106 protein-coding genes (2 of these 106 running past the window's edge) are annotated in these 115,343 nt (G+C 60.4%); 26 read left to right on the forward strand and 80 right to left on the reverse strand.

Translation table 11 applies throughout. The features are described 5' to 3' along the window. Nucleotides 1-150: the 3' portion of a DUF2631 domain-containing protein gene (locus BJP08_RS04400; protein WP_071568437.1), read on the forward strand. Its footprint begins 291 nt before the window's first position; 150 of the gene's 441 nt are visible here — the last part of the coding sequence; its start codon lies beyond the left edge, outside the window; it ends in the stop codon at nucleotides 148-150. A gap of 87 nt (nucleotides 151-237) precedes the next feature. Here the strand turns inward: BJP08_RS04400 and rlmN are convergent, their stop codons facing one another. Genes rlmN through frr form a run of 3 tightly spaced genes read right to left on the reverse strand, consistent with a single transcriptional unit; the run spans nucleotide 238 to nucleotide 2,868 of the window. Beyond that, a complete protein-coding gene (gene rlmN, locus BJP08_RS04405; protein ID WP_071568438.1) occupies nucleotides 238-1,335 on the reverse strand; it encodes a 23S rRNA (adenine(2503)-C(2))-methyltransferase RlmN in 1,098 nt (365 codons plus the stop codon). A gap of 20 nt (nucleotides 1,336-1,355) precedes the next feature. Next, the gene (locus tag BJP08_RS04410; RefSeq protein ID WP_255364757.1) at nucleotides 1,356-2,264 is read right to left on the reverse strand and encodes a phosphatidate cytidylyltransferase; all 909 of its coding nucleotides are present in this window, start codon (nucleotides 2,262-2,264) and stop codon (nucleotides 1,356-1,358) included. A gap of 46 nt (nucleotides 2,265-2,310) precedes the next feature. Beyond that, nucleotides 2,311-2,868: a ribosome recycling factor gene (gene frr, locus BJP08_RS04415; RefSeq protein WP_071568440.1), complete on the reverse strand. Its 558-nt coding sequence runs from the start codon at nucleotides 2,866-2,868 to the stop codon at nucleotides 2,311-2,313. A gap of 138 nt (nucleotides 2,869-3,006) precedes the next feature. On the opposite strand from frr, the gene BJP08_RS04420 reads away from it, so the two are divergent. Next, nucleotides 3,007-4,104 (forward strand): amidase, encoded by a 1,098-nt coding sequence (locus BJP08_RS04420; protein ID WP_071568441.1) that lies wholly within the window; start codon nucleotides 3,007-3,009, stop codon nucleotides 4,102-4,104. On the opposite strand, the gene pyrH is transcribed toward BJP08_RS04420, so the two are convergent. The 3 genes from pyrH to rpsB all read right to left on the reverse strand — a co-directional run bounded on the left by pyrH (nucleotide 4,101) and on the right by rpsB (nucleotide 6,885). Beyond that, complete coding sequence (gene pyrH / locus BJP08_RS04425) at nucleotides 4,101-4,784, reverse strand: UMP kinase (RefSeq protein WP_218160227.1); 684 nt, start codon at nucleotides 4,782-4,784, stop codon at nucleotides 4,101-4,103. The genes BJP08_RS04420 and pyrH overlap by 4 nt on opposite strands. 200 nt (nucleotides 4,785-4,984) lie before the next feature. Then, nucleotides 4,985-5,803, reverse strand: coding sequence for a translation elongation factor Ts (tsf, locus tag BJP08_RS04430; protein WP_071568442.1), 819 nt, complete (start codon nucleotides 5,801-5,803; stop codon nucleotides 4,985-4,987). 167 nt (nucleotides 5,804-5,970) lie between these two features. Beyond that, a complete protein-coding gene (gene rpsB, locus BJP08_RS04435) occupies nucleotides 5,971-6,885 on the reverse strand; it encodes a 30S ribosomal protein S2 (RefSeq protein WP_071568443.1) in 915 nt (304 codons plus the stop codon). 302 nt (nucleotides 6,886-7,187) lie between these two features. Here rpsB and BJP08_RS04440 point away from each other — a divergent pair, with 302 nt between their 5' ends. Further along, the gene (locus tag BJP08_RS04440) at nucleotides 7,188-7,685 is read left to right on the forward strand and encodes a M23 family metallopeptidase (protein WP_071568444.1); all 498 of its coding nucleotides are present in this window, start codon (nucleotides 7,188-7,190) and stop codon (nucleotides 7,683-7,685) included. A 4-nt stretch (nucleotides 7,686-7,689) separates the two neighbouring features. On the opposite strand, the gene BJP08_RS04445 is transcribed toward BJP08_RS04440, so the two are convergent. From BJP08_RS04445 to rpsP, 13 genes are all read right to left on the reverse strand, one after another. Then, a complete protein-coding gene (locus tag BJP08_RS04445; RefSeq protein ID WP_071568445.1) occupies nucleotides 7,690-8,595 on the reverse strand; it encodes a tyrosine recombinase XerC in 906 nt (301 codons plus the stop codon). A gap of 21 nt (nucleotides 8,596-8,616) precedes the next feature. Continuing rightward, nucleotides 8,617-9,801, reverse strand: coding sequence for a DNA-processing protein DprA (locus BJP08_RS04450; RefSeq protein ID WP_071568446.1), 1,185 nt, complete (start codon nucleotides 9,799-9,801; stop codon nucleotides 8,617-8,619). After that, nucleotides 9,798-11,354: a YifB family Mg chelatase-like AAA ATPase gene (locus BJP08_RS04455; protein ID WP_071568447.1), complete on the reverse strand. Its 1,557-nt coding sequence runs from the start codon at nucleotides 11,352-11,354 to the stop codon at nucleotides 9,798-9,800. The genes BJP08_RS04450 and BJP08_RS04455 overlap by 4 nt, the downstream gene beginning before the upstream one ends. Next, nucleotides 11,341-11,715: a YraN family protein gene (locus tag BJP08_RS04460; RefSeq protein ID WP_083428402.1), complete on the reverse strand. Its 375-nt coding sequence runs from the start codon at nucleotides 11,713-11,715 to the stop codon at nucleotides 11,341-11,343. Before BJP08_RS04460 ends, BJP08_RS04455 begins: the two co-directional genes overlap by 14 nt. Nucleotides 11,716-11,859: 144 nt before the next feature. Further along, nucleotides 11,860-12,168 (reverse strand): DUF2469 domain-containing protein, encoded by a 309-nt coding sequence (locus BJP08_RS04465; protein ID WP_071566111.1) that lies wholly within the window; start codon nucleotides 12,166-12,168, stop codon nucleotides 11,860-11,862. Further along, nucleotides 12,158-12,808, reverse strand: coding sequence for a ribonuclease HII (locus BJP08_RS04470; protein ID WP_071568600.1), 651 nt, complete (start codon nucleotides 12,806-12,808; stop codon nucleotides 12,158-12,160). The genes BJP08_RS04465 and BJP08_RS04470 overlap by 11 nt, the downstream gene beginning before the upstream one ends. 25 nt (nucleotides 12,809-12,833) lie before the next feature. Next, nucleotides 12,834-13,523, reverse strand: coding sequence for a signal peptidase I (lepB, locus tag BJP08_RS04475; RefSeq protein ID WP_083428418.1), 690 nt, complete (start codon nucleotides 13,521-13,523; stop codon nucleotides 12,834-12,836). 118 nt (nucleotides 13,524-13,641) lie between these two features. Beyond that, nucleotides 13,642-13,989: a 50S ribosomal protein L19 gene (gene rplS / locus BJP08_RS04480; protein WP_071566108.1), complete on the reverse strand. Its 348-nt coding sequence runs from the start codon at nucleotides 13,987-13,989 to the stop codon at nucleotides 13,642-13,644. Nucleotides 13,990-14,103: 114 nt separating this feature from the next. Next, complete coding sequence (locus BJP08_RS04485) at nucleotides 14,104-16,413, reverse strand: Tex family protein (protein ID WP_071568449.1); 2,310 nt, start codon at nucleotides 16,411-16,413, stop codon at nucleotides 14,104-14,106. A 24-nt stretch (nucleotides 16,414-16,437) separates the two neighbouring features. Then, on the reverse strand, nucleotides 16,438-17,823 hold the full coding sequence (locus BJP08_RS04490; protein ID WP_071568450.1) for an anaerobic C4-dicarboxylate transporter: 1,386 nt from the start codon (nucleotides 17,821-17,823) through the stop codon (nucleotides 16,438-16,440). Nucleotides 17,824-17,964: 141 nt separating this feature from the next. Further along, complete coding sequence (gene trmD / locus BJP08_RS04495; protein ID WP_071568451.1) at nucleotides 17,965-19,146, reverse strand: tRNA (guanosine(37)-N1)-methyltransferase TrmD; 1,182 nt, start codon at nucleotides 19,144-19,146, stop codon at nucleotides 17,965-17,967. Next, nucleotides 19,139-19,651: a ribosome maturation factor RimM gene (gene rimM / locus BJP08_RS04500; RefSeq protein ID WP_071568452.1), complete on the reverse strand. Its 513-nt coding sequence runs from the start codon at nucleotides 19,649-19,651 to the stop codon at nucleotides 19,139-19,141. Before rimM ends, trmD begins: the two co-directional genes overlap by 8 nt. 88 nt (nucleotides 19,652-19,739) lie before the next feature. Then, complete coding sequence (gene rpsP, locus BJP08_RS04505) at nucleotides 19,740-20,234, reverse strand: 30S ribosomal protein S16 (RefSeq protein WP_071568453.1); 495 nt, start codon at nucleotides 20,232-20,234, stop codon at nucleotides 19,740-19,742. A gap of 358 nt (nucleotides 20,235-20,592) precedes the next feature. Between rpsP and BJP08_RS04510 the strand changes: the two genes are divergently transcribed. Beyond that, on the forward strand, nucleotides 20,593-22,758 hold the full coding sequence (locus BJP08_RS04510) for an acyltransferase family protein (RefSeq protein ID WP_071568454.1): 2,166 nt from the start codon (nucleotides 20,593-20,595) through the stop codon (nucleotides 22,756-22,758). Nucleotides 22,759-22,834: 76 nt separating this feature from the next. Here the strand turns inward: BJP08_RS04510 and ffh are convergent, their stop codons facing one another. After that, on the reverse strand, nucleotides 22,835-24,454 hold the full coding sequence (gene ffh / locus BJP08_RS04515) for a signal recognition particle protein (RefSeq protein WP_083428403.1): 1,620 nt from the start codon (nucleotides 24,452-24,454) through the stop codon (nucleotides 22,835-22,837). Nucleotides 24,455-24,545: 91 nt separating this feature from the next. Then, entirely contained in the window at nucleotides 24,546-26,024 is a 1,479-nt protein-coding gene (ftsY, locus tag BJP08_RS04520; RefSeq protein ID WP_071568455.1) for a signal recognition particle-docking protein FtsY, read from the reverse strand. A 69-nt stretch (nucleotides 26,025-26,093) separates the two neighbouring features. On the opposite strand from ftsY, the gene BJP08_RS04525 reads away from it, so the two are divergent. Continuing rightward, nucleotides 26,094-26,618 (forward strand): META domain-containing protein, encoded by a 525-nt coding sequence (locus tag BJP08_RS04525; RefSeq protein ID WP_083428404.1) that lies wholly within the window; start codon nucleotides 26,094-26,096, stop codon nucleotides 26,616-26,618. Nucleotides 26,619-26,635: 17 nt separating this feature from the next. Here BJP08_RS04525 and smc read toward each other — a convergent pair whose 3' ends face one another. The 7 genes from smc to BJP08_RS04560 all read right to left on the reverse strand — a co-directional run bounded on the left by smc (nucleotide 26,636) and on the right by BJP08_RS04560 (nucleotide 34,922). Beyond that, nucleotides 26,636-30,100, reverse strand: coding sequence for a chromosome segregation protein SMC (smc, locus tag BJP08_RS04530; RefSeq protein ID WP_071568457.1), 3,465 nt, complete (start codon nucleotides 30,098-30,100; stop codon nucleotides 26,636-26,638). A gap of 10 nt (nucleotides 30,101-30,110) precedes the next feature. Continuing rightward, nucleotides 30,111-30,395, reverse strand: coding sequence for an acylphosphatase (locus BJP08_RS04535; protein ID WP_071568458.1), 285 nt, complete (start codon nucleotides 30,393-30,395; stop codon nucleotides 30,111-30,113). A gap of 3 nt (nucleotides 30,396-30,398) precedes the next feature. Then, nucleotides 30,399-31,934, reverse strand: a complete 1,536-nt coding sequence (locus BJP08_RS04540; RefSeq protein WP_071568459.1) for a sodium:alanine symporter family protein — start codon at nucleotides 31,932-31,934, stop codon at nucleotides 30,399-30,401. 40 nt (nucleotides 31,935-31,974) lie between these two features. Then, complete coding sequence (gene mutM / locus BJP08_RS04545) at nucleotides 31,975-32,805, reverse strand: bifunctional DNA-formamidopyrimidine glycosylase/DNA-(apurinic or apyrimidinic site) lyase (protein WP_071568460.1); 831 nt, start codon at nucleotides 32,803-32,805, stop codon at nucleotides 31,975-31,977. 3 nt (nucleotides 32,806-32,808) lie between these two features. Further along, nucleotides 32,809-33,594, reverse strand: coding sequence for a ribonuclease III (gene rnc, locus BJP08_RS04550; RefSeq protein ID WP_071568461.1), 786 nt, complete (start codon nucleotides 33,592-33,594; stop codon nucleotides 32,809-32,811). Next, nucleotides 33,591-34,127: a DUF177 domain-containing protein gene (locus BJP08_RS04555; RefSeq protein ID WP_071568462.1), complete on the reverse strand. Its 537-nt coding sequence runs from the start codon at nucleotides 34,125-34,127 to the stop codon at nucleotides 33,591-33,593. Before BJP08_RS04555 ends, rnc begins: the two co-directional genes overlap by 4 nt. A gap of 63 nt (nucleotides 34,128-34,190) precedes the next feature. Beyond that, a complete protein-coding gene (locus BJP08_RS04560; protein ID WP_071568463.1) occupies nucleotides 34,191-34,922 on the reverse strand; it encodes a DivIVA domain-containing protein in 732 nt (243 codons plus the stop codon). A 74-nt stretch (nucleotides 34,923-34,996) separates the two neighbouring features. Between BJP08_RS04560 and BJP08_RS04565 the strand changes: the two genes are divergently transcribed. Continuing rightward, entirely contained in the window at nucleotides 34,997-36,121 is a 1,125-nt protein-coding gene (locus BJP08_RS04565) for a glycerate kinase (RefSeq protein ID WP_177221708.1), read from the forward strand. Here the strand turns inward: BJP08_RS04565 and BJP08_RS04570 are convergent. Beyond that, the gene (locus BJP08_RS04570) at nucleotides 36,091-36,489 is read right to left on the reverse strand and encodes a hypothetical protein (RefSeq protein WP_071568464.1); all 399 of its coding nucleotides are present in this window, start codon (nucleotides 36,487-36,489) and stop codon (nucleotides 36,091-36,093) included. The two genes, BJP08_RS04565 and BJP08_RS04570, sit on opposite strands and share 31 nt — an antisense overlap. Before the next feature lie 39 nt (nucleotides 36,490-36,528). On the opposite strand from BJP08_RS04570, the gene BJP08_RS04575 reads away from it, so the two are divergent. From BJP08_RS04575 to BJP08_RS04595, 5 genes are all read left to right on the forward strand, one after another. After that, a complete protein-coding gene (locus BJP08_RS04575; protein WP_177221709.1) occupies nucleotides 36,529-37,851 on the forward strand; it encodes a DUF4921 family protein in 1,323 nt (440 codons plus the stop codon). Between the two features lie 98 nt (nucleotides 37,852-37,949). After that, nucleotides 37,950-39,206 (forward strand): amidohydrolase, encoded by a 1,257-nt coding sequence (locus BJP08_RS04580; protein ID WP_071568465.1) that lies wholly within the window; start codon nucleotides 37,950-37,952, stop codon nucleotides 39,204-39,206. A 60-nt stretch (nucleotides 39,207-39,266) separates the two neighbouring features. After that, nucleotides 39,267-41,663: a glycogen/starch/alpha-glucan phosphorylase gene (locus BJP08_RS04585; protein ID WP_071568466.1), complete on the forward strand. Its 2,397-nt coding sequence runs from the start codon at nucleotides 39,267-39,269 to the stop codon at nucleotides 41,661-41,663. A 77-nt stretch (nucleotides 41,664-41,740) separates the two neighbouring features. Next, nucleotides 41,741-43,600, forward strand: coding sequence for a chorismate-binding protein (locus tag BJP08_RS04590; RefSeq protein WP_071568467.1), 1,860 nt, complete (start codon nucleotides 41,741-41,743; stop codon nucleotides 43,598-43,600). Between the two features lies 1 nt (nucleotide 43,601). Beyond that, nucleotides 43,602-44,357, forward strand: a complete 756-nt coding sequence (locus tag BJP08_RS04595) for an aminotransferase class IV (protein ID WP_071568468.1) — start codon at nucleotides 43,602-43,604, stop codon at nucleotides 44,355-44,357. Here the strand turns inward: BJP08_RS04595 and pyk are convergent. The 16 genes from pyk to BJP08_RS04670 form a co-directional block, all read right to left on the reverse strand. Continuing rightward, the gene (gene pyk, locus BJP08_RS04600) at nucleotides 44,354-45,799 is read right to left on the reverse strand and encodes a pyruvate kinase (RefSeq protein ID WP_071568469.1); all 1,446 of its coding nucleotides are present in this window, start codon (nucleotides 45,797-45,799) and stop codon (nucleotides 44,354-44,356) included. The genes BJP08_RS04595 and pyk overlap by 4 nt on opposite strands. A gap of 110 nt (nucleotides 45,800-45,909) precedes the next feature. Next, complete coding sequence (gene lgt, locus BJP08_RS04605; RefSeq protein WP_071568470.1) at nucleotides 45,910-46,800, reverse strand: prolipoprotein diacylglyceryl transferase; 891 nt, start codon at nucleotides 46,798-46,800, stop codon at nucleotides 45,910-45,912. An 18-nt stretch (nucleotides 46,801-46,818) separates the two neighbouring features. After that, nucleotides 46,819-47,613 (reverse strand): hypothetical protein, encoded by a 795-nt coding sequence (locus BJP08_RS04610; protein WP_071568471.1) that lies wholly within the window; start codon nucleotides 47,611-47,613, stop codon nucleotides 46,819-46,821. Nucleotides 47,614-47,717: 104 nt separating this feature from the next. Next, the gene (locus BJP08_RS04615) at nucleotides 47,718-48,362 is read right to left on the reverse strand and encodes a TIGR02234 family membrane protein (RefSeq protein ID WP_071568472.1); all 645 of its coding nucleotides are present in this window, start codon (nucleotides 48,360-48,362) and stop codon (nucleotides 47,718-47,720) included. Next, nucleotides 48,363-48,731 carry a phosphoribosyl-AMP cyclohydrolase gene (hisI, locus tag BJP08_RS04620; protein WP_071568473.1) on the reverse strand — a complete coding sequence of 123 codons (369 nt, stop codon included), beginning with the start codon at nucleotides 48,729-48,731 and terminating at the stop codon, nucleotides 48,363-48,365. After that, nucleotides 48,731-49,504: an imidazole glycerol phosphate synthase subunit HisF gene (gene hisF / locus BJP08_RS04625; RefSeq protein ID WP_071568474.1), complete on the reverse strand. Its 774-nt coding sequence runs from the start codon at nucleotides 49,502-49,504 to the stop codon at nucleotides 48,731-48,733. Before hisF ends, hisI begins: the two co-directional genes overlap by 1 nt. 70 nt (nucleotides 49,505-49,574) lie before the next feature. After that, nucleotides 49,575-50,399, reverse strand: coding sequence for an inositol monophosphatase (locus tag BJP08_RS04630; protein WP_071568475.1), 825 nt, complete (start codon nucleotides 50,397-50,399; stop codon nucleotides 49,575-49,577). Between the two features lie 5 nt (nucleotides 50,400-50,404). Beyond that, nucleotides 50,405-51,154, reverse strand: a complete 750-nt coding sequence (gene priA / locus BJP08_RS04635) for a bifunctional 1-(5-phosphoribosyl)-5-((5-phosphoribosylamino)methylideneamino)imidazole-4-carboxamide isomerase/phosphoribosylanthranilate isomerase PriA (RefSeq protein ID WP_071568476.1) — start codon at nucleotides 51,152-51,154, stop codon at nucleotides 50,405-50,407. 39 nt (nucleotides 51,155-51,193) lie between these two features. Further along, nucleotides 51,194-51,847: an imidazole glycerol phosphate synthase subunit HisH gene (gene hisH, locus BJP08_RS04640; RefSeq protein WP_255364759.1), complete on the reverse strand. Its 654-nt coding sequence runs from the start codon at nucleotides 51,845-51,847 to the stop codon at nucleotides 51,194-51,196. 11 nt (nucleotides 51,848-51,858) lie between these two features. Then, complete coding sequence (locus BJP08_RS04645; protein WP_083428419.1) at nucleotides 51,859-53,085, reverse strand: MFS transporter; 1,227 nt, start codon at nucleotides 53,083-53,085, stop codon at nucleotides 51,859-51,861. Nucleotides 53,086-53,161: 76 nt separating this feature from the next. Beyond that, nucleotides 53,162-53,317: a hypothetical protein gene (locus BJP08_RS11595; RefSeq protein ID WP_177221710.1), complete on the reverse strand. Its 156-nt coding sequence runs from the start codon at nucleotides 53,315-53,317 to the stop codon at nucleotides 53,162-53,164. A 21-nt stretch (nucleotides 53,318-53,338) separates the two neighbouring features. Beyond that, the gene (gene hisB / locus BJP08_RS04650; RefSeq protein WP_071568478.1) at nucleotides 53,339-53,941 is read right to left on the reverse strand and encodes an imidazoleglycerol-phosphate dehydratase HisB; all 603 of its coding nucleotides are present in this window, start codon (nucleotides 53,939-53,941) and stop codon (nucleotides 53,339-53,341) included. Continuing rightward, a complete protein-coding gene (locus tag BJP08_RS04655; protein WP_071568479.1) occupies nucleotides 53,931-55,061 on the reverse strand; it encodes a histidinol-phosphate transaminase in 1,131 nt (376 codons plus the stop codon). The genes hisB and BJP08_RS04655 overlap by 11 nt, the downstream gene beginning before the upstream one ends. Next, on the reverse strand, nucleotides 55,061-56,374 hold the full coding sequence (gene hisD / locus BJP08_RS04660; RefSeq protein WP_071568480.1) for a histidinol dehydrogenase: 1,314 nt from the start codon (nucleotides 56,372-56,374) through the stop codon (nucleotides 55,061-55,063). The genes BJP08_RS04655 and hisD overlap by 1 nt, the downstream gene beginning before the upstream one ends. Nucleotides 56,375-56,506: 132 nt before the next feature. After that, nucleotides 56,507-56,902: a hypothetical protein gene (locus BJP08_RS04665; protein ID WP_143110012.1), complete on the reverse strand. Its 396-nt coding sequence runs from the start codon at nucleotides 56,900-56,902 to the stop codon at nucleotides 56,507-56,509. 131 nt (nucleotides 56,903-57,033) lie between these two features. Then, nucleotides 57,034-57,723, reverse strand: a complete 690-nt coding sequence (locus BJP08_RS04670) for a hypothetical protein (protein WP_071568482.1) — start codon at nucleotides 57,721-57,723, stop codon at nucleotides 57,034-57,036. Between the two features lie 194 nt (nucleotides 57,724-57,917). Here BJP08_RS04670 and BJP08_RS04675 point away from each other — a divergent pair, with 194 nt between their 5' ends. The 6 genes from BJP08_RS04675 to BJP08_RS04700 all read left to right on the forward strand — a co-directional run bounded on the left by BJP08_RS04675 (nucleotide 57,918) and on the right by BJP08_RS04700 (nucleotide 66,492). Further along, a complete protein-coding gene (locus BJP08_RS04675) occupies nucleotides 57,918-58,487 on the forward strand; it encodes a TetR family transcriptional regulator (RefSeq protein ID WP_071568483.1) in 570 nt (189 codons plus the stop codon). Between the two features lie 64 nt (nucleotides 58,488-58,551). Next, the gene (glgX, locus tag BJP08_RS04680) at nucleotides 58,552-60,735 is read left to right on the forward strand and encodes a glycogen debranching protein GlgX (RefSeq protein WP_071568484.1); all 2,184 of its coding nucleotides are present in this window, start codon (nucleotides 58,552-58,554) and stop codon (nucleotides 60,733-60,735) included. A 94-nt stretch (nucleotides 60,736-60,829) separates the two neighbouring features. Beyond that, on the forward strand, nucleotides 60,830-62,233 hold the full coding sequence (locus tag BJP08_RS04685; RefSeq protein WP_071568485.1) for an exonuclease domain-containing protein: 1,404 nt from the start codon (nucleotides 60,830-60,832) through the stop codon (nucleotides 62,231-62,233). A gap of 44 nt (nucleotides 62,234-62,277) precedes the next feature. Continuing rightward, complete coding sequence (locus tag BJP08_RS04690) at nucleotides 62,278-62,874, forward strand: hypothetical protein (RefSeq protein ID WP_143110013.1); 597 nt, start codon at nucleotides 62,278-62,280, stop codon at nucleotides 62,872-62,874. Nucleotides 62,875-62,921: 47 nt separating this feature from the next. Then, complete coding sequence (treY, locus tag BJP08_RS04695; protein WP_071568605.1) at nucleotides 62,922-65,429, forward strand: malto-oligosyltrehalose synthase; 2,508 nt, start codon at nucleotides 62,922-62,924, stop codon at nucleotides 65,427-65,429. Nucleotides 65,430-65,454: 25 nt separating this feature from the next. Beyond that, the gene (locus tag BJP08_RS04700) at nucleotides 65,455-66,492 is read left to right on the forward strand and encodes a GTP pyrophosphokinase family protein (RefSeq protein ID WP_071568606.1); all 1,038 of its coding nucleotides are present in this window, start codon (nucleotides 65,455-65,457) and stop codon (nucleotides 66,490-66,492) included. Here the strand turns inward: BJP08_RS04700 and BJP08_RS04705 are convergent. The 3 genes from BJP08_RS04705 to BJP08_RS04715 are packed head-to-tail and all read right to left on the reverse strand — an operon-like array spanning nucleotide 66,489 to nucleotide 67,770. Beyond that, nucleotides 66,489-66,875, reverse strand: a complete 387-nt coding sequence (locus BJP08_RS04705) for an RNA-binding S4 domain-containing protein (protein ID WP_071568487.1) — start codon at nucleotides 66,873-66,875, stop codon at nucleotides 66,489-66,491. The two genes, BJP08_RS04700 and BJP08_RS04705, sit on opposite strands and share 4 nt — an antisense overlap. A gap of 9 nt (nucleotides 66,876-66,884) precedes the next feature. Beyond that, nucleotides 66,885-67,115, reverse strand: a complete 231-nt coding sequence (locus tag BJP08_RS04710; protein WP_071568488.1) for a hypothetical protein — start codon at nucleotides 67,113-67,115, stop codon at nucleotides 66,885-66,887. Nucleotides 67,116-67,125: 10 nt separating this feature from the next. Further along, nucleotides 67,126-67,770 (reverse strand): YigZ family protein, encoded by a 645-nt coding sequence (locus tag BJP08_RS04715; protein WP_071568489.1) that lies wholly within the window; start codon nucleotides 67,768-67,770, stop codon nucleotides 67,126-67,128. Between the two features lie 57 nt (nucleotides 67,771-67,827). On the opposite strand from BJP08_RS04715, the gene treZ reads away from it, so the two are divergent. After that, nucleotides 67,828-69,612, forward strand: a complete 1,785-nt coding sequence (treZ, locus tag BJP08_RS04720; protein ID WP_083428405.1) for a malto-oligosyltrehalose trehalohydrolase — start codon at nucleotides 67,828-67,830, stop codon at nucleotides 69,610-69,612. Here the strand turns inward: treZ and ilvA are convergent. Further along, a complete protein-coding gene (ilvA, locus tag BJP08_RS04725; protein WP_071568490.1) occupies nucleotides 69,596-70,885 on the reverse strand; it encodes a threonine ammonia-lyase IlvA in 1,290 nt (429 codons plus the stop codon). The two genes, treZ and ilvA, sit on opposite strands and share 17 nt — an antisense overlap. Nucleotides 70,886-71,079: 194 nt before the next feature. Between ilvA and BJP08_RS04730 the strand changes: the two genes are divergently transcribed. Further along, entirely contained in the window at nucleotides 71,080-71,520 is a 441-nt protein-coding gene (locus BJP08_RS04730) for a hypothetical protein (protein ID WP_071568491.1), read from the forward strand. A gap of 37 nt (nucleotides 71,521-71,557) precedes the next feature. Continuing rightward, entirely contained in the window at nucleotides 71,558-71,932 is a 375-nt protein-coding gene (locus BJP08_RS04735) for a hypothetical protein (RefSeq protein ID WP_071568492.1), read from the forward strand. Nucleotides 71,933-72,013: 81 nt separating this feature from the next. On the opposite strand, the gene BJP08_RS04740 is transcribed toward BJP08_RS04735, so the two are convergent. The 8 genes from BJP08_RS04740 to lspA all read right to left on the reverse strand — a co-directional run bounded on the left by BJP08_RS04740 (nucleotide 72,014) and on the right by lspA (nucleotide 82,838). Beyond that, entirely contained in the window at nucleotides 72,014-73,222 is a 1,209-nt protein-coding gene (locus tag BJP08_RS04740) for a cobalamin-independent methionine synthase II family protein (protein ID WP_071568493.1), read from the reverse strand. Between the two features lie 101 nt (nucleotides 73,223-73,323). Beyond that, nucleotides 73,324-76,887 (reverse strand): DNA polymerase III subunit alpha, encoded by a 3,564-nt coding sequence (gene dnaE / locus BJP08_RS04745; protein WP_071568494.1) that lies wholly within the window; start codon nucleotides 76,885-76,887, stop codon nucleotides 73,324-73,326. A gap of 56 nt (nucleotides 76,888-76,943) precedes the next feature. Beyond that, the gene (locus BJP08_RS04750; RefSeq protein ID WP_071568495.1) at nucleotides 76,944-78,221 is read right to left on the reverse strand and encodes an ABC transporter permease; all 1,278 of its coding nucleotides are present in this window, start codon (nucleotides 78,219-78,221) and stop codon (nucleotides 76,944-76,946) included. Beyond that, complete coding sequence (locus BJP08_RS04755) at nucleotides 78,218-78,931, reverse strand: ABC transporter ATP-binding protein (protein WP_071568608.1); 714 nt, start codon at nucleotides 78,929-78,931, stop codon at nucleotides 78,218-78,220. The genes BJP08_RS04750 and BJP08_RS04755 overlap by 4 nt, the downstream gene beginning before the upstream one ends. A 186-nt stretch (nucleotides 78,932-79,117) precedes the next feature. Further along, the gene (locus BJP08_RS04760; protein WP_071568496.1) at nucleotides 79,118-80,785 is read right to left on the reverse strand and encodes an efflux RND transporter periplasmic adaptor subunit; all 1,668 of its coding nucleotides are present in this window, start codon (nucleotides 80,783-80,785) and stop codon (nucleotides 79,118-79,120) included. Nucleotides 80,786-80,849: 64 nt separating this feature from the next. Continuing rightward, nucleotides 80,850-81,398, reverse strand: a complete 549-nt coding sequence (locus BJP08_RS04765) for a hypothetical protein (protein ID WP_143110015.1) — start codon at nucleotides 81,396-81,398, stop codon at nucleotides 80,850-80,852. Then, on the reverse strand, nucleotides 81,391-82,281 hold the full coding sequence (locus BJP08_RS04770; RefSeq protein WP_083428420.1) for an RluA family pseudouridine synthase: 891 nt from the start codon (nucleotides 82,279-82,281) through the stop codon (nucleotides 81,391-81,393). Before BJP08_RS04770 ends, BJP08_RS04765 begins: the two co-directional genes overlap by 8 nt. 44 nt (nucleotides 82,282-82,325) lie before the next feature. Next, the gene (gene lspA, locus BJP08_RS04775; RefSeq protein ID WP_071568499.1) at nucleotides 82,326-82,838 is read right to left on the reverse strand and encodes a signal peptidase II; all 513 of its coding nucleotides are present in this window, start codon (nucleotides 82,836-82,838) and stop codon (nucleotides 82,326-82,328) included. Nucleotides 82,839-82,880: 42 nt separating this feature from the next. On the opposite strand from lspA, the gene BJP08_RS04780 reads away from it, so the two are divergent. Further along, on the forward strand, nucleotides 82,881-83,846 hold the full coding sequence (locus tag BJP08_RS04780) for a DUF6263 family protein (RefSeq protein WP_143110016.1): 966 nt from the start codon (nucleotides 82,881-82,883) through the stop codon (nucleotides 83,844-83,846). 33 nt (nucleotides 83,847-83,879) lie between these two features. Continuing rightward, nucleotides 83,880-85,577 carry an ABC-F family ATP-binding cassette domain-containing protein gene (locus BJP08_RS04785; protein WP_071568501.1) on the forward strand — a complete coding sequence of 566 codons (1,698 nt, stop codon included), beginning with the start codon at nucleotides 83,880-83,882 and terminating at the stop codon, nucleotides 85,575-85,577. Nucleotide 85,578: 1 nt separating this feature from the next. Here BJP08_RS04785 and BJP08_RS04790 read toward each other — a convergent pair whose 3' ends face one another. Next, nucleotides 85,579-86,169 (reverse strand): hypothetical protein, encoded by a 591-nt coding sequence (locus BJP08_RS04790; RefSeq protein WP_071568502.1) that lies wholly within the window; start codon nucleotides 86,167-86,169, stop codon nucleotides 85,579-85,581. Nucleotides 86,170-86,299: 130 nt separating this feature from the next. On the opposite strand from BJP08_RS04790, the gene BJP08_RS04795 reads away from it, so the two are divergent. Beyond that, entirely contained in the window at nucleotides 86,300-87,211 is a 912-nt protein-coding gene (locus BJP08_RS04795) for an asparaginase (RefSeq protein WP_071568503.1), read from the forward strand. Here the strand turns inward: BJP08_RS04795 and BJP08_RS04800 are convergent. The 22 genes from BJP08_RS04800 to BJP08_RS04905 form a co-directional block, all read right to left on the reverse strand. Beyond that, entirely contained in the window at nucleotides 87,200-88,585 is a 1,386-nt protein-coding gene (locus BJP08_RS04800; RefSeq protein WP_071568504.1) for a DNA polymerase IV, read from the reverse strand. The genes BJP08_RS04795 and BJP08_RS04800 overlap by 12 nt on opposite strands. 7 nt (nucleotides 88,586-88,592) lie before the next feature. Then, nucleotides 88,593-91,781: an isoleucine--tRNA ligase gene (gene ileS, locus BJP08_RS04805; RefSeq protein ID WP_071568505.1), complete on the reverse strand. Its 3,189-nt coding sequence runs from the start codon at nucleotides 91,779-91,781 to the stop codon at nucleotides 88,593-88,595. Between the two features lie 343 nt (nucleotides 91,782-92,124). Continuing rightward, complete coding sequence (locus BJP08_RS04810; RefSeq protein WP_071568506.1) at nucleotides 92,125-93,129, reverse strand: DivIVA domain-containing protein; 1,005 nt, start codon at nucleotides 93,127-93,129, stop codon at nucleotides 92,125-92,127. 270 nt (nucleotides 93,130-93,399) lie between these two features. Further along, nucleotides 93,400-93,693: a YggT family protein gene (locus tag BJP08_RS04815; RefSeq protein WP_071566054.1), complete on the reverse strand. Its 294-nt coding sequence runs from the start codon at nucleotides 93,691-93,693 to the stop codon at nucleotides 93,400-93,402. Nucleotides 93,694-93,743: 50 nt separating this feature from the next. Then, nucleotides 93,744-94,232, reverse strand: a complete 489-nt coding sequence (locus BJP08_RS04820; RefSeq protein WP_071566053.1) for a cell division protein SepF — start codon at nucleotides 94,230-94,232, stop codon at nucleotides 93,744-93,746. Between the two features lie 70 nt (nucleotides 94,233-94,302). Then, nucleotides 94,303-95,016, reverse strand: coding sequence for a YggS family pyridoxal phosphate-dependent enzyme (locus tag BJP08_RS04825; RefSeq protein WP_071568507.1), 714 nt, complete (start codon nucleotides 95,014-95,016; stop codon nucleotides 94,303-94,305). Further along, on the reverse strand, nucleotides 95,017-95,757 hold the full coding sequence (gene pgeF / locus BJP08_RS04830) for a peptidoglycan editing factor PgeF (protein ID WP_071568508.1): 741 nt from the start codon (nucleotides 95,755-95,757) through the stop codon (nucleotides 95,017-95,019). A 9-nt stretch (nucleotides 95,758-95,766) separates the two neighbouring features. Next, nucleotides 95,767-96,984 carry a cell division protein FtsZ gene (gene ftsZ, locus BJP08_RS04835; protein WP_083428406.1) on the reverse strand — a complete coding sequence of 406 codons (1,218 nt, stop codon included), beginning with the start codon at nucleotides 96,982-96,984 and terminating at the stop codon, nucleotides 95,767-95,769. 154 nt (nucleotides 96,985-97,138) lie between these two features. Further along, nucleotides 97,139-97,888, reverse strand: coding sequence for a cell division protein FtsQ/DivIB (locus tag BJP08_RS04840; protein ID WP_083428407.1), 750 nt, complete (start codon nucleotides 97,886-97,888; stop codon nucleotides 97,139-97,141). 1 nt (nucleotide 97,889) lies between these two features. Continuing rightward, the gene (gene murC, locus BJP08_RS04845) at nucleotides 97,890-99,377 is read right to left on the reverse strand and encodes a UDP-N-acetylmuramate--L-alanine ligase (protein WP_071568510.1); all 1,488 of its coding nucleotides are present in this window, start codon (nucleotides 99,375-99,377) and stop codon (nucleotides 97,890-97,892) included. A gap of 7 nt (nucleotides 99,378-99,384) precedes the next feature. Beyond that, nucleotides 99,385-100,464 (reverse strand): undecaprenyldiphospho-muramoylpentapeptide beta-N-acetylglucosaminyltransferase, encoded by a 1,080-nt coding sequence (gene murG / locus BJP08_RS04850; protein WP_071568511.1) that lies wholly within the window; start codon nucleotides 100,462-100,464, stop codon nucleotides 99,385-99,387. A gap of 33 nt (nucleotides 100,465-100,497) precedes the next feature. Next, nucleotides 100,498-101,985, reverse strand: coding sequence for an FtsW/RodA/SpoVE family cell cycle protein (locus BJP08_RS04855; RefSeq protein ID WP_071568512.1), 1,488 nt, complete (start codon nucleotides 101,983-101,985; stop codon nucleotides 100,498-100,500). A 43-nt stretch (nucleotides 101,986-102,028) separates the two neighbouring features. Beyond that, nucleotides 102,029-103,444: a UDP-N-acetylmuramoyl-L-alanine--D-glutamate ligase gene (murD, locus tag BJP08_RS04860; RefSeq protein ID WP_071568513.1), complete on the reverse strand. Its 1,416-nt coding sequence runs from the start codon at nucleotides 103,442-103,444 to the stop codon at nucleotides 102,029-102,031. Continuing rightward, nucleotides 103,441-104,550, reverse strand: a complete 1,110-nt coding sequence (gene mraY / locus BJP08_RS04865) for a phospho-N-acetylmuramoyl-pentapeptide-transferase (protein WP_071568514.1) — start codon at nucleotides 104,548-104,550, stop codon at nucleotides 103,441-103,443. Before mraY ends, murD begins: the two co-directional genes overlap by 4 nt. 9 nt (nucleotides 104,551-104,559) lie before the next feature. Next, nucleotides 104,560-106,098, reverse strand: coding sequence for a UDP-N-acetylmuramoyl-tripeptide--D-alanyl-D-alanine ligase (gene murF / locus BJP08_RS04870; protein ID WP_071568515.1), 1,539 nt, complete (start codon nucleotides 106,096-106,098; stop codon nucleotides 104,560-104,562). 9 nt (nucleotides 106,099-106,107) lie between these two features. Then, nucleotides 106,108-107,625, reverse strand: coding sequence for a UDP-N-acetylmuramoyl-L-alanyl-D-glutamate--2,6-diaminopimelate ligase (locus BJP08_RS04875; RefSeq protein ID WP_071568610.1), 1,518 nt, complete (start codon nucleotides 107,623-107,625; stop codon nucleotides 106,108-106,110). Nucleotides 107,626-107,646: 21 nt separating this feature from the next. Continuing rightward, nucleotides 107,647-109,584, reverse strand: a complete 1,938-nt coding sequence (locus BJP08_RS04880; protein ID WP_143110017.1) for a penicillin-binding protein 2 — start codon at nucleotides 109,582-109,584, stop codon at nucleotides 107,647-107,649. A gap of 63 nt (nucleotides 109,585-109,647) precedes the next feature. Continuing rightward, on the reverse strand, nucleotides 109,648-110,355 hold the full coding sequence (locus tag BJP08_RS04885; protein ID WP_071568516.1) for a hypothetical protein: 708 nt from the start codon (nucleotides 110,353-110,355) through the stop codon (nucleotides 109,648-109,650). 14 nt (nucleotides 110,356-110,369) lie between these two features. Beyond that, complete coding sequence (gene rsmH, locus BJP08_RS04890) at nucleotides 110,370-111,368, reverse strand: 16S rRNA (cytosine(1402)-N(4))-methyltransferase RsmH (RefSeq protein WP_143110024.1); 999 nt, start codon at nucleotides 111,366-111,368, stop codon at nucleotides 110,370-110,372. A gap of 201 nt (nucleotides 111,369-111,569) precedes the next feature. Continuing rightward, complete coding sequence (gene mraZ / locus BJP08_RS04895) at nucleotides 111,570-112,004, reverse strand: division/cell wall cluster transcriptional repressor MraZ (protein ID WP_070362207.1); 435 nt, start codon at nucleotides 112,002-112,004, stop codon at nucleotides 111,570-111,572. 406 nt (nucleotides 112,005-112,410) lie between these two features. Next, nucleotides 112,411-112,806: a DUF3040 domain-containing protein gene (locus BJP08_RS04900; RefSeq protein ID WP_071568518.1), complete on the reverse strand. Its 396-nt coding sequence runs from the start codon at nucleotides 112,804-112,806 to the stop codon at nucleotides 112,411-112,413. A 96-nt stretch (nucleotides 112,807-112,902) separates the two neighbouring features. Beyond that, a complete protein-coding gene (locus BJP08_RS04905; RefSeq protein WP_071568612.1) occupies nucleotides 112,903-113,337 on the reverse strand; it encodes an SAV_6107 family HEPN domain-containing protein in 435 nt (144 codons plus the stop codon). 131 nt (nucleotides 113,338-113,468) lie between these two features. On the opposite strand from BJP08_RS04905, the gene BJP08_RS04910 reads away from it, so the two are divergent. The 3 genes in view from BJP08_RS04910 to BJP08_RS04920 are tightly spaced (at most 56 nt apart) and all read left to right on the forward strand, a layout consistent with a single transcriptional unit that may run on beyond the window. Beyond that, entirely contained in the window at nucleotides 113,469-114,041 is a 573-nt protein-coding gene (locus tag BJP08_RS04910) for a GNAT family N-acetyltransferase (protein ID WP_071568519.1), read from the forward strand. 56 nt (nucleotides 114,042-114,097) lie between these two features. Then, nucleotides 114,098-115,210: a polyprenyl synthetase family protein gene (locus tag BJP08_RS04915; protein WP_071568520.1), complete on the forward strand. Its 1,113-nt coding sequence runs from the start codon at nucleotides 114,098-114,100 to the stop codon at nucleotides 115,208-115,210. Between the two features lie 2 nt (nucleotides 115,211-115,212). Continuing rightward, nucleotides 115,213-115,343: the start of an alpha-(1->6)-mannopyranosyltransferase A gene (locus tag BJP08_RS04920; protein WP_071568521.1), read on the forward strand. Its footprint extends 1,342 nt past the window's final position; 131 of the gene's 1,473 nt are visible here — the first part of the coding sequence; its start codon is at nucleotides 115,213-115,215; the stop codon falls past the right edge of the window.

Raw genomic sequence — 115,343 nt, forward strand, 5'->3', positions numbered from 1 at the left:
GCTGGCCATAAGGAGCCGGACTGGATCTACGCTCAGCAGACCATGTCGGGCCCATACGCCGAGCTCGACGAACGCGAGCTGCGCGCCCTCAACATTGATCCTGCTCGCCTCAACGCGCTGCGTGGTGCACAGCAGCAAAGCATTCACTAATAGCGCGCTAAGCCAACACTACGGCGCCACCCCAACATCTAAGTGAGGGGTGGCGCCGTTTTCGTTCCTCAGCGCGGGACCCGAAGACTACTCGCCTTCCGCGGCAAGCTGACCACACGCCGCAGCAATCTCCTGCCCCTTCGTATCACGAACCGTGCAAGTGACGCCCTGTGCAATAACACGTCGCACAAACTCATCCTGTCGAGCCTTCGGAGACGCGTCCCACTTCGAACCTGGAGTTGGATTCAGCGGGATGAGGTTCACGTGCACCAATGGCCCCAACGCCTGGTGCAGCTTCCTGCCGAGCATGTCTGCGCGGAAGTCATGGTCGTTTATATCACGGATCAGTGCGTACTCAATGGAAACACGACGGCCCGTCGTATCAGCGTAGTACCGCGCGGCCTCCAACACGTCTTGCACAGAGAACCTGTTGTTCATCGGCACGAGTGTGTCACGCAAGTCATCGTCTGGGGTGTGCAGGGAGACCGCCAGTGTGCAGGAGATGCCTTCGTCAGCAAGCATTCGAATCTGTGGCGCAAGGCCCACCGTCGAGACAGTGACGTTGCGCTGAGAAATCCCGAAGCCCTGTGGCGCCGGACTAGTAATCTGGCGCACTGCATTGACGACCCGCTTATAGTTCGCCAGGGGCTCCCCCATCCCCATGAAGACGATGTTCGAAAGACGGGAGCCTTCTTCCTGCATCATTGCTGCGGCAGCACGAACCTGGTCCACAATCTCAGCCGTAGACAGGTTTCGGTCGAGCCCACCCTGGCCTGTGGCACAAAACGGGCACGCCATGCCGCAGCCTGCCTGCGAGGAAATACACAGCGTCGCGCGATCCTTGTAGCGCATAAGCACAGATTCCAACAGGATGCCATCATGCAAGCGCCACAGCGTCTTGGTGGTATCCCCCTCATCGGTTTCTACGCGGCGAACCGGAGTCAGCAGCGTCGGGAACAGGGCGTCTTTCACCTTTTCGCGTTGTGCTGCAGGCAGATCTGTCATGGTGAGCGGATCAGCTTCAAATTTGCCGTAGTAGTGGCGCGCGATCTGGTCTGCGCGAAACTTAGGCAGCCCGAGGGACTTCACCGCCTCAATGCGCTCGTCGCTGCTCAAATCAGCGAAGTGCTTCGGCGGCATACCAAACTTGGGGGTCAGCTGTGGCAATGTTGGGGTCTCAGTCATGATTGCCCCATCTTTGCACGTTAGAACGGATTCATCAATGCGGAAGCACTCAGCAGAATGTACGTTGCACACGCTGCCGGCAACATGCCGTCCAAGCGGTCCATCAAACCACCATGCCCAGGCAAAATCTGAGACATGTCCTTGATGCCCAGCTCGCGCTTGAACTGACTTTCAACGAGGTCACCCATTGTTGCGCACACCACCAGGGCGGCACCCAGGAAGATGCCCATCCACCACGGCCCCTGAATGAGGAAGGTAACCACCGCGACACCGGCGATGATCCCGAACACCATCGATCCGGCAAAGCCCTCCCAGGACTTCTTCGGGCTCACCGCTGGAGCCATCGGGTGCGACCCAAACATCACACCCGCAGCGTAACCGCCGACGTCAGAGGCGACCACGCAGCACATGAATGCCACAATGAACGCTGAGCCACTTACGGAGCCTTCGTCGATAAGAGAGATCATTGCTGCAAAACTGCCGAACAGCGGAATCCATGCCAGGACGAACACGCCAACTGCGGTGTCTCGCAGGTAGTTGGTGGGTGTTTGGTGTCGACCATGATCGAACAACCGCCAGAACATCAAAAACAGCACCGTGAATGCGAACGCAGCGACAACACCGGCAGTCTTGTACACAGCGGAAGACCACACCATGATCTGGCCGAGGATAATCAGGAGTGTACGAGGCTGCTGGTAGCCGACTTCCCGTAGCCGGGTGAGCACCTCCCACATCCCACCGGCAACGGCGACCGCAACAAGTGGGTACCACGCCATAGGCCCAATCCACACGGCCGCAATCACGATGGCGCCAAGAATAACCCCGGTTGTGATCGCAGCTGGCAGGTTCCTGCCCGCATCGTTCTTCGGCTTCGGAGCCGTAATACGGGGCCAGCCCAATGGTCCTGATTGATCTGTCGAGTGTTTCACGTAGCGTTGCTTTCTGTTACCGGCGGGACCCAGGTACTTAGAGTCCTTAGACCTCCATCAGTTCAGCTTCCTTGCGCTGAACCAGCTCATCAATCTGTGCAACGTAGTTCTGGGTCGTCTTGTCCAGCGCCTTTTCTGCGGTCTGCACTTCGTCCTCCCCGGCGTCGCCGTCCTTCTGGATCTTCTTCAGTGCTTCCATACCGTGGCGGCGGACGTTGCGGATAGCGATCTTGCCATCCTCGCCCTTCTGCTTGGCCTGCTTGACTAGGTCCCGGCGACGGTCTTCGGTCAGCTGCGGAATCGTGACACGGATAACTTGTCCATCGTCCGTCGGATTGACGCCCAGGTCGGAGTTGCGGATCGCGGTCTCAATTTCCTTGAGTGTCGACATGTCGTATGGCTTGATCAGTAGCATGCGCGGCTCTGGCACGGAAATCGTCGCCATCTGGTTGATTGGGGTTGGCGCACCGTAGAAGTCGGCCATAACGCCATTAAACATCGCTGGGTTAGCGCGACCGGTACGGATCGTTACGAGGTCGTCGCGGGTGAAATCAACAGAGGAGCTCATTCGCTCTTCGGCATCAAGCAAAACGTCATCAATCATTTTTTCTCCACTTCTTCTGTACAAAGCGTTCGGGGACAAGTAAGTCGCACACTAATCTACCAGCGTTCCGTTGCGAGACGTGCCGCGGCTTGACTCCGAAGGCAAGAAATCGGCGCCCACGGCGCCTAGACTGTCCCCATGTTTTACTCCCCTGCCAGTGCTGCGTTGGTCTACACACACCCGACCCCATTGTGCACTAGCCAGGGCAGGCTGTCTTCGTGGCAGATTCCGATCAAGGACGGGACGGATGTCGCGGGGATGCCCACGTCGCACGGCAACCCGTCACGAAAAGTCATTGCGGAGAAGCACAGCCCGATTGTTGCCGCGTTGCTGGAGTCTGGCGCGTCTATCCCCGGGAAGTCCCTAACGGCCGAGCTGGGGGCGACATGCTACGCCGAGGAGTCGCACTCACCAGTACTGGAGTCTCCCATTTTCCCTGGTTGCACCCCTGGAGGCTCCTCAGCTGGGGCCGGGGTACTCGTGGGCAGCGGGCTCTACCGCGCAGCACATGGCACCGACGCAGGGGGTTCGTTGCGTGTCCCTGCCGCAGCCTGCGGTGCCGTGGGGTACAAGCCTGGCACACGTGCCGCCGTCGCCCACGGCTTTATCACCCGTAGTGTGAGCGACCAGTTCGAGCTCTACGGCCACCGCCCCACCCCGGTGCGCAGACTTCGCATCGGAGTCCTTATCGACGGCCTCTTCGCCACCACCACTGTGTCGAGCAGCCGTGGCGACGCCCTCGATGCAGCCGCGCGCGAGCTAGGCAAGCACCATGAGGTTGTGCCGCTTCGTCCCTACGCCGACGCACAAGAGACATTTGAGCATTTCAAGCACCGCATCACGCACAGTTTCTGTAATGTAGAGCCGCTCGAGAACAGCTATCTCGCGTGGATGCGCGAACAAGGCAACACGGTCTCCCCAGAGTCGCTGCACAACGCGCACGATCATTTCAGACAACTTCTTGGGCACGTGCAACACGAGTGGGATGTGGATATTGTGCTCTCCCCCACGATTGCGTTTGATCCCCCAACAATTGGCTACTTCTCCTCCCTCACCCCGGAAGAGAGCTTCTACCAGCAAACAGTGTGGACACCGTGGTGCACACTATTCAATGTGATGGGCAGCCCCGCCGTTGCGGTCGGGGCGCTCCACCTTGGGTCAGTCACAGTTGGTGGACGCGCGCTCCTTTCGGTAGCGCGCACCGTCGAACACCTTGGACTCCCCGGCGCCTTTTAGGAAACGAGCGTGCCGATCTGCTCGCCGGACACCGCACGAGCAATATTGCCTTCCTTGAGCAGGTTGAAGACCAGAATCGGCATGTTGTTGTCCATGCACAGCGAGAACGCGGTGGCGTCGGCAACCTTGAGTTCCTTTTCGAGCACCTCGCGGGGAGAGACCTCGCTGTAGAGCTGTGCGTCTGGGTTGGTGCGTGGGTCGTCGTCGTACACGCCGTCGACGCCCTTGGCCATCAGCAGCACCTCGCAGCCGATTTCCAGGGCACGCTGTGCGGCCGTGGTGTCTGTGGAGAAGTACGGCATACCCATACCAGCGCCGAAGATGACAACTCGGCCTTTCTCCAGGTGGCGCACTGCGCGAAGCGGCAGGTACGGCTCAGCAATCTGCGCCATGTTGATGGAGGTCTGCACGCGGCAGTCGACGCCCTTTTGCTGCAGGAAGTCCTGGAGCGCCAGGCAGTTCATCACGGTGCCGAGCATGCCCATGTAGTCGGAACGCGCGCGGTCCAGGCCGCGTTTTTGCAGTTCAGCGCCACGGAAGAAGTTCCCACCACCAATTACGACAGCGACTTCGGTTCCGGACTGGGCAACTTCAGCGATCTGCGATGCGACGCTTTCGACAACGTCCGGATCGATACCAACTTTTCCGCCACCGAACATTTCACCGCCCAGTTTAAGCATGACGCGTTTGAATCCTGTGCGAGTAGACGCAAGTTCTGACACTGTGAGGACGCTCCTTGAGAGTTGGCCAATTCCAGCCGTAGAGGACAATTCTATTCCCGACCGATCTTAGCGATCCCAGCCAGGTTTGTAGCAACCGGGCATAAAGAAACCGCCGATGGAGGGTAGCCCCTCTACACCGGCGGTGGAAAGCGTCAAGCTTATGCCTGGCCAACCTCGAAGCGAACGAAGTCGGTGACCTCGATACCGTTCTCCTCCGTGAACTGCTTCACGGTCTTCTTGGAGTCAGCGAGCGACGGCTGGTCCAGAAGGACAACGTCCTTGAAGAAGCCACCCATGCGGCCTTCGACGATCTTCGCAATAGCTGCCTCAGGCTTACCCTCGTTGCGGGTGATCTCTTCCTGAACAGCGCGCTCCTTCTCGATGACCTCTGCTGGAATGTCCTCTTCCTTGAGGTAGCGAGCCTTCATCGCAGCGATCTGCAGTGCAACCTGGTGTGCAGCCTCAGCGTTGTCACCCTTGTAGGCAACCAGAACGCCAACAGCCGGTGGCAGGTCAGCGGAACGCTGGTGCAGGTACTTCGCCAGCTGCTCACCTTCGATGGTGGCGGCGCGACGCAGCTCCAGCTTCTCGCCGATCTTCGCGGAGAGGCGCTCAAGAACATCGTGTGCGGTCTCGCCATCGACGTCAGCGTTTGCGAGCTCTTCCTGGCTGTTCGCCTTCACAGCAGCGGCAGCGTCAGCGATCTTGGCAGCGACGGTCTTGAACTCGTCGTTCTTTGCAACGAAGTCGGTCTCAGAGTTGATCTCGACGATGGTGTTGCCTGAGACAGCCACGAGGCCCTCCAGAGCGTTGCGCTCAGCGCGCTTGCCCACGTCCTTTGCACCCTTGATGCGGAGCAGCTCAACAGCCTTGTCGAAGTCGCCGCCGGTCTCCTCCAGCGCCTTCTTGCAGTCGAGCATGCCGGAGCCGGTGGTTTCGCGCAGCTTCTTAACGTCAGCAGCAGTGTAGTTCGCCATATTCGGGCGATCCTCCTCGTACAGTAGTGGATAAATACGTCGTAAAATTTTGCTTCAAACAAAACACCCCACGCCCGTGTCGCGCCCATAATCCAGGACGTGAACAGGACGCGGGGTGTCACACTCGCTTATGCAGGATACACGTTTAGTGCGTCCTGCGAGCGGAGTTACTTAGCCTGCTGAGCTTGCTCTGCAGCGCGAACAGCATGTGGCTGCTCGACTGGTGCAACCTCCTGTGGCGCAGCAGCTTCAGCCTCAGCAGCCGCCTTCGCAGCGTCTGCAGCGGAAACCTCAGCGGATGCAGCTGCCTGCGCAGCTGCCTCGGCTACCTCTGCCTGGTGCTTAGCGTCGGTATCGCCTGCAGCCTCACGTGCGGAAGCCAGCTGACGCTCCTCACGCTGCTGCTTACCAGCGATGACTGCCTCACCGATGATGCGGGTCAGGATTTTGACAGCACCGATGGCGTCGTCGTTGCCCGGAATTGGGAAGTCGACGTCGTCTGGGTCGCAGTTGGTGTCAAGGACGGCAACAACCGGGATACGCAGCTTCTCAGCCTCGTTGACCGCGATGTGCTCCTTGTTCGTGTCAACAACCCACAGAGCGGACGGTGCCTTGGTCATGTCTGCGATGCCACCGAGAACGCGCTCAAGCTTCTGGCGCTCGCGGGTCAGCATCAGCACTTCCTTCTTACCGCGACCTGCGTAGCCGTTCTCAGCAGCATCCATTGCCTGGAGCTCCTTCATGCGGGCGATACGCTTGGAGACGGTCTGGAAGTTGGTGAGCATGCCACCGAGCCAGCGGTGCGTTACGTATGGCATACCAACACGCTGAGCCTCTTCCTGGATAGGCTCCTGCGCCTGCTTCTTCGTACCAACAAACAGGATCGTGCCGCCGTGCGCAACGGTTTCCTTGACGAACTCGAAAGCCTCGTCAATGTAGGTCAGCGTCTGCTGCAAGTCGATGATGTAAATGCCGTTGCGGTCGGTGAAGATGAAGCGACGCATCTTCGGGTTCCAACGACGCGTCTGGTGGCCAAAGTGCACACCTGCGTCGAGGAGTTCGCGCATGGTTACAACTGCCATGGGAATTTCTCCTTTGGAGTAATCTCGTTCGGTTAATGTTCATGTACTGCGAGGGTTTTTATCCCTCGCCCTAGCACCGCACCTTCTCAACACCCTCATACTGCGGGACCATTGCTGAGCTGGCGTTATTCGGCGCGCGTAGTCAACTTCGAAAAGTTGCTTTGCCAAGCATAGTCGAACATCCCACGATTACCTAATTTGACCTGCGCAAACCGTTGTACTTATCCACAGGCTGATTGTTATCCACAGCGCCATCTCTCGGAAGCTTGCCCCACGCTGCGTCTGCGGGGCTCAATAGCATCATGCACGCACTTCTCCGATGGACGACTTCCCTCCTTATATCGCTCTGCGCATGGTTGTCGGCAGGTCACGCGCTCGCGTACGTCGACCCCACCACGGGTCTTCCCCACGCAACCCGGGTTACCCGGCCCGCGCAGATCCCGGAGAAGAACTGGATGCCGGGACATCGCGGAGTTGATCTTGCGCTGCGCATCGGTGGGCCAGTCCTCGCCGCCGACGCCGGAACAGTGGCGTTCGTTGGCAAGGTAGCAGGCACTCCGATTATCAGCATCGACCACCCCGATGGAATCCGCACGACCTACCAGCCGGTACACGCCCGCGTGCAGCAAGGCGACGAAGTAACGGTCGGCGAGGTGATTGGGACGCTGGCTCGGCCGACCGGGCCACAGGCACACTTGCAGGATGGGTTGCACTGGGGTGCGCTCGTCGCAAAGGACACCTATATCAACCCACTGTCCCTCTTATCGACGCCCACCATTCGGCTCAAACCAACACGGTGAAGAGCTACGCCCGCGGATGCGCCTGATTGTAGATCTGGGTGAGCCGCTGCGAGGAGACGTGGGTGTAAATCTGTGTGGTCTGCAAGCTGGAGTGGCCGAGCATCTCTTGCACCATGCGCAGATCAGCACCCCCTTCAAGCATTTGCGTGGCCGCAGTGTGCCGCAGTGAGTGTGGCGTCACGCTCGTCTGTCCTGTCTGCTGCCCGGCGCGCTCGACGATTCGGCGTACTTGGCGTTGGTCGATGCGTTTGCCTTGGTTGCCTACGAAGAGCGGGGCGGGTCCTGTGTTGGTTTCGGTGGCAAGTGCTGGGCGGGCGTCGTGAAGCCATGTGGTCAGTGCGTTGTGCGCGTTGGTTCCGAATGGAACGATGCGTTGTTTGTTGCCTTTGCCTGTGACTTTTGCGGTGTTGGTGTGCAGGTCGAGGTCGTCGATGTTGAGGGCGACGAGTTCGCCGACGCGGATTGCACTGGCGTAGAGCAATTCGAGGATGGCGGTGTCACGGATGTCTTGTGGTGTGTGACCGTGGGGGCGAATAAGTTCTTCGGCGGCTGGGGCGCTGAGCACGGTGGGGAGTTTGCGTTGCTCTTTCGGGGTGCGCAGGCGTGCGGCTTCGTCTTTGGCGATGTAGCCGTGTTGGTAAGCCCAGGTGGAGAAGGCGCGTGCGGATGCGGTGCGTCGTGCGATGGTGGAGCGGGCTTTGCCGGCTTGGACGGCGTCGGCAAGCCAGCGGCGCAGGGCGTCGATCGTAAACGCCTGGAGATCTGGTGTGTATGGCGCGAGTGTGGTGAGGTCAGATTTGTAGCTTTTGCAGGTTGCCGCTGCGCGGTTTTTCACGTGTTGGCAGTAGTCGATGAAGTCGTCCACCGCGGTGAGGAACTGGGTGGACGACTGATCGTGGCTGCTATTCATGCCCCGTATTGTATCGGCAGCTTACGTCTTCGCTGTTTCGCTGCGTCGCCATAGCTGGCCGTCTCGCTGGATGAGCCCTTTTCCTTGCAACTCGATGAGCACGTTGACGGTAACCTGCAGGGACAACGCTGCGGCCCTCGCGATCTCCTCCGCGGCGAGCCCTTCGCGGTGGTGTTTTGGTGAGGCATCGTAAATGCGCATCTCGGTTCGTGTGAGTAGCTGCAGCGGGGTTGCCTTGTTGTCGTCTGCGAGTTCTTGCTCTGCTTCCAGGCCGTTTTCGAGGCGTATCGCTTCGTGGACGTAGGTCGCGTTGAGCACCATGGTGGCTTCGCCTTTGTAGATGGCCAGGTTGGTCCCGACTGATCCAGCGGTGGTGATCGGCCCGGGCACTGCGAGTGTGCCGCGGTGGTAGTACTGCGCCCAGCGCAGCGTGCTGAGTGCCCCGGACCGGTAGGCAGCTTCGATCACCAGGGTAGCTTGGGTAAGCCCGGCGACGAGCCGGTTCCTCGTGAGGAAGCGGTGCCGCTCCGGGGCCATGCCCGGGCTGTATTCGGTGATGATTGCTCCACCGGCAGCGATGATGCGGTCAAACAGTTGCTGGTGGCGCCTCGGGTAGGTGACGCCTGGCCCACATGCGGCGAACACCACGGTCGGCAGACCAGCCTCGAGGGCCGCGTCGTGGGCTGCCGCATCAATGCCAAGCGCCCCGCCGGAGACGATGGTGTATCCCCAGCGTTTCAGCCCGTGCACGATGTCACGGGTGGCCGAATGCCCGTATGCGCTCAGCGCTCGCGTACCGACGATCGCAATCGAGTTCTCCAGCAGTTCCGGCAAGTTCGTGTTCCCGCGCACCCACAGCGCGTGTGGAGGAACCCCATCAGGGCGCGCCGGGACGCCCTCCCCATCCACGCTGAGCTTCGCTCCAAGGCGGAAGGATTCATAAATCCGTTCGCGCGGCCACTCCGGCGACTCCGGTGTAATGAGCGAGTAGCCATGCTCCGCGGCGGTAGCAAGATCTTCTGCTGGCTGATCCCAGGTGTATCTTGCGTCGGTGTCGGCGGCGAGATCACCAAGCCAGGGTGCTCGGGTGCGCACGCCTTCGGCGATTTCGTCAGCGGTGTAGCCCTCATTCCGAAGCGCCCACAGCGTTGTCGACGGTCCCTCAATGACTCGGTTGAGGTAGGCCCACGATTCAAGCGCGCTCATGCCGACACCTCCTCGCGCTCGGTCGGAAAGGCCTGATCCTCCCGCAGGTCGACGGCCTCGGCGACGTGGCCGAGGTGCGGGCACGAGTCCCCTTGGAGGTCCGCCAGCGTCCACGACAGCTTCAAGATGCGATCGATACCTCGCTGGGTCACCTCCCCACGCGCCAACATCGAAGAGAGGAACATCATCGCGGAGTCTTGCGCTGGGAAGTGTCGACGCAGCCACGGCCCCGGCACCCGCGCATTGGTGAGCGCGCCGCCAGTGTGTTCCTCGCACGTGCGCCAACGGTGTGTCGCGCGGTCGCGAGCCTGCGCAACACGCTGCGCAATATCTGCCGATGGCTCTGCCCCACTTGGGTTCAGCACCGCATTATCCAACGAGGTCCTACAGACAATATCGAGACGGTCCCGCAACGGCCCCGAAATCTTGCGCGCATACCGTGCGCGCTGTCCCCCGGAACAGCGACAGAGGTGAGCCGGCTTTCCACACGGGCATGGGTTCATCGCGAGAATCAGTTGGAAGTCTGCGGGGAAGACCACGTCACGGTTACTGCGACGCAGTCGTACCTCCCCTTTCTCCAGGGGGATCCGCAACGCATCCAACGTGGCCGACGCAATCTCAGAGGCCTCGTCGAGAAACAGCACACCGTTGTGTGCCTGGCTGACCGCACCGGGACGTGGTACCCCACTGCCACCGCCGATGAGCTGGATCTTCGATAGCGAAGGATCCGGTGCGATAAACGGAGGATGCGTCACTAACCCGCCTCCAGCGATTCCGGCAGCCGCATGAATCGCGGTTGACGTAACCATCTCTTCAACATCCAATGCAGGCAGGATCGAAGGCAGCCGTTCCGCCAGCATCGACTTTCCCGAACCAGGTGGGCCGATCATCAGCATGTGGTGCGCACCAGCTGCGGCTATCTCTAAGATTCTGCGCTCAGGTCCCTGGCCCGCGATATCTGCGAAATCCGGCTGGCGTCCGCGCGCAGCGTTTGGCACACGCGCGGACGCTGCTTCGAGCATTTCCTCACCGAGCAACCAGGCCCACACCTGCGCCAGCGAATCGGCCAGCACGATATCGCCTCGGCACACGAGCTGCGCCTGCTGCTCGTTCGCACGCGGGACCACAATGCGATCGATTCCGCCTTCCTCACCAAGCAGCTCTTGAGCAGCCAGGAGCATGGGGAGCACATCCGGAACTGGCCGCAAACTGCCGTCCAGCGCAAGTTCACCCACAATAAATGTGCGCGATAGTGCCCGCTGCGCACGCGGATCCAAGCTCCCCATCACCGCCAACGCAATCGGTAAATCAAACTGAGATCCAGCCTTCGGCACGTGCGCCGGCGACAACGACACCATCGCCTTCGTCTTCGGCCACGGCAGCGAGCTATTGCGACAGGCGGTTCGGATTCGCTCGCGAGACTCTTTCACGGCGGCGTCAGCAAGTCCGACGATGTGCGTACCTGGCAAACCCGGCCCTACATTGGCCTCCACCCGCACGACGCGCGCCCGAATCCCCTCAACCGTGGCACTCAAGGTACTAGCAAGCGGCATCTTCAACCCCCATGATGAACTCGAATTCAAACCCATCCTCGTGGTAGATCGCCTCCACAACATCGAAGCGGACCTCGTAAAACCCCTCGGTGCTTCGCAACCACTCGGCGGCGGCGTTGCGCATCGCCATCATCTTCTTCGCGTGCACGGCCTCTACGGAACCAAACCCAGGCAGACGCCTGGTTTTTACCTCCACGAACACCACAGTGCCGTACGCATCCTGCATAATCAGGTCGATTTCCCCCTGCCTACACCGCACCCGCTTACCGAGGCACGTGTAGCCCAATGCTAAGTACTCCTCCAGTACAGCGTCTTCGCCTAAGCGGCCAAGCTGATATTGGTCCATACATGGTTTCTGCATGTTTTCGTTCCCCTCTTCACAAAACGTTTCGTTCAAACACGCCTCAGCACACAGCAGAGGCGTGTGTGATTAGACGCAAAAACCCCTCCCGCGGTTCCTTAACAGCAACGCGTGGGAGGGGCGGAGGGGACGTCGAAAAGCAGATTACGAGTTCGGGAACGTGATGTCCGGCTTATCCAATTCCTCGATATTGACGTCCTTGTACGTAATCACTCGCACGTAGCGGACAAACCGCACGGCACGATACATATCCCACACCCAGCAGTCAGACATGCGGACCTCGTAGTACACATCGCTGCCGTCTTTGTGCGGGATCAACTCGACAGCGTTCGCAAGGTAGAAGCGACGCTCAGTCTCCACAACAAACGAAAACTGACTCGCAACATCGCGGTACTCACGGTACAGCGATAGCTCAACGTCAGCCTCGTAGTTGTCCAGGTCCTCAGCACTCATGGGTGCCCCCTTCGTAAATCTCAACGGCAGTTCTCACGTTGGCATAACTATAACGATGTTGCGGCGTTGCCCCGTGACGGCGCACCGCGTCCATGTGTGCCTTCGTACCGTAGCCCTTATGCCGCTCAAGCCCGTAGCCCGGGAACTGCTCCGCGTACCCATCAAGCAGACGGTCCCGACTCACCTTGGCCAACACACTGGCCGCAGCAATGCAGCGCGCACTCGCGTCCCCACCAACAATCGGCAGTTGCGGCACAGGCAACCCCGCAATGTGGAATGCATCTACAAGTGCGTACCGGGCTTCTGTTTCCAGCAGTGCAACCGCGCGCCGCGCACCGTCGATGTTGGCGTGCTGCACCCCACGATGATCGATCTCGTGGGCGGGCACATGCACAATCGAGTACGCCAGTGCGTGCTGGCGAATCACGTCAAAGAGCGCTTCTCGACGCTTCGCCGTCAACTGCTTGGAGTCCGTGAGCCCGTCAAGCTGCCGTATCGGCTGCGGTGGTAGCACGCATGCGGCAACCGTCAGCGGCCCGAAGCAGGCTCCCCTCCCTGCTTCATCAACCCCTGCGACTGGACCAAGACCGGCCTTTTCAAGTGCCACCTCGTAGGTACGCAGCTGCTTCAATCGCCGCACCACAGCTCACACACCAGGTTTCGTACTACTGCTGGATCGCTGGATCGTCGACGCCGCCGAAACGCTGAAGCGGGAACACGATCGCGAGAACCTTACCACGCAGGTTTTCCTCCGGAATGGTGCCCTGGTATTCGTCGCCGAGGTGGTACCGCGAGTCAGCCGAGTTCGTGCGGTTATCGCCCATCATGAAATAGTTGCCCTCCGGGACGGTCACCGGGCCGAAGTAGTTACCTCCGCAGGCATCCGAACCTGTCTCAGGGTCCACCGGGTAGTAATTCGGCTGCAGGGTGTAGGACTGATCAATAGGTTTGCCGTCCACCATCACCGCTGGATCACCCTCCTGGCAAGACACCGTCTGGCCACCCTTCGCGATAATGCGCTTCACCAACGTGTTCTCGTCTTTCGGAACAAGCCCCACCCAGGACGACACCTCCTGCAACCCAGCAATTGCCGGGTTGTCAGAGCGGTTCGTGACAAAGCCAGTGTTCCACGAATCCGTGCCCTTAAAGACGACAACATCCCCCGGCTCCGGATCGGAGAAATAGTACGACACCTTCTCCACAAAGATGCGATCACCCTTGCCGTCCTGTCCGTGCAGCGTCGGTTCCATCGACGCAGACGGAATCACATACAGGCGACCAATAAATGTTTGAATAACGAAGATAAACACCAGAGTGAGTACAACGACCATCGGGATCTCGATGTACCACGGCATGGACTTTTCTTCGGATGCGCTCTTTTCGTTCACCCGCAACACTCTAGCAGCGCAACAAAACACCCCGCACCTTACGAAGCGTAAGCGTGCGGGGTGCGGCGTAAGAAGCGAGTATCGCTTAGCGACGCTCCTTGATGCGGGCAGCCTTGCCACGCAGGTCGCGCATGTAGTACAGCTTCGCACGACGAACGTCACCCTTGCGGACAACCTCAATCTTCTCAAGGTTCGGGGAGTGTACCGGGAAGGTACGCTCAACACCGATACCGAAGGAAACCTTGCGGACCGTGAACGTCTCACGGATGCCGTCGCCCTGACGACGAACGACGAAGCCGGTGAAGACCTGGGTACGAGTGACAGAACCCTCGATAACCTTGACGTGAACGTCAACGGTATCGCCCGCGCGGAACTCAGGGATGTCATCGCGCAGCTGGCCTGCGTCTACAAGATCAATAATGCCATTGCTCATTGAAGCAATCCTTTACGTTTCTGGACAGAGGACCCTAGCGGCTTTTTCCACACGTGGACGCTCGACTGGTTCATGTCGCTTACAATAACCCGCACGATTCTACATGTGCGCACGTTACTTCCCAAATCCGGCACGTTTTAATGCATCGGCCATCGAGCCGCGCTGTGCTGCACGGTCAGCACGGCCACCTCGGTCACGCCGTCGGTTGCCTCCTTGGCGCCCCGCGTTCTGCTGCGGCTTCTTCCCGCGAGACGGTGCGCGCTTTTGCGTGCTCCCCGGTTCGTCGTCGAGACGCAACGAGAGGCTAATCCGCTGCCGTTGCACATCCACCTCAAGCACCTTTACCTTCACTACCTCGCCTGAGCGCACAACCTCGTGCGGATCCTTCACAAACGAGTGGCTCATCGCCGAAACGTGCACAAGCCCATCCTGGTGCACACCCACATCGACAAACGCACCGAAGGCTGCGACGTTGGTGACGGTCCCCTCCAGGATCATGCCCGGCTGCAGATCGGATACCTTGTGCACGCCCTCTTTAAACGTGGCCGTCTTAAACTCAGGGCGCGGATCACGCCCCGGCTTCTCTAGCTCGGCGAGAATATCCGTAATGGTCGGAACACCGAAGGTGTCGTCGGCAAAATCTTGCGGCCGCAGCCTGGACAGCACCGAACTGTTACCAACCAGCGCAGCAGTGTCCACCCCGGACTGCTGGGCGATACGCTCCACTACAGGGTACGCCTCGGGGTGCACTGCGGAGCCATCGAGCGGGTTCTCCCCACCCTGAATACGAAGGAAGCCAGCCGACTGCTCGAAAGCCTTCGGCCCAAGGCGTGGCACCTTCTTCAGCTCCTTGCGCGAGGCGAACACTCCGTGCTCGTCGCGGTAGGCAACGATGTTTTTCGCAATTGTCGGCGTCACGCCAGCGACTCGCTCCAGCAGTGGCACCGACGCCGTATTGACGTCCACTCCGACGGAGTTGACCGCGTCCTCTACCACGGCGTCCAGCGACTGTGCGAGCGCCGTCTGGTTGACGTCATGCTGGTACTGCCCCACACCGATCGACTTCGGGTCGACTTTGACCAGTTCCGCGAGCGGATCCTGCAGGCGCCGACCAATCGAGACCGCAGAGCGCAGCGAAACGTCCATGTCTGGAAACTCCTGCGCCGCGATCTCAGAAGCCGAGTAGACCGACGCGCCCGACTCCGACACCACGACGGGCACTGGCCTGCGCCCACCAGCTGCAGCGATCATGTCCGCGACCTCCCGCGCAAGCTTCTCAGTCTCCCGCGACGCCGTTCCGTTACCAATCGCGATGAGCTCCACGCCGTGTTCCGCCACGGTGTTCGCTAGCACTTGCACCGCCTGCTGCCACTGATTCTGCGGTTGGTGCGGGTACACGATTGCAGTCGCGAGCACCTTCCCTGTGCCGTCAACAGTCGCAGTTTTCACACCGTTCCTGTAGCCGGGATCCAGCGCCAGCGTTGCGCGCTGGCCAGCAGGTGCTGCCAGCAACACGTCACGCAAGTTCGTGCTAAAGACATCCAGGGCCGCTTCATCCGCGCGCTCTTTCAGACGCATCCTGGTATCCAGATTTGAAGAAACTTGCAGCTTCGTCTTCCACGCCCACCGCACGGTCTTCGCCAGCCACTGGCTCTGATCGCAGGCAAGGTCGAAGCGGTCCGCGATCATCCCCTCGTACACAGCGTCGTCGCCGGCGTCCAAGTCCAGCGAAAGCACGCCCTCCTGCTCTCCGCGCAACAGCGCCAGGATGCGGTGCGACGGCAACGAGGCGAATGGCTCGCTGAAGTCGAAATAGTCGCGGAACTTCGCCCCCTCGTCTTCTTTTCCTGCGACAGCACTCGAACGCATCGTGCCAGTTTCATACACTTTGTTGCGGACCTCGCCGACGAGGTCGGCGTCGGTGGCAATCGTGTCCACCAGGATCGCGCGGGCGCCCTCGAGCACGGCTTTCGTGTCCGGGAACCCCTCGCACACATAGCTTGCCGCCTCGGCCTCGGGATCGGCGGAGGGGGCGTCGATAAGTGTGTTGACCAGTGGTTCAAGCCCTGCCTCGCGAGCGATGTCCGCCTTAGTCTTCCTGCGTTTCTTGTACGGAAGGTACAGGTCCTCGACGCGCGCCTTCGTGTCCGCACCCAAAATGAGCGCCTTCAGCTCATCAGTGAGTTTGCCTTGCTCCTCAATGGCTTCAATGACCGACGCCTTGCGCTCCTCAAGCTCGAGCAGATACTGGTTGCGCTGCTCGATATGGCGCAACTGCGTGTCATCCAAGCCGCCGGTCGCTTCCTTCCGGTAGCGAGAAATAAACGGGACCGTGTTTCCCTCTGCCAACAGCTGCAACGCAGCCTCAACGTGGCGTGGCGCTACTTGGAGTTCCGATGCAATGGTCTCAGCAATGAACGTCATTCGGGATATTCTAATCGACGCCCACTAGAGCACCAGCTGAGCCAACACAGAGCCCACAAGACACGATGTGAATACACAGATCGCGCCCGGCACGAGGAACGAGTGATTAATCACAAACCTGCCGATCCGCGTAGTTCCTGTCCGGTCGAAACCAATACATGCCAGATCGGAGGGGTAAGTTGGCAAAATCCAGTACCCATACGCTGCACCGTAAAAACCAACCATGACAGCGGGGTCAATACCAAGCGCCAGCCCGATCGGAGCAATAGCCACCAGCGCCGCAGCCTGAGAATTCACCAGTTTCGACACGATCAGCAGGACCAACGCATATGCCCAAGGAGCAGACTCAACAACTGACCCAAGACTTGTCTCTAGTTGGTCGATGTGCACAGCGAAGAACGTATCCGCCATCCAGGCCACGCCAAACACTGAGAAAACAGCTGTCATCCCAGCGCGAAAGACCGGTGTGCTCGCAATCTTTGAATGATCAACATTGCAAGTCAGAAGAATGAGAGCACCCGCGAGCAGCATCACCATTTGGATTGCAAGGTTCATCGAAAGCGGTTTCATATCTCCACTGTCAGTTTCGAAAACTGGCCGTAAACGTTCAACGGCGCCGAGAACGACGACAAAGGCAATCGCACACAAAAAGATCCATACGGAGCGCTTCGAAGACTTGGTGAACTTCTTCCCCAACAGTGAATGACCGGACTCCTTTATTGATGCAGCAAACTCTGGGTCTTGCATCTTTTCCTGAAAAATAGGGTCATCCTCAAGGTCCTTCCCACGCCGCAAAGACCACAGCGCAGCAAGCAATACACCGGAAAGAGACGCAGGAATCGCAACAGACAAAATCTGTGGAATTGAGTACGCCTTGTCAATGACACCGGCGTGCTCTGCAAGAATCGATGCTAACGACACTGTCGCGACCGAAACTGGTGAGGCCGTAATCCCCATTTGAGACGCAGTTGACGAGACCGCCATCGGGCGCTCCGGACGGATACCTTTCTTCAAGGCGATGTCCTCAATAATCGGAAACATGGTGTACACCACGTGCCCAGTACCGCAAAGTACAGTGAGGAACCATGTTGTAAGAGGCGCGAGGATCGTCACGCGTTCGGGATGGGCTCGGAGCAGCTTTTCCGCCTGCTGCATCATCACTTCAAGCCCGCCGGCTTGTTGCAATGTTGACGCACATCCAATCACAGCGATGATCGTCAACATCACGCTCACTGGTGGTTCGCCTGGCGCAATACCAAAGAGAAATACCATGAGCATGAGGCCAATTCCGGAAATCAGCCCTAGCCCAATTCCGCCATACCGTGTCCCGAGGACCAGTGCAGACAGAATTATGAGTATCTGGAGAATGATGGCGAACCCCGAAGTGGGATCCAACACGGACGCGAGCATACTCGCACGCACCTTCCTGTGATAGAGCCATGCGGGCACAACGTTCTGACCCTGCGCTGACCATTAGTAATATCTAAGCAGATTAATATTATCTATATGGTTGCTCGGGATCAGCGCATTTCTTCATGAGCCATATCACTATTAATCTCCCACGAGACGGGTCGTGCCGTACCAGTACGTGCCCCGCGGAAGACCTGCAACCACTGCTTGTGTTGCGGCCTCCAGCTCGAGCGCAGTGCGGCCGCGCACCTCGAGCCTGCACAACGACTCGAGCGGTGGGTGCCCTTCCTTCAGCAAATAATCGGTCTCCAGGATCGATTCGTCCTCGCAGTGCGGCCCGATCAGCTCCAGGCTGATTTCGGGATCGCGGTAGCCAGCTTTACGCAGCGCCCGAGCCAACGACTTTCGCGCTTTCGGCCAGCGCTTCTCGTCGACGAGGACCTGCATCGCCGTCACGACGTTACGAGCGTGCAGGGCAAATACATCGTCGTCATCAAGCTCAGCAGCTTCCAACAGCTCCGGGCGCACCCGCTGTGTACGCAGCAGCGAGGCATCACGCCGGTAGCGCTCGACCTTCGCGTGGTCCCCGGAAAAAAGGACCTCAGGGGCATCGATTCCCCGCCATGTACGGGGCTTCGTGTAGCTCGGTCCTTCGAGGAGCCCGTCGGAGAAGCTATCATCCTCGTGGCTCTGCGTATTGCCCAGCACCCCGGGAATCAAACGGGTGACGGCTTCTGCGATCACCAACGTGGCCACTTCCCCACCGATGAGCACGTAGTCCCCGATTGAGACCTCGCGTACCCGGTAGCGCTGCTGCGCATCGACAAAGACACGCTGGTCGATCCCCTCGTAGCGGCCACAGGCAAACACGATGTGGGACTCGCGGGACCACGCCTGCGCGTCCTGCTGCGTAAACGGTGTACCCGCCGGGGTGGGCACAATCAGCAACGGTTGCTCCGCGTCCTCGCCTTCGCGTACATCGCCGACCTCGTACGGCCGCGGCGCCACGGAGTTGACCTCATCATGGCGGGCCTTGTCATTGCGGTGCGGGGCTGCGGAGTCTAACCCCTCACCTTCGTGGCCGTCGGCCACGGCATCGAGAGCCTCACCCCACACGTCCGGGCGCATCACCATGCCCGGCCCGCCGCCAAGCGGAGGGGCGTCGACAGACCTGTGCACACCGATGCCCCACTGGCGAAGGTCATGCACCCCGACACTCACGATCCCCTGCTCAATCGCCTTGCCAAGCAGCGCATGCCGCAACGGCTCGAGGTACTCGGGGAAGATAGTGACAACGTCGAGCCTCAGCGTGTGCTTAGACATCGAGCAATCCCTCTGGCGGAGTGATGGACAGGAAACCCGCCCCCAGATCTACCTCGGGCACGATATCGCTCACGAAGGGCACCAGCACCTCACGGCCGTCGTAATCGACCTCCAGAATCTGACGTCCCGGCGTGTGCATCACGCCTGCGACCTGCCCGATCTCCTCCCCATCAAGGCGCACTTTCAGGCCAATCAGCTCGTGATCATAGAACTCATCAGGGTCAGCGTCCTCGGCGCGCTCGAGCGGCGCCGCGAAGAACTTCAGCCCCCGTAGTCCTTCGGCGGCGGTGCGGTCCGGGATCTCCTCGAAGCTCAGCAGCAGCCGCCCTTTGTGTGGGCGAGCCGTCGCCACGGTCAGTACAACTTCTTTCCCGGTCTGTGTACCGCGCAGCGTACTGCCCGCCGCGAAGCGGACCTCGGGTTGGTCGGTGTGCACTTCCACCGCGACCTCACCCCTAATGCCATGGGTCTTCACAACCCGACCAATGAGTAGCTCCATGCTCATTTACCCTACTTTTCAACGCCAACTTCGCAAAGAAAAACGGCACGCCCCTGACCACACGGATCGGGAACGTGCCGTAGCGAGGCTCGGATTAGTCCTCGGACTCCTCAGCTGCGGACTCCTCTTCAGCGGACTCTGCAGCCTCAGCAGCTGCAGCTGCCTCCGCCTCTGCGGCGGCCTTGGCCTCAGCCTCTTCCTTCGCCTTCTTGCGCTTCTCGGTGATCGCCTCAGCGGTCGGGCCGTTGTTGGCTTCCTCGAGCGCCTTGTTGAACAGGTCAAGCTTGGATGGCTTCTCCTCAGCAACCTTGAGGGTGCCTTCAGCACCGTCGAGGCCCTTGTACTTCTGCCAGTCGCCAGTGACCTTCAACAGAGCGAGCACTGGCTCGGTCGGCTGCGCACCAACGCCGAGCCAGTACTGAGCACGCTCGGAGTCGATCTTGATGAGGGAAGGCTCCTGCTTCGGGTGGTAGATACCGATGTTCTCGACAACCTTGCCGTCGCGACGAGCCTTTGCGTCCGCGATAACAACACGGTACTGCGCGTTGCGGATCTTACCGACGCGCTGCAGCTTAATCTTTACAGCCATGAAAATCTTCCTTTACGGTCACCGGGCAGTGCAGACACCCGCCAACACGATAGGCGGGCCGGTTCAACCCTTCTTCTTTACCCTGCGCGTGACTGGTTGGGCGACATCGCACAATCCTGTGCGTGACGGGTCCAACGCGAACGCAGTTTGGTCCTGTTCAAAACCTGCATATGCAGATAATCAACCTGAAAAAGGTTACCGCATAGCGCCTTATTCCCCAAACGAGATGCGCCATCGGGGCAGATAGTTACCATCTGCCTGCCCATTGCGGGTATCGTCTCTTCAGTTGCCCGTCAAAAAACAGCATGAAGCGTTCTGAGGGCGCGAACCAATCTGAGAGTACACGAGGTTTTTCAGCATGCCTGCACCGAGCACGAAGCGCTCATCCGCATACCGCGTCGACCTTGACGGGCTTCGAGGCTTTGCTATCGCACTAGTCGTCCTATTCCATGTCTACGTCGGTCGGGTCTCGGGCGGCGTAGACGTCTTCTTGCTTCTGTCTGGATACTTCTTCCTCGGCGGCCAGATCCGCTACGCGATGCGCCCGAACCCCAGCCTCAATCCGTGGTGGCCGCTGTGGCGTACTATTCGACGCCTCGTCCCAGCCCTCGCGCTCACGGTCCTGGCAACCATGCTTGGCGTGATGCTGCTCGCCCCAGAGCTGATGGGTGTGGAGCTCTCCAAACAGTTCACGGCCTCCATGCTGTACTACCAGAACTGGGAACTCATCGCTCAGGATGCAGACTACGCAGCAGCAAGCCAGGACACTTCCCCCTTGCAGCACCTGTGGTCGATGAGTGTGCAGGGCCAGTTCTATGTCTTCGCCATTTTGTTGGGCACGTTGCTAGCTTTCCTGATTTGGAAGTGCAAGGTTCCGACGGTCATCGCCAAGCGTGGCGCGATCACGCTGCTCGCAATTATCACCGTTGCTTCGTTCACGTACGCTGCGCGTTTCGGTTTTGTCGGCACTGGCCAGAACTACTACTCCACGTTCTCCCGCGCATGGGAGCTTGCGCTCGGCGGGTTATTGGCGTTCATACCGACGAGCCGCTTCCTTCCGCAGCGCACGGCCGCCTGGACCGCGGGCCTCGGCGTCCTGATGATTTCGATTACCGGCATCGTAGTGACCACTTCGCTCGCGTTCCCAGGCCCGATCACACTACTACCGCTGACGGGTGCTGCACTGATCGTGATGAGCGGCAACCAGAACGCGGTCTCGAATATTTTGGCGTCAAAGCCGATGACGTGGCTGGGCAGCATCGCCTACTCCCTCTATCTCTGGCACTGGCCACTGCTGATCATTGTTACCCTCGCTGGTGGGTTCGGGACTCCCCCGTGGTGGGTGGGCACCCTCGTCATCGCGGTCTCGCTCGGGCTCGCGCATATTACTCACCTGCTGGTGGAAGACCCACTGCGCCAGCACCGCAAGCGCCCACAGTCCACTGACACCCCAATTGTCGACGCCCGCACGACTCTACGCACCCGAATCGGCATCGGTCGCGCAACCGGTGGCGTGCTGGTCTCCGCGCTCGTCGCCACGATCTTTGCAATTCAGCCGCTTTGGAACCAGCGCATCGAAGACGCCGACCGCGACCTGCCAGAGGACCTCTACCCGGGCGCCCTCGCCCTGGCAGGCGCTGATGTCCCCGACGTCAAACCGCAGCCCGATCCGGCCCTCATTGCGGGTATCTTTCCACCCATCGGTGTTGATGAGTGCATGATCATGATCCCGGACCCGGCAACCGACATGCCGCGGCCCGACTGCCAGTACGGCGACCCCGAGTCCGACGTCACCGTGGTGATGACCGGCGGGTCGCACATCGAGCCGTACATCGTGCCCCTCGACAAGCTCGGGAAAGAGCACCATTTCCGGGTCGTTCCGTACGTGCGCCAGGAGTGCCCGATTGTCATCGGCGGTGCCGACAGGGACGAGTTCGTCAGCGACGTGTGTGCACAGTGGTCGGAACTCGCATTCCAGAACATCGTCGAGATGGACCCGGACTTGGTGATTTCAAACTCCACACGTCCCGAGGGGCATGCAGGCGGTGCGGCGTTTTCGACGGACAAGGTCCCCGACGCGTACGCAAACCTCTGGCAGAACTTCGCCTACTACGGCATCCCGTTCGTGGGCTTACGCGATAACCCTTGGATGTTCACCCCGGAGGGCGATCCAATGGACCCAAACCTGTGCATCGTCGCGGGCGCCTCCGAGCGCGATTGTTCGGCGCTGCGCAGTACAGTCTACGGGCCTGAGGACCCAGCAGCCGCATACCTCTTGCCAGAGAACCACCAGTGGTCTATCGATACTGCTGATTGGTTCTGTGATGACAAGTTCTGCCCGCCGCAGCGCGGCAACGTCTACATCTACCGCGACCAGAACCACATCTCGAACGCCTACGCGGCAACACTTACTCCGCTGCTGTGGGCCGAACTGATGCCAATCTTCGAGGAGTTAGGCCTGCTCCCGGGGCCCGATACGAACCCAACCCCGAGCGTAGACATGGACGCACCCGCTACCCAGTAGCGCGTCAGCGCCATAGCAAAGGGATAGCAAAGGGCCGGTACGGAATACCCGTACCGGCCCTCAAATGTTTTTCTGGCTACTTCTTCTTACCCATGCGCTTCATTGCCTCACCGAAGTCGAGGTTGTTCAGGTCAAGCCCTTCCATACCTGGAGGCAGCTGTTCCTGCATCTTCTGCAGATCCTCCATTCCAGGCATTCCCGGCATGCCGCCCATGCCAGGCATTTGTGGCATCCCCGGCATCTTCGGTCCTCCGCCACGGCGCTTCGCGGGCTTGCGCTTCCCGTTCTTGCCCCTGCGCCCCTTCGGCTTCTTCTTTGTCGCTGAGCGGCCACCACCCATGCCGGGCATACCCGGCAGTCCGAACTGGTTGGCCATCGCGCCCATCATCTTTTTCGCTTCGAAGAAGCGCTCAACGAGCTGGTTCACGTCGGACACCTTCACACCAGAACCTGCCGCAATGCGCTTCCTGCGCGACGCGTTGAGGATCTTCGGGTTCGCGCGCTCCTCGGGCGTCATACCGCGGATGATGGCCTGGATGCGGTCGAGCTGCTTCTCATCGACCATGTCCGCCATCTGGTTCATCTGCTTGCCGCCGGGCATCATCTTTAGCAGGTTGCCGATGGGCCCCATGCGGCGGATCATCAGCATCTGGTTCAGGAAGTCTTCGAGCGTGAGCTCACCAGTTCCTAGGCGGCTTGCGGCTTCCTCGGCTTCTTTTTGGTCGAAGACGGTTTCTGCGTGCTCAATAAGCGAGAGCAGGTCGCCCATGCCGAGGATGCGGCTCGACATGCGCTCGGGGTGGAAGACGTCAAAGTCGTCGAGCTTCTCACCAGTGGAGGCAAACAGGATTGGTTTGCCGGTGACTTCGCGGATGGACAGTGCTGCACCGCCACGGGCGTCACCGTCGAGCTTGGTCAACACGACGCCGGTAAAGTCCACGCCGTCTGCGAAAGCCTGCGCTGTAGTGACCGCGTCCTGGCCGATCATCGCATCGATCACGAACAGGACTTCATCCGGCTGAACTGCGTCGCGAATGTTGCGGGCTTGCGTCATCAACGTTTCATCGATACCCAATCGACCAGCGGTATCGATGATGACCACGTCGTGCTTGTTCTGCTTCGCGTGCTCAATACCTGCCTGCGCAACAGCGACTGGGTCGCCGTGGGAAGTGCCCATCTCGTGCTCAAACGAATCGATGGAGGTGCCGGGGTCGGGCGCGAACGTCGCTACCTCGGCGCGCTTACCGACGATCTGGAGCTGCTGCACCGCGCCCGGACGCTGAAGGTCACACGCCACCAGCAACGGGGTGTGCCCCTGCTTCGCCAAGTGGCGGGAGAGCTTACCTGCAAGGGTGGTCTTACCGGCGCCCTGCAGACCTGCCAGCATAATGACAGTCGGCGGGGTCTTCGCGAAGTTGAGGCGCCGCGTCTCCCCACCCAAAATGGCGGTGAGTTCCTGGTCGACAATCTTGACTACTTGCTGCGCCGGGTTGAGTGCCTCTGAAACATCCGAGCCTAAAGCGCGCTCTTTTACGCGCTTAATGAAGGCGCGTACGACGGTCAGCGAGACGTCGGCCTCCAGCAGCGCGATCCGAATCTCACGTGCTGTGGCATTAATGTCAGCCTCAGTGAGCTTGCCCTTGCCGCGCAAACCTCCAAGCGCTGATTGTAAGCGGTCAGACAGTGACTCGAACACAGTACGTTGCTCCCTTAATTCGTTCTTCGGTATTGGGACAGAATGCACCTAGCCTAGCGCCTTTCCGCCCAACTGTTCACATCACGCCAGGCTATCCCAATAGAGCGTCCACGAAGCTCTCGACCTCAAACGGCGCAAGGTCGTCAGCTCCCTCGCCAAGACCGACAAGCTTCACCGGCACGCCAAGTTCCTCCTGTACCTGGAAGACGATGCCCCCTTTTGCAGTGCCGTCAAGCTTCGTCAGCACCACACCTGTGATATCGACGACCTCGCGGAACACTCGCGCCTGCGCGATGCCGTTCTGCCCCACCGTTGCGTCCAGCACCAGGAGCACCTCGTCGACCGTGGACTTCTTTTCGACGACCCGCTTCACCTTTCCCAGCTGGTCCATCAAACCAGTCGAGGTATGCAGACGCCCAGCAGTATCGACGAGCACGACGTCCGCGCCTTCCTGCACGCCGGTCGCCACGGCGTCGAACGCGACAGAGGCGGGGTCTGCGCCCTCTGCACCACGCACAGTAGAGGCTCCTACTCGACGCCCCCACGTCTCGAGCTGGTCCGCCGCCGCCGCGCGGAATGTATCCGCCGCGCCGAGCACCACAGAGTGGCCCATAGCGACGAGTACGCGTGCAAGCTTGCCCGTCGTGGTGGTCTTACCCGTGCCGTTGACACCGACTACCAGGATCACAGCTGGTTTGCCTTCATTCGGCATGGCGTGGATCGAGCGATCAAGGTCTGGCTTCGCGGCCTCGACGAGGGTCTCTCGCAGCATTGCGCGCGCCTCCGCTTCCGACGCCACGCCTCGCTCGGCGATCTTTTGTCGCAGCGCGTCGGTAATACGCATGGTCAAGTCTGCGCCGATATCCGCCATGATGAGCGTGTCTTCGATTTCTTCCCATGCGTCTTCGTCGAGGTCGCCCGCAGTAAGAATACCGAGCAGCCCTTGGCCGATTGCGTTCTGGGAGCGCGACAGGCGCCCACGCAGCTTGCCCATCCGGCCCGCGGCTGGCGCGATCGCCTCTACAGGTTCGGAGGACGCTGGCTCGCTGACTATTGCGTCCTCGGTCGGTTCGGCGCCGTCCACGAGCGCACGCTCTGCCCCACCGACGGTTACCGCCGCTGCATCGGCAGCCTCTTGTGCCTCTTCGATGTCTTGCTCTTCCACGTCCTCGTCGACCGTAGGTTCTGTAGGCGTCGGCGTCTGTGGTTCTTCCGCCGCCAGCGTCGGTTCCGGTTCCACGACCGGTTCAGACTTCTCAGCCTGTGTCTCCTCTACAACCGGCTCCGGCACAGGTGCAGGCGGTGTGGGTTCTGGAGCGGAGGGGGCGTCGACAAGCGGGACTGGCTCCTTCTCTTTCGACCCTGCTTGGGCAAAATTAAAACTGCCTTTGGCCTGGTAATTCCCCGACTTTTCCTGCTGGGTCAGCTCCTTCGGCTCCGCCGGCTTTTCGAAGGAAACTGACTTTGCTGATTTTCGTTTCTTACCAACGATTATGATGCCCGCGATGAGAATCACGAGCACCGCAATCGAGATTACGATCAATTCCGTATACGTCGTCATGGCTTCCATAGTGCCAAAGGTCCCCACAATCTGTAGAAAATAACCCCTTTTCCCCAGCGACATGGTTGAATAAGGTTTATGAATACTCCCCCATTTTTGCAAAACTTGCCAAAAGACGTCGCGCACTGGATCCTCCCAGTCATTACGACCGCCATCTCCTTAGCCGTCGGGCTCGGCATCATTGCCTCAAGCGGTTCTCTTGGAAGCTCGAAGGTGGACGTACCAAGCGTCGGCACTGACGCTCCGAAAGAAGCAGTACCCGCAACTGGCGAGGCTCTCGCTACCGCGCTGAATACAACGTGGGCACCAATTCCGGTACGCGACGGAGCTACCGTGACCTTCATCAAAGGCGCTCAGGGATACACGATTGGCGGAGGACCATGCAACGGATACGGAGTCGGCTTCACCATCGATGAAGCAACCGGAGCGGTCTCAACGTTTACGGTCCCAACCACAAAGAAGGCCTGCAAATCCGAAGACATAATTTGGGAGAAAACCACCAGCGACTTGCTGAAGCAGACAACTAGCTTAAAGGTGTTCGGCCAGGATAAGCTCTTCGCAGCTGGCCCTGAGGGAACTCTGGAGCTTGTCATAAAGAATTAGCCTCACGCAACTACTTGTTATGCGTCCGGATCGGAGTTAGGAGCTGACCCCGCCGGGCGCATTCTTTGTGAAAGCACCCTTGTGACACCATCGCCGCGCATTGTGACGCCGTAGAGCACGTTTGCCACATTCATAGTCGGTTTCTGGTGCGTAATCACAATGAGCTGCGAGTCCTGGCGCAGCTCCTCGAGCAGCGCAATGAGTCGGCGCAAGTTCACGTCATCGAGGGCTGCTTCCACCTCGTCCAACACGTAGAAGGGGCTCGGACGTGCGCGGAAAATCGCCACCAAGAACGCCAACGCCGTCAGGGACTTCTCCCCACCAGACAGCAGGGACAGCCTCTTGACGCGCTTGCCCGGCGGTCGTGCCTCAATCTCGATGCCGGTGAGCAGCATGTCATCCGGCTCTGTCAGGACGAGGCGCGCTTCCCCGCCCGGAAACAGCGTGTGGAACACGCGCGGAAACTCAGCTTCCACGTCATGCCATGCGTCAGTGAAGAGTTGCAGGATGTGGGCGTCGACATCCTCGATGACGTCGAGTAGGTCCTTGCGCGCCTGAATGACGTCGGCGAGTTGGGTTGAAAGGAACGTGTAGCGCTCCTCGAGTGCCTTGAACTCCTCGAGGGCCAGGGGGTTGACCTTGCCCAAGGACCGCAAATCCTTTTCAGCCTGCCGTAAGCGCTGGGTCTCAACGGCGTCGTCAAAGTCCTGCCCCGGCGTGTAATTCGCAAGCAAGTCATCGACCGAAATTCCAAGCGACTCAACGATCTTCTGCTGAGCTTCCTCGAGACGGACCTTCGCCTGCGACCTCGCAATATCTGCAGCGTGTGCCCGGTCGCTCAGCCGATTCAACTGTTGACGAGCTGCGCTGACCTGTGCCCGCTCCTGTTGAATCTTGGCCTGCAACGTAGCTAGCGTGCGCTGCAACTCATCGCGCTGCGCAGTAGCCCGCTCCAACGCATCCTGAACACGCGAAATCAGCGCCTCAGTGTGCTCCTTCACCGCGCCAGCAAGCAGGGCCTGGGCTCGGCGACGCGCCACTGCCGCCTCATGCCTCGCCTTCGCCTGGCGTTCGTTTTCCGCCTGGCGCCGCAGTGCACCCCCCTTCCCAGCGATCGCCTGCGCTCGCTGCTGCGTCTCACGCGCGGCGAGGACAGCCTCCAACTCGAGCGCCTTCGCCTGTGTCAAGCGCTGGGATGCCGCGTCACGTGCCTCGGGCGAGGGACTTTCCTCCGCAGGGGTCTCATCGATACGAGAGAGGCGGTCCTGGGTCTCTCGCAGCTGTTCCTGGCGCTGAGTCAGGCGTTGCTCGGCGTCCTCAAGCTGCTGCGCCGAACGAGCGCGTTCCTTCTCCGCGTTGCCCGCCTGTGCTTCCAAGCGCTGGTACTCGCGCTGCCACGACGCGACCACCGTGTCGTGCTCGCGCAGCGCTGCCTTCGCAGCCGCTACATTGACCCGCGCGTCTTCGACCGCAAGCTGGGCGCCCTCAAACGTGCCGGAGAGCTCCGATAACGCATGCTCGGCGGCGTGCAGATCGTGCTGCGCGGCTTCGACCTGCGCGCTGATCTCGACGGTCGAAGCATTCGCGATGCCTACCGACATCCAACCTTCACCGAACAGCGCCCCCTCTCGCGTTACGGCACGCAGCCTTGGGTCAGCCTTTACGACGTCCACGCCCTCGCGCGGCGTTGCTACCACAACAACGTCGGCCAACAGGCGCGCTACCGGCCCCGCCACCGAATCATCGACCTCAAGGTGGTCAAGGAGCCAGTCGTGGTCTCCATCGGTCTTAACCCTCCACAGCGCGCCGCCAACTGCCTCAACAACGCTGGTACGTTCAGCAGCCTGCAGCTGCTCCACAACGCTGAGGTCTCGTTCACCGACGAGCGCTTCGCTGAAGCCGCCGAGCGCGGCGGCCAGCGCAGCTGCCAGTTCCGTGGGAGCTTTCACCAGCGACGCAAGCGCGTGATAACCCCCAAGCGTCTCCTCCGCGTTCTGCGTTGGCATCTGGCTTTGGAGCGTCTCAATCTTCGACTGCAGCGCAAAGACTGCTCGTTCGTGCTCACGCTGTTGCGTTTGTAGTTCCTGGAAGCGCCGTTCAGCAGAGGCAAACTCTGAGTCTGTCTGCTCGTACTCCTGCATGAGCGGATCTCGCTGTGCTTCGAGCTCAGCAATCTTCTCCGCTACTTCCTCAGCTTCGCCGCGCGCACTATGCGCCCGCTCGCTAGCAAGCGAGAGCTGCTCCTCAAGCCGGGTAGCCTCCTGCTCACCGCCAAGCACCGCCTGCTGGTGTGCTTCCTCCTGCGCGACGAGGCGCACAACGCCCTCACGGCGGTCCGCCACCGCCTGGATCTGCGCAAGGTGTTCGCGCTCCGCGTCATCGAACGCAGCCTGCAATTCCGCCACGTCTTCTCGAACGACCTCGAGGCGCCCGGCAGCCTCCTCAGCGGCTTCAACAGCAGCCTCATACTCCTCGTCCGCTGCCGCTGCTTGCTCGAGGAGCTCCTCGGGGTCCTGCCCGTGGTATGCGGTTTGCGTGTTGAGGTTGTGCGCTCGCTCCTGGGCAATCCGCAGCGTCGCGTTCGCCCGTTCCTCGAGCGAAGACAGCGCGAACCAGGTCTCCTGGGACTCCTGTGCGCGAGGCTGTACCTCACGCTGCTCTTCTTCGAGCTGCGCGTATTGTTCTTCGGCGTTCTCAAGCGTCGCGGTCACGGTCGCGACCTGCTCTTCGAGCAGCTCCGCACTCTCATCGCTCTGCACATATGCAGACTGCAACGTGACGACCTGGTGGCCGGCGAGGCGGAGCCGGGCGTCGCGAAGCGTGGCTTGCACCGTCGCGGCGCGCTTCGCTGCTTCTGCTTGGCGCTCCAACGGTTTGAGCTGCTTACCCAACTCATCAGTCAAGTCCTGCAGCCTATCAACGTTCCCCTGCATCGACTGCAGCTTGCGCTGCGCCTTCTCTTTACGACGTCGGTGCTTCAGCACGCCGGCGGCTTCCTCAATGAACGCGCGGCGCTCTTCTGGGCGCGACTCCAGAATCTCCGACAGCTTGCCCTGCCCAACGATGATGTGCATCTCGCGGCCGATACCGGAGTCCGACAACAGCTCCTGAATATCCATCAGGCGGGCCTTCGTCCCGTTGATCTCGTACTCGGACGCACCATCGCGGAACATGCGCCGCGTGATCGCGACCTCCGTGAAATCGACAGGAAGGTGCTTATCGCTGTTATCGAACGTGAGCGTGACCTCCGCGCGCCCCAGCGGCTTGCGGTCCCCCGCCCCGGCAAAGATGACATCCTGCATCTTCCCGCCGCGCAGATTCTTCGCGCCTTGCTCCCCCATCACCCAGGCAAGCGCGTCGACAACATTCGATTTACCCGAGCCGTTCGGCCCGACAACAGCGCAAATGCCGGGCTCGAACTTCATCGTCGTCGACGAAGCGAAGGACTTAAAGCCCTTCAGCGTCAACGATTTCAAATGCATTGTGGTGAGTTTACCGTTCGTTGAAGCCTTCCGCCCCACGAGGCTCGCCGTATTGCGCGATGACCGTGTCCACGCGGCCCGGTCGCTGTTGTGACGACGGTTGCTCCTCCAGCAGCCGTCTCAGTTTCTCGACGGCCCCTTCGTCGCCTTCCGCGACTACTTCAACGCGGCCGTCGACAAGATTCTTCGCATACCCCCGCAGGCCGAGCTCCAAGGCCCGGCAGCGGGTCCACCAGCGGAACCCGACGCCTTGCACGTGACCGTGTACAAATGCGGTCATACGGATTGTAGCCATCGGTTACTTCAGACCGCCCTGCTCGTTCTTTTCGCCTTCGGCGCGGGCCTCGGATGCGGTGATGCGGTCCTCCAGACTGCGGCGTGTGACCGGGTCAGAGCCGTCCCAGAACTCAATGTTTTTCACCTCAGGCATCATGTCGCGATGGAAGACCGGGTCGATGCCGTGGACGCGCTGCTCGTTGTAGTTCTTGAGCAGCTTGATGGCGACGCCGGCGAGCGGGACGATCGCGATGATGTTGATGATGGCCATGGTGCCCGCCATTGTGTCGCCAAGCGACCAGACCAGCGGGATCGAGCCGAACGCTCCGAAGAACACGAAGACGATGACACCGCAGCGGAATACATTGAGCACCGCCTTGGAGTCCGAGAGGTACTCAATATTCGCCTGCGCAAGGTAGTAGTTACCGATCACTGACGAGAACGCCAGGAAGAAGAGGATGAACGTGATGAAGTGTGTGCCCCACGCACCCACCGTTGACGCCAACGCGGACTGCGTCAACGATGCTCCCTGGACGTCATCCAGACCGTAGCTGATCTCTGGGCCCAGCAGCACGATGAACGCGGTAATCGAGCACACGACGAGGGTGTCGAAGTACACGCCGAGCGTCTGCACCAGCCCCTGTTTCACCGGGTGCGACACCGTCGCTGTAGCCGCTGCGTTCGGAGCGGAACCCTGGCCGGCCTCGTTCGAGAACAGACCACGGCGCATGCCCCAGACGAACGCCATCCCCAGCGTCGCACCACCAACCTGTTTCAGACCCAGGGCGTGGCCGACGATCAGCGCGATCATCCCTGGAACTTCCTGAATGTTCAGAATGACGACCAGCAGGCCAACCAGAATGTACGCAACCGCCATGAAAGGAACGATGACCTGCGTGAAGCTCGCGATACGGGTCACACCACCGAAGATGATGGCCGAAGTCAGCGCAGCAATGACCACAGCCACAATCAGCTTCAGCGTCGTCGAGTCGGAGCCAACCGAACCGCCGACGGCCTCAACGATGGAGTTCGTCTGAATCGCGTTGTACACGAAGCCATAGGTGAACGAGAGCGCAACGGCGAAGATCACTGCGAGCGGGCGCCAGCCGAGTCCTCGCGTCATGTAGTAAGCAGGGCCACCGTGGTAGTTGCCGTTTTCGTCCTTCGTCTTCCACAGCTGTGCCAGCGTGGACTCAACGAACGCCGTAGCGCCACCGACAATCGCGATCATCCACATCCAGAAGACTGCGCCAGGCCCGCCGACCGAAATCGCGAGAGCGACACCGGCGATGTTGCCCGTGCCCACACGAGAAGCGGCGGAGATGGTGAACGCCTTGAACGCAGAAATACCGCCGTACTCTTCATCCAAATCGCGTCCGTCGCGGTCCTTGCCCTTCGGGGTCTCCGTGACCGCCTTGAACATTTCTGGAAGCAGCCGGACCTGTACGAACAAGGTACGTAGTCCGAAATAGACACCCGCAGCAAGCAGGAGCCAGGGGACAATGTCCCAGATAATGCCGTTGAGAGTTCCGTCAATGAACTCGGTTGCTTTTTCCATGCGGAGAATCCTAGTCGCTATGACAGGATTATTCGCGATTTTACGTAGGATTCTGGCATGTTGGGCAGTAGTAACTCGACCGCTGGTTCACGACCGTCTTCGCGATAGCGTCCCCACAACGGGCACAAGGTTCCCCCGCGCGCCCGTAGGCATTCAATGAGCGAGCAAAGTACCCCGATGCACCGTTCACGTTCACGTTCACGTAAAGGGAGTCGAAGCTCGTTCCTCCTTGGGCGAGCGCGCGCTCCATGACGGCACGTGATGCTTCGAGAAGATCAACCGCAGTTTCCTGACTGAGCGTATTCGCCGGCTGCCAGGGCGCGACTCGCGCGGCCCACATCGCCTCGTCAGCGTAGATGGAACCGATGCCACTGACCACGGATTGGTTCAGCAACACCGTCTTCACTGCCGATCGTTTCCGCCGCATCAACGCAGCTGTTGCCCCAACGTCGAAGTCTTCCTCGAAGGGATCCATCGCGATGTGGCGTGCGCGCTCCGGAATGCCATCGACGAGCTGACAGTATTGCCACGATCCGAACGTGCGCTGATCTACGAAGACAAGCTCAACGTCGCCCATCCTGGCGCGAATCCGCGCGTGCGGGCTATCCACGCTGCCCGGCGCGCCGACGAGCATCTGACCGCTCATCCGAAGGTGTACTAGGAGACAGGCTCCGTCGGAGAGGGTGAGCCAGAGGTATTTGCCGCGACGCCCGGTACCCGTGACTCGAAGTCCAGGCAGGATCGCTGTGAGGTCGACGGTGTTGTCCCTGACCGCTCTGGAGTGCGCAATGTCAATGCGGTCGAAGGTCCTGCCAACGATGTGCTCGTCGAGCCCTCGGCGAACGACCTCGACTTCGGGCAGTTCAGGCATGGGCTACGCCTTGTCGTGGTGCTGTTGTTCGAGGACGAGCGCCTCCGGGTGCTCCTGGAAGAACGCGACGGCTTCTCGCGCGGCTTCTTGCTCGGCGAGCTTCTTATTGCGTGCTACCCCTCGCCCACGGTTTTCTCCAAGGATCATGGCATAGGACGTGAATTCGAGATTGTGCTCGGGCCCTTCGGAGGTGGTGACATACTCGACCATCGGTATACCGCGTTCGGCAAGGCGTTCCTGGAGCACCGTCTTCCAGTCTTGCCTGTGACCGTGTGCCGTCGCGTTGTGGAGCTTTTCGTGGAAGAGCTTGAGGATGACGTCGCGGGCGGTTTCGAATCCGTACTGCCGGTAGATCGCCCCAAAAAGTGCCTCGGTTGTATCGGCGAGGATGGACTCTTTTTCTCTACCACCAGTGTGCAGCTCTCCTTTGCCGAGCAGCACGTACTTCCCAAGGCCAATCCCTCGTGCGACATCGGCCAGGCCATAGCGCGACACGATTGACGCGCGCATCGGGGAAAGCACCGACTCGGAGCTGGAGGGGTAAATCTCGAAGAGTTTCGTCGCTACGGTCAGGCCGAGCACTGCGTCGCCGAGAAACTCGAGGCGCTCGTTGTTGGGAAGGTAGTCGTGCTCGTTTGCGAAGGAACGGTGCGTTAACGCTAAACGCAGTAGCTCTTCGTCAAGGTCGACACCCAGCCACTCAAGCAGCGGAGCGTGGTCAACCTCGTCAAACGCTTTCTTCCATGATTCTTCTCCGCTGACGCGGTGCTTCTTCGACCGCCGACTCATAGGAACTTCTCCAGACCTGCCCAGCGTGGATCGACCGCGTCAGTTGCTTCGCCGCTGATGCCGTCTGGTGCTGGGACATCGCTGTCCTCTGGGCACGCGGGCTGGCAAGTCGGGTTGAACGGTAGGGTCAGGCCCGCCTCATCGACGAATGCCTGCTCGAGGTCAACCGTTTCATCTTCAATGCGCATAATTTCGTCGCCGGATCCTGCGTCTTCCTCGACTTCTTCATCCCCATCGATGAAGTCGTCGCCATTGGAAAACACCTGTGAAACTCGTAGCGTTTCGGTCGGCTGCAGTGTGCGAAGGCAGCGCACGCACTGCCCTTCCAGTACGGCGGTCGCGGTGGCGTCAACCATCACACCAGAGCCAAGTGGAGTCACCGTGGCGTCGACTGCCACTTCTTGTCCTTCGGGGATTGCGATCATCTCCGGCCCGATGCGCGATGGAGCCGGACCCACATTATGGACGACCACCGGCATGCCGTCGCCATGCAGGGCGTCAGCAACTTGAATAATGAAAGGATTTGTAGCCATAGCAACCCAAACTCTACATCGGTTTCATTCCGGAAGTGCTACCCGGTTTACTTGTGCGCGTTCCTAGTGCTCGCCGTAGTCATATCGCTCGGAGCGCTGGTGCGCACCTGATACGCCTGCGCCACGACGGAGCGCCGAACGGTCCTTGGAGACTGTTCGAAGCACCGAGGAAAGCGATTCCTCGAACTCGGCAAGCTTCGAATCCACGAACTCATCGCACTCCCCGCGCAGGCGCGAGGACTCGGCGTGCGCCTGCTCTACCAGGCGGTGCGCCTCTTCGTCTGCGCGACGCATGACCTCCGCCTCGGACACAAGGTGCTCCTGCTGCGCGAGGCCCTCGTCGATCGAACGCTGGTATTCCTTCTGACCATTTTCAATCAGGCGCTGTGCCTCTTCCTGGGCCCGCGCGACGGTGGCTTCCGCGTCCTCCCTGGCACGGCTGACCATGTCACGGGAGTCCTCTTCGGCATTGGTGACCAGCATGGTGGCGTGGGATTGGGCGTCGTCAATCATTTCCTGTGACTGCGCGTTTGCCTCGTCCATGATGTGCTTCGCGTCCGCGTTCGCCTGGGCAACCAGATCGTCTGCACGCTCCTGCGCACCGTGCAAAATAGCGTCCTGCCGGTCAAGAACATCTTGCGCGTCATCCATCTCATTCGGGATCGCGTCACGAATATCGTCTAACAGTGCAAGTGCCTCGTTGCGTGGCACGAAGCATGTGCTTGACATCGGCATGCCGTAGGCCTGCTCAACGATCTGGACGAGTTCATCAAGAGCTTCAAAAACGCGATACATGACGGTTATCGTACCCGAGAACCACAGCACTGAGTGCGCAACACAACGGAAGGGATGCACTACACTTTGCGCTCATGGATGAAGCATTGCGCACCCCGACAACTGTGACCATCGCACCCGATGCCTTCAAAGGCACGGCGTCTACTGAGCAGGCCGCAACCTGGATCGCCGAGGGCGTCCGCGAGATATTAAAGGACGCAACCATCAAACTCGCACCGATGGCCGACGGCGGCGAAGGAACCTCCGAACTGTTCAAAGGTGAGCGCATCACCCTGCCCACCACGGATGCCGCCGGACGCCTCACTGAAGCCAGCTACACCTACGATGCGGCCTCCACGACGGCGTTTATCGACGTCGCCGCCGCCTCTGGGCTGCCCGCGGTAGCCGATGCTCCCGTCCCGTTGACCGGCGACACCTACGGCACGGGCGTGCTCATCGCCGACGCGCAAACCCGAGGCGCAACCCGCATCGTCCTCGGCCTGGGCGGCTCGGCAACCACTGATGGTGGCACCGGCATCCTCGTAGCCCTCGGCGCCAACCCCGTTGATGCACAGGGCTACCAGCTCAAACCCGGCGGAGGTGACCTCGAGCGCATCGCAGACCTCGACACTGCGAAGGCCAACATTCCCGCGGGCGCGCTCGACTGGGTGCTGCTCACCGATGTCGACTCCCCCGCAACCGGCCCAGCGGGATCCGCCGCTGTGTTCGGTCCTCAAAAGGGCGCCACAGAAGAAGACGTTGCCAAGCTCGACCGCGGTCTTGCCAAGCTGTGCGAGGTAGCAGGCCTCGACCCCGCTACACCAGCATTCGGGGCAGCGGGAGGCACCGCTATCGGCATCACCTGGCTCTCCACACTCCTCCACGGAGACGACAGCCACGTCACCATCACCCCTGGTGCGCCAGCCATCGCCAACGCCAGTGGACTCTCGGATCTCATCGCGCAGTCCAGCCTGGTCATCACCGGAGAAGGACGTTTCGACGCCCAGACCGCCACCGGCAAGGTTGCACACACTGTCAGCCAACTGGCCGCCGACGCAGGTGCCGTCTGCGCCATCGTCGCGGGCAGCTTCGACGCTGAGCCCGCGGGAGGAACCATCGCGGTGCCCCTAGAAAATATCGCGGACACCAGCGAACAGCTCCGCCGCGCGGGACGCGAAGCCGCGATTCGCTACTTGAACACCTCGACGGTCCAGGGGTAAAGCGCGGGCGTCTCGAACTGGTCTTGCTGCTCGAGCGCCACAGGGTCTGCCGGAAGCTGCGCCCGGGGAGCTAGGATCCGCGACAGACCCATCGCCAGACTGTTGAGGCTCCTCGCGCCCTCAACTTCAATGTCGTAACGCTGGATCGCAGCACCGTCCTCCTCGGCGGACACCTGCCTATCCTGCAGGTAGGTTGACTCCAGTTCCGAAACGACGTCCCCTGGCAACGCCACGTGCGGGGTGTGCACGACGCTTCCCGTTGTGAGCTTTTCGCGCCGCACCAAAATATCAAGCGCGCGTTGGTATGCCTCCGCCAACTGCGTTGCCGACGTATCTGGAGCAAGCACGTGGAACTGAATGATCGCCATGACGAACAGGCTAATACACCGGGGAGTACCCTAGCAGGTATGACTTTTCCAGTGCATTCGTATCGCGACGCCCTGACCACCATGGCCGACGGAACGATCAAGCAGGTCAACCCGTTTTCTGGTACCGAAGTCTGGACAGTCCCAGGCCGCGGAAACCGGCCTCTTTCCCGCCCGACCGGCACCCCGCACCCACTGAGCGAGTCAGACTTCCACGAGCACTGCAACTTCTGCGATGCCCACCAGCTGCGCACCCCGCCCGAGAAATCGCGCATGGTGCGTACTCCTGACGGCTGGGAAATCCGGCGCAATTCCATGCCCGAAGAGCTCGACACCACCACTGCCGAGTTCCGGCGCGTCCCTAACCTCTTCGAAATCGTCTCCTACGACTACTGGGCAAAAAACTACGGCTACACCATGTCGAAGTCGCAGCAGGAACACATGGACCGCTACCTGGCAAACCCTGCTGGCAAAGCACACGTACTGGACATCGTGCGCACCCGCCTCAAAGCCTCCGGGGAGAACCCCGACCGCGACGAAGCATCGCTTCTGGAGATCGCGCCCGCGTACTTCGGTGGCGGCCACGACGTCATTATTTCTCGACGCCACTTCGTCGACGGCGCCACTGACGATACCCAACTGGCAAGCTCAGGCACCCTGACCGAAGACGAACACGATGCCTTCTTCAGGTTCACCGTCGATTCCCTCCACGACCTCGTCGTCAAGAATCCTTACTCTCCGTATGTCGTGGTTTTTCAAAACTGGCTTGCACCGGCTGGTGCCTCCTTTGACCACCTGCACAAACAGCTCGTCACTGTCGACGCGCGTGGCGTGCAAGCAGAGATGGAAATCGCCAAGCTACGGCAGAACATCAACATGTACAACGAATGGGGCCTGAATTACGCGTTCTATCACAACCTGGTCATCGCGGAGAACGATTACGCCATCGCTATTGCAGGCATTGGGCACCGCTACCCCACCGTGTCTATCTACTCGAAGTCCGCGACCTGTGCCCCCTGGGAACAGTCGGAGGCGGAGGTACGCGGAATGTCCGACCTCGTGCACGCCATCCATGCAGCGATGGGACCTGACGTTGCGTGCAACGAGGAGTGGCACTACCGACCGGTGGACTTGGACTTTCCCATGCCATGGAGAGTGAACATTAAGTGGCGTATTTCGACGCTCGCCGGCTTCGAGGGCGGCACCAAAATCTACGTCAATACGCTTTCCCCGTTTGATATTCGCGACAAAATGGTAAATAAACTCTACCGGCTGCGCGACACGGGAACTGTGACAAAGTCACTGCGTATCGCCACTGAATGCGCTCCGTCACGCAACTCGTTACTCTATAACCCAGTCCTTTAATCAAAAGTTGTTTATACCTTCCTCACAAAAGACTGGTATTACTTAATGGTGATGGTAGTTACGCAAGCACGTGCGCAGTGACGCACAGAGGGACGCACATGAGCAACATCAACGATATTCTCAACAGTTACGTCGTTGACGAATCGTGGCAGCGTGCATTCTACGAATTCATGCACACCACGCCCGAGCTGTCGATGCAAGAAGAGGAAACGCACGAGCGACTCCTCGCCGAGCTCGCACAGTTCGACTGCGAGGTCGTTGCACCCCTCGGAGGCTACGGAATCTGCGCGATCTTTCGCAACGGTGACGGGCCTTCCGTACTGTTCCGTGCCGACTTCGATGGACTCCCAGTTACGGAAGCCACCGAAGTTCCATACGCTTCAAAAAAGAAAGTGCGTCTTAAAGACGGCACTAGCGTCGGCACCATGCATGCTTGCGGCCACGACATGCACACCACCGCACTTCTCAGCATGTGCAGCTTTATGGACAACACCCGCCGTACATGGCGCGGAACGTTCATCGCGCTGTTCCAGCCAGGAGAAGAGCTGGGGGTAGGGGCAGAAGCGATGGTCAACGACGGACTTCTTGAGCGCATTCCGCGCCCGGATGTCTGCTTTGGCCAACATGTAATGCCCGGACCTGCGGGAACCGTGATGTCAAAGGCGGGTCCCCAGTTCGCGGCATGTGACTCCATCAGGATTACAATTCCGGGGCGCAGTGCGCACGGCTCGATGCCGCACAACGCCATCGACCCAACGTTTACGGCCGCGATGATCATCGCCCGTTTGCAAGGGCTCGTTGGCCGGGAAGTTGATCCTTCTGACTTTGCAGTTGTCACCGTTGCTAGCCTGCACGCTGGAACAACGAACAACATTATTCCGGACTCTGCGGAGCTCGTACTCAACTGCCGCTTTTATCAAAATAAGACGAAAGCGCAGATGTATGCCTCCATCGAGCGGGTAGTTCGCGCAGAGGTGCAAGCATCGGGAGCCACTGAGGCGCCAACGTTCGAGTATTTCGCTCACGGCGAGCTCATGAGCAACGACGCCGAGGTGTACGCCAAGGTCCGCCAGTCTTTCGACGCCGTCTTCAAGGATTCATCTGCTGACGCCGCTCGGAAAACAGTTTCGGAGGACTTTCCAGTTATTCCTTTAGCGTTCGGCGTGCCGTACTTCTACTGGCTTATCGGATGTACTCCGAAAGCGCAGTGGGAGAAGGCCGTCGCGGCAAACAGGGTTGCGGAAGATATCCCCGTCAACCACATGCCGACCTTCTTGCCGGACTACGCCCCAACGGTGAAGGCAGCTACCAACGCCGGACTCACGGCGGTTTTGACGTATCTTGCTCAGCCGTAACGCCGTTACGATTGAGCTTGACGCATTCCAATTCGATACATCAAGAGATCTGAGGTTTTTATGAAGAACACTGTAGGAACATCGGTACCGGCACTGCAGGACACTGTCGCCGGCCATGTTCGTGGTTTCTCTGGACGCAACCCGCAGGCATCCACCAACAACAAGTTCTGGACCGGGCTCTCGGCCGCTGTTGTTGAGCAAATTGCTGACAAGTGGGATGCAACCCAAAAGGCATACTCGGCAACACGCCAGCAGGCGTACTTCTCCGCTGAGTTCCTTCAGGGCCGCGCACTGCTGAACAACCTTACGAACCTGGGCATGGTGAAAGAGGCTGAGGCAGCTGCTGCTGAACTCGGCCATAACCTGACCGATGTTCTTGAGGCAGAGCACGACGCCGCGCTGGGCAACGGTGGCCTTGGCCGTCTGGCTGCATGCTTCCTTGACTCCGCAGTGACGCAGGACTACCCGGTCACCGGCTACGGTCTGCTCTACCGCTACGGCCTGTTCCGTCAGGAGTTCGTCGATGGCTTCCAGAAGGAGCACCCGGATTCCTGGAAGGAGTCGTTCTACCCATTCGTTGTTGAGCGCACCTCCCAGGAGCGCATCGTGAAGTTCGACGACATGACGGTTCGCGCTGTGCCGTTCGATATGCCGATCACCGGCTACGGCACCGATAACGTCGGCACGCTTCGCCTGTGGGACGCATCCCCGATGCACGAATTCGACTACGACGCCTTTAACTCTCAGCGCTTCTCCGACGCCATCCTGGAGCGCGAGGCTGTCCACGACATCACTCGCGTGCTCTACCCGAACGACACCACGTACGCAGGCAAGGTGCTTCGCGTACGCCAGCAGTACTTCTTCGTCTCTGCTTCGCTGCAGGAGATGATCGACAACTACATCGAGCACCACGGTGAGGACCTGAGTAAGTTCCACGAGTACAACTCGGTACAGCTCAACGACACCCACCCGGTACTCGCTGTCCCAGAGCTCATGCGCCTGCTCATGGACGAGCACGGCCTGGGCTGGGATGAGGCATGGAACGTCACCACCCAGACGTTCGCTTACACGAACCACACGGTTCTCCAGGAGGCTCTGGAGACCTGGGATGAGTCCATCTTCAAGCAGCTGTTCTGGCGTATCTGGGAGATCGTCCTGGAGATCGACCGCCGCTACCGCCTCGACATGGAGTCGCGTGGCATCGGCCCTGAGGATGCTCACCACTACTCCCCTGTCCACGACGGTAAGGTCCACATGGCGTGGATCGCTTGCTACGCCTCCTACTCCGTCAACGGTGTTGCTGCGCTGCACACCGAGATCCTGAAGCGTGACACGCTCAACTACTGGTACTCCATGTACCCAGAGCGCTTCAACAACAAGACGAACGGTGTGACGCCACGCCGCTGGCTGCGTATGTGCAACCCGCGTCTTGCTTCCCTGCTGGACCGTCTCTCTGGCTCCGACGAGTGGACCACGGACCTGTCCAAACTCAAGGAGCTGCGCAAGTACGCTGACGATCCTGCAGTGCTCAAGGAACTGCGCGAAATCAAGACTGCCAACAAGCAGGACTTCGCCAAGTGGATCGAGCAGCGCCAGGGCGATGTCATTGACCCGGATTCGGTGTACGACACCCAGATCAAGCGCCTGCACGAGTACAAGCGCCAGCTGATGAACGCGCTGTACATCATCGACCTGTACTTCCGCATCAAGGAAGACGGCGAGACCGACGTTCCGAAGCGCACCTTCATCTTCGGCGCGAAGGCTGCCCCTGGCTACACGATGGCGAAGGGCATCATCAAGCTCATCAACGCCATCGGCGACCTGGTCAACAGCGATCCGGTTGTTTCGAAGTACCTGCACGTGGTCTTTGTGGAGAACTACAACGTCTCCCCTGCTGAGCACATCATCCCAGCAACGGATGTTTCCGAGCAGATCTCCACTGCGGGTAAGGAGGCGTCGGGCACCTCGAACATGAAGTTCATGATGAACGGTGCGCTGACCCTGGGCACGATGGACGGCGCTAACGTGGAAATCGTTGACGCTGTTGGCGAAGAGAATGCTTACATCTTCGGCGCCCTCGAAGAGGATCTGCCTGAGCTGCAGCGCTCCTACGACCCGAAGGCAACTGCCGAGCAGACCGCAGGCCTGCACCGCGTGCTCAACGCACTGGTCGACGGCACCCTGGATGACTGTGGCACCGGCGCGTTCCATAACATCCGCGCTTCCCTGCTCGAGGGCTTCGGCTTCGACGAGGCTGATGTCTACTACGTGCTGGGCGACTTCGCGGACTACCGCGAAACCCGCGACCGCATGGCGAAGGAGTACTACGAGGACCCAGATGCATGGGCACGCAAGTGCTGGATCAACATCTGCGAATCCGGCCGTTTCTCCTCTGACCGTACGATCCGCGACTACGCGAATGAGGTCTGGAAGATCGAGCCGACGCCGATCAACTAGTCCATTGTTGTAAGGCCTGCCGCTGTCTCGGCACGGCAGGCCTTTGGCCTGCTTACAGCACTTGTTAGACTCTTCGCGTGATTCTGCTCATCGATAATCGCGACTCGTACACCTTCAACCTTGCACACTTACTTGCAACACACGCCGGCGAGGAGCCGCTCGTGGTGGGCGCAGAGGACGTCGAAAAGCTTGGTATCCCGGCCCGCATTCGCGCGGGCGAGTTTACGCACATCGTCATTTCTCCCGGCCCCGGCCATCCCGGCAAGGCCGCTGACTTCGCTGGAGCGAAGCGCGTTATCGAGGCAGCTGATGGGGTTCCCCTCCTCGGGGTCTGCCTCGGACATCAAGGTTTAGCGATGCACGCCGGTGCCAAGGTCATTGAAGGGACGCCACATCATGGCGTTGTGAGCACGCTGCAACACTCAGGCGAAGGCCTGTTCCGAGGCCTCCCGCAGGACTTTGAGGTAGTCCGTTACCACTCCTTGCATGTTGCTGAGCCGCTTCCTTCCCAACTCTGTGTGCATGCGCGCAGCAGCGATGGGGTTGTCCAAGCTATCGAGCATCGAAACCAGCCGCATTGGGGCGTTCAATTCCATCCAGAATCGGTGTTGACCGAATACGGCAGCCAACTTATCGCCCGTTTTCTTCAGTTGCGTCCAAGGCCAGTGTTGAAAGTGCTCCACCGCGCGCACCACCTCCAAAACGAGATTGAACACATTTTTCAGTCACTTTCGATAAATGCGGAGCAGTGCTTTTGGCTTGACGACGCCACCAAACAGAGCTGGTCGATCCTCGGAACGAACGCTGGCAGCCTATCTACCACGATTGCAGGCGAGAGCACACTTGATGAGCTCAACACAAAGCTCACCCAAACATTTGATCGCTCGGCGGTTCCACCGGAGGTGCCGTTTGCGGGTGGCTATGTTGGGTATTTGGCATACCCGCGTCCAAAGGAGCACGGTGTCTGGCTCATGCCCCAGTCGTTTGTCGCCGTCGACCATACGTCCGGCACCGCACACTGCATGGTGCTCTATCACGATGCGCCAGACGAGGAAGCGTGGTCGTTGCTCAACTCGCTCGAGGCCGCCCTCGACGCACATGGGCCTTCTGAGGTAGAGCCTGCTGCTGTCCTCGAAGGCGCATGGCGGTACAGCCGGGGCGAGTATCTAGCGCGTATCGCCGAAGTCAAGCGCTACCTTGCCTCCGGCGACTCCTACGAGGTCTGCCTGACCGACACCTGGGAAGGCACCTGCACAGGGTCCAGCACCGCCCTGTACGGCACGCTCCGGAGGCATAACCCAGCCCCGTATGCCGCGTACCTCCGGCTCGACACCTCGACAGAAATCGAAGTGTTGTGCTCATCGCCAGAGCGTTTCCTCAAGGTCTCCGGCGGTGTCGTATCCACCAAGCCAATCAAGGGCACTGCCCCGAGCAGCACCGACCCGCAGGAGCTACGGCTGGATGCCAAGACGCGGCAGGAAAACCTCATGATTGTCGACTTGCTCCGCAACGATCTTTCGCGCGTGTGCAATCCGGGATCGGTGCAGGTGCCACGGCTGATGGAGGTGGAGACGTTCGCTGGTTTGCACCAACTTGTCTCAACAGTCACCGGACAATTGCGCTCAACGGCGGCTGTCACGGACCTTATCGACGCCACCTTCCCCGGCGGCTCCATGACCGGTGCGCCAAAAGCCCGCACACTCGACATCATCGATGAGCTCGAAGCCGGGCCTCGCGGCATCTATTCGGGCACCATCGGCTACCTCGGTTTCGACGGCAACGCCGATCTCAACATCATCATCCGCACGGCTGTAAAACGAGGCAACCAGATCACTATTGGGGCAGGTGGCGCAATCGTGTGGGATTCAGATCCTGCAGCTGAATACACCGAAAAGCAATTGAAAGCAGACGCTGTGTTACAGGGACTGGTGCGTTAGCATGCACGCATTCCAATGGAACACTGCTACCGAATCGTGGTCTCCAACCACTCCGGAAGCTGTCCCCGCAGCACCTTGCCACCGGGCGGAAAGCTGGCTCCACACTGGATCGGCTCCGCGTGGGTTTCACCTGCACCAAGCACGCTTTGGTCCTGCTCCGGCAGCGTTGTGGCAGGAAACGCTCCGTGTCCTATCTCATTACGCGCCAGATACCCCGGTCTTCCCCCGTGTTGCCGAGTTTGGAAATACCTTTTACCTGCATATCCGGCCTGCACCGACACTTCGAGAACACACAGTTCTGACCTGGTTCAACCACAACGAACCTGCCGACCCGCGCACACAACCCCTGCGCAAGGGCCCCGACCTTAGGGCGCTAGGGGTATACCGCACGCAGCACCTGATTCCGGGCACCCATGACGTCATCCTCGGTGACTTTGCCGAAACCACCACCGGCGCACTGGTTGGTTGGAAGGATCGCACCCTGGTGGTGCCTACAAGTGTGCATCTGCCATCAACGACGCAGCAGCTCGTCACTGAGCACGCACGTAAGCTCGGGATCAGCGTAGCCGACGGCCCTTTGGGTCCGGATCAGCCACTTTGGTTCCTCAACGCGGTGCAAGGAATCAGCCCAGTCACAGCGCTCATCACACCAGCGGGTGCACGCATTGAGATACCACAACACCCCGACGTCGCCACGTGGCGCGAATGGTGGCGCCGTGACGACCCCGGGGTGTCTAGGGCTAGGACTTGGTTCTAGTCCTCTTCGTTTTCCTTCTTCTTCGACCAGTAGGCCTCCTCGCCCAGCTGGTGGACGTGAACCGTGTTGGTCGAGCCGGCAACTCCAGGAGGAGTACCTGCCACCATCACCATGGTGTCGTTTTCCTGGTACTCGTCCATGGCAAGCAGGTACTTGTCAACGGTGGCGATCATCTCGTCCGTGCTGTGCACTGGTGGGCAGAGGAAGGTCTCCACGCCCCAGGTGAGTGCGAGCTGGGAGCGAACCTCCTGCTTCGGGGTGAACACGAGCAACGGCAGGTCTGGACGCAGGCGAGCTACGCGACGCGCGGTGTCACCAGTTGCTGTGAACGCGACGATTGCGCGGGCATGCAGACGGTTTGCCACGTCATTTGCCGAGTAGGAAATCACACCACGGCGAGTACGCGGGATGTGGTTCAGCGGCGGCACCTTGTCCATGGCCTCAGCCGAGCGCACGATGCGGCTCATCGTCCGGACCACGTTGTGTGGGTCAACGCCAACGGAGGTCTCACCGGAGAGCATGACGGCGTCCGCACCGTCGAGCACGGCGTTTGCGACGTCCGATGCCTCAGCACGCGTTGGGCGCGAGTTTTCGATCATCGAGTCGAGCATCTGCGTAGCGACGATCACCGGCTTCGCGTTCTCGCGAGCAATCTGGATGACGCGCTTCTGGACGCCAGGAACCAGCTCGAGCGGAATCTCAACACCCAGGTCACCACGAGCAACCATCACGCCGTCGAACGCGAGGATGATCGACTCAAGCGCGTCGACAGCCTCTGGCTTCTCCAGCTTCGCGATCACCGGGACGCGACGTCCAACTTCGTCCATGATCTCATGGACGAGGTCAACGTCTGCCGGAGAGCGCACGAAGGACAGCGCGATGACGTCGACACCCATCTTGAGTGCGAAGCGCAGGTCTGCCTTGTCCTTTTCGGACAGCGCCGGAACGGAGATGTCCATGCCTGGCAGAGAAACGCCCTTGTTGTTGGAGACTGGGCCGCCCTCGGTCACACGGCAGACAACATCGTTGCCGTCAACCTCGACGCACACCAGACCGACCTTGCCGTCGTCGACGAGCAGGCGGTCACCTGGCTTGGCGTCCTTGGCCAGGTTCTTGTAGGTCGTCGAGACGCGGTCGTGCGTGCCAGCCACGTCGTCAACAGTGATGCGGACCGTTTCGCCGGTCTCCCAAACAGTCGCGCCTTCTTCAAAGCGCCCAAGACGAATCTTTGGTCCTTGAAGGTCGGCCAGGATGCCGACAGCGTGTCCCGTCTCATCGGTGGCTTCGCGGACCCAGCGGTAGTTCTGCTCGTGATCCGGATAGTCGCCGTGGGAGAAGTTGAGGCGAGCGACATCCATGCCGTCGCGCACAAGTCCGAGGATTGCTTCTTTGCTGGCCACTGCCGGGCCAAGCGTACATACGATCTTTGTTCTTCTATCCACGAGATCCAACCTAGTAGCGATTCAACAATTACCGGTGGTTTCAAGGCCAGATAGTGCGTGAATTCTCCACTGCCGTATCGTGTGGCCTATCTTCCACTTCGGATACCACCCTACCCCGAATCACGATTCGTATCATCATTGTCGTTGTGGGCGTCCACTTCCAGGGCCTCTCTCCCCTTCGGAAGCAAGAAGAAAATCCCAAGTGAAACCAAGAAAAGCACGCCGGAAACCCACGTGTTCACGCGCAATCCAAAAAGCAGTGTCGCTTCATCAGTACGCATCAACTCAATGACGAAGCGGCCCATCGTGTAGCCGGCAACGTAGAGCCAAAACACTCTGCCGTGACCGAGCCTGAACCGCTTGTCAGCCCACAACAGGAACGCGAACACAAGCAGGTTCCACAGCAGCTCGTAGAGGAACGTCGGGTGCACGCTCGCGATGACCTCACCTGTCGAGTGCCCCGTCAGCGGCGCGAAGGCCCCATGCTCATCAACGCGGTAATAAATATCTAGCGCCCACGGCACAGTCGTTTCTGCGCCGTACAGTTCCTGGTTGAACCAATTCCCAAGGCGCCCCACCGCCTGCGCCAGCACGATTCCCGGCGCGAGTGCATCCGCCACAGGCCCCACGGCGATCTTCTTCCACCGAAGCAGTAGCCACACGCTCGCTGAGCCCAGCGCAACCGCACCCCAAATGCCCAGGCCCCCCGCAGTGATGTTCAGCGCCTGCAGCGGGTCTTTTCCGGGACCAAAGTATTTCTCATGATCAGTCACTACGTGGTAGAGACGACCGCCAATGATACCCATAGGGATAGCGACGATTGCCGCGTCCCAAATTACGTCAGGGTCACCCCCGCGAGCCCGGTAGCGCCGAGTTCCCACCCACATCGCAAGCAAAATACCGGTAATAATGCACAGCGCGTACGCCCTGATAGGGAGCCAGCCGAAGTGCCACACGCCCTGCGGTGGCGATGGGATGTTTGCCAGAATCGTAGTTTGCACGCCCCCTAGTGTGCCTGATTATCGCCTCGAAGCGCACGCCGGGTGACGGCCCGCCGTCGCCAGCGATGGGATCGACGCCTCAACGTCGGCCAGGATGGCATCCGCACCAGCGGCAGCGACATTGAAGAGATCGCGCGGAGTCAGCACATCAGCCATCATCACGACACGTATTTTGCTTGGCAATCCCGCCACAAGCTGCCCCAGCGCGAAATGATCAATGTCCCCCGCTTGGCGCAGCGGGGGCACTACAGCCAGCACCGATGCCCCAGCGCGAAGCGCGCGTGTAGCTTCCTCAGCGTCTCCGATTTGTACGAACGCCGACATGCCAAGGGTTTCCGCCCTGTCGAGGAGCGCCTCCAGGCGCGGCTGCTCGAGCAGGTCCGCCCGAAGCACAAGCGCGTCGGCACCGTAGCAGCGTGCTTCATGCACCTGGTAAGGATCAACGATCGTATCCAGGCTCAGCACCGGGATGTGTACCGCCCCCCTTGCCGCGTCCATCTCGGTACTGGCGACCTCACGGCCGAACAGTGCGCCCGAGCATGCCAACATGTGTGCCCCTTGCATCTCCAGCTCCATCGCTGCGAGTGCTGCGCGGTGAATGCGTTGTTGGGTTGTCCGGACGCCGTGCTGGTTGTATTGCACCTGGGCAATGATGGAACATCCATCTGCGTCTACTGCCGCATATGCGTCGCGTGCAGAAGCGGCAACCCGCGATCGGTCCTTCACCTCTTCAAATGTCACTGCGGACTCACGACGTGCAACCTGACGCTGCACTGCAGCGAAAAGTTCGCCGTGTACATCCGTGGCACACATATCCGCCTCCCGCGCGACTCCGAGGTGAAAGCCCTATTGTTGCAGTTGTCAGGGTAGCCCGCGCATATTTAGTTCATGAAATTTCACGGGGGTATACCGAATATTTAACGGGCAGCCTCGTCGTCGGTTGGGTCGATGCCCGAGTCCAAGGCGTCCCACATGACACGGCCAGAGTCGGGCCGGGCTGCCAGGTCCTCACCTAGCTTTTCGCGACGCACAGCCTCAGTCTCGTATTTATTGAGTTTCGCGGAATCAACCCCAGGGCGAGCCACCACGAGGAGCGCTCCCAGCAACCCGAGCAACGCCCCCACGACGACCAGCGCAACCCCCGTGCTGTGCTGCTGGACTTGCGTGATCTCCGCCCAAGCAGCGATAGCACCTTCGCTCGCCGCACCGCCCTGGTCCCCGCTGCCAGCGCTCAGCAGCGTATGCAGACGGCCCTGGTCTGGCTCGCTTACTAACGCCCGCAGGCCTGAGGCTCCCGCGCCGACGGCCCCGAGCGCTGCCACGACGCCAACAAGTCGACGCCCAAAACGCCGCAGCGCGAAGATCGCGATCATCGCGACGATGAGCAGCAGCGACACCGCCGCAATCTCCGTCGACCACGTCGATCCATCGACCGTCGCGGTACTGGCACCAGCACGATCGTCGAATACCTCGACGGTGAACCAGTCCATCCTGGCGCCTACCCATGTCAGCGCGCCGCCGGCGCCGACTAGCACAGCTCCGACGCGGTTCGCCGTATTCACCTAGTTATCCTCCAGCAACACGTCGGCGTCAAAGCACGTTCGGTCCCCAGTATGGCAGGCACCGTTCGTTTGTTTCACCTTCACCAACAGCGTGTCCCCATCGCAGTCAAGACGCACCTCGCGCACCTTCTGGACCGCACCACTGGTCAGGCCCTTAATCCAATACTCGTTGCGGGAGCGTGAAAAGTAAGTCCCCCGTCGCGTTTGCAAAGTGTATGCCAGCGCACGCTCATCCATCCAGGCCATCATGAGCACCTCGCCGGTGTCAGCCTCCTGAACTACGGCGGGCACCAGGCCACGTTCGTTCGTTTTCAAACGGGCCGCGATTTCGGGGTCTAATACGGCATCTTCTGGGCGCGGTTCCGTCATTATCGAACCTCAAATCCTTCGTTTCGAAGCGCATCTTTTACCTCTGCGATGCTGACTTCCCCAAAGTGGAAGATCGATGCCGCGAGTACTGCGTCTGCACCGGCTTTCACCGCTGGCGGGAAATCGGCAGCCTTGCCTGCCCCACCGGATGCGATCACCGGAATACTCACCGCCGAGCGCACCTTCTCCAGCAGCTCGAGATCAAACCCGGACTTGGTGCCATCGCCGTCCATCGAGTTCAGCAAGATCTCACCGACGCCCAAGTCCTGCCCGGTACGGGCCCACTCCACCGCGTCGAGTCCAGCAGAGCGCGTGCCACCATGCGTTGTCACCTCAAACCCAGACGGCTGAGGAATGCCTCCCTCTGGTACACGGCGCGCGTCGACAGACAGCACGATGCACTGTGCGCCGAATTTCTCGCTGAGTTCCCGCAGCAACTCCGGACGGTGAATCGCTGCTGTATTCACGCTAACTTTGTCCGCGCCTGCACGCAGCAGTTCTGACACGTCTTCGACGCTACGAACGCCACCACCAACGGTGAGCGGAATGAATACCTGCTCCGCAGTCTTTCGGACCACCTCGAGCATCGTACCCCGGCCTTCACGCGAAGCCGTCACGTCCAAAAACGTGAGCTCATCGGCGCCTTCCATCCCATAGCGCTGTGCAAGCTCCACGGGGTCACCTGCATCCCGCAGGTTCTCAAAATTGACGCCTTTCACTACCCGCCCGTCGTCCACGTCGAGGCAAGGAATCACTCGGATTGCAACAGACAAGGTAATTACCCTCCATACAAGTTTTGTGCCACGCTACTCCAGCCCGCTCATGCGTTCCGGAAACTACATACTACCGCGAAGCACTATCGCTATCTGGGCTTTCAAAGCATTGCTGGACTGTCGCGAGCGCAGTCGCATGCGCTGCACTGGTGCCGATGATCGCTCCAGTCGAACCCATCGCCCACGGCTGCCCGTACACGTCCGTCACAGTCGCTCCCGCGCACCGCCCAAACAAGACGCCTGCGGCGTTATCCCACACGTGCGGGGAAAAACTGACACTGGCCTGAAACGATCCCGCTGCAACAAATGCTAGGTCAACGCCCACCGACCCCGTCATGCGTGGCCGCAGCGAAGCGGCTGCGAGGCCGCCAATAAACGAAAGGCGACCGTCTGCTGGGAACGCGGCACGGTCGTCCGCCCCGACAGTTGCCACCCCCACCTGCGCAGCGGTCGTTCGCGGGTCAACGCCTTGCGGAAGCGCAGGAAGCGGGTTGCCGTCAAGCACGACGGACTCCCCCTCGATCGCGTGCATTCGATGTCCCAACAGCGGCATGTCGGTCACGGCGACGACCGGTTGGCCGTCGATAAGGAGGGCGACCAAGATCGCACACATTGGGTTGCCGCACGAGTAGTTGGATGTCCCATCAATTGGGTCGAGTACCCAGCACGCTTCAGCATTCAGGTCGCCGCCATGTTCCTCTCCGAACACAGGAATGCCCGTCGCATCGGTCAGTCGCTTCCGCAGCAAAGACTCAATCGCGAGGTCTGCTTCGGTGGCGAAGTCACCTTCGCCTTTAAAAAGCGTCGGAGCTGCACCGATATGCGTCTGAAACAGCTCGGCGGCTTCATCAACCGCTCCCAACGCGATGGTTCGGTATGCCTGCAGATCCCGCACGCTGCCTACTCGCCTTTCGATACCTTTGCGACGGCCTCTAGCGCCTCACTGAGCGTGAAACGCCGCTCATAGAGCGCCTTGCCAATAATGACCGAATCAATCCCCTCGTCAGCGTAACGCGCAACGTCGACGACATCATCGAGAGAAGCAATACCACCAGAAGCTGTGATGTTCGCGTCTGTTGCCGCGGCAACTTCACGCAAAAGTTCGATGTTCGGCCCCGCGAGCGTGCCATCCTTGCTGACGTCGGTGACCACGAAACGGCTGCAACCGACGGCATCGAAACGCTCCAGCACCTCCCACAGGTCACCCCCATCAGAGGTCCACCCGTTGCCCTTCGTGCGCCACTCGCCGTCGGTTTCTCGAACTGCAATATCGATTGCAATCTTGTCGCCGTAGCGCTCAATCAGCTGGCAGGTCCAGTCTGGTTGTTGCAGCGCCGCGGTACCAATGTTGACACGCTTCGCGCCAGTGGCAAGCGCGCGTTCGAGGCTGGCGTCGTCACGAATGCCGCCTGTCAGCTCGACAGCGATTCCCAGCTGCGCAGTGATTTCCGCCATCAATTCATGATTCGAGCCGCGCCCAAACGCAGCGTCCAAATCCACAAAGTGGAGCCACTCAGCTCCTTGGTCTTCCCACCGGCGAGCAGCCTCCAGAGGGTCCCCGTAGCTTTTCTCGGTTCCGGCTTCCCCTTGGTCCAGCCGCACGGCCTGACCTTGGACAACATCTACAGCAGGCAACAAGGTAAAAGTCATGGTGCTCATCATATCCAACTCGACTGGCTCCGGAGGTCTCTATAGCGTCTTGACCCAGTTTTCTAGCAAGTGCAGCCCAGCATCGCCAGACTTTTCCGGGTGGAACTGCGTCGCCCATAGCGGACCATTTTCGACGGCGGCTACGAACCTGTCTCCCCCGTGCTCCGACCAATGCACCAGTGGCGGCGCGATGAACTCATCAGCTTGCAACGTCCATTCGCGCACGCCGTAGGAATGTACGAAGTAGAACCGCTCATCGGCGTCAATGCCGTCGAACATGCGTGAACCGTCGACAGTATCGACGGTGTTCCACCCCATGTGTGGAAGCACAGGGGCTTGGAGCTTTTCGACGGTTCCCGGCCACTCCTCCAGCCCAGCGGTGTCGATCCCGTGCTCCACACCGCGCTCGAACAGAATCTGCATCCCAACGCAGATGCCAAGGACAGGACGCCCGCCAGCAAGGCGCTGACCGATAATCCGGCCGCCATGCATCGCCTGCAATCCCCGCATGCACGCGTCAAACGCTCCGACCCCTGGAACAAGTAGGCCAGCAGCCTCGACTGCCACTCCGGGGTCTGAGGTAACGCTCACGCGTGCCCCAACTTGTTCGAGGGCGCGCTGAGCGGATCGGATATTTCCTGCCCCGTAATCAAGCAGTGCAACATGGGGTTGTGGCATGTCGTTCACAGTCATGGAAACTGATTCTAGCGCCCATTTCTCCGGTAGAGGCGCGGGGGCTGCACATTTTTTAGACGCACCGACAAATTATTCACCTCGACGACGCGGTGCTTACCCAGTTGCCTATCCAACAGCGTGATCACCACGCCGATCAGGATCACAGCCGCCGCGATCCCAAACATCGGGGTGAACATCATCATGGTCAGCAGCATGCCGTACATCGTCGACCCCAATCCTGTGCCGCCATCGAAAGCGATATTCCAAACAGCGGAAGCCTCGGAACTCTTCGAACGGGGAAGGCGGTAAAACATCAGGGTCAGCGCCTCGTTCTGCACCGCGCCGAAACCGGCGCCATAGATCAGGGCTGCCAACGCCATCCACCACACCGGCAGGTCGAGCAGCAGGATGAGTGCTATCACGAAGACACCGGCTGCGGAGATGAACTGGCATGGAATCAGGATGCTGCCCGGGTACCCCTTGCGGTCCATGACCCGGCCAGCAGCGTAGCGCGACAGCATGGACGCAAAGTTCATCACGCCCAGCATCACCCCGCCAAGGGCCGCGCCCTTCGCGGGATCGAGGTCGCGCATTGCCGCAGGAAGGAAGTTTGTGATCGCCCCGTACGCGGAGGTCACGAACATTAGCGCCATGCCCGGAACAAGCACAAGACGCCACATCGGGACATGGACATTCGCGACGCTCAGCTCGTCGCGACTCGATCGCGGCACAGCTGGGATAAACAGGCAGGCCACCAAGGAGGCGAGACCGATGCCCGCCGCGATGTAGTACACAGCGTTATAGCCGATGAGGTTGGCGAGCGCGAGGCCCGACGGCAGTCCAACCATCTGGGACAATCCCACCATGATGCCAAGGGTGCCCGTCGCCCGGCCCAAGAGACGGCGTGGCACGAGCTCTGCGACGACAGCTGCTTCCGCGACAGTCAAAGCACCAAACCCGACCCCACGGATCGCGCTGACGGTCAGCACCGTACCGGCTTCCATACCAAGCGCATAAGCAAATGCTGGAACGCCCAGCAGCAGCGACGACAGCCCCATAATCAGGCCGAAACCAAACTTGCGCAGCAGCACAGGCGTCATCATCTGTGTCAGTACTGTCGCCAGCATGAACACGCCAGTGGTCAGGCCTGCAAGCGTTTCAGTTCCCCCCGCATCAAGCACCGCTGTAGGAATCACCGGCAACAAGATCGCCCATGCGACGAAGGCTGTCATTACCGCGAGCAACACGGGCTTCATGCCACGTGCTTTCCAAACGCTCGAGACCGAGTTGATTTCCTCAACAGTAAGCGGTGTTGGTGGGAAGAACTTCAAACTACATAACCTCCATCATTGCCATCAGTGCAAGCGCCAGCGCGAGCGCAGTAGCTAAGGCTAACACTGCGGTCGGCACCCTCAACCCTCGCTGGTACGTTGACCACACTCCGCCTGCCAGCACACCAGCTAAGACGAAGAGGCCAAGCACAGCCATGCTTGCTGGAATGCCTCCCACCTATAACGCACCCTTTGTCGACGGAACACCTGTAATCTTTGGGTCCGCATCAACCGCAGCGCGCAGACTCCGGGCCACAGCCTTGAACTCGGCTTCCGTGATGTGGTGAGGGTCGCGCCCATAGCGCACGTTCACGTGCAACGTCATCCGGGCGTTGTATGCCAGCGTTTCAAAAAAGTGGCGGTTGATGACCGTGGCGTAGTGCCCGCCAATGATCTGCCAGTCCATGTGCTCAGGCTCGCCGTTCATCACGAAGTACGGGCGCCCAGACAGGTCGACCACTGCCTCAACGAGCGTCTCGTCCATCGGCAACAGCATCGACCCGAAACGTCGAATACCGCGCTTGTCCCCGATCGCGTCCAAGAGCGCCCACCCGAGCGTGATCGCGGTGTCTTCCACTGTGTGGTGGGCGTCGATCTCAGTGTCGCCCTTCGCGTGCACAGTGAGGTCAAACGCGCCATGCGCGCCGAATGCTGTGAGCATATGGTCGAAGAACGGCAGACCAGTGTCGATGTCGGTCACTCCCGTTCCATCAAGATCGATGGACACCGTGATGTCTGACTCCGACGTCTTCCTCTGTGCGGTTCCTACCCTATTCGCCATGAAGTACCTTTCTTGCAGCCTCTAAGAAGGCATCGTTTTCGCTATCAAGACCAACAGTCACACGGAGGTGACCTGCGACGCCGACGTCGCGAATCAGCACGCCACAGTCGAGGAACTGCTGCCACGCTGCGTGGGTGGAGTTGGCGTCGCCGAACGGGCCGAAGAAAATAAAGTTCGAGGAGCTCGGCACAACCTCGTAGCCCATCTCTTCCAATGCTGCCTGCACCCTGACGCGCTCTTGCGCAAGCTTATCCACCGTCGCGAGCGTGTCCCCTGCGTGCTTCAGCGCCACACGTGCCGCGACCTGGGAGAGCACAGAGAGGTGGTACGGCAAGCGCACGAGCATGACGGCGTCGATAAACGCGGGGGCTGCAACGAAGTAGCCCAATCGCGCGCCAGCGAAGTCGAACGCCTTCGACATTGTTCGGGACACAACAAGCTTCTCCGGGTATTTAGCCAACAGCGTTGTCGCGGACGGCGAATCCGAAAACTCGGCGTACGCCTCGTCAATAATGACGATTCCCGGCGCTGCTTGCACGATCGTTTCAATGTCCTCGAGCGAGGTCTCCCCACCGGTTGGGTTATTCGGCGTCGTAATAAAAATGACGTCCGGCGCGTGCTTCTCGACGGCCTGCACAGCTTCCTGCACGTCGATGTCGAATGCCTCGTTGCGGGCCACAGGGATGAATGCTGTTTGCGTACCTGCCGCCAAGATTGGGTGCATCGAGTAGCTCGGGACGAAGCCCATCGCACTACGCCCGGGACCGCCGAACGCTTGCAGTAACTGCTGCAGAATCTCGTTCGAACCGTTCGCTGCCCAAACGTTGTCCTTGCTGACCTTGACCCCGGTCTGCTTCGACACGTATGCGGCTAGGTCCTCCCGCAGCAGGACAGCGTCGCGCTCCGGGTACCGGTTGAGCGAACGTGCTGCCGCTTCAACCTCAGCAACCAGGTCCTCAATGAGTGCGTCAGAAGGCGGGTACGGGTTCTCGTTCGTGTTCAGCGCGACAGGGACCTGCAGCTGCGGGGCGCCGTAAGGGTTCTTTCCCTGCAGCTCGTCGCGCAGTGGCAGCGAATCAAGGGTAACGTCCTGAGCGATCGTCAAAGCACCAGCGGACATTATTTGGTTCCTTTCCCGCGTGCCTTGATAGCTTCACCGTGTGCCGGCAGCTGCTCCTCTGCGGCAAGCACCATGATGTCTTCGGCAATTTCTGCGAGTGCGCTCTTGTCGTACTCGATGAGGTTGACAGGTTTGAGGAATGTCAGCGTGGACAGACCCGGGTTGAATCGGGCTGTTCCGGAAGTCGGCAGGACGTGGTTCGATCCGGCCGCGTAGTCGCCGAGTGGAACCGGCGAGTAGGGACCGACGAAAATAGCGCCAGCGTTTCGAACCTGCTCGGCAACCGCGCGAGCATTTCGGGTGTGCACCTCAAGGTGCTCTGCTGCGTACACGTCTGCTACGGCAACTGCGTCGTCGATGTCATCCACCAAGATGATGCCCGACTGCTTGCCGCCCAGCGCGGTGGAGGCACGCTCGGCGTTCAGTGTTTCCTTCGAGCGTGCCTCGACGAGCTGACCAACCTGCTCCGCCAACTCCTCCGAGTCGGTGATCAGGACGCTAGCCGCCTGCTCGTCGTGTTCTGCCTGCGAGATGAGGTCCAAGGCAACGTACTCTGCATCCGCACTGTCGTCGGCAATCACCGCAATCTCACTCGGCCCGGCCTCAGCGTCGATGCCTACCGTTCCGTTGACCACACGCTTCGCAGCTGCGACGTAAATGTTGCCCGGTCCAGTCACCATATCGACGGGCTCAAGCTCACATACATCGTCGCCGTATGCCAACAGAGCAATCGCTTGCGCACCACCGACAGCCCACACTTCGTCGACACCAAGAAGCGCGCATGCTGCCAGCGTTGTCGGGTGAGGCCAGCCCCCGAACTCTTCCTGCGGTGGTGTGCACACCACCATACTGTCAGTACCGGCCTCTTGAGCAGGGATGACGTTCATCAGCACGCTCGAGGGGTAGACAGCTTTCCCTCCTGGCACGTAGAGCCCCACGCGCGAGACCGGAATGAAGGTCTCGGTGACGGTCGCGCCTTCCGCAAGCGTCGTGGTGTGTGGCTGCGGTTTCTGCTCGGCGTGGACTTTCCGGATCCGCTCGATGGCCACTTCAAGTGCAGAGCGCAGCTCAGGATCCAGCTTGTCGACGGCCTCCTGGATCACGTCCGCCGGCACCCTCACTGAGGCGGGACGGATCCCATCGAATTGCTCACCGTACTCAAGAGCCTTTTCGGCACCACCGTCACGGACTGACTCGACGATCGGCGTGACTGCGGGGAGCACCGCATGGACATCTACACCACCGCGTGGCAGTGCCCTGCGTAGTGCGGCGGTCGTTGGGGTTGTCCCCCGAAGGTCGGTAACTCTCAGCATTTTCGTGTCTCCCACATTCAACAAACGAGCACAGTACGTACCGCATTTATTGTATTCACCGGCAGACAGGAAAAAGCTGTTCAGACTAAATAGGACGTCGCCCCAGAACTTTCACCCAGAGAATATGGCGGTTCACACTATTTCGGGGGTGTCGAGAGATTGCAGTACGAGACGCCACCACGCAACTATCCCGGTGACCAACGGCGCGAGGCACAGCACCACGCTCGACGTAACAGGCGGGAATACGCTAATCCGTTGCCCGTCCTCAAATCCTTCGGCGTGCTCAGGCATTGCAATAAGCCAGTCGGTGACGATTCCACCGATGGCCAACACAACTGCTCCCGCGAGCGCCGCAACGACAAGCTGCCAGGCAAACCACGTAAACTGGCCACCACCTCGGCGGCCCCTGCCCGCAACGCCGACGATCAACCCGACTACCAACAGGACTATTGCCAGCCACCCCAGCCCGGCAAACTGGGCGTTCTTCACAGTCTCAACTTGATCAATAACGAACGCGCCATCGGACACGACGGCCACTATTGGGGGACGTAGCCACGCCCACACTCCCCCACCGATTACTCCGCTGACGAGCCCAACGAAAAGAAGGCCGGCGCCAGCGTGGATCGTGGCGCGCGGCCTTGAGTCGGGCTGTGGTTGTGCTAGTTGCACAGCTTCCAGCGGCCGTCTTCGTGGGTGAAGAGCTGAGTCTGGGTCTTTTCACCCTCGGAGTTATTCGACTTCACCGTCGCCGAAGCATGGTCGCCATCGACGCGAACGTCACTGAGTGAGATTTCAGTCTTCGGGATTTCAATCGCCTGGCCGGCTTCTTCCTGCATACGTGCAGCCTGCTCAATCACCTCGAGGGAAACGCCTTGACGTTCCATCTCCTCCAGCGCAGGCTCAGTGATCTTCTTACAGGAGTTATCCAAAATGACGCGCGTCCACTTTTCGAAAGACTCTGGGTTCGTCACCTTGCGAACCACGTCTTCCATTTCCTTGCGCTGCGCTTCGGTGCCTTCTTTACCGCCCTCGATTGGCTCGAAAGTTGGAACAGCAAACTCTCCGTCCTCAAACGGGTTCGCAATCGTTGGGATCGCGCCCGGCTCCCCCTGCGCGTCCGTCTGCTTTTTATCGTCGGACTTCTTCTTGTCCTTTTCGTCCTTCTTCGGTTCTTCCTTCGCGGGCTTCTCGCCCTTATCCTTCTCGGAAGCCGCCGAATTCGGAGCGCTGGCAGCGGTGGACAGCCCGCCGCCCGCGGTCTCGTCATCAGAGCCACACGCTGTCAATGACATTGCCAATGCAACAACTGCAGCTGCAGCAACCTTGGAACCAGTGGTGGAAATCCTCACGACGTATCTCTCCTTACAGCGACCGGCACAACTGTTGTGCCCAGCCTGTTACGTTAAAAATCGTTGATGCCAATTTTAACCACGCATTGCTGCTGGCCTAATTACGCCCCGGTACCAAGCATCTGAACACTCTCTGTGAACTTGTTGTAAACGTCGGTCCCCTTACCACCCAACGGCAGGTAACATGGGCGTACATGCACCTGTCCGTGGATCAGATCACGATCACTGCGATGGATTTACTCCGGTCATACGGCCTAGCCGATGTGTCAATGCGCAGGATCGCCAAGGAGCTCGACGTCGCACCGTCGGCACTGTACTGGCACGTGGCAAGTAAGCAAGACTTAGTAGCGCGCCTCGCCGAGCGCATTGTCGCACCAATTACGGACCCTTCTTTGCCGACCCTTTCGACGAAAGACGCGGCGACGCTCCTCCGCAAATGCTTACTCAGTATCCGAGATGGGGCTGAGGTAACGGTCACAGCCGTTGGCAACCCGGAATCTCCGATACACTCCCAGCTCCAACGCTTTTTCATCACATCATTGACGGGAGAGGTCGAAGGGGCGTCGATAACTCGACTCCGCGCAGCCGCCGACGCACTTCTTCACCTCATCCTGGGCAGCGCCCTCGTGCAGCAAACCGAATCACAGCTGGTAACAGCCACAAAACCGAAGGAATCCTTGATCCATTCCCCCATTGACGAGCGCGAGGAAGCATTTGCTTACTCCATCGATCTCATCGTTCGGGGAATGCACGCTGACTGTTGACGGCCGGACTGGCGCGAGTTTCGCAATGCGTCGAACTTCTGAGGGTGCACTATGGTAATTCCTTATGACTCAAAGCTCTTCTTCCCCAAAGCCCGCGGATGAGGTTGTCGTGTGGCCTGGTTCCTCGTACCCGCTAGGTTCTACCTACGACGGTGCCGGAACGAATTTCACACTCTTTTCAAGAGTTGCGGAGAAAGTTGAACTTTGCCTCATCGACGATGAAGGCGCAGAGACTCGCATAGAACTTGAAGAGGTAGACAACCACGTTTGGCACGCCTACCTTCCCGGAATTACCCCTGGACAGCGATACGGCTACCGTGTTCACGGCCCCTGGGACCCGGCGAACGGCAAACGCTGCGATGCAAACAAGCTGCTCGTTGACCCCTACGCCCGCGCGTTCGACGGCGACTTCTCGCAGCATTCTTCGCTCTTTTCATACGACATCAACGCAGAGGTCCCGGGCACCGGCCGTAACGAGGAAGACTCGTTGGGTCACACGATGCTCTCTGTCGTCATCAACCCCTTCTTCGACTGGGGTGATGATCGCGCACCTCGCATCCCTGATGAGGAAACTGTCATCTACGAATGCCATGTCAAAGGCATGACCCAGACACACCCCGACGTGCCGGAAAACCTTCGTGGCACCTACGCTGGCATGGCTCACCCCGCGGTGGTGAACTATCTCAAGGACTTGGGCGTCACCTCCGTTGAGCTCCTGCCGGTCCACCAGTTCCTGCAAGACGGTCGACTGCGCGACCTTGGGCTGCGCAACTACTGGGGCTATAACACCTTTGGTTTCTTTGCTCCCGAGAACAACTATGCAGCTGCTGCGCAGCCAAGCGACGCCGTCGCCGAGTTCAAGGGCATGGTTCGGGCGTACCACGAGGCTGGCATGGAAGTCATCCTTGACGTCGTATACAACCACACTGCCGAAGGCAACCACCTCGGCCCCACCATTGCATTCCGCGGGATCGACAATGAGGCGTACTACCGCCTCGTGCATGAAGACAAGTTCCATTACATGGACTACACCGGCACCGGCAACTCCTTCAACGTGCGCGACCCGCACTCGCTGCAGCTCATCATGGATTCTCTGCGGTACTGGGTCACGGAGATGCGCGTCGACGGCTTCCGCTTCGACTTGGCGTCAACCCTCGCTCGCGAGTTTTCAGATGTAGACCGCCTAGCCACCTTCTTCGACCTCGTCCAGCAGGACCCGGTTGTTTCCCAGGTAAAACTCATTGCCGAGCCATGGGACGTCGGCGAAGGCGGTTACCAGGTGGGGAACTTCCCCGCTTTGTGGAGTGAGTGGAACGGGAAGTACCGCGACACCATGCGCGAATTCTGGCGCGGAGAGCCCGCCACGCTTGGTGAGTTCGCGTCCCGCCTGACGGGATCCTCGGACTTGTACCAGCACAATGGCCGTCGCCCTACTGCGTCGATCAACTTCATTACGGCCCACGACGGCTTTACGTTGAATGATCTGGTGTCCTACAACCACAAGCACAACGAGGCTAATGGCGAGGACAACCGCGACGGCGAAAGCCACAACCGTTCCTGGAACTGTGGCGTCGAGGGGCCAACGGACGACCCAGAGGTTAACCAGCTGCGTGCGCAACAGCGTCGCAACTTCTTGACGACGCTGCTGCTCTCCCAGGGCACGCCGATGATCTCCCACGGTGATGAGCTTGCCCGCACCCAGGGCGGCAACAACAACGTGTACTGCCAGGACAACGAAATTGCGTGGATGAACTGGGCGCAGCTCGACGACGGTGAGCAGCTGCACGAATTCACCAAGAGGCTCATCGCTATCCGCAAGGCTCACCCGGTCTTTCGTAGGCGCCGATTCTTGGAGGGCGGTGCGCTTGGCACGGATGCAGTCGACCGCGAGATTGCTTGGCTGGTCCCGTCCGGCGAACTGATGACGCAGTCTGACTGGGACTTCGCCTTCGGCAAGGCGTTGATGGTGTACTTCAACGGCGACGCCATCGCGGAACCGGACGCTCGCGGGCAGCGCGTGCATGACGATTCGTTCATCTTGATGTTTAACGCCCATTACGAAGATATCGAGTTCACGTTGCCTTCACAGGAGTTCGGATCGAGCTGGGAGGTCCTCATCGATACCACCGAGCCGTTGGGGTACCCCGCAAGCACGGTGACGATCGATGCTTCCGAGACCACAGTCGTCCCGGCGCGCTCCACCGTGGTGCTGAAGCAAATCGGCGCTCCGGTTCGCGAAGAGGCGTAAGACCTGGGTGTTTGCCCACTGGAAAGTTCGTGTCCGGTAGGTGAGTAGTATGTGTGCTACTCACCTACCGGATTTTTGATTGGAGCAATGCCCTGTGATTACTTCCTGCCGTGCAACGTTGAGTGTTTCGAATACACAGCTGGTTGTAACTCCAACTGCGTTGGAGGCTGCACTCACTGGTTCGAGCGAGCCAGTGAGCATTCCGATCGAGGGGATCACGCAGGTCGTGATTTCAGAAGGCGATGGTTGGAGCACCGGTACGGTGAGCGTTGCTTCAGGTGACAGCGTCGTCGAGATTACGTTTGCGCCGGGTGCGGGTGACTCCATGCGCGAGCTTGAATCTGCTATTGCGGCTGCGCAGCGTGGCGACGCCCCTTCGTCTGACTCGGCGTCGGATATGTCGGACGGTGTTCATGGTTTTAGTTTCGTTGCTTTCGATGTAGAAACCGCGAACCAGCAGTGGGGCTCTGTCTGCCAAATTGGCGCGGTGAAGGTGATCGATGGCGTTGAGTCTGACCGGGTGTCCTGGCTGTGTACACCACCGGATCGGTGGGCAGAGTTTGATCCGCATAACGTGGCGATTCATGGGATTCGTCAGGAAGATGTAGAGAATGCTCCAAGCGCGGCTGAGTGTATTTCGAAGCTGGTCGAGTTCGCTGGTGATCTCCCGCTGGTCGCGCATAACGCATATTTTGATAGCTCTGCGTTGTTCCAAGCAGCTACGGCAAGCGGTATGGAGGCTCCGCAGTTGCTCTTCGGGTGTTCGTTGGCGCAGGCGCGTTCGTTCGACCTTGACGTGGAAAATCACAAGCTGCCCACGCTGGCGACACACTTTGGCGTGCCCCTGGAGCAACACCACGATGCCTGCGCGGATGCTGCGGCGTGTGCGGGGATCATGGTGGGTTTGGCGCGTCAAGCGCACTACCAGGGTTCACTTGTGGGGTTCGTTCATGATGCTGGTTTCACCTTGGGGGCGATCGATGCGCAGCGTGTCACTCCCGTGTTGAGGGATCGCTCCGGCGCGGGCAGGGCGCTGCAGGCAGAACAGATCGCGAAGGGTGGCGTCGAAGCTGGCGCCGCTGCGGTGCCTGCGCCGGCGGGTAGCAACCAGGCTGGGCCTTCCGCAACGAGCACGCGGAAAGAAAATTCTGGGCGCAAGCCTGCGCCTTGGCAGGCTGTGGCAACCCCAGACACAGTGCCAGAACCAGCGCTCGACGCGGACCCGTCGTCGCCACTATTTGGGCAAAACGTGACGCTGACTGGTGAGTTTTCTCCGTTTGATAAGGGTGCACTGTGGCAAGGCATCGCGGCTCATGGCGGCCAGGTGGGCAAGAACGTCACAAAGAAGACCACCATCCTTGTGGTTGGTGAATGGGGGTCGATGACTTCGAAGGAGAAGCGGGCTCGGCAGCTCATTGAACAGGGCCAAGACCTGGCGATTTGGAAGGCTGAGCAGCTGCTTGATGCGTTGGGACTGAACGAGGACCCACCGTTCTAGAACTTCTTGGGAACCGTTCTCGGGATTGAGGGGTCTAACTACATATGACTACTCATATGCCCACTACGTGCGCTCCGTCGATACTTGTCCCTATCCTTCCCCGGCTGGCCCGGCGTTGTGAAGTGACGTCGAGTTCTTCACGCGCATGGCTCACTCCTGGTTTCGGTGCTTCGACTGCATATATCAGTTTGGCGCCTGGTCTGGTGTGCGTCTTTGATTCGGACTCGGTGCAGGGGCTGACCCATCAGTTCATCGGTGCGATGGGTCTGACCGTGCACCAAGCGTGGAACTCGGCAGCGCGCACGTTGAGCACCGATCTGCTCGAGGGCCGTGTGACCCTCGACTATGAGCTAGCGGAGGATTCGTTGGGATCTGTAGTTCCCAACGGGGTACGGGTGAGAAGCTCAGCGGGCTATGCGGCGTCGTGGCTTGCCCACCCACAGCTCTTCTCGACGCTCTACTCCCATGCTGACCGGGTCCTGCTACCGCACAATGAGCTGCTGTTTTACTCTCGTGATCAGCAGGAACTGTATGTCTTCGATGCACCTCTCGACGATGTCCTGCGGTTGGCGAAGCCGGAGCACGTGATGCGGTATTCGGTGGGCTTTCCTCTTTCTTGCGATTCCCGCGTAAGGAGCTAAGCGGGCGAACAGCTACTAGGGTGGCTGGTAACTTCAAGGAGGATGTTTTGAAAGCCCCGATTACATCAACGTATCGTCTCCAGCTGCGTGGCCCGCAGGCCGACCCGTCCGGACGCGGGTTCGGTTTCGACCAGGCTGCGCAATGCCTGCCCTACTTAGAAGAGCTCGGCATTTCGCACGTGTACCTCTCCCCTATTCTGCAGGCGATGCCGACCTCGAACCACAACTATGACGTCATCGACCCCACTGTGGTCAACCCAGAGCTGGGCGGCCTTTCGGGTTTCAGGCGTTTTGTTGAGGCGGCGAGAACAAGCAACCTCGGCGTGATTATCGATATCGTGCCGAATCACTTGGGCGTCGCTACCCCGCAACTCAACAGTTGGTGGTGGGACGTGCTCAAGTATGGCCGCGAATCGGAGTATGAGCGATACTTCGATATCGACTGGCACGATGACAACGGTGCAGGAGGAAAGCTCGGGCTCCCAATCTTTGGCCAGGAAGACGATGAGGACGCCCTTACGCTGCGCCATTTGCACCCTGACGATCCGGAGAGCGAAGTCGTGCTGGCGTACTACGACAACTTGTTCCCCCTCAAGCCAGATACGTACGCCTCCGTCGATGATGACCCGAAAGCGGTGTACGAGCGCCAGTCCTACAAACTGATGTACTGGCGCGACGGCATCATTTCCTACCGCCGCTTCTTCTCTGTCAACGGGCTTGCGGGTATCCGCCAGGAAGACCCCGCGGTGTTTGAGCACACCCACGCAATCATCCGGCAGCTTGTTGCGGAGGACTTGATTGATGGTGTCCGCGTCGATCATCCTGACGGGCTCACTGACCCCTTTGATTACCTGTCGCGGCTTCGTGATGTTGTTGGTCCTGATCGCTGGCTGGTCGTCGAGAAGATCTTAGAGGTCGATGAGCCACTCGATCCGCGCCTTCGCGTCAACGGAACCACTGGCTACGACGCGCTTCGCGAACTCGACGGCATCTTCGTCAACCAAGCCGCTGAGGACACACTCAGCATGCTCGCGCTGCGCCAATCAGGGTCCACGTGGGACCAGGCGTCGCTCGATGCGTCTGCGCTGCAGCTCAAACGCGAGGTCGCTACGCACGAGCTTCAGGCGGAGGTTCGCCGTCTCACGCGCGCTATTCGGCGAGATAACTTTTCGACGGCCGGCTCCGCCGTCTCTGACGAAGTCCTTGTCGACACCGTTATTGCGCTCGTCGCCGCCATTCCGGTCTACCGTGCTGACTATCGATCACTGTCGAGGATCACGGCCACCGTGGTGGCCGATATGGCACAACGCTTCCCGTCCCGACGCGACGCCCTCGACCTCATCGCGGCTGCCCTGCTCGCTGAGGGCGAAGCCAGTACGCGCTTTGCGCAGGTGTGTGGTGCGGTCATGGCGAAGGGGGTCGAAGACACGTTGTTCTATAGGGCGAACCGGTTGGTAGCGCTGCAAGAAGTGGGTGGCGCGCCGGGTCGCTTCGGAGTGGGCGCGGCGGAGTTTCACCTGCTGCAGCAGGAGCGTGCAGAGCTGTGGCCACAAACAATGACGACGCTGAGCACCCACGATACGAAGCGCTCCGAAGATACCCGCGCGCGGATGTTGGAGATCGCCGAAGTACCAAACGCGTTTGCGGAGTTAGTGAACACGACAACCGCGCTGTTGCCTCCGCCAGACCACGCCACGGCGCATTTCTTACTGCAGAATATCGTGGGGGTTTGGCCTGCGGATGGGATTGTTACGGAGTCGCTTTCGCAACGGCTACATGATTACACGATCAAGGCGGTGCGTGAGGCAGCGCTGCATACAAGCTGGTTCGACGTGGATGAGGCGTACGAGCAGCTGGTGCTCGATTGGGTGAACGCTGTGCTGGCGGGGCCTGCGACTTCACTGATCACGAACTTCGTGTCAACCATCCATGAGGGGGCGGTCGCAGTAACGCTGGGGCGTAAGGTTCTCCAGCTTGCCGGCGCTGGCATTCCTGATACCTACCAGGGCATGGAGTTCTTCGAAACGACGCTCGTCGACCCAGATAACCGAAGCTTCATCGACTACACCGCACGCACGCAAACGCTGCACCAGTATCTCGATGCACGGCAGCAACCGCAGTTCAATCTGGGTGACTTCTTGGGCTACGAGCCCAACGATTCGTCGGGCGCTGCCTGGCCAGGCCTGTCTGATTCGGTTGATACCGCCAAGCAACTTGTCATCCGAGAATGCCTCGCTGCGCGTATCAGCACACCAGCGTTGTTTACGGAAGGCAAGCACCGCGCGGTGTTTGCCGTCGGGCCTGCGCAGCAGCACGTTGTTGGCTTCGCCCGGGAATACAGGAACACTGGTGAAATTGGCGTCATCGCCGTTGCGACCCGGAAGCCACTCGAGCTAGCTCACCGTGGTGGATGGGATGACACTACGCTGACGCTGCCGGAGGGGACCTGGTTCGAGCGCTTCACCGGACGAGAGTTTCGTGGCACCGTTGAGGTGAGTCACCTGCTCGAGTACCTTCCTACTGCTCTGTTGGAGCGTCGAGAGGCCGTCGACTAGGATGAATCGGTACACTGTTGTGCCGATGAACACGAAGCACAATGACACAATCGCGCAACTCGGCAATACGTACTTCGCATGGTTGAGGCAGCACGAAGGCGCGGCCGAGGAGTTCCGGCACGCGCTGCATGAGTTGATGATCGATGCAGGCATTAACTTCGACCGCGTCGACGTGCGTATCAAAAGCTGGCCTTCGTTCAAGGAAAAGGCGAAGAAGCGTCGTGGTGGCAAGATCGTGTACCCGGACCCGTGGAACGACATCCGTGACCTCATCGGAGCCCGCGTTACCGTGATGCATTCCACCGAAATACCGGCGGTGCTCCGCCTCCTCGCGGATCAGTTCGATGTCCTCCGAAGCGTTGATAAGGCACAGGAGACTAGGGTGTCGGGCACGTTCGGCTATGGCTCGCATCACTTGGTGCTCCAAGTAGGTGAGCACAACGAGGAACTCGAACAGTACCGCGGGCAGGTCTTCGAAGTACAGGTGCGGACAGTGCTGCAGCACGCGTGGGCTGAGTTCGAGCACGATGTGCGCTACAAGCGTTCCCATGGAGAGCTCGATCCACAGATCGACCGTGCGTTTACGCTGGCTGCGGGGCTCATCGAGCTTGCGGACCAGCAGTTCGACCAGATCGCGGAGCTGTCCAACCCGCAGCAGCAAAACCCAAGCACGCCCGATACCACAGCGTTGTTGACGCCTGAAACGCTTCCCGGCGTGCTCACTGTGATCCTTGGGGCGTCGTTTCCGCTCTCGCGTGTTGACGATTACCGCTTCCTCCACGAGATACTCAGCGCAGACGGCGTAGAGACGGTCTCCGCACTCGCTGAGCTGGCAAACCCGGCGGATATCGAAGCCGTGCAGAACACCCTGCAGACGCGGTTTACTCCCGGCCAGGTCAGGCTTGTCGACGACCTGCTACTCAACAAGTTTGGTCAGGAGCACATCAGCCGAACCTGGGAAAGCGGGAACCGGCCAGTGCTGAGGAAACGGAAGCTGACGCGCAGGCTTGCGCAGCTCCGTGAGGGTGGCGCCCCGCATACGCCCCTCAGCAAGAACGCCTAAAAGCTGTTGCGGCCGCGCAGGCGGTCAAGCTGTCGACGCTCTTTCTTCGTCGGGCGCCCAGCGCCTCGGTCACGAACAGGCAACGCACCATACACTTCGGATGCCACAGGCGGTGGGGAGTGGTCCACGTAACAGGTCGTGGCGATCTTCGCGCCTGCGCGCTTCTGCAGCGTCTGGGTGACTTCCAGTTCAAGGTAGCGGTGATCCTTCCATACCTTGAGCCGGTCCCCTGGCACGACCTGCGCTGAGGGTTTCACGGCTTTGCCATTGAGTTTGGCGTGCCCGGCGCGCACTGCCTCGGATGACAGTGACCGCGTCTTAAAGATGCGGACAGCCCACAGCCAGACATCAATCCTCGTGGCGGTGGTGTTGGGGCTGGTCATGGCGCCCGCTTAGTTCTCGTGGTAGTTGACGATCTTTTGGACCTTGCTCCAATTCACGTACCCACCGACGACGCCAATGACAAGACATACGATGAACAGCTGCCAGGACCCGGCGATCAAGCCGAGTGCGATACCTGCGCCGAGGCCGCCGCCGGCCCACACAACTGCGTTTTTGGAATAGCGGCGTACGGCTTGCTTCCGGGATTCGATCGGGTTCGATGGACGTGGCTGCATAGTCATGGCTGACAGTTTAGCGTGGAGATTCGATCCATTGGCGTCCTGCCTCTTGCGCTTCGGCTCGGCCTTGGGTGCTCGCAGCAAGTTGTGCGTCGAGTTGTTCGCGTTGCCCGGGGTCGTGAGCCACCGTGTACGTAGCTGCGGCGCCGTACTCGACGTTGACGATGTCGAAGCCTGCGTTGCGCAATTCGGCTTCGATGCGGCCTGCCTCCGCGTGCGGCAGGTCGACGCGCACGAGTTCTTTGGTACTGCGCAGCACCCGCGGAACCAACGGGAGCGTCTGGCCAACGGAGTCCGAGTATGCGTGCACCAGCCCGCCCGCGCCCAGCTTGATACCACCGAAATATCGGATCACGACGGCGGTGAGGTCAAGCATTTCTGAACCGTGCAGCATGTCGAGCATCGGTTTGCCTGCGGTGCCAGAGGGCTCGCCATCGTCGGATGATCGCTCGACGGGCAGCGCGTCGTCGACATGCAGGATGTATGCGGAGCAGTGGTGGCGTGCATCCGGGTAAGTCTCGCGGGCGTGTTGGATGAGGTCCCGTGCCTCTCCTTCGGTCTGGGTACGGGCAATCCAGGTGATGAAGCGGGATCGTTTGATCTCGATTTCGTGAGTGGTGATGTCACCGGCCGCAGGCAGTTCGTACGATGTGCGCATAGTGCCTCTACTCTAAGTCCATTGCGACAGATATGGTACTTCCATACAGTTGGTGGTATGTCTAGCAAGCACACTCCGATGCCCCAACAATTTGGGGTGTGGGCTCCGTACGCGCACGGCGTACGCCTGCACCTCCACGACAGCGAAGGGCCCCGCACGTTCGAAATGCAGCGTGACGAGACTCGCCGGGACTGGTGGGTGGTTCCGCGCGAAGTCGCCCAACCCGAGGTGGGTGCGCGCTACAGCTTCTCCCTGCTTCGCGACGGCGAGTGGTCACAACCACTACCCGATCCTCGTTCGCGCTTCCAGCCCGAAGGCGTCCACGGCCCTTCCGAGGTCACCAGCAGCGCGTTCGCCTGGACCGACGATTCTTGGGAGGGCATCCCGCTTCGCGATCAAATCCTCTACGAGCTCCACGTTGGCACCTTCACACCACAGGGGACGTTCGAAGGGGTCGTCGACAAGCTTGATTACCTTGCCGAGCTCGGCGTCAATGCCATCGAGCTGCTGCCCGTGCAACCGTTCGCGGGCCACCGCAACTGGGGCTACGACGGCGTAGACTGGTTCGCCGTGCAAGAATCGTACGGTGGGCCCGAGGGCCTCAAGACACTTATCGACGCCGCTCACGCCCGCGGTATCGCCGTCATCCTCGACGTGGTGTACAACCACTTCGGACCCGAAGGCAACTACAACGGCAACTTCGGCCCCTACACAACCACGGGCCACACCGGCTGGGGCGACGTGGTCAACCTGTCCGGCGCCCACTCGGACGAGGTACGCGCCTACGTACTCGATGCGGTGCGGCAGTGGCTCAACGAGTTCCACGTCGACGGCCTCCGCCTTGACGCCGTGCAAACCTACGATGACCGCCTGGCGTTTTCCATCATGGAAGAAATTAAAAACGTCGCCAATGAGGTCGAAGCCACCACTTGCATCCCCCGCACGATCATCGCCGAGTCGGAGCAAAACAACCCACGGCTCCTCGAGTCCCAGGAAAGCGGCGGCTACGGGCTCGACGCCCACTGGCTTGACGACGTCCACCACGGGATCCACACGCTCGTCACCGGCGAGCGCGCCGGGTACTACGCGGACTACGGCACACTCGAAATCCTGGCGGACACGCTGCGCAACGGATACCGCTTCCGCGAGGACTACTCCGTGTACCGCCAGCGCACTCACGGCAAGGCGCTCGACCTTGACCGTATTGCACCGTGGCAGATGGTCACCTACACCACCGACCACGACCAGACCGGCAACCGTGCGCAGGGCGACCGGCCGTCGCAATACCTCAGTGCACGCAAGCAGGTGCTCAAGGCAGCCGTCGTCGTGCTCTCTCCCTTCAGTCCAATGCTGTTCATGGGTGAAGAGTTCGGCGCGCGCACTCCGTTCCCATTCTTCGTCTCACACAGCAACCCGAATCTGTTGGAGATGACCCGACAAGGGCGCATGAACGAGTTTTCCCGCATGGGGTGGAACGCCGCAGACGTGCCGGACCCTGCTGCGGAGGAAACGTTTACCTCCGCCAAGCTCGACTGGGACTTCGACGAGAAACAACGCGAGATCCTCGCCGCGTACAAGAAGCTCATCGAGCTGCGCAGGCAATACCCAATGGCGCGCGACGATCTTCGTCAGCTGGCGGTGAAACACGGCCCAGCCCAGGGAGCGGACGACGCGTGGCTCACCATGGGCGACCAGACGGTGCTGGTGGCAAACTTCGGTTCAGGGAGCACCGTCGTCCCGGTCGGCGGAACCCTGCTGTACACCTTCGGTGGCGCAGAGGTGTCCGCCAACGAAACTCGCTTAGAACCGTGGGCCTTCGCCCTGGTTATGCCGACACAATAAAGTCGTACTCTGGTGTGCCTGGCAGGAGGCGTCGACAATCGATGACCGACGCCTCCATCCTCTCAAGCAACGGCTCGAGGTCGCTGGCGCAGGACAACTCGAGGCCAACCAGTGCGGCACCGGTTTCCTTGTTGTTCTTCTTCAAGTATTCGAACAACGCGATGTCGTCATTCGGGCCGAGGATATCGGTGAGGAACGTGCGCAGCTGTCCTGGCTCCTGAGGAAAGTTCACCAAAAAGTAGTGCTTCAGACCGCGGTGCACGAGCGAGCGCTCCATGACCTCCGCATACCGCAGCACGTCGTTGTTGCCACCAGAGATGATGCACACCACCGTAGTGCCCGGCTGCAGTTTCATCTGCGATAGTGCAGCCACCGACAGCGCACCCGCAGGCTCCGCGATGATGCCCTCGTTCTGGTACAGCTCCAACATCGACGTGCACACCGCGCCTTCTTTGCACCGCAGCAGGTGCGTGCGAGCAAGGTTTTCCTCAATGACTGCAAACGGGAAATCGCCTGTTCGTTTCACGGCCGCACCGTCCACGAACGATTCAATCTCCTTCAGCGTCACAGGGCGACCAGCTTGAAGCGCTGCCTCGAGCGAGGGTGCCCCTTCAGGTTCCACGCCGACCACCGCGGTCCCCGGCACCATGTCAGACACGTACGAAAGCACTCCAGCCAGCAGGCCGCCCCCGCCAACTGGCACGAAAATGGTATCCAGCTCGCGGCCCATCACCGATAACTGCGACACGATCTCCGCTGCAACCGTGCCCTGGCCGATGACGGTATCGCGAGCGTCGAACGGCTCGACCATGGTCGCACCGCGCTCCGCAGCATCCTTACGCGCGGCCTCCGCAGCAGCATCAAACGTATCTCCTACGACAACCAACTCAATGTTGTCGCCACCGTGCACCAGGATCCGGTCGCGCTTCTGCTTCGGCGTAGGCTTCGGCACAAAGATTTTGCCCTGGATCCCCAACGCCCGGCATGCGTAGGCCACGCCCTGTGCGTGGTTGCCTGCCGAAGCCGCAACGACGCCGGCTGCACGCGCCTCGTCGCTCAGCCGTGAGATGCTGTAATACGCACCGCGAATCTTGTAGGAACGAACGTCTTGCAAGTCCTCCCGCTTGAGGAAAATCTCCGCGCCGTACTGCTGCGACAAACGGGGGCAGTACTGCAACGGGGTTGGCTCAATCACCGCAGAAATCTTCGACTGCGCTGCTTGAACGTCCGCGGCGTGTACCGCATGAAAAGCTGACTGTTCCTGTTGACTCATAACAGCAAAGTGTATACCGCTGGGCCCCGTTTAGGTGATACTTTGCCGTAGTCAGTCCAAGCGGTCTAACTATTAAAAACGTCAATTATCTGCTAGATTTTCTAGCAACAATTCGTGGAAGCCATAGCATTTTGTTGAAACTGCTGGGGTTTCGCCTCGAATTCCTATTCTTTCAAACAACTTCAGGAGATTTCATGAAGCGCATTTCCACCGTTGCCGTTGCTGCTGCAACCGCAATCTCGTTGGCCGTCACCCCTGCGTTCGCAGAGGAGAACGTCCCAGCGAAGGACACCACGGCTCCAACCGCCGAGCAGACCCCTGGTGACACCAAGGATGAGAACACCCAGGAAACCCCTGACACCGGCAAGGAGTCCGACAAGAAGGACGCAGAGAAGCCAAGCGACACCGAGAAGCCAGGCGACAACAACAAGAATCCTGACACCAACAACAACACGAAGACGTCCGGCAGCTCTAGGGGACACGCCCTCGGGGCACTCGCGGGCATCCTCGCTACTGTCCTGACCACCGGCCTTATTGTCCTGTCCGATCCGACCGGCTTGAACAAGCTCATTGACATGGCAAACGCGCAGTTCCACCTTGGCCTGGGCCACGTACACGTGCCGAAGGTGTTCTAAACCCTCACCGCTACTTGAGATAAACAGGGAGTTGAACGTGAATTCACGCTCACTGGTCGCACTTGCAATTACGACTGCGCTCGGCGGAGCCTGCCTCACGGCGAGCCCGTTGATGGCGCAAGAGAAACAAGACACGCCGACCACGCAATCACGTGTTACTGCCACAGCAACAGCACCAGCTGCGACCGTGACGGTTACCGCAACGCCTACGCCGAAGACCACAGAGCCGCGAAAGGCCGAAGGTCCGAGCTCTGAGGCGATCAACAAAGGCATCATGACCGATGAAACTCGAGAGATTTTCAGCTACATCTCTGCTGCTATCGCGCTCCTCGCTGGTCTGATTCAGATGATCACCGCCGCTGTCAAGGCCATCCCTGGAGCACAGGACAAGCTGAAGTCCATGCTGAAGTAGGTGCGTAACGCACCAACACTAAGGCCGGTACCCACCCTTTCATGGAGTGGGTACCGGCCTTAGCGCATGTAGGTATCGTGCTTAACCGAACAGGTAGCGCGACGCAATCTCGGCGCCCTTCACCAGCGATTCCAGCTTCGCCCAGGCAATCTGATGATGCAGGCGCCCACCCAAGCCGCAGTCCGCCGACGCGATAACGTTCTCTGGGCCAACAACCTCCGCGAACTGGACAATCCTGTCAGCAACGAGCAACGGGTGTTCAACCGCGTTCGTGCTGTGCGAGATCACACCGGGGTAGATGACAGTCTCCTCCGGCAGAGCGTGGTCCTGCCACACGCGCCACTCATGCGCGTGACGTGGGGAGGCACCCTCGAAGGAGAACCCGCCAACCTCAGCGCGCAAAATTTCCTCGATGATGTCACCGAACGGCACGTCGGTCACGTGTGGGCCGTGCCAGGAGCCCCAGCAGATGTGCAGGCGGGTCAGTTCCTTCGGAAGGTCACGGATGGAGTCGTTGATGGCGTCGACACGGATGCGCAGCCACGCACGGTAATCCTCCAAGGACGGTTCTGGATTGATCTGGTCCCAGGACTCCGCCAGGTCAGGCGCGTCGAGCTGGACAGTCAGGCCTGCGTCAGTGATGGCCTTGTACTCGTACGACATCGCCGCAGCACACGCCCGCACGACCTCCTCGTCGGTGTCGTAGTACTCGTTCTTCAGGCGAGCCGCCGAACCAGGCGAAAGCGCTGCAACGAACCCCTGCGTAGCACCGGCGCGCTCCATGGAGCGCTTCAACAGTGCCACATCCGTCTCGACTTCCTCCTGGCCAATGTAGGTGATCGGACCAGTGAACTTGGGGTTGCCCACCTTGGCGCGTCCGGTGAAGATGCCGGAGTGCGGGTCGGAGTATGCCTCGTTGAACAGGGCTCGGTCACGACGGTCCGAGAAGCTCGTCAGCTCAATGTTGCCGGGCGTGGAGCGCTTGATCTCTTGGGAGGCCCAGCGGTCCTCGTCGGTCATGGTCAACCCGCCGAGGCGGGAGAAGGAGTAATTCCACCAAGCGCCGTAATCGACTGCACTCGAGGTGATGTGTCCGTACTCGCCCTCGTTGATGATGTCGATGCCCAGATCAACCTGACGCTGCACGACCTCATCAACGGCGCGCTCCAGGATCTCCTTGAAATCGTCGTCGTTAATCTGCTGCTCCGAACGCAGTTGGTTCGCTTCGAGCAACTCAGGGGTACGTGGCAGGGACCCGACGTGCGTAGTCAAAATCTTGTGCTCAGACATATAATATGCTCCACTCGTTTGCCTCTAGGCTGGTATTGATTCCAACGTCAGAGTGTAGCCAAGCAGATTTCGCCAAAAGGGTATTTATTCACACCACGTTGCTAGCCAAGGATCCCTACCCCCATCGTCGCCTTCAAATCACCCATCAGGCTCGCAGAACGCTCCACGCGCAGGTGGTCGCCCAGCACCAGCATTTGTGTCGCGTCTCCATGGACAAGGTTGAGGTACACATCAGAGTCACCCGGGTTGTTTTGCAGGACTTCCTTCAGGCGTTGAATATTATCCAGCGTGCATTGTTCAGTGCGCAGCGTCAGCCGAAGTGGCAGCCCAGCACCGTTTCCTGGGCCCAATTCCGGAGTCTTGACATCGTCGCCGAAGAGGCTCATGCGTTCATCGCGGATCGAGACGTGTGCCTTGACCAGAATGATGTTGTCTTCCACAATCTGCGGGGCGACCAGCGAGTACACCTTGTTAAACAGCAGCACGTCCACGGAGGCACCATGGTGGTCCTCAATCGTGACGATCGCCCAAGGGGAACCGTCCTTCTTCGAGAAACGCCGGTCGACCGAGGAAATCAGACCACCGATCGTTACCTCGGCGCCGTTTCGTAGCTCGCCGGAGAGAATCGTCGTCAACTGTGTGTCGGTCTGCGCGTCGATCGCTTCCTCGAATCCGTCGAGCGGGTGGCCTGAGACGTACAAGCCCAGCATCTCGCGCTCGAGGGCGAGCTTGTGTTTCTTATCCCACTCATCATCCGGGATCTGCAGCGCAAACGCGTTATCGGTCGCGGTTGTGTCGTCACCGCCGAAGGATGCAAACAGGTCGAACTGGCCCTTATCAGCAGCTTTCTTGGTGGTCAACACCGAGTCGACGGCATCTTCCTGAATGAGCATCAGGCCCTTGCGGGGGTGCTCCAGGGAGTCGAACGCGCCGGCCTTAATCAGCGACTCTGTGATTCGCTTGTTGCACGGTAGCAAGTCGATCTTGTCCAGGTAGTCGGAGAAACTCGTAAACTCGCCCTTCGTCCGGCGGGTTTCCTTGATCGACTCAACGACTTCGATGCCGACGTTACGCACGGCGGCGAGCCCATAGCGCACGTCCTCGCCAACAGCCATGAAGTTCTCTTCAGAGGCGTTGATATCCGGCTGCAGCACAGAAATACCAAGGTGGCGGCAGTCAGAGAGGTAGATCGCCGACTTGTCCTTCTTGTCCCCCACCGATGTCAGCAGTGCGGCCATATACTCGGCGGTGTAGTTCGCCTTCATGTACGCAGTCCAGTAGGACACCAGCGCGTAGCCGGCCGCGTGTGACTTGTTGAACGCATAGGAGGCGAACGGCTCAATGATCTGCCACAGCGCATCCATTGCGCCCTTGGAGTAGCCGTTATCCTGCATCCCCGACCAGAACTTCTCGTACTGCTGCGCCAGCACCTCAGGCTTCTTCTTGCCCATCGCCTTACGGAAGCCGTCTGCTTCACCAGCGGTGTAGTTCGCGACCTTTCGCGAGATCTCCATGATCTGCTCCTGGTACACGATCAGACCGTAGGTCTCGTCGAGAATGTCCTTCAACGGCTCCTCGAGCTCCGGGTGGATGGCCGTGATCGGCTTGCGGCCATTCTTGCGGTCCGCGTAGTCCCAGTGGGCGTTCATGCCCATCGGGCCCGGACGATACAGCGCGAGCGACGCGACGATGTCCTTGAAACCAGTCGGTCCCATGCGTTTGAGCAACTCCTGCATGCCTCCGGAGTCCAGCTGGAACACGCCGAGCGTATCGCCGCGGGAGAGCAACTCGTACACCTTCGGGTCGTCGGTGCTCAACGACTCCAGATCGATGGTCTCCCCACGGTTCTTCTTCACGTTCTCGAGGGCGTCACCGAGCACGGTGAGGTTTCGCAGGCCCAGGAAGTCCATCTTCAGCAGGCCAATGGCCTCACACGCCGGGTAGTCCCAGCCGGTAATGATCGCGCCGTCAGCAGGGCGCTTCCACATCGGGATGTGGTCCATCAGCGGCACCGACGCCATAATCACTGCGCAGGCGTGCACGCCAGCCTGTCGCACGGTCCCCTCCAGGCCGCGCGCGGTCTCGTAGATGCGCGCAACGTCCGGGTCAGTCTCAATCATGGACCGCACCTCGGTCGCCTCGTTGTAACGCGGGTGCTCCGGATCCGTAATACCCGCCAGCGGAATGTCCTTCGCCATGATCGCCGGGGGCAGCGCCGCGTTGATGCGGTCGGCCATCTGGAAGCCAGGCTGACCGAAATTCACCTTGGCTGAGTCCTTAATGGCCTGCTTCGTCTTAATCGTGCCGAACGTAATCACCTGAGCGATCTTGTCCTCGCCCCAGCGCTCGGCGGCGTAGGCGATCATCTCGCCGCGGCGGCGGTCGTCGAAGTCGATATCGATATCAGGTGCCGACGGCCTCTCCGGGTTCAAGAATCTCTCGAAGAGTAGGCCGTGCTCCATCGGGTCAATGTTTGTAATGGTCAGCGCGTACGCCACAAGCGCACCCGCTGCAGACCCACGGCCTGGTCCGACGCGAATGCCGACCTCACGTGCGTGCTTGATAAGCTCCGCAACGATGAGGAAGTAAGACGGGTAGCCCTTCATATCGATGACGTCAATCTCGTAGTTCGCACGCTCGATGTATTCCTCTGGCACCTCCCGACCTTCGAAACGTGCCTGCAAACCACGCATCACTTCCTTACGCAGCCACGTCGTTGGGGTCTCTCCCTCCGGCACGTCAGCCACCGGCATACGGTCGTGCGGATGTTCCTCCCACAGTTCGCTGTAGTCACCGACACGCTCCGCAATCCACAGTGTGTTATCGCAGGCGTCAGGCACCGTAGAATCCCACAGCTCTCGCATCTGCTCGGCAGACTTGATGTAGTAACCAGTGCCGTCGAACTTAAAGCGGTCCGGGTCCATCAGCGTCTTGCCGGTCTGCACACACAGCATGGCCTCGTGCGCTGGCGCCTGGGACTCCAGAACGTAGTGACAGTCGTTCGTCACCAACGGCGGCAGGTCGAGCTCCTTGCCAATGCGTAACAGGTCATTGCGCACGCGCTGCTCAATGTCCAGACCGTGGTCCATCAGCTCGAGGAAGTAGTTATCGCGGCCGTAGATGTCCTGCCACATCGCCGCGGCCTCAAGGGCCTCACGGTACTGGCCAAGGCGCAGACGCGTCTGGACGTCCCCGGACGGACACCCGGTGGTGCCAATGATGCCGTCGGCGTGCTCGGCGACAAGTTCCGCGTCCATGCGCGGCCACTTACCCAGCTGCCCCTCGTAGGAAGCAAGCGACGAAAGCTTGAACAGGTTGCGCAGGCCGGTCGCATTCTCGGCGAGCATCGTCTGGTGCAGGTACGCACCGGAGGCGGAAACGTCGTCGCGCTTCTGGTCAGGGGTACCCCACAGGACGCGCTTCTTATTCAGGCGCGACTCCGGCGCCAGGTAAGCCTCGATACCGATGATCGGCTTCACACCCGCGTCCACCATCTGACGGTAAAACGCGTTCGAACCGAACATATTGCCGTGGTCAGTCATACCCACTGCGGGCATTCCCTGGCGCACGACTTCCTCCGCCAGCATGTCAACTTTTGCCATGCCGTCGAGCATCGAAAACTCGGTGTGGTTATGCAGGTGAACGAAGGAAGATTTTTTGGCCATGCGCCTCATCTTATCCAGAGTTCCGACACGGCCAAAAGACCAAGCAACCAGCGAAATTATTCGTAGCGCAAAGCGTCAATGGGCTGCATCTTCGCGGCCTTCGCAGCCGGGTAGGCGCCGAAGAAGATGCCCGTCGCCAGCGAAAACCCGAGCGCAAGCACGATTGCTCCGAGCGGCGGCCAAGTAAACGCATCAAACGCGGCTGTCGCGATCATGCCGGTCGCCCCACCCAGAATCACACCAATAATGCCACCGATCAGGCACACCAGCATCGCCTCGACGATAAACTGCGTGCGGATATCGCTTTGCTTGGCGCCCAACGCCTTGCGCACGCCGATCTCTCGTGTGCGCTCAGTGACAGTGATCAGCATGATGTTCATCACGCCGATACCACCGACCAGCAACGAGATGCCGCCGATCGCGGAGAGCACCGACGACATGATGCGGAATACCCTCGTCAGCTCTTCCAAGCTCGAGGAAAGATCCACCACCTCAATGGTATAATCCTCGTTATTAGCGTACCAGCGGTCGATGTAATGTTGCAGGTCTGCCTGGAAGGTCTTCGCGTCTTCATCGGGCGCCGATTGCACCGAAAATGAGGGGAACCAGTCGCCGTCAAGCCCAACACGATCTGCAGCGGTGAGCGGGATATAGATGTCCGCAAACTGTTCTGCGCCACCAAACATTCTGCCACGGGAATCTTCCTCGCCATCGAGCACGCCGATGATGGTGAAGACCGCCGGCTGGTCGTCTACGACCACATCGATGCGCTTGCCCAAACTGGCTTGGGCGTTGCCGTCAAAGAGGGCGTCGATAAGCGAGGGGCTCACGACTGCGAGCGGTCGGTGCCCATCGATGTCATCCTGGGAAATCTCGCGGCCGAACTGTACCTCGAGGTTTCGCACCTTCATCGAGTCTGCAAGCACCGGCTTGACGTTCGTGGACACAGTTGTGTCATCGGAGACCACTTCCCCACTCGTGGAAAAATCGATGTCCACGCCCTGGATACGGTCCCCAAATGCCTGACGCAGCTCATCGAGTTGCTCGGGAGTGACCGCATTGCGCTCATCGGATGGTGGCGCGTAAGAAAATGCCGCGAAGGGATCCTCGGACTCATCCGTGCCATCGGGACGCTCATGCACCATCACTGGGTGCGTCGTCGTGCCGACGCCTTCAAGCCCCGACATCACCTGGCGCTCCAGGCCTCGGCCCAGCGTCATAATAATGACCACGGCCATAATGCCGATGATGATGCCCAGCAGCGTCAGCAACGAACGAAGCTTGTTCTTCCGCAGCGACGACGACGCAAGCTTGATTGACTCTCCTACGTTCATGGCTTCGCCCCCAGCGGGGCACGCACCTGTGCGATGCGCCCGTCCATCATCTCGACGATGCGGCCGGTCTCTTCCGCCAACTCGGGGTTGTGTGTAATGAAGACGATCGCTTTGCCGAGGTCGTCGTGCAGCTCGTGGAAGAGGTCCATCACCATGCGCCCAGTCTTGGAGTCCAGGGCGCCCGTGGGCTCGTCGGCGAGCAGCAGGTCCGGGTCGTTGGCAAGGCTGCGTGCGATTGCTACGCGCTGTTTCTGTCCGCCCGACAGCTCGTTCGGGTTGTGGTGCAGGCGGTCGCCCATGCCCATCATGGTCAAAAGTTCGGCGGCGCGTTCCTCGCGCTCTTTCTTATCGACGCCCGCATACATCATGGGCATCGCAACATTTTGCAGCGCGTCGATTCGGCCGATCAGGTTAAAGTTTTGGAAGATAAAGCCGATGTTTTGGCTGCGGTACGCGGCCAACTCGTTGTCGGACTTGGCGTAGACCGGCTCGCCGTTGAACGCATACGCGCCGTCGGTCGGACGATCCAGCATGCCTACCAGGTTCATCAGCGTCGACTTGCCACAGCCGGATGGGCCGACGATGGAGACGAACTCGCCCTGCTCGGCGTAAAAGTCAATGCCGTGTAGTACGGTCAGCTCGCTGGGCTCTCCGACGTTGTACGTTTTGACGATCTGACGCATGTCAATGAGCAGCCCACTCTTCGCCATGGCCTCTTGGCCCGCGGGTGCAGCAGGTCCGGGCTCAGCCGGTACGGGCTGCGGCTCCGATACCTCGATTTCTGCCGTCGGCGGTTCGGCGGCCTCGCCTGCAAACAACTCGTCGAACTCTGCGTCGGTGGCTTCGTCGTGAACGTGTGCTTCGGAATGCTTTCGGAAGGGGTTCCGGACCATCGCTTAGCTCTCCTTCTCAGTAGGTGCCGAGGACTTCGGCGCCGCAGAGGATGTCGCCGGGGTGGTTGCAGCTGTGCTGCTCGTCGGCTTCTTCTCCTTTGCGTTCCTGACCTGCTCGGGATCAAAGTTGTCGTCGTTGACCTTGACGGTAGTGCCGACTTTGTCCTTGAAATTCTCAGGCCAGTTAATCACGATGTCGCCAGGCTTGAGCTCGCCTCCCGTGACGGCAACGTCGACGTCGTTCTTCGCGCCGGTCTTGACAGTGCGCTCTTCTACGACGCCGCTGGTGTCGCCAGGGTTCTCGGTTGCCAGCACCAAGACCTTGTTCTCGTCGTAGACGGCGTCGCGGGGAATGTTAATGGAGTTCTTCGCCTCTTCAGTGATGATTTCCGCACGAACGCTGCCGCCCAGCAGCAGGCCTTCCTTGTCGCCGGTGACTTCGATTTCGACAGGGAACATCACCGAGGACCCGCCACCGCTGCCACCTGCGGACAGTGCGGCTGCGGCCTCTGCCCCACTACCAGCACTCGCACCTGTGGAACCGACCGGGGAAACTCGCGTGACACGTCCGGTGAACTTCTTCTTGCCAGTCGCAGTCGATGTGAACTCAACGCGGTTGTCTTGCTTGATCGCCGGGACGTCGGCCTCGCGCACACTCGCGCGGATCAGCAGCCGGGAGTCATCGGCAATGCCGAGCACCCGACCCTGCGGAATATCGCCGACCTGCACGTCAACGTTGGTAACTACTCCCGCCATCGGGGCGTTGATCGTCGCTTCCTGCACCTGGAGCTGCAGCGTGCCGTCGTCGTCAGCGGCAGAGGCGTTCTCCGCGGCACGCCACGCGGAGTCTACTTGTGCTTGCAACTGCTGGCGCTCCTGCCCGGCCTGAGCCTTGGCGGCCTGCAGCGCGGCTTGCGATTCCTGAAGGGCAGCTCGAGCCTGCTCCACGCTCAGCATTGGGACAGCACCCTGGCCACCACCCGGGACTGCACCCGGCGCGGCCGGCGCTGCAGGAGGTGCCGTGCGGATACCGTGGCCGGAGCCACCAGGCAGACGGGAGGACAACTCGCCCGCCATCTTCTGAACGTGGGCCGCGATCTTCGGCGAAGCGATCATCCGCGGGCCGCCCTGGGCGGCAAGTGCAGCATCAAGCGCTGCCTGCGCCTGATCCACCTGCGCTTGCGCCTGCGCCACGGCCGGGTTAGATCCGTTAGCCATGGCCTGGTCGTACGCGTTGAGCTGACTCTTAGCTTGCTCAACGCCCTGCATCGCTTCTGCCTGGGCGCTCGCCTGCTGCTTTTCCTGCTTCGCAAGTTGGCGCTGCAGCGCGTCGGTGTTCATCTGCACCAGGAACTGATCTTTTGCAACGCGGTCGCCGGGCTGGACCGCAAGGCGCTCCACCTCGGACTGCAGCGGGGTCGTGATGCTGACAGAGCGAATCGGCGCGATGTTACCGTTGACCACAATGCTGTTGGTGAGGTTTTCCTCTGCAGCAATCGTGTAATCTCCGGCGAGCAAACCATCGTGCCCACCGTCTTCACCACCGCCAATAGCGCCGCACGAGGCTGCAAATAACGCTGCAGTTGTAGCCAGCGTGACACCCACAATTCGCGTTTTCGAAAACCGTTGACGCTGTGGGCTTCGGGCGTTGACTCCAGGGTCGGAAACCAATGTCTCTCCTCGTGTTGTTTTCCGCGCATCATTTGGGTGCGCGTATAGGTGCAATCCTGGAAAACTATACACGTCCACTCTGTGCGTCTATGAAACTTACGGGCCGGATTGCGAATGCTCCCCACACCGCGTCAGCTGGCAAAACCTCCACAGCAAACACATCGTTCACATCATTCACATCAGCCAAATGCGCAACAGTGTCGTAGACGACTGCACCATCGATACTCGACGCGACTCCTTGGAAAACTCCTGCGCGCGACTTCGCCGGCGCGGGCTCCCCAACCGGAGTTGCACCCCCGTCGGTAATCACGGCGTTCACGCGCCCAATCGGGCGCAGTACTGCGTCTGCTTCTAGTGGGTTCAAAGGATGGCCAAACGATACAAGCGCAAAGTGCGCCTGCCCGCCTTCTTGCGACGCTTCCTCAAGGCTCTGCCGCGCACGCGCCGCGTACTCCGGCGCAGTCTCGCCTTGTTCAGTCCCCAGAGCGTCCCCTTGCAGCACTGGCTGCGCCGGTGGATTATTGACGCCAACAAGGTAGCAGCCGCCGTAAAGGACAGCGCCAGCGAGCAGCACCGCGATTGCGGCCCGGAATCCCTGCGCCGAGCTAGCCACGGTTTGCGGATCGCAGCATATCCACCGCGTGCTGCAGGTCGTCCGGGTAGGAGGATTCCACCGTCATCGGTTTCCCAGTGCTTGGGTGGTCAAAGGTCAAGCTGGTCGCGTGCAACCATTGGCGGTTCAGCTCAAGCTTCGCGGCCAAATTCGGGTCGCACCCGTACATCGGGTCGCCGACGCACGGGTGCCCGACAGAAGACATGTGGACACGAATCTGGTGCGTACGGCCGGTCTCCAGGTGTACTTCGAGCAGGCTCGCTTGGCGAAACGCCTCGAGCACCTCGTAATGTGTGATGCTCTGGCGCCCATCCGCTGTGACGGCGAACTTCCACCCAGCTGAGGGGTGGCGGCCAATCGGTGCGTCAATCGTGCCGACAATCGGGTCCGGGAGCCCCTGCACTACGGCGTGGTACGTCTTATGGACCGTTCTCTCCTTGAACGCGCGCTTGAGCACCGAATAGCCCCGTACGCTATTGGCAATCACCATCACACCGGACGTCCCGACGTCCAAGCGCTGCACAATTCCTTTACGCTCCGGGGGACCGGCGTCGGGCAACGTAAAGCCCATCGCCTGTAATCCGCCGACCACAGTGGGCCCCTCCCAACCCAGTGTTGGGTGGGCAGCAACGCCTACCGGTTTATCCACGGCGATGACGTCCGCATCCTGGTAAATCACCTTGAGGCCGTCAACGTGTTCAGCAACCGGTTCCGGCGCGCGTTTCGGTGGTGGCAGCGTCGCCTCCAGCATGGAGCCGGCGGTAACACGGTCGGATTTCTGTACTGGGGAGGCGTCGATAAGCACACTGCCGTCGGCGATCATCCCTGCCGCAACGCTGCGGGAGACCCCAAACAGCTTCGCGATGGCAGCATCGACGCGCATCCCGGACAGCCCTTCAGGCACCGGAAGCGCACGAAACCCCGTACTCACGACCGCGCCTCCTTTGCAAACATCGAGATGACGACGACGGCTACCCCGATGGTGATGGCGGCGTCGGCAAGGTTGAACACTGCAAACGAGCCGATGGAGATGTAGTCAACGACATGGCCGAACCAAAAACTTGGCTCGCGTGCAAGCCTATCGATGAGATTGCCGAGCGCCCCACCCGCAATCAGCGCCACCCCGAGTGTCTCCCACCTACCAGCAAGGCGTGGGGCGTAGATCAACGCACCGACAACGAACGCAAGCTGGATAGTTGTAAACAACCAGGTGGAATTCTGTCCCATCGAAAACGCGGCACCGGGATTAAACAACAAATACAAACGCGCCCAATCGCCGATGACCGGGACAGGCACTCCGGGCGTCAACGATGCCACCATGATCTGCTTGACTATTTGATCCGCTGCGGCGACCGCGATCATTACGCCAACAACGACCCCGAGCGACCGGCGCTTCGCTGTCGCCTCACCGCTCGGGCGTGATTCCTTCGTATTACCCATCGCAGCTAACTGTAGTATGCAAATGCTGTAGCTTGTGAAGTTGTGTTGTACTCCGCTCATCTCAAACGCTCACTGTTTGTCCCCCTCGCGATCACCGGCGTGGCTCTCGCGCTGACTGCGTGCGGCGCCGATGAACCGGATCCTTTCGCTGAGATCCCCGAGTTTGCCGTCGAGGCGCCCGTCGTCCAAGTGCTTTCGCAAGGGCAGAACCCGCAGGAATGGGAGTACACCTCGGACGATTCCGCACCTACCGAAGATGCCAAGCCGCAGCGGGTGTCGCTATCGCGGGCGATTGAACAACGCCCCGGCGCGGAGGACGGCTCGGAGCCCGTCGTCGCGCGTGAGCACGAGCGCGCCACAGTCACGTTTGCCTTATCGACGCACACCTCCGGTGGCAGCGGCAACGATGCCCCACGCCAGGTCGACATGGTCGCACAAAGCATCGAGCACTCGAACTTGGAGATGCGCAACCGTTTGGCCTCGAACGAGGGCTTCCAGATGCGCTGGCACACCGACCCCCAGGGCGCCATCTCCGCAGTGCAGCTGCTTCCCACCGTGGATTCCGATGAGGAAGGCCGCGCCATCGCGGAGCGAAACCTGCTCGAGCTCATGTCGTGGCAGGTCATCCTTCCAGAAGAGCCGGTCGGCGTCGGAGGAACGTGGAAGGTCGAGCAACGCGACGTCGGCTCCTCGGACATGCTAAGGACCACCACGTACACGCTCGAATCAGCGCAGGACACAACGCTCAAGCTGAAAGTAGATGTGCAGGAGCGCCCGTTGAAGCGCTCCATCACGATTGATAACGAGGTCGCCGGTGCCCTCGACGGGACGACCTTGCACGTCGTGAGCACCACAACGTACTCCGAGGGCACACTGACGGTGGACCTGCATTCACCGCTTCCTGTAGGTGGCTCCGTGCTCACAGCAACTCGACTTGTCTACGGCAGTGACGACGCCGATACCCGTGTGGCCCAAGACTCCACCAGCATTGTGGACTATAACGTATAAGAGACGCCCACATTTGATGACGAGGAACATCCCATGACTGCCCCACTTCATATTGGCCTTGACGGCATATCGTTTTCGTATCCGGGCGGACACCGCGTCCTTACCGACATTTCTTTCGCGGTGCCATCCGGTTCTGTGACCGGTCTCATTGGTGAGAACGGCGCAGGCAAATCGACACTGCTCGGCATCATCTCTGGTGAGCTGAAGCCCGACGCAGGTGTGCTCATCACTCCGCCGATCACAGGCTTCATCCCGCAAGAAACATCGCTGCCGTTCAGTGAACCTGCCCAATCACTTATCGACGAAGCCGTCAAGGAACTTCGCGCAGTCGAGGAAGACATCTCAACCTTTGCGCAGCGCATGGTCGACAACCCAGATGACCAGGAAGCTGCCGAGGCATACGACCGGGCGCTGTCCCGCGCGGAAAACTCCGGCGTGTGGGAACTGGATGCGCGCATCGCTACCGTCCTTGCCGGCTTGGGTCTTGCGAACGTCGACCTAGCCACCCCGCTGGGCGAGATGTCCGGCGGGCAGCGCCGCCGCTTCGCGCTGGCCACGCTGCTCCTGCACCCGGTCGACGCGATGGTGCTCGACGAGCCAACCAACCACCTCGACGACGAAGCCGTCGACTTCCTCATCGGAGAGCTCGACGCATTCAAGGGGCCGGTGCTCGCGGCATCGCACGACCGCTACTTCCTCGATACCGCCTGTGACGGCATCGTCGACCTCGACCCTGGCCTTGGCGCGGAGGGGGGCTTCGGCGAGGAGACTCGCCAGGGCACCCGCTACCGTGGCGCGTTCAGCGATTACCTCAAGGCCCGCGAGGACCGACGCCGCCGCTGGGAAAGCGACTACGCAGCGCAAGAGCACGAACGCGCCCGGCTCGAGAAGGCCGCCGAGCAAACCGGCGAGGACATCTTCCACAAGCAGGAAGCCTCCTCCGATATACGCATGGCGGCAAAGTACCAGGCAGACCGTGCAGCGAAGACGGTGGGCAACCGCAGGCGTTCGGCGTCGCAACGCCTCGAAGCGTTGGAGCGAACGGAGATTCCGGAGCCACCGGCACGGTTGCGCTTCCGTGGTCTCCCACCGCACACCGCAACCTCACTTGGGCTTCCGGCGCTGGTCACCCAGAACCTCTCCGTTCCAGACCGCCTCGCCCCACTGAGTATCAAAGTGCAACCCGGCCAGCAGCTTCTCGTCGAGGGACCTAACGGCTCCGGCAAGTCCACGCTGCTGAAAATTATCGACGGCCAGCTCCGCGACTACGAGGGCGAAATCATCATGCCGGAAGAGATGACCGTCGCGCGCCTGGAACAGGACGACTCGTGGACTGACCTCGACAAAACCGCTGCCGAAGTGTTCGCGGAGCTCACTCCAGACGGTGTGCCAGACCTCGTAGAAATGGGCCTGATGACCGAGGAGCAGGCGGCAAAGAAGCTCGACGACCTCTCGCTCGGCCAGCGTCGCCGCGTTTCACTCGGCATCATCCTGGCCTGCCCGCCGGACCTCCTACTGCTCGACGAGCCGACGAACCACCTCTCGCTCGCACTCGCCGAAGAGCTCGAGCACGCTCTCCTCGAGTTCGAGGGCACCGTCATCATCACCAGCCACGACCGCTGGGTGCGCCGCCAGTGGCACGAGCGCCAGGCCAAGAAAGACGCGCGCGCCAGAACTCTGACTCTCGCCACTCTATGGACGGAGGAGCTCTGGCGCGCGGATAAGCAGTAGCTTAGAGGTTTGGTGCCTGCTGGTAATCTCCCGCAGGCTGCTCACCTGGCTGCTCCTCAGCCGGTGCAGCCGGCTGCGGAGCCGAGCTCATGCACATCTCTGGCACCTGCTCTGGTGGCAGCGTGTTGTTGATCAGGGTGCACGCCCACACCTGGGAAAGCTTCCACACGCCGTCTTCAAACACAAACTCGACGTCTTCTGCCAGCTGTGGCTGGGAGTCAGGACGGGTGAAGCTGACCGTTGCCAACACGGTATCCGGGGTGTAGCCCGGAAGCACAGGCGGCACGACCTGGAAGTTCGCGCCGGACTCCTCCTGGGACTGCGCCATTACGTCGAACAGTTCAGGGACGTTTTCTCCGCCCTGGACCGTGTTCACGCGCTCCTCAATCGGCAGGCTTGCATCGGTTGCACGCATCAGCACTGCGTTGAGTTCTTCAGCGGTGGGCTGCTGCGCTGCAGGAGCGACGGACTCGCTGGTGGCCTGCGTCGCAGTGGTCGCGGTGGTGTCCTGGTCGTTGTCGCCAGAGCATGCGCTCAGGCCAAGACCGAGGCCGAGTGCTGCAGCGACAGCTACGATCGGTGCTGCTTTCACGATTTCTCCTTGAAGCATTGTCTTCAGCGGCTCACGGTCGCAGTTTGCGCGCCAACACCGCTCTAACCTTGCCAACGTTACCGGCGTTTCCACCTTGGCACCAATACGCCACTCTGGCACGCTGTAGATTATGGAACCTTTCGTACTGCTCATCGCCACAGGCGGTACCATCGCATGCACCGCGAACGCCGACGGCGCGCTCGTGCCCACCCTCAGCGCCGAGGAACTCGTTCACTCCAGTGGCACCGCCGAGTCCGTTCGAGTACACGACGCGCTGCGCCTCGACTCCTCCGCGATCACGTTCGCTGACCTCGACAAGCTGCGCTCCCTTACTGCCAAAGCCCTGAACGACCCACAGGTCGCCGGCATCGTGATCAGCCACGGCACCGACTCAATGGCAGAGACCGCATTTGCACTCGACATCGTGCACGACGACCCCCGCCCAATCGTGCTCACCGGCGCGCAGCACGCAGCCGACCACGCGCACCCCGACGGTCCGGGGAACCTCGCAGGCGCAATCGCCGCCGCTGCGGATCCGCTTCGCCGCAACAACGGCGTGCTCCTCCACTTCGGTGGCGCAACCCTGCCCGCCCGCGGCCTGCTCAAGCGTGATACACACGCTCTCGACGCGTTCGCGCTCAGCAGCGCGCGTCCACTCCCCCGTCCCGCAGCGCTTCGCCCCGCACCCTTGGCAGATCTTCGCATTCCGATCCTGCGCGCCTGGCCCGGCGCGGACGGCAACATTGTCGACGCGGTTGCCGACACACACCCGGACGGCATCGTGGTCGAGGCGCTCGGCTCCGGCAACGTCGGTCCCGGCATGGGCGCAGCGATCTCTCGCGCGCTCGGCGACGGCATCCCTGTTGTGGTCACGAGCTCCGTGCCCTACGGCGAGGTCACATTCGCGTATGGCGGCGCGGGTGGTGGCGCGACGCTTGGCGCCCAAGGTGCGATCGCTGCCGGTTTCCTACGCGCTGGCCAGGCGCGCATCGCGCTCGCGACGGCGCTGGCCAACGGCGTGGATCCGGCGTCAGTGTTCTGAGTCGAGCCAGTCCTGCCACGCGAGTGAGTCCACTGGGTCGCCCGGCTGGAGCTTGGGGTCGTCGATACGCAGTGTGCGCATTTTGCCCGGGCCTGTAGCCCGCGTTTCAAAACGCACACTGACCCAACCTTTGCCCGCTCCCTGGACCCAACCATGGCCATACTCTTCGTGGTAAACGTCCTGGGTCGCGCGCCACACGCCGCTGGTGGGGCCGTCGTACAGCTCTACTGCGATATCGCTGCTGGCCACGTGGTCGCTGACCCCCGACTCGTAATCACTATCAGCGGGGACAGGGCGGACAATTTCCTGGTCCAGCTCTGGAAAGAGTACGTCCTGCAGCGCGTCCTCTAACCCCGAATAGGACACACCCACGAGTCGGATCGGGCCGACCTCGTCCGGGTAGCGAACGATGCGGAACGCCGTCGCGCGCAGCGTTTCGGCATCGTCGGTGGCGTACGGCAGCGTCGCAGACCGCGACTCGATGCGGAAATCCGCCATCCGTAGCTTCACGGTCACGGTGCGCGCTCCACGCCCATCTTTCAGCAACCGGCGGTGCGACTCCTCCGCGGCGCGCTCCACCGCCGCATCGACTTCAGCCACGGTAGTCAGATCGTGCGGAAAGGTGTGCTCAGAGGAAATCTGCTTTGCCACGGCGCGCGGCGCAACCGGGCGGTCATCGTGCCCGCGCGCCAGCTGCCACAACTGCTTCGCGACGACCCCTCCGAGTGCAATATCGACTTCCTTTTCGCTCAACGCCGCGAAGTCCCCAATCGTCTCAATCCCGGCCTGCGCAAGCTTCGCCTCCGTGACCGGCCCAACACCCCACAGCTCATTGACGTTCAACGGGTGCAGCAGCGCTTCCTGCTGCTCATGCGGCAAAATGTATATCCCGTCAGGCTTCGCTAGCCCAGAGCCGATCTTCGCGTATTGCTTGCCGCTTCCCGCCCCGATCGAGCTCGGCAGTCCGGTCTCCTCTTTGATCTGAGCCCGCAACTCCTCGGCCCATTCCAGGACCGTCTCCGGGTCCGCGCCCACGAGCTCCTCGGGTTCCATGAACGCCTCATCGATGGAGAGCTGCTCCACGACACTGACGTTGCGCTCGATAATTTCAAACACTCGTTGCGACGCCACCTTGTACACCGGGCGTCGCGGGGCAACGAGGACCGCACGTGGACCGACCAGCTTCGCCGCCTGGTGGGTCGGCATTGCGGAGCGAGCCCCGTACTTGCGGGCTTCGTAGCTTGCGCCCGCGACAACGCCCCGTCCGCTGACACCAGCAACAAGGACGGGGCGTCCGCGCAGCGTTGGGCGTGTGAGCTGCTCGCAGGAGGCGTAGAACGCATCCATGTCAATGTGCAGGACCCAACGCTTCATCGCGGACCTACTGTTTTGCAATCGCCGCGCTCACGCCTTCATGCACCGTGTGTGCGTCGCCGTCGAGCGTCTCGACGATATCGAAGGACGTCGCCAGCGTCTCATGGGCAATGTGCTCAGCGTGGCGCTGCGCCCACTCGACCTTGTCGGCAGGAACGCACAGCTTCACCGCGATGCGGTCGGAAACCTCGTAGCCTTCCTGCTTGCGTGCATCCTGCAAACCACGAATGACGTCGGCGGCCCAGCCCTCGGCCTCGAGCTCCTCAGTCAGTTCCGTGTCAAGCACAACCAGTCCAACGACGTCATCGTTCGCATCGACGCGAGCGGTACTCGTCGGGTCCTCCGCCACCAGGCGCTCGGTATAGAGCTCCGGAGTGAGCACGATGTCGCCGTCGACAACAACGTTTTCGCCCTCGCGGACGTAGTTGCCAGCCTTGACGTTCTTGATGGCGCGCTGCACGTCACGGCCCAGCTTCGGACCCGCAACCTTCGCGTTCACGACAACCTCGAAAGAACCAACCGAGTCAACGTCGTCAGTCAGCACGACCTCCTTCACGTTGACCTCATCCTTAATGACGGATGCAAAGTCCTTCAGCTGCTCCGAACCCGCCAACGCCACGGTGAGCTTCGGCAGCGGCAGGCGGTTACGCAGCTTCTTCGACTTACGCACCGACGACGCCGACGAGCACACTGCGCGGGTAGCATCCATCGCGCTGACCAGCGCAGGATCCGCCGGGATCGCGTCCGCGGACGGGAAGTCCGCAAGGTGCACCGAGCGGCCGCCGGTCAGGCCACGCCAAATGACCTCACTGATGTACGGCAGGAGTGGCGCCGTCACACGGGTCAGGATCTCCAGCACCGTGTACAGCGTGTCGAACGCCTCCGGGTGCTCCTCCTGGCCCGCCCAGAAACGGTCGCGCGAGCGGCGCACGTACCAGTTCGTCAGGGAGTCCGCGAACCGGCGAACCTCGTCGCACGCATCCGCAATGCGGGTATCGTCAAGCGCCGACTTCACCGCGGCCACAAGGTCATGCGTCTTCGCAAGGATGTAGCGGTCCAGCACATCCTGCGAATCCATGCTGAACTTCGCCTCCTCGGAGGAGTACAGCTGCAGGAACGTGTACGCGTTCCAGATCGGCAGCAGCGCATGGCGCACGCCCTCGCGGATGCCCTGCTCCGTCACGATGAGATTGCCGCCGCGCAGGATTGGCGAGGACATCAGGAACCACCGCATCGCGTCAGAACCATCGCGGTCAAAGACCTCGTTGACGTTCGGGTAGTTACCTTTCGACTTCGACATCTTCAAACCGTCGTTGCCCAGCACGATGCCGTGCGCAACGACCTTCTTGTACGCCGGGCGGTCGAAGAGTGCCGTCGCCAAGACATGCTGCACGTAGAACCAACCGCGCGACTGGCCCGAGTACTCGACGATGAAGTCCGCAGGCTGACGAGCGTCGTGCTCCTCGACGTTCTCAAACGGGTAGTGGTATTGCGCGAACGGCATCGAACCAGAGTCAAACCAGCAGTCCAACACGTCCGGTACGCGGCGCATCATCGACTTCCCGGTCGGATCATCCGGGTTCGGGCGCACCAGCTCATCAATATCTGGACGGTGCAGCGACTTCGGACGAACACCGAAGTCCTTCTCTAGCTCATCGAGTGAACCGTACACGTCCACGCGCGGGTACTCCGGGTTATCCGACACCCACGCCGGCACCGGGGAACCCCAGTATCGAGTACGCGAGATGTTCCAGTCACGCGCGCCCTCCAACCACTTGCCAAACTGGCCGTCACGGATGTGAGACGGGATCCAGTCGATCTGCTGGTTCAGTTCCACCATGCGGTCGCGGAACTCGGTGACCTTCACAAACCATGCCGGCAGCGCCATGTAGATCAGCGGCTCGCCCGAGCGCCACGAGTGCGGGTAGGAGTGCACGATCGTCTGGTCACGAACAACGCGCTGCTTGGCACGCAGGTCGCGGATGATGTCGCGGTTCGCGTCAAAGACCAGCTTGCCCTCGTACTCCGGCACCAGCGAGGTGAACTTACCGTCAGCATCCACCGGGATCACCAAATCGATGCCGTAGTCCTGGCAGGTGTACATATCGTCTTCACCGAATGCAGGCGCCTGGTGGACAACGCCAGTACCGTCCTCGGTGGTGACGTACTCCGCGTTGAGCACCATGAACGCATTTTCCTGATCGCGGAAGTAGTCGAAGACCGGCTCGTATTCCAGGCCCTCAAGCTCGGAGCCCTTGAACGTAGCAACGACCTCGCGATCCTCTCCCAATTCCTTCGCGTACGCCCCGATGAGCTCAGTGGCCAGCAGCAACTTCTTGCCGACGATAGCTTCCTCACCATCTGAGCCCACACGAACCAGCGAGTACTCAACCTCCGGGTGGACCGCAAGCGCCAAGTTCGATGGCAACGTCCACGGCGTGGTGGTCCAGGCGATCGCAGCTGCGTCGTGCAGTTCAGGATGCTGCTTCCACGTCTCCGCGGCCGCAAACCCCTCGCGCCCACCGGTAAACGGCATGGTCACTGTCACCGTCGGGTCCTGGCGGTCGCGGTAGGAATCATCCAGGCGCGTCTCCTGGTTCGACAGCGGCGTGTGCTCCGCCCACGAGTACGGCAGCACGCGGAAGCCCTGGTAGATCAGGCCCTTGTCATACAGCGTCTTGAATGCCCAGATGACGGACTCCATGTACGGGAGCTCCATCGTCTTGTAGCCGTTGTCAAAATCAACCCAACGAGCCTGGCGAGTTACGTACTCTTTCCACTCGTCGGCGTAGTGCATCACGGACTTTGCGCAGTACTGGTTGAACTGAGCCAGGCCCATGTTCTCAATCTCGGCCTTATCCTTGATGCCGAGCTGCTTCTCCGCCTCAAGCTCAGCAGGCAGACCGTGGCAATCCCAGCCGAACACGCGAGGCACGTAGTATCCGGCCATCGTACGGTAACGCGGAACAATGTCCTTTACATAGCCCGTCAGCAAGTGGCCGTAGTGCGGCAGACCGTTTGCGAACGGAGGGCCGTCGTTAAACACATATTCTTCGCAGTCTTCGCGCTGCTTCAGCGATGCCTGGAACGTATCATCCTCGTTCCAGTACTTCAGTACCTGCTCCTCCATCTTCGGAAAAGCAGTACTTCCCCCGGTCAGATCTACCTTCGGGTAGACACTTCCGACCTTGCTCATCTCGGTCTCTCCTTCACACACAATGCTGTCCAAATCACAGGGACGCAACGAACAACGCCACGCGGTACCACCCTGCTTGAAGCCCACCCAGAGGCGAACTTCCGCTTCATTTGCGGTGAAAGAAATAACGCTTCCTAATTACGTCCGGTTCTAATGAGCAGTTGCGCAATGCGGCGCCACAGCCGTTCTTCCGGAAACGCTCCCCGATGATGGTCGGATCATCACGTGCCCCTCCCCACCACCTGGCGGGGTAAGCAGCAGGTCTTATTCTAGCCCCACGTCTGCCCGAAAAAGCAACAACCACCATTCACCGTGGTGAATGGTGGTTGAAGTTCGAAAGAAACTACTTGTTGCCGGCGTCGCCACTCGGGGCAGACGTACCGCGAGTCTCCAGTTCTTCCAGCTGCGACTCGAGCAGCGTACGCAGACGCGTACGGTACTCACGCTCGAAGGTACGGAGCTCCGCAATGCGGTTCTCAAGAGCTGTCTGCTGCTGCTTCACCGTGTTCATGATCTCGGTGTGCTTACGCTCGGCTTCGGTGCGCAGCTTGGTTGCCTGCTCCTCAGCCTGACGGATCTGTGCCTCAGCGCGCGAGTTGGCCTCGTTCGTGGTCTCCTCAGCCTTCTTCTCGGCATCCGCCACGAGCTGCTGTGCACGAGCCTCAGCCGACTGCTTCGTCTCTGCAGCCTGACGCTCAGCAGCCTGAATCTGCTCACGGGAGTGGGTCTCAGCTTCGGACAGCTGCTTCTTCGAACGAGCCTCAGCATCTGCGAGCTGACGCTCCGCGGAACCACGGGCCTCGTCGAGCATCGAGCGAGCCTCTGCCTGCGCGTCGTTGGTGAGGCGGTCTGCCATCTCCTGCGCAAGGCCCAATACCTTGGCTGCCTGCATATGCGTATCTGCAGAAGCAGAGTTCTGGTCGACAGCTGCGGCCTGCTGCGGCGCAGCAGCCTTCGGGGCCTGCTTGGCAGCCTGCTCAGCTTCCTGACGAGCCTTCGCTGCTTCCTGCTTCGCCGCCTGAGCATCCTTCTCGGCCGCTACCTTCGCTTCCTGCGCAGCGCGAAGCTTCTGCTCATACTCGGCGCGGAGCTTCTTCTCGACGCGCTGCGCAATCTCAGCCTCGTCGACATCGCTAGATGCAGCCGCTGGTGCAACCGGAGCAGCAGATCCGCCAGCACCGAACTCTTCAACACGAGCGCGAAGATCATCGTTCTCATCTTGCAGTTGCGCAAGCGTGTCCTCTACGAGGTCAAGGAACTGGTCAACCTCGTCCTCGTTGTAGCCCCGCTTACCAATTGGTGGTTTGCTGAAAGCGACATTGTGCACGTCTGCTGGTGTCAGCGGCATTGGCGTTCCCTTCGATGTCGATATTGTGCCCGCACCATCACGGACACAGATTGCCTCCCACGCTACGGGAAGCGAACCCTAAAATCTAATAGTTCGTCATTCTTTTATCGATCCATAGTAACGCATGGGTTCACACGCACCAGGCATCACCGCCAGTTATACCCCTTTTCTGCCCCCGATGCCCAATACTTCATCCCAAACTTGGTGTAAATTACGGGAACGTTCATCAAAAAAGGCACCTACGTAGGTAGGTGCCTTAGAAGTGAACTGCTACAGCATGGTGACGCGAACCAGCATCTGCAGCAGCATAATGGCCACGAAAAGCACAATGACGCTGACATCGATCCCAACGCCGCCACTCATCCTCATGGGCGGAATCAGCTTGCGGAAGAACTTCACAGGCGGGTCCGTAAGCACGAACATGCCTTCCGCAATGACCATAAACCAACTCGGCGGGTCGAACTGCTTCGAGAAGGATTGCACCATCTCAACGATGATCCTGATAACCACAATCAGCGAGTACAGCCCGAGCGCGGCGTAAAGAATTGCTCCTAGTAAAGACACGCGTCACACACTACCTGTTCTTCGTGATGTTTGGCAGAGCTGGGCGTCGATTAGCGAAGACGCGCCGTGTGCTGCAGCTCAACCTCAGTCAGGCGAGCATTCTCCGGAACGATCGCGAAGACGCGACGGCGGGTCTCAATGCCTCGGCTCAGGTTATACATGTTGCCGCGCAGTGCGAAGCACAGACCTGCGGCGAAGTCGACAATGCGCTTCGCATCGTGAGCGTCCAGATCAGTCAGCTCCATGATCACGGCGTCGCCGTCGCGGAACGGTTCGCCGATATCCTTCGCGTCGTTGTAGTTGCGAGGAGCGGTGGACACAACCTGCGGAGTGTAGGACTTCGGTGCACGTTCAGCGAAGTCGCGAGTAGCCGAGGAACGGTACCGCTCTTCCCCGCCATACTCAGATGTACGCGACGGCCTTGCCGTGTCTTCGCGGCGATTCTCGCGCTCGTCGTACTGCACTTCGTCGAAGTATGGGTCATCTTCGTTGAACGGGCCAAGACCGAAAAATTCTTTCGCGCTGCCGAAAAAAGACATCTAGGTGCTCCTCGTGTGTTGCCTGTGCTGACGGGCAGAAATTACTCGTATGTAATTCCAGATTAGGGCTTTAGCCTACGGGTCTCGGCCCCATTACAGCCGTTCCGACACGCACCACATCTGAGCCGTGCGCAATCGCTTCCTCAAAATCCGCAGACATCCCCGCGGAGAAGCGCAATGCGCGCCCGAGCTGCGTCGCGTAGGTATCGCGAAGCTCGCGGACCTTGTCGAATACCGCGCCCGCATCTGCGTCTAACGGCGGAACAACCATGAAGCCATCGAAGTGCAGGTGCTCGACTTCCTCGAGCGCGTCTACCAACTCGGGGATATTGCCCACTGCAATGCCACCGCGGCTCTCGTCGCCATCGGCGGACACCTGGACGAGGCATGGGAGTACCTCGGACGTCCGGTCCCGACGCTCCAGCGCGAGTGCCATTCCCCGCTCAAGACCCTTCGCAAGCTTCAGCGAGTCAAGCGAGTGCACCTCGCTCGCCCACCGCGCCACGGCGTTCGCCTTCTTCGATTGGATCTGGCCAATCATCGCGATGCCACAGTCAACGCCGTGCTCCTTGAGGGTTGCCACTTTACTGCTGGCTTCCTGTTCCCGATTCTCGCCCACCAGCCGAATGCCCTCCGAGGCGAGCACCTCGATCGACGAACAGGGGTGAAACTTCGTCACCGGGAGCAACGCCACACTGCCAGGCTCCCGCCCTGCCGCGTGCTCGGCTGCACGAATCCGTTCTTGCACCTTCGCGAGGTTGCTTGCAATATCAGTTGTGCTCATTTACTTCACTCCAGTTAGCCAAATGACGCCGGCCTGGCGCCCAGTAGTCGATTCTCTCCGGTACGAAAAGAAGTCCTCGTCCGCGATGGTGTCGCGCGGGTCAACATCGATACGCTGGACGCCCAACTCGCTGAGCTGGCGTCGAATTCCAGCACGAATGTCCAGCCCAGTGGTGCCAGCCTGCGTGGTCGTCCTGGACCCTGGCAGCTTGCGTTCCACATCTGCCGCCATGTCTGCTGGCACTTCATAGGACGCGCCAGCCGCCGCCGGGCCGAGCAGCGCCTGAATCTGTGAGGGCTTGGCGCCCAGCTCACACATCTTCTCGACGGTCTTACGCACGATACCGTTGCGCGCCCCGAGACGCCCAGCATGTACAGCTGCAACTACCCCGGCGACCGAATCGGCCAGCAATACCGGCGTGCAGTCTGCGACGAGCACGCACAGTGCAAGGTTCGGGGTCGTCGTCACGATGGCGTCCGTGGCCTCGACAGGCTCAGGCTGCGGCCCGTCCACCACTGTCACCGTTGGGGTGTGGAGCTGCTCCATCCAGACGAAGCGCCCCTCATCAACCCCAAGCAGCGACGCCAACCGCGCGCGGTTCGCCCGCACAGCCTCCGGATCATCCCCTACATGGAGCGCCAGGTTAAACGAATCATATGGGGACGACGACGCCCCGCCCGCACGGCTCGTAAAAACCATGCGGACGGGGCGCTGTGCTACGTCGAGAAGTGAGTCAGTCATGCTCCCAGACTAACGCAAGAAATCAGGGACATCGACGTCGAAATCGTCGCCGCCACGGCCCTCGCGCCCACGGCGCTCGTAGGAGGACTCAGAGTCGCCGCCGGTAAAGAGACCCGAGCGGTGCGGCTCGAAACGATGACGTGCCTGGTACGAATCCTCGCGCTCCTGCTCCGTACCGCGGTCCTCAAACAGTGACCCGCGGGATGGCGACGGAGCCACGGCCTCATTTGCAGGCGCTGCGGACGCGTCTACCGGCTGCTGCGCATCGGGACGCGCATTGGCCTTCTCGTCGAAGCCTGTTGCGATAATCGTGACGCGCACCTCGTCACCGAGATTGTCGTCGATGATCGTGCCGAAGATGATGTTCGCGTCATCGTCAGCCTTTTCTTCCACGATGGATGCTGCGGCGCTGGTCTCGTTCAGGCCGAGGTCGGAGCCACCAGCAACGGAAATGAGCACGCCCTTTGCGCCCTCCATGGTGGTCTCAAGCAGTGGCGAGTTGATAGCCTGCTCCATTGCGTTCATCACGCGGTTCTCCCCGCGGGAGGAACCGACACCCATCAGGGCGGAGCCGGCGTCAGCCATGACCGAGCGTACGTCAGCGAAGTCAACGTTAATCATGCCCGGGATGGTGATCAGGTTCGTAATACCCTGAACACCGTTGTACAGCACCTCATCCGCCGCGCGGAAAGCGTCCATCATCGACAGGTCCGAATCGCCCAACTGCAGCAGGCGATCATTCGGAATGACGATGACGGTGTCACACACTTCCTTCAGATTCGCGATGCCTTCAAGCGCCTGACGGGTACGGCGCTTACCCTCGAACGTAAACGGACGGGTCACGACGCCAATGGTCAGCGCGCCCATCTTCTTCGCAATACCAGCAACGACAGGTGCAGCACCGGTGCCCGTGCCGCCGCCCTCGCCAGCGGTCACGAAGACCATGTCCGAGCCCTTGAGGGACTCTTCGATTTCCTGCTTATGGTCCTCAGCGGAGGTCCGGCCAACCTCAGGGTTCGCGCCGGCGCCAAGTCCGCGAGTCGCCTCACGCCCAATGTCGAGCTTCGTGTCTGCATCAGTGAAGAGCAGTGCCTGCGAGTCCGTGTTGATCGCAACGAACTCCACGCCTTTCAGGCCCTCTTCGATCATGCGGTTGACAGCGTTAACGCCACCGCCGCCGACACCGACGACTCGGATCATGGCGAGGTAGTTTGCGGGAGAGGTCATTGGTAGTGTCTCGCCTTTCAAAACTTCTTAGAACTTCAACAATTTCGGTAACGCATCCCATCATGGGCGAAAACGCGAAAAAATTTATTGTTTCCCTCGGCGTGTCTCGACCCTAAACCTTTACTTTAGGGTTTTGACCTGGGGTTTTACTGCGCTACCGCGCAGTGATCAGCTCCGGATTCGAAATATTAAACTCGGTGCCTTCCCGTTGCAGCACGGTTTCAAACGCCAACGACTTATTGGCATTATCTTCGGAAGCGCCCCACACCACCCTGCGGTTGTCGTGCAGCCGCAGCACAAACGAGTACGGGCCCTTCGTTTCCAAGGCGGCAACCTGCGCACGCGCACCGTTGCTTAGCGACGCCGCAATTGCCACAGCGTCCCGCATCTGGTCCTTGTTCTCGACATCGACGCCTACAAGCTCCATCGCCCCAACGGGAGGCTCCGCGATCAGGAAGTCCTTGCCCTCGGTATCGATCAGGTGCGCACCATCGGGCTGTTGCAGGTATGCGACGGCAACTCGCTCTTTCAGGTCGACCCGCACGGTGCTCGGCCAGTCGCGGTGCACCGTGACGACGTCCACCCAAGGATCCTGGACGATATTCTCAGCGGCACGACGCACCTTAACCAAGCCCATTGGCGTGCCCAGCTCGATATCCGACTGGGCCTGTACCGCCTCAGGAGTGAGCACGCTGTTACCGTCCACCACCACGCCCTTAACTGGCATCAGCGGTGTGAACGGTAGCGCGATTCCGAACACAGCGAGGCCCGCAATAACCGCGCCCGCAATGGCGAACCGGCGCTTGCGCTTGCTCTTACCACGCGTTTCCGAATCTTCATCCCCGAACTCGTCGAGCTGCTCAGTGTCGAGGCGCTCGGTCTCGAAGGCTTCTTGTTCGGTCACGCTACGCCTCCGTTTGTCGCAGTTGCGCGAGAATCTCGTCTGCGAGCATCGTCACCGACCCTGCGCCCATCGTCAGGATGACGTCCCCAGGACGAACCATCGATGCCAGAGTTACCGGGACAGCCAGGAAGTTCGGCTCTAGCACGACCGGAACCGAACTGTCCATCTTGTCGGTGATAAGCCTGCTGGTCACACCTTCAACCGGGGCTTCGCGGGCACCGAAGATGTCTAGCACCATGACCACGTCCGCGAGCGAGAGGGCGTCGGCAAACTCCTGTGCAAAGTTCTGCGTCCGCGAATACAGGTGCGGCTGGAAGCACACGACGACGCGCGCACCCTTGTCCTCAGATTCAACCTTCTCGCGTGCAGCCGTCAACACAGCAGTGACCTCTGTTGGGTGGTGCGCGTAATCGTCGTACACGCGGGTTCCCGCAAACGGCCCTTCCTCTACAGCGCCTTTGAACTCGAAGCGGCGGCGAACCCCAGAAAACCCACTGAGACCTGCAGCGATCTTCTCTGGATCTGCGCCCGCCAGCGTCGAAGAGAGCAGCGCAGCCAGGGAGTTGAGCACCATGTGGCGCCCAGGGATCGAAAGTCGATAGGTGTAATCGGTGGTTTCACCGCCGGTGTTCAGGCGGGCGCGGACGTCGACGTAGGAGCCATCGATGTACTCTTCAACAACCACGGCTCCCGCCGGGATGTCTGGGTGCGCCGCAGCAGCCTCCTCCGTGCCGTAGCCAACGACGTTGACGCCGCGCTGCAGGGCTCGTTCGCCGCACGCGGCAGCGTGCTCGTCATCCATGCAGACAACGAGGAAGCCCCCTGGTTGTACGCGGTCAGCGAAATCGTCAAACACCTTGAAGTACGCTTCGTCCGTTCCGAAGTAATCCAGGTGGTCGGGCTCGATATTGGTGATGACGGCAATGTTTGGCTTGTACCGCAGCAACGACGCATCAGACTCATCAGCCTCGGCCACAAAGATGTCGCCTGCCCCGTGGTGCGCGTTGGTACCGGCCTTATTCAGCTGGCCACCGATCGCAAACGACGGGTCCTCGCCCGCAGTCTGCAACGCAACCACGGTCATCGACGTAGTCGACGTCTTGCCGTGGGTACCTGCCAGCAGCAGCTGGGTGTAGCCCTCCATGAGCTCGCCGAGCAGGTCAGAGCGGCGAATCACAGGAATGCCCTCCGCCTTCGCGCGAACAAGTTCCGGGTTGTCCTGCGGGATCGCGGCGAAGCTGGTCACCACGACGGTCGGCAGCTGGCCAGTCAACTCAAGGTTGGCGGCGTCGTGCCCCACTGCGACGTGCGCGCCCTGCGAACGCAGCGCACGGACCGGGCGGGAGTCCTTCACATCGGACCCAGTCACGACTGCCCCACGGTCGAGCAGAATATGGGCAACGCCGCTCATACCAGCGCCACCGATACCGACTAGATGTACGCGGGAGAGGTCCACGGAACCAGACGCGGTGGTGTGTTCGGAAGACATGACGGGGTTACTCCTTCGTAATAGTCGCAATGATCTGTGCGGCGAGATCTTCTGCCACACTACCCGCACCGGAATGCTCGAGGGCTTCGCGCATGTGCTGTGATCGTTCGGGCTGACCCAAAATCTCATGCACACTGCGGGCAAGCGTGGCGGGGGTGAGTTCGGCGTCGTCGATACGCAACGCTGCACCGGTGGCCACGAGGTGCGCAGAGTTGAGTCCCTGCTCCCCGTTGCCGTGCGGCAGCGGAATGTAGACAGCCGGCAAACCCGCAGCCGAGTTTTCGGCGACGGTCATGGCCCCTGAACGGCACACGACCATGTCCGCCACGGCGTAGGCCGCCTCCATGTCGTCGATGTACGGCACCGCAGTGTAGCCTTCGTGCGGCTTCGGCGCGTCGTTCTTCCTGCCGTACGCGTGCAACACCTGATAGCCCTGCGCGGTGATCTCTTCGATGGCTCCGGCCACGGCACGATTAATGCTCACCGCGCCCTGCGACCCACCAGTGATGAGCACCACGGGCCGTTCGGGGTCAAGGTTCCACATCTTGTAGCCGCGCTGCGCTTTCGCGCCGTCCGTATCGATGCCCACCCCAGGCCGCACCGGAATCCCCACGACATCGCCGGGCATGCCTGAATTCGCTACCGCATTGAGCCCTACGCCACCGAGCTTGACGCCAAGCTTGTTTGCCATCCCAGCCAGCGCGTTGGTTTCCAGGACGAAGAAAGGAATCCGCAACGACGCCGCCGCGAGATACGCGGATGCTGACACGTATCCGCCGGTGCCGAATACAGCCTCGGCTTTCGAGTCCTTCATCACCTTCCGCGTCTGCTGCACGGAACGCGCAAGCTTGAACGGCACACCGAGCAACTTCCAGGGTTTCTTGCGCGGGATCGGGACTGGGTCAATCAGCGCAAGCTCGAACCCACGTGCAGGCACGATTGTGGTTTCCAGGCCACGCTCCGTGCCGAGCGCGATCACGTTTGCGCCGTGCTGCTCGCGAAGCACTTCCCCTACTGCGAGCGCCGGCTCAATATGCCCGGCGGTACCACCGCCTGCGAGCACGACAGTGTGCTGGGTGTTGTCCATGGGGAATCTCGTCCTTTCCTTGTCGACGACCACCTAACGGTACCGACGTCGCTCTGCTTGGTTCGGTCGTTCTCGGCGCTGTGTTACATTCCTCGAGGGTCGAGGGGTGTGACGGTGCGTGCGGTTCTCTGCGGCTGCTCGGTGTGTCACGGGTACCCCGTAGCTCTGTGTCCGGGGAGGATGCGCCTGCGCGCGTGGTATGCGGGCCCGACGCAGCTGGGCGGCAGCCTTCGGCTCCGGGAGGAACAGCATCCTGTCAAAGCGGGGGCGCCCATAGTTCTGCATGGCAGAGACCGCATCGGGCTCATGTCGGGCGATGGAGGCCAGCATGCCCATTGACCACAGCGTGATCACGGCAGAGGTACCGCCGGCGGACAGCATCGGCAGCTGGATACCAGTCACGGGCACGAGGCCTACGACGTAGCCGATGTTGATGAACGCCTGCGAAACTACACCCGCCGTCAGCGACGCGGCGGCGAGCCCCTGGAAGGTCGTCTGCGCTCGCTGCGCAGTCCGCAGGCCGAAGTAGCCAAGTGCAGCGAACAGCGCGATGACCATCGCGCCGCCCCACATGCCGAGTTCCTCGCCGATGACGGCGAAGATGAAGTCGTTTCGTGCCTCTGGCAGGTAGAACCACTTCGCACGGGACTGCCCAAGACCGACACCGAAGATGGAGCCGTCTGCGAGAGAGAGGAAGCCCTGGTGCGACTGGAACGCCGCGCCACGTGTATCGCTGAAGTTCCCGAACAGCGCCTCGAAGTAGACGTGGAAGCGCTGCGAGCGGAAGCCACCGAGCAGAAACAGTGCTATCACCGCAGCACCGCTGAGGCCACAGAGGATGCCAATCGCTTTCAGTGGGAAGCCTGCAAACCACAGCACGAAAATAACGATGGCCGCAAACGACATCGTCATGCCGGCGTCGCCCTGCTTCGCGATCAGCAGGATGCACACGCCCGAGCCAAGCAGGAACTGCGCGGTTGGTGACTGCCACGCAGGCCCCGACGCAGGCGGCTGCTTCTTCGACAGCACTGAGGCTCCCCAGATTGCGATGGCGACGCGCGCAAACTCTGATGGCTGCATCGTCAACGAGCCAAGCATCAGCCACGACTGCGAACCGACTTCCTCACGTCCGGTACCGATCAACAGCACCAGGACCAACAAGAGCACGGCGAACAAAAACAGTGGCGTAGCAAACTTGCGGATGCGTTCGGGAGGAATCATCAGCGATACCCAAAACAGCACGAGTCCGGCCAGCACCATCAGGGACTGGCGAAGAGCAGTCGACCACACGCTGCTCGAGGCAGCAAACGATGAGGCCATCGAGGAGCTCATAACCATGACGACGCCGAGTGCCGCAAGCACCAACACCACGGTTCGAATCACGGTGTAGTCGATAAGGGGGCGCTGTTCAAGCGCAGCAATAAACGACGTGTGCGCCCGCCCGAGTGCGCTTTGAGGCACGTCACGGGTGCCGGTTTTCGGCGCGCGCGTCGGCGGCTGCTGTCGACGATTTCGCTTCATGGCACCTCTTTACGGTTCGCTGCGAGTACTGTTGTGTCTCAAGTTACTGTAGTGAAAAGTGTCGCTTGGCGGCCGCACGAAACGCGTCCCCGCGCGCGGACATGCCCGGATACATATCGAGGCTCGCCGCAGCAGGCGCCAGCACGACGCTATCCCCAGATTGTGCCTGCTCGCCGGCAAAGCGGACCACAGCATCCATCGCCGCGTCCGGGTCCGTGGAATCAGTCACGAAGATTGGGAGGTCCGGCGCCAATCGCTTGACGGCGTCATAAATCTCCATGCGGTCGACCCCAAGCAGCGCAACGGCACGCATGTGCCCCACATGCTTCTCGACGACCTCGTCAATCGCAGCGCCCTTCAGCTGGCCACCGGCAACCCACACGACTGTGCCCGCGCCGGTTAACGCCGAATCAGCCGCGTGTGGGTTCGTCGCCTTCGAATTGTCGATCCACCGCACGCCATTCGCTTCATGCACCACGGCACCGCGATGGCCCGCAACGTGGAAGTGAGCAAGTGCTTCTCGAATCTCTTCAGGTGTCACGCCACGCAACAAGGCCACCGAGGCAGCGGCACCTGCATCCAGCACTCCCGCGGCACCTGAAGGCTCAATGTCGTCTGCGTCAGTCAGCTCGAGAAGCACCCCGTCGCATCGTGCAACGAGCGTGCCATCGATGACGCCGACTTCGCCCTCGCGAGGCTCGCCCAACGTGAAGCCGAAGAACTTCTTGCCGGGGCGCTGCGCAACGATCGCCTGGACGTGTGCGTCGTCAACACCGACTACAGCGTTCGGCGCGTTCAGCACCTTCGCCTTCGCGGCCGCGTAGGCCTCGAACGAACCATGCCAATCGATGTGGTCGTCGGCGAGGTTCAGCAACACAGCCGCATCCGGCACAAGCTGGCTCGACCAGTGCAGCTGGAAACTCGACAGCTCGGCCACCAGCACGTCAACGCGGTCAGCGTCCGAGACTGCGTCCGCCACCGCGGTTCCGATGTTTCCGCACGCAAGCGCGCGCTTGCCCGTGCGCGCGGATGCCACCTGCATCATGGCTGCCAACATGCCGGTTGTCGTCGTCTTACCGTTCGTCCCCGTCACGACCAGCCATTCGCGTGGTGGCCCGAACACGCCAGCGCGGTCGAGCCGGTAGCACAGTTCCACATCGCCAATGACGTCGAGCTGTGCTGTGGCGGCGTCGATAAGCAGTGGTGTGTCTGGCCTCCACCCTGGAGACGTCACCACGACCCCGACCTCGTCGAAGTACTCGTGCGCCTGCTGCGTCTCGACGGCCCGCACTCCCCACGTGCGCTCAGCAAACTCACGGTTGGCCTCGTTGTCGTCCGCGACGATGCACTCGACACCGATCTGCGACAACATACCAAGCACGCCGCGGCCCGAGACCCCGGCGCCTGCGAGCAACACACCGTGAGAAATCTCCCTGGGAATCACGCTCGTGTCAATCATGACAGTGTCACTCCGTTCTGTGTGAGCCACTCACCGTAGAAAATCGCTGTGCCGAGCGCGACCGCCATCGCGGCGATTAGCCAGAAACGCACGACCACGGTGGTCTCTGCCCAGCCGCCTTGCTCAAAGTGGTGGTGGAACGGCGCCATCCGGAACACGCGCTTGCCGGTGGATTTGAACGACGCGACCTGGATGACTACCGACGCCGCCTCGAGTACGAACAGCGCGCCGATGATGATCATCAACAGCTCGGTCTTGGAAGCGACCGACAGGCCCGCCACGAGACCACCGAGCGCCAACGAACCCGTATCACCCATGAAGATCTTGGCTGGGGACGCGTTCCACCACAAGAAGCCCACGCAGGCGCCGAAGCCTGCCGCGGCGAGAACCGCCAAGTCAAGAGGGTCGCGGACGTTGTAACACCCAGCGGCAAGTGCCGCCTCGCAGGAGTTCCGGAACTGCCAGAACGTAATCATGGTGTAGGCGCCCATTACCAGCGCAGTCGTACCGGCAGCGAGCCCATCGAGACCGTCAGTGAGGTTCACCGCGTTCGACCAAGCAGCCAGCAAAATATAGATGAAGATGAGGAAGAGAATTGCGCCGAGGATACCACCGCCGACCGCGATGTCGATCGTTTCGATATCGCGAACAAAGCTCAGCAGCGTCGAGCCTGGCGTCAATCCGTTCTCGTCGGGGAAACGCGTAATCAGCAAGCCAAAAACGATCGCGATTGCGAACTGGGAAACAAGCTTCGCGGTCTTGTTGAGTCCGAGGTTGCGTTTCATGAAAAGTTTGATGCCGTCGTCGGCAAGCCCGACGAGACCGAGTGACAACGTCAAGCCCAGGACAATGACGCCACTCGCGGTAAACGCCGCGTGATTCATGGCCATCGCGACAACCGAACTTGCCAGGTAGCCCAGCGTGATGGCGAGCAGGATCGCGATACCGCCCATCGTCGGCGTTCCGCGCTTGCGCGCGTGCGACTGCGGCCCATCCTCACGGATTTCCTGGCCGATCTCGCGGCGGTGGAAGTACCGGATCAACAAAGGGGTAACAAAAATGGAAACGAGGAAGCTAATAACTCCTGCGACAATTACTTGAATCATGTGAGACTGCTACCTTGCTTCATTCTCTTTCGTTGACTTACTTTGACTGTCAAGCGTACGGGCACGCAATAAATGTTCAGCCACCACCCACAGCTTTTGGACATTCGACGCCTTGACCAGCACCACCGCCGAGTCAGACGATCCCTCGAGCATTGCTTGGACAAGGTCGCCGGCCTCGACGGCGTCGGCAACACGCTGCGTAGCGACGCCCCGCTCGCCCGCAGCTCGCGCAAGTGCCTCCATGGCGGCGCTTTGCCCCACTGCGACGAGATCAGTGATGTTGTAATTCACCAGCTCGGCGGCGAGCTCAGCGTGCGCCGCCGAAGACTCCTCGCCGAGCTCCCCCATCTCACCGAGTACCGCGATCGAACGTGTTGTCCCCGGACGCGCCGCGGCCGTGGACGCCAGCGCAGCAATGCCCGCGCGCATCGACTCGGGATTCGCGTTGTACGAATCATTGATGACGGTCACCCCGTCCTCGCGGGTGCGCACATCCATCCGGTTCACCGACACGGTCCTGGCGTTACTTAATGCTTCAGCGATCGTCTCTGGCTGCATACCTGCGCCAAACCCGACTGCCGCCGCGGCGAGCGCGTTGCCCACCTGATGCGCGCCGTGCACTCCGAGGTGCACCCGGTGCGCTTCGCCATCGGGAGTGTGCAACACAAACGACGATCGTGCTACCTCATCCAGGGTGACGTCGGTTGCGTAGAAGTCCGCCTCCGGCGAACCCGCCGCAGAAAACACCCATACCTTCGCGGTGGTCCGGGAACGCATTGCCGCGACGTACGGGTCATCGAGGTTCAGCACTGCAATACCGCCGTGCGCAGCATCCGGGAGCGCTTCCACCAACTCGCCTTTCGCCTGTGCAATGGCCTCGCGCGAGCCGAACTCCCCCAGGTGTGCAGAACCAACGTTGAGCACCACACCCGTCGATGGCGGAGCAATCTTTGCAAGGTGTGCGATGTGTCCAATGCCACGCGCCGACATCTCGGCGACCAAAAACGCCGTCTCCGTCGTACAACGCAGCACCGTGTACGGGTGGCCAATCTCGTTGTTAAACGATCCGGGGGGTGCCACAGTTTCGCCTGCCTGGCGGAGCACCGCGGCGATCAGGTCTTTCGTCGAAGTCTTGCCTGCCGAGCCCGTGACGCCCACAACGGTGAGGCCGTGTTCATTGACAAGGCACCGCGCCACATGCGCCGCCAGCTTCGAAAGACCGCCTACCACACCGAGTGCGCTACCCGTCGGGTCGCTTGCCGCCAAATCAGAGTTGTCATCAGGTCGCACCTCGGCACATGGCACGATCACCGCGGGAGCGCCAACCTCACGCGTAGTCAACGCCGCAACTGCGCCCTGCTCCAAGGCCGTGCCTACGAAGTCGTGTCCATCAACCCGCGCCCCCTTCAGCGCCAGGAAGAGATCCCCCGCAGACACCTTTCGCGAATCGAACTCGACACCGCCGGTCACTTTCGCCTCCGGATCCGCCTCTCTCGACAGTTTCCCCCCGACGATATTGGCGATCTCGCCCAACGAACACTCAATCATTTTCTTCTATTACCTCGCGAAGGTTTCTAGGGCACGTCGCATCTCTTCCCGGTCATCGAAGTGGTGCGTGGTGGTACCAACAATCTGGCCGACCTCGTGCCCCTTGCCAACAACAATGATCGCATCGCCTGGCTGGGCCCACTGCACCAACGCGTCAATAGCGGCAGCGCGGTCCCCGATTTCGCAAACCTCCGGGTGGTGCGGCGCATCCGTAAACTCTTGCGCACCACGCAGCACCTCCGCACGAATGGCAGCCGGCTCTTCTGTACGAGGATTGTCATCGGTCACCACCACAAAATCCGCACGCTTCGCAGATTCGCGGCCCATGATAACGCGTTTCGACGTATCCCTGTCCCCACCAGCGCCAACAGCCACACCAACCCTACCGGTGACCTGCTCACGTAGCGTATCCAGCACTGCAGCGATCGCCGCCGGCTTGTGTGCATAATCCACGACAGCTACAAACGGCTGCCCGCAGTCGATACGCTCCATGCGCCCCGGCACCTGAGCCTGCGCAAGCCCGCCGATAAATACATCCACATCAATCCCCGCCGTGTACGCCATCGCCGTGGCCAACGCTGCGTTTGCAACGTTAAACGCACCCGGCATCTGCAGACGCAGCGTGTGGGTCGAATTGGACGTCGATAAGGAAATCTCCTGTGCACCGGTCGTATCGACCGAAAGCTGCTTCGCGCTGACATCGAGGCCCGCTTGTCCTCGAGTGCCTACTCGAACCGGCTCGTGTGCACGCTCCGCCATGCGCTCGCCCCACTCGTCATCAACGCACACCACCGCGCGCTTCGCCGCGCTACGAGAACTCGGGTCGAAGAACAGAGCCTTCGCCTCGAAGTACTCCTCCATCGAATGATGGAAATCAAGGTGGTCCTGGCTGAGATTCGTAAACCCAGCGACATCAAACGACGTGCCGCTGACGCGGCCCAGCATCAGCGCGTGGGAGGAAACCTCCATCACCACATGCGTCACCCCAGCCTCGAGCATCCGACGAAACAGCGCCTGAAGCGTCGGCGCTTCCGGAGTGGTCAAAGACGTGGGAACGGGCTCCCCGAGAATCTTTGTACCAGTCGTGCCGATCAGCCCAACCTTCGCGCCTGCTGCCTCAAGGCCCTTTTCCAGCATGTATGTCACAGTGGTCTTCCCGGACGTACCGGTAACTCCAAGGAGAGTCATCTGCTCAGAAGGATGCCCATAGACCTCCGCAGAGACATCACCAAGCACCGCGCGTACATCTTCAACAACCAACACGGGCCGTTGCTCGCCTTGTGACTCAAGAATCTCTGCACCCGCACGATCTGTAAAAATCGCACCGGCCGGACACTGCTTCGCAAACGTTGCACCGTGCACACGCGTACCTGGCAGCGCTGCGAACAGCCCCCCGGGTGCAATCTTGGACGAGTCGAGTGCAATTTCTTCGATGGTCAGCGGCTGTGTTGGGGCGTTACGCAACGTCCCACCAGACAGCGCTGCGAGCGCCTCCAGTGTAGGCGCGTTCGGTGTTGTCTGCGTCATGTCATTCATTGTGAAACTTCCCTACTGGGCTTGCAAAACGTACTGGTGGGCTTCCGGGCTTGGTGGCAGGTTCTCCCTGTTAATCAACCAGCTTGCAATCTCTGTAAACACTGGCCCCGCCGATTGGCCGCCTGCGCCGCCCTCTTTCGGACCCCGCTGCGGTTCGTCAAGCATTACGGCGACGACGAAACGCGGGTCATCCGCAGGCGCGATTCCTGCAAACGTGATCCAGAACTGGCTCTGCGAGTACGCGCCCGTGTCGGGGTTGACCTTCTGCGCGGTGCCCGTCTTCCCCGACAGCTGGTAGCCAGGCAATTGACTGTTGTGCGCGGTACCGCTATTGATTCCGGCCGGGTCGTTCTGGAACGTGGAGCGGAACATGTCCACAACCGTCCGCGCCGTCGACTCCGACACCACACGATGCCGCTCCGGCGCGGGCTGCTCCAGCTGCGTGCCCTCGGCGCTTTCAATGCTTCGAATGATCCGAGGCTCGATCCGCTCACCACCGTTGGCAAGTGTTTGGTAGACGCTCGCCATCTGCAGCGCCGTCCAACTCATGCCCTGTCCGATCGGTAGGTTCGCGAACGTGCCTCCCGACCACTGCTCCAGCACAGGCAAAAGACCGGCGGACTCGTTAGGCAGCTCAATGCCAGTCGTGCTTCCAATCCCGAAGCGTTGCAGGTAGTCCCAGTAGCGTTCCTCGCCAAGCTTCTGCGCAATCTGCAGCGTGCCCACGTTCGAGGACTTTCCGAAGATACCCGCAGTGGTGTACGGCATGACGCCGTGTTCCCACGCATCGCGCACAGTAATGCCAGCCATGTCGATGGAACCAGGCACCTGGTGCACTTCGTCCGGCGAGGTCACTTTCTCTTCGATGGCTGCGGTGGCAGCGATGATCTTCGCAACGGAGCCGGGCTCAAACGGGTGCGAGATCGCGTTGTTACTGAAGTCCTTGCCTTCGCGCAGCTGCCGCTCGATGTCCCCGTTCGGGTCGATGGTTGATGTATTCGCCATCGCGAGTACCTCGCCACTCCGGGCGTCAAGTACTACAGCCTCTGCGTCCTTCGCCAGCGAGTTGCGCTTCGCATTCTCCAGGGTCTGCTGCACGAATGACTGCAGGTCCAGGTCGATCGTCAAGGTGATCTTCGCGCCATCAACCGCTGGTACCACATCGCGCAGCGTGCCTGGGATGGACTGCCCGTCGTTCGACACATCCTCCGTTTTGCGCCCGTTGATACCGGTCAGCACTGCGTCGCTCGAGGCTTCAAGCCCAAACTGCCCTTGCCCGTCCATCGACACTTTGCCAAGGATGTTTTCCGCGATCGCCCCGTTTGGGTACTGGCGGATATCCTGGTGGTCAGAGGCCACGCCGTGGAATTCGGTAGCAATTTTCGACGCCACATCCGGGTCCACATTCCGGACCAGCACTTCGTAGTTCGTATCCGCGTGCAGCTTCTCAAGGATGTCTCGCGCATCGACCTTGCCCACGCTACGCATGTCATCAACGCCTCGCTTCTCGACGTCCTCTTCGCCCATCGCCTCGCCAATCATGACGGGGATCTCGTTGGCCATCGTGCGCAGAATATCTTCGACGCGCGCGTCAACCATCGCTCGCGTCGCTTCGTCGTCAAGGTTTCGCAGGTTCTCGGCGAGCATCACTTGCTCAGTCAGCTCTTTGCGGAGCGTCACCGGCGACACGGTCAGCGATCGCGCCTGCATCGTATAGGCCAGGTGGTTGCCTTCGCGGTCCACGATCTCCCCGCGCCGTGCGGGGTCTGTGTAGATCCTAGCGCGCTGCGACTGTGCCTGCTCCCGCAACTGAGGCCCCCACACGACCTGCACAAGAAACAGCCTGCCGACCAGCAAGACGCTGATGACAAGGAACAAAATGACTGCCCATTGGGAACGCTGATGCAGCACGCTTCGACGTGTCTTTGGCGCATGAGGCGATTCGACCACTGCCCTGTATTCACCTCACTCCACTATGTTCAACGGGTTAGCAACGATTCGTGTCCTTAGAGCTTAGAGCGTAGACGGGACATTCGGTGCATACGGCGCCACGTTGTCCAACCGTGAAGCGCTGCCAAGCACGTTGTTCCCCGGAAGCTGGGTGAGCGAATCGCCGATTTCACGAGTTGCTTGCTGATCACTCGACGCGCGCCCCGATCGCGCGTGCGACTCGTTGACGTCCACAACGCCTGCTGTCTCGTTCGGGTCGAACGGGCGCTGTTCGTGCACACTGCCGTCCTCGTGCACCGCGACGATCCCTGGGGCCGACGGAACCAACAAACCAGCGTCACCGGCACGCTGCGCGATTTCAGCAGAAGACCTACGATCCTCGAGGTCTCGTGTCAGCGACTCAACACGGTTGGTCAATTCGCGCTCCTGCGACTGCAGCCGCTGAATGGTAAACGTCTGTGTCGTCGAAAGCGCGCTCAACCCCATCGCTGCAACAACACCAATAATGAGCAACACCACCGTCACCGTGAACGTTAACGAGAGCTGCTTCTTAGCGGCAGCTGGCTGTGCAATACGACGCCCCCTGTAGGACACAACCTGCTTCGACCCCAATCGACCATGCGCTCGCGGGTGCGGAACATGTGGCCGAATGCCCGGGTTGAGCAGCCGAGTGTTCGAGCCACGCTGCTGGCTGGAGCGTCGCGTCTGCGGTCGCACCTGATCACCGCGCGTCAGCGTCGTATTCGATCCGCTGTACTCTCGTGCTGCCATGATTGATCAGTTCCTTAGTTGCTTTGTGCTAGTTTCTCGACACCACGTACCCGTACGGACGCCGCTCTAGGGTTATGTTCAATTTCAGTTTTCGACGCCTTCTCCGCCCCCTTAGTGATGGAACGGAACAGCGGCTGCGTTCCTGGAAGGTCCATCGGGAGTCCCGGCGGGGTTTTCGACTCCGTGAGTTCCCGAAACGCCGCCTTGACGATCTTGTCCTCGAGCGATTGGTAACTCATAAAGACCGCTCGACCGCCCACACCCAGTAGGTCGGTAATGACGGGGAGCACTCGCTCAACCGCCTCGAGCTCGCGGTTTACCTCGATTCGCAGTGCCTGGAAGGTACGCTTCGCCGGGTGGCCGCCAGACCTGCGGGTGGCTGCCGGGATTGTGTCGTAGAGCAGTTCCACGAGCCGAGCACTCGTCGTAAATGGTTCCCGCTCGCGTTGCTGAAGGATCGCTCGGGCAATCTTGCCCGCGAAGCGTTCGTCACCATACGTCTTAAGGATGCGCGCCAAGTCACCGTGCGAATAGGTATTCAGCACATCCGCAGCCGTCAGCGACTGCGTTGTGTCCATCCGCATATCGAGCGGGGCGTCAGCCTTGTACGCGAAACCTCGCTCTTCCTGGTCCAGCTGCATCGAGGACACACCAAGATCAAACAGCGCCCCGGCAACTCCGCGCTCACGGACAATATCGAATGGCGCACGCTCGTCGGACGCGGCAACCTCGCCAATTGCGTCAAAGCGAGCTTGCACTGGAACGAAGCGGTCGCCAAACTGGGCCAGCCGCTCAGTCGCAGCCGCTAATGCGTGCGGGTCACGGTCGATTCCGATGACGTACGTGTTCGGAAATGTAGAGAGAAAGTATTCTGTATGCCCGCCCGCGCCGAGGGTGCCGTCGACAATTACAGCGTGATCACCGAACTGCTCAACCGCTGGCGCGAGCAATTCCGCCATTCGGTTACGCATGACAGGAACGTGGCCACGGTTTGCCACCGGATCAAAGTCCATCGCGGCTTCCACCATCGTCGGGCACACTCCCTTCACTGCGTTGTTTTGAAATTACCTACACCCATGATTGGGGAGCGTATAGAGCCCTACCCCGGGCGGCTGCTCTGATGTCGGGGAAGTACACCAGAACGCTTCACGCCCGGGATAGAGTCCGTACACGCTCTCCGTCAGTAGTCGATGCCCACTGTGAGGTAGTCAGCCTTACAGCAGACCGGAGAGTATGTCGTCGTCATCCGCTGCCGAGAAGGCAGCTTCAGTCTCTTCTTGGTATTGAGCCCAGGATTGTGCATCCCAGATCTCGAGAAAATCTACAGAACCGATCACTACGCACTCCTTGGAAAGGTTTGCGTACTCCCGGTGTGACGCCGACAACGTAATGCGACCGGAACCGTCAAGCGTTTGCTCATCCGCACTGGCAGCCAGATTACGAATGAACGCACGTGCTTTAGGGTTCGTACGGGAGGCCGCAGCAGCCTTTTTGGCTCGCGCCGCGAACTCCGCACGGGGATAGACCGCTAAGGAGTGGTCTTGCCCCTTGGTCACCATCAGCCCGTCCGCGAGGTCCTCTCGGAACTTCGCGGGCAGCGTCAAGCGCCCCTTGTCATCAAGCTTGGGAGTGTAGGTTCCCAGAAACATCGGGCGACCTACCTTCCTCTACGCCGTCAGACACGTGATGTATGCAGTTTTCTCCGCTTCGTACGTAACAGTGTGTAGTCAGCACACCATCACGCCTTCCGCTACGCCCCACTTTAACCCACCATGCCCCACAAATGCCACACCACACACGAAAAAGAGTATTACTTTTCCACGAACTGCAGGTCAAAGGATATTAATTTAGTGGGGGACGCTCCCCCTATCCTGTGCCACAACAGGCACATTCCTCACTTAAGGCAGCTATATGAACAGTGGTATCCCCATCAAGAAGCCACACCCAGCCGCCAGGTGGGCGAAAGTGGGGGAAGTGGGTGAAAGTGGGGAGCCCAATTTGCGAGCAACAAAAACGCCCCCTTTCCATAAAAAGGGGGCGTGGCAGTTCTTCCTATTAAGGGCGATCCTCGAACCTTCGCTTAAAGTTTTGCTCCATCGAGCTCACTCGAGGAGACTTGTGCTGCGCACGGGAGGCATTACGCACTTTCGACACCGACGGCCCATGCGACGGGGTACGTAGCGCCATGAGGCCACCTGCCATCATGACGCCGAACCCGACAATACTGATAACAACAGTCCAGATAGACAACGAAGCAAGCGCCACGCCTCCAAGCAGCAGCACTATACCAAGCACCATCAGTGCCACGCTGCGCATCGTGACCCGGCCAGTGCCCGATGGGGCCGCATAGTCGGCATTTCGACCAACGCTTTGCACAAATGAAGGGTCATCTGCCAAGAGTGACTGCTCAATTGCACGGAGTGCTTGCTGCTCCTGTTCAGAAAGTGACACTGCTCTACTCCCAAGCTCCAAAGCGGACGTTGCTAACCATATAACGGCCATCCTAGCGCCTTTGTTCCCCGGGAGCCGAGGCAAAAATCCCACAGGCTATGCAGCTGCACCACTCCCGGCAGGCAAGGACTCGCAATAGAACCGTTCAGCCTGTTCGAGCAGCTGCGAAACCCGAGCCGCCGAAGGCATGTGCTCAATCCCAGAGGCAACCCGCCCCCGCTCGCGCGAAAAAGCTTCAAATACCGTCGCCCACCTCTCTCCCCCTTTCCCGGTGAGTGCAAGCTTTTTCCACGCACTACTTGGCAACCGCTTCCTCTTTTGGATCACCGGGCTATCGGCACACACTGCACCCGCAGTCCGCAACGCTGCACGGTAGGCATACTCCATCGCCTGATCGTATGCGCCCTCCTCAAATCGCTCATAAGCGAAAACAAGGCACGTATCTGCCGTTTCAAAAAACTGGTCGCGCTTCGACCTGCGGACCCGTGCACCGTAGACCTCATTCGTTGTCGCAGAGATAACGCTGTTCATGTTCATTTTCTCCTTCACTACTTCCTGTGTTTGCCCCGAATATAGAAAACGAGTCCGACACAACCCTCAAAAAATTAGCTCACCTGTTCGAATGTGGCGAACCGTCACGCCGCCGTGGTTCGATAAAGGGCATGAAGACCGAAATCCGTCGACTCACACCGGCCGAGTACCTTCTTGCGACACCGCAGCTCGTCGACCTCTATATAGAGGCCATGGACTACCCAGCCAACGTGCGAACGGCACGCATCGCTTCCTGGCGACAGGAAGCACTCTCACCAGGATTCACAGCAATTGCTGCGATAGCTGATGATACGCTGGTCGGCGTTGCCTACGGAATGCTTGGACAGCGTGAGCGTTGGTGGGACCACCAGCTCAGGCAGGCGCTTGCGATGCAAGGAGGCCCGTCGAAAAGCGAACAAGCGATGCTGGAAAACTACTTTGAGGTCGCAGAGATTCATGTGCTTCCCAACTACCAAGGGCGGGGGATCGGCGCGACGCTGCTCCGCGAGCTCATGCACCTTGCCCCAGCAAAGTGGGCTCTCCTGTCCACCCCCGAAGTCGCGAACGAAGACAACGGCGCGTTCAAGCTCTACCGCAAGTTTGGATTCGTCGACGTCGCACGCAACTATCTGTACCCCGCTGATCCGCGGCCATTCGCGATTCTAGGGCGACCGCTGCCCCTGGAAACGCCCTCAATGAGGTAGTTTTGTCGTGGTAACTCGGTAGTCTCTAGGCACATACGTCTAGGAGAGATTCTGAAATGGAGCACAACGTGTCTGAAGTATCCTCACAAGGGTCATCGCTCGAGGCCATCCCTGCGCTTGTTGAGGAGCAGCTTTGCGCGTTCTTCGATAACCAGGAGTCCGTGGTCGCGGAAATCGGCGCCCCAGTGGAAGACGCGGTGTCCTACCTGCGCAAATTCGTCCTCGGCGGGGGCAAGCGAATCCGACCCTTGTACGGCTGGGCTGGCTTCATCGGGGCCGGCGGGCTCGAACACAGCCAGGAAGACCCCGAGGCCGTCCTGCGCGCCGTGAGCTCGCTCGAATTCATTCAGGCGTGTGCGCTCATCCACGACGATATTATTGACGCCTCCGACACCCGGCGCGGCAACCCAACGGTGCACCGCGCAGTCGAGGCAACGCATCGCAGCGAAGGGTACCGTGGCGACGCGGCGTCCTTCGGCGAGCACTCGGCTATCTTGATCGGCGACCTCGCCCTGGTGTGGGCAGAAGATATGTGGCGCTACTCCGGGCTCACAGATGGCGCACTCGCCCGCGCGGCGAAGCCCTGGGTGGGGATGCGTACTGAGGTGATCGGTGGCCAACTGCTCGACATCATGCTCGAGGCAAAAGGCAGTGAGTCTGTTGAATTGGCGGACAAGGTCAATAGGTACAAGACCGCTGCGTATACGATCGAGCGTCCACTCCACCTCGGAGCTGCCATTGCGGGCGCACCGGAAGAGACAATCACCGCGTTCCGTGGTTACGGGCGCGACATTGGTATCGCGTACCAGCTTCGCGACGACATCCTCGGGGTCTTCGGAGAGCCGGAGGTAACCGGGAAACCAGCTGGCGACGACATTCGTGAAGGCAAGCGCACTGTCCTATTTGCCACGGCGCTGGCCAACTTGGATGCCTCCGATCCGGCCGCAGCGCAACGGCTGCGTGACGGAATAGGCGTCGCAACATCACCGGAGGAGCTCTCCGAACTTGCGAGCCTGATCCAAGGAAGTGGGGCCGTCGAGGCAGTAGAGGCGCGCATTGATCGCCTCACCGAGTCCGGCCTGCAGCACCTTGCTGACGCCGGCATCGATGCCGCTGTCGCGGAGTTCATGCGCGACCTGGCGATCAAAGCCACGGCTAGGCGTATGTAGCGATGAAGTCACTTACGCCGACACGACTCGGGCTGCTTGCAAGCATCATGGTTGCCCTTGGTTCCTTTGGGGCTGGCGCCACGCGCAACCGGGGCGGCGTGATGCGCATGTTGGGCGTCGACAATCTGACGTA

The sequence above is a fragment of the Corynebacterium sp. NML140438 genome (assembly GCF_001875725.1).
Taxonomy (GTDB): domain Bacteria; phylum Actinomycetota; class Actinomycetes; order Mycobacteriales; family Mycobacteriaceae; genus Corynebacterium.

Bases quoted from the DNA above. Each gene is read 5' to 3' on its own strand.
- BJP08_RS11595 (WP_177221710.1), bottom strand. From the start codon at position 53,317: ATGGCTGTGCTTGGCCTCTTCGTCTTAGCTGGTGTGCTGGCAGGCGGA.
- BJP08_RS04570 (WP_071568464.1), bottom strand. From the start codon at position 36,489: ATGGCGATCATTCAGTTCCACGTGCTTGCTCCAGATACGTCGGCAACG.
- rlmN (WP_071568438.1), bottom strand. From the start codon at position 1,335: ATGACTGAGACCCCAACATTGCCACAGCTGACCCCCAAGTTTGGTATG.
- BJP08_RS04575 (WP_177221709.1), top strand. From the start codon at position 36,529: ATGACTTTTCCAGTGCATTCGTATCGCGACGCCCTGACCACCATGGCC.
- ilvA (WP_071568490.1), bottom strand. From the start codon at position 70,885: ATGAGTCAACAGGAACAGTCAGCTTTTCATGCGGTACACGCCGCGGAC.
- glgX (WP_071568484.1), top strand. From the start codon at position 58,552: ATGACTCAAAGCTCTTCTTCCCCAAAGCCCGCGGATGAGGTTGTCGTG.
- BJP08_RS04645 (WP_083428419.1), bottom strand. From the start codon at position 53,085: ATGAAGCCCGTGTTGCTCGCGGTAATGACAGCCTTCGTCGCATGGGCG.
- BJP08_RS04560 (WP_071568463.1), bottom strand. From the start codon at position 34,922: ATGTATCGCGTTTTTGAAGCTCTTGATGAACTCGTCCAGATCGTTGAG.
- trmD (WP_071568451.1), bottom strand. From the start codon at position 19,146: ATGTCTAAGCACACGCTGAGGCTCGACGTTGTCACTATCTTCCCCGAG.
- BJP08_RS04460 (WP_083428402.1), bottom strand. From the start codon at position 11,715: ATGCAGAAACCATGTATGGACCAATATCAGCTTGGCCGCTTAGGCGAA.
- BJP08_RS04485 (WP_071568449.1), bottom strand. From the start codon at position 16,413: ATGACGTTCATTGCTGAGACCATTGCATCGGAACTCCAAGTAGCGCCA.
- BJP08_RS04705 (WP_071568487.1), bottom strand. From the start codon at position 66,875: ATGACCAGCCCCAACACCACCGCCACGAGGATTGATGTCTGGCTGTGG.
- BJP08_RS04655 (WP_071568479.1), bottom strand. From the start codon at position 55,061: ATGTCCGCTGGTGCTTTGACGATCGCTCAGGACGTTACCCTTGATTCG.
- murD (WP_071568513.1), bottom strand. From the start codon at position 103,444: ATGATTGACACGAGCGTGATTCCCAGGGAGATTTCTCACGGTGTGTTG.
- rimM (WP_071568452.1), bottom strand. From the start codon at position 19,651: ATGAGCATGGAGCTACTCATTGGTCGGGTTGTGAAGACCCATGGCATT.
- BJP08_RS04740 (WP_071568493.1), bottom strand. From the start codon at position 73,222: ATGTCTGAGCACAAGATTTTGACTACGCACGTCGGGTCCCTGCCACGT.
- ftsY (WP_071568455.1), bottom strand. From the start codon at position 26,024: ATGGAAGCCATGACGACGTATACGGAATTGATCGTAATCTCGATTGCG.
- BJP08_RS04450 (WP_071568446.1), bottom strand. From the start codon at position 9,801: ATGAGCGCGCTTGAATCGTGGGCCTACCTCAACCGAGTCATTGAGGGA.
- rpsB (WP_071568443.1), bottom strand. From the start codon at position 6,885: ATGGCAGTTGTAACCATGCGCGAACTCCTCGACGCAGGTGTGCACTTT.
- BJP08_RS04905 (WP_071568612.1), bottom strand. From the start codon at position 113,337: ATGAACAGCGTTATCTCTGCGACAACGAATGAGGTCTACGGTGCACGG.
- BJP08_RS04675 (WP_071568483.1), top strand. From the start codon at position 57,918: ATGCACCTGTCCGTGGATCAGATCACGATCACTGCGATGGATTTACTC.
- rplS (WP_071566108.1), bottom strand. From the start codon at position 13,989: ATGAGCAATGGCATTATTGATCTTGTAGACGCAGGCCAGCTGCGCGAT.
- BJP08_RS04730 (WP_071568491.1), top strand. From the start codon at position 71,080: ATGAAGCGCATTTCCACCGTTGCCGTTGCTGCTGCAACCGCAATCTCG.
- murF (WP_071568515.1), bottom strand. From the start codon at position 106,098: ATGATTGAGTGTTCGTTGGGCGAGATCGCCAATATCGTCGGGGGGAAA.
- priA (WP_071568476.1), bottom strand. From the start codon at position 51,154: ATGACTTTTACCTTGTTGCCTGCTGTAGATGTTGTCCAAGGTCAGGCC.
- BJP08_RS04810 (WP_071568506.1), bottom strand. From the start codon at position 93,129: ATGCCGCTGACACCAGCAGACGTGCACAATGTCGCTTTCAGCAAACCA.
- BJP08_RS04610 (WP_071568471.1), bottom strand. From the start codon at position 47,613: ATGTGTGCCACGGATGTACACGGCGAACTTTTCGCTGCAGTGCAGCGT.
- BJP08_RS04465 (WP_071566111.1), bottom strand. From the start codon at position 12,168: ATGAGTGCTGAGGACCTGGACAACTACGAGGCTGACGTTGAGCTATCG.
- mraZ (WP_070362207.1), bottom strand. From the start codon at position 112,004: ATGTTTCTGGGAACCTACACTCCCAAGCTTGATGACAAGGGGCGCTTG.
- tsf (WP_071568442.1), bottom strand. From the start codon at position 5,803: ATGGCGAACTACACTGCTGCTGACGTTAAGAAGCTGCGCGAAACCACC.
- murG (WP_071568511.1), bottom strand. From the start codon at position 100,464: ATGGACAACACCCAGCACACTGTCGTGCTCGCAGGCGGTGGTACCGCC.
- ftsZ (WP_083428406.1), bottom strand. From the start codon at position 96,984: ATGACCTCTCCCGCAAACTACCTCGCCATGATCCGAGTCGTCGGTGTC.
- dnaE (WP_071568494.1), bottom strand. From the start codon at position 76,887: ATGGCCAAAAAATCTTCCTTCGTTCACCTGCATAACCACACCGAGTTT.
- BJP08_RS04595 (WP_071568468.1), top strand. From the start codon at position 43,602: ATGCACGCATTCCAATGGAACACTGCTACCGAATCGTGGTCTCCAACC.
- BJP08_RS04875 (WP_071568610.1), bottom strand. From the start codon at position 107,625: ATGACGCAGACAACACCGAACGCGCCTACACTGGAGGCGCTCGCAGCG.
- BJP08_RS04580 (WP_071568465.1), top strand. From the start codon at position 37,950: ATGAGCAACATCAACGATATTCTCAACAGTTACGTCGTTGACGAATCG.
- hisD (WP_071568480.1), bottom strand. From the start codon at position 56,374: ATGCTGAGAGTTACCGACCTTCGGGGGACAACCCCAACGACCGCCGCA.
- treZ (WP_083428405.1), top strand. From the start codon at position 67,828: ATGTCTAGCAAGCACACTCCGATGCCCCAACAATTTGGGGTGTGGGCT.
- pgeF (WP_071568508.1), bottom strand. From the start codon at position 95,757: ATGACTGACTCACTTCTCGACGTAGCACAGCGCCCCGTCCGCATGGTT.
- BJP08_RS04750 (WP_071568495.1), bottom strand. From the start codon at position 78,221: ATGAACGTAGGAGAGTCAATCAAGCTTGCGTCGTCGTCGCTGCGGAAG.
- BJP08_RS04540 (WP_071568459.1), bottom strand. From the start codon at position 31,934: ATGGAAAAAGCAACCGAGTTCATTGACGGAACTCTCAACGGCATTATC.
- BJP08_RS04555 (WP_071568462.1), bottom strand. From the start codon at position 34,127: ATGGCTACAAATCCTTTCATTATTCAAGTTGCTGACGCCCTGCATGGC.
- BJP08_RS04825 (WP_071568507.1), bottom strand. From the start codon at position 95,016: ATGAGCACAACTGATATTGCAAGCAACCTCGCGAAGGTGCAAGAACGG.
- BJP08_RS04910 (WP_071568519.1), top strand. From the start codon at position 113,469: ATGAAGACCGAAATCCGTCGACTCACACCGGCCGAGTACCTTCTTGCG.
- BJP08_RS04510 (WP_071568454.1), top strand. From the start codon at position 20,593: ATGCCTGCACCGAGCACGAAGCGCTCATCCGCATACCGCGTCGACCTT.
- mraY (WP_071568514.1), bottom strand. From the start codon at position 104,550: ATGATTCAAGTAATTGTCGCAGGAGTTATTAGCTTCCTCGTTTCCATT.
- lspA (WP_071568499.1), bottom strand. From the start codon at position 82,838: ATGGGTAATACGAAGGAATCACGCCCGAGCGGTGAGGCGACAGCGAAG.
- hisI (WP_071568473.1), bottom strand. From the start codon at position 48,731: ATGACGGAACCGCGCCCAGAAGATGCCGTATTAGACCCCGAAATCGCG.
- BJP08_RS04535 (WP_071568458.1), bottom strand. From the start codon at position 30,395: ATGGCTACAATCCGTATGACCGCATTTGTACACGGTCACGTGCAAGGC.
- BJP08_RS04755 (WP_071568608.1), bottom strand. From the start codon at position 78,931: ATGGCGAAGAGTGGGCTGCTCATTGACATGCGTCAGATCGTCAAAACG.
- BJP08_RS04445 (WP_071568445.1), bottom strand. From the start codon at position 8,595: ATGAATAGCAGCCACGATCAGTCGTCCACCCAGTTCCTCACCGCGGTG.
- BJP08_RS04885 (WP_071568516.1), bottom strand. From the start codon at position 110,355: ATGGCAGCACGAGAGTACAGCGGATCGAATACGACGCTGACGCGCGGT.
- BJP08_RS04490 (WP_071568450.1), bottom strand. From the start codon at position 17,823: ATGCTCGCGTCCGTGTTGGATCCCACTTCGGGGTTCGCCATCATTCTC.
- BJP08_RS04785 (WP_071568501.1), top strand. From the start codon at position 83,880: ATGACTGCCCCACTTCATATTGGCCTTGACGGCATATCGTTTTCGTAT.
- BJP08_RS04800 (WP_071568504.1), bottom strand. From the start codon at position 88,585: ATGAAGCGTTGGGTCCTGCACATTGACATGGATGCGTTCTACGCCTCC.
- BJP08_RS04770 (WP_083428420.1), bottom strand. From the start codon at position 82,281: ATGCGCGTCGATGCTGCCATCGCGAAGCTGTTTGGGGTCTCCCGCAGC.
- BJP08_RS04820 (WP_071566053.1), bottom strand. From the start codon at position 94,232: ATGTCTTTTTTCGGCAGCGCGAAAGAATTTTTCGGTCTTGGCCCGTTC.
- BJP08_RS04855 (WP_071568512.1), bottom strand. From the start codon at position 101,985: ATGAAGCGAAATCGTCGACAGCAGCCGCCGACGCGCGCGCCGAAAACC.
- BJP08_RS04420 (WP_071568441.1), top strand. From the start codon at position 3,007: ATGTTTTACTCCCCTGCCAGTGCTGCGTTGGTCTACACACACCCGACC.
- BJP08_RS04795 (WP_071568503.1), top strand. From the start codon at position 86,300: ATGGAACCTTTCGTACTGCTCATCGCCACAGGCGGTACCATCGCATGC.
- BJP08_RS04710 (WP_071568488.1), bottom strand. From the start codon at position 67,115: ATGACTATGCAGCCACGTCCATCGAACCCGATCGAATCCCGGAAGCAA.
- BJP08_RS04715 (WP_071568489.1), bottom strand. From the start codon at position 67,770: ATGCGCACATCGTACGAACTGCCTGCGGCCGGTGACATCACCACTCAC.
- BJP08_RS04440 (WP_071568444.1), top strand. From the start codon at position 7,188: ATGCACGCACTTCTCCGATGGACGACTTCCCTCCTTATATCGCTCTGC.
- BJP08_RS04525 (WP_083428404.1), top strand. From the start codon at position 26,094: ATGAATACTCCCCCATTTTTGCAAAACTTGCCAAAAGACGTCGCGCAC.
- BJP08_RS04585 (WP_071568466.1), top strand. From the start codon at position 39,267: ATGAAGAACACTGTAGGAACATCGGTACCGGCACTGCAGGACACTGTC.
- hisB (WP_071568478.1), bottom strand. From the start codon at position 53,941: ATGGCGAATAGGGTAGGAACCGCACAGAGGAAGACGTCGGAGTCAGAC.
- murC (WP_071568510.1), bottom strand. From the start codon at position 99,377: ATGTCTTCCGAACACACCACCGCGTCTGGTTCCGTGGACCTCTCCCGC.
- frr (WP_071568440.1), bottom strand. From the start codon at position 2,868: ATGATTGATGACGTTTTGCTTGATGCCGAAGAGCGAATGAGCTCCTCT.
- lepB (WP_083428418.1), bottom strand. From the start codon at position 13,523: ATGCCGTGGTACATCGAGATCCCGATGGTCGTTGTACTCACTCTGGTG.
- BJP08_RS04565 (WP_177221708.1), top strand. From the start codon at position 34,997: ATGGATGAAGCATTGCGCACCCCGACAACTGTGACCATCGCACCCGAT.
- BJP08_RS04915 (WP_071568520.1), top strand. From the start codon at position 114,098: ATGGAGCACAACGTGTCTGAAGTATCCTCACAAGGGTCATCGCTCGAG.
- smc (WP_071568457.1), bottom strand. From the start codon at position 30,100: ATGCATTTGAAATCGTTGACGCTGAAGGGCTTTAAGTCCTTCGCTTCG.
- BJP08_RS04700 (WP_071568606.1), top strand. From the start codon at position 65,455: ATGAACACGAAGCACAATGACACAATCGCGCAACTCGGCAATACGTAC.
- rsmH (WP_143110024.1), bottom strand. From the start codon at position 111,368: ATGGACTTTGATCCGGTGGCAAACCGTGGCCACGTTCCTGTCATGCGT.
- hisH (WP_255364759.1), bottom strand. From the start codon at position 51,847: ATGACTGTGAACGACATGCCACAACCCCATGTTGCACTGCTTGATTAC.
- ileS (WP_071568505.1), bottom strand. From the start codon at position 91,781: ATGAGCAAGGTCGGAAGTGTCTACCCGAAGGTAGATCTGACCGGGGGA.
- BJP08_RS04690 (WP_143110013.1), top strand. From the start codon at position 62,278: ATGACTACTCATATGCCCACTACGTGCGCTCCGTCGATACTTGTCCCT.
- rpsP (WP_071568453.1), bottom strand. From the start codon at position 20,234: ATGGCTGTAAAGATTAAGCTGCAGCGCGTCGGTAAGATCCGCAACGCG.
- mutM (WP_071568460.1), bottom strand. From the start codon at position 32,805: ATGCCTGAACTGCCCGAAGTCGAGGTCGTTCGCCGAGGGCTCGACGAG.
- pyrH (WP_218160227.1), bottom strand. From the start codon at position 4,784: ATGCTTAAACTGGGCGGTGAAATGTTCGGTGGCGGAAAAGTTGGTATC.
- BJP08_RS04455 (WP_071568447.1), bottom strand. From the start codon at position 11,354: ATGCCGCTTGCTAGTACCTTGAGTGCCACGGTTGAGGGGATTCGGGCG.
- rnc (WP_071568461.1), bottom strand. From the start codon at position 33,594: ATGAGTCGGCGGTCGAAGAAGCACCGCGTCAGCGGAGAAGAATCATGG.